The sequence below is a fragment of the Pseudomonas sp. IT-P218 genome (genome assembly GCF_949767605.1).
Taxonomy (GTDB): Bacteria; Pseudomonadota; Gammaproteobacteria; order Pseudomonadales; family Pseudomonadaceae; genus Aquipseudomonas; species Aquipseudomonas putida_AE.
On record NZ_CATKQQ010000011.1, the window covers coordinates 786,290 to 896,975 of the forward strand.

Genomic DNA, 110,686 nt, shown 5'->3' on the forward strand with positions numbered 1-110,686 from the left:
TAATGTTTATCGGTTTTGCCATCAACGCCCTGGCGCATGCACTGCCTGGGCTGGTGACGAACAAGGCTTGACGCTGGACGTAGGGACGCGTCAGTTGCACTGCGACTCGTCTGAAAATTTCGCCACCGTTCGTCGAGACGATTCCAGGTTTTCTAAACCTTTTGATGCGTGGAAATTCAGATTCTATGCGGGCTACAGCTCGCCGAGATCATCATCAAGAGGTAGAGAATCATGCCTAACTCAAGAAACTCGAACTCGGGAAACTTCGCCAATGATCGAACGAAGGCGTCTGAAGCCGGTCGCAAAGGTGGGAAAACCACTACCACGACCGTCGATAAAGAGCCTACGAAACCCATGGGCCGCAAGCCTGGACAGAAGTCCAAGTAATCGATGCAGGTGGTTTTGATCGAGAAGCGGGAGCGAAAGCTCCCGTTTGAATTTTTACCGAGGAGGGCGCGACCATGAACCGCATGGCCACCCGATTACGCAATGGCGGCCTGGCCGCATTACTGGGCCTGTGTGCCACCAGCGCCTTCGCCCAGAGCCCCACCGAATTCATCAACGATGCGTCGGCCCAGGGCATTGCCGACATCGAAGCCAGTCGCCTGGCGCACCAGAAGTCCGAGTCCAAGGAGGTCAAGGACTACACCATCGTGGTCATCAACGATCGCACCACCGCCAACCAGCATCTGGCGAAAATCGCCAAGCAACTGGATCTGCCGGTGGCACCGCGCGAAGAGGTAGTGGAAAAAGCCAAGGCCCTGATGCCACCAGTCTCGGAAGGTGCGTCCTTCGATGAGGCTTACGCGGCCAGTCAGGTCAAGACCACCGAGCAAGCCATCGAGCAGCTCGAGCAAACGGCGCAGACCACCGACGTGCCGCAGATCAAGGCGTTCGCTGAAGAGACCCTGCCAAAGCTGCAAAATCACCTGCAGATGGCCAGGGCCCTGCAAGCCAGTCGCTGACCCTTCGCATACGCGGGTGACCTTGGGTCACCCGCGTAACATCGATCAGCATTTATTCAGATCCTGTTTACCTTTCTCCTGGACCACGGTGCCGTCGATGGAAATGGTCTGGCCTTCGCCGAGGCTGCGGTAGTGTTTTCTCAAGGCTTCCAGCTCCTTGAGGTCCAGCGCCTCGAGCCCGAGCATCGCGTTCTGCGCCTCTTTCGTTACCCGCAGCAACTCATCGACCTTCAGATGCAGGATGTCCGTGTCGCGGTTCTGGGTGTTCTGGATCAGGAACACCATCAGGAAGGTGATGATGGTGGTCGAGGTGTTGATGACCAGCTGCCAGGTATCGTTGAAACCGAAAATCGGCCCACTTAACCCCCACACTAAAATCAGGATTATCGCCCCGAGGAACGTCGTGGGGCTGCCGGTCCAGAGAGCCAGTTTCTGGGCGATTTTTGCGAATTTCATGGCCGTTTTTCCTTATTGGGGATGCACCTGAAATTCAGACACTGGCGGCGGGGTGAAAATTCGGCTTTATACCCGCTACCCAATGGAAAATCCCGTAGGCGTCCTCATAACCGACCAATCTCTACCGGCCGCATCCCAATCCACTGTAGGAGCTGGCTTGCCAGCGAAAGCGCCCTCATGGCCGCCCCCTCTCTACCGGCCCCACCCGATCCACTGTAGGAGCTGGCTCGCCAGCGAAGGCGGCCGAAAGACTACCGCAATGTTCAAGGTGCAATAGAGCACCACCCACCAGTCGATGTATCGTAGCGAACCCGTTGTCAGCCAAGCCCCAGACAACGCACCAACAGGAGAACGCAATGAGTTGGTCCGCCAAACAATACGTCGCTTTTGAAGATGAACGCACCCGTCCCGCTCGCGACCTGCTGGCCGCCATCCCCGCTGGATCAGTGCGCTCGGCCATCGACATCGGTTGCGGTCCCGGTAACTCGACCGAGTTGCTGGTGGAACGCTTCCCCGACGCCACGGTGCGCGGGCTGGACAGTTCAAACGACATGATCGAGGCCGCACGCAAGCGCCTGCCCCAAGTGCAGTTCGACATCGCGGACATCGACATCTGGAATGATACTGGCCCATTCGACGTGATCTTCGCCAACGCCGTGCTGCAGTGGGTACCCGATCACGCCACATTGCTGCCTGCGCTGGTGAGCAAACTCACCCCCGGTGGCTGCCTGGCGATCCAGATGCCGGACAACCTCAATCAACCCTCGCACCGTTTGATGCGCGAAGTCGCGGCACAAGGCCCGTGGGCCGAAAAACTGGCAGGCGTCGCCGCACAACGGACCGAAATGGCCGATGCCAGCACGTATTACTCAATGCTCAAAGCCTGTTGCACCCGCGTCGATGTATGGCGCACCACGTACCATCATCCGCTGGCGGGCGGCGCGTCGGGTGTGGTGGAGTGGTTCAAGGGCAGCGGCTTGCGGCCGTTCCTCGAACCATTGGATGAGACGCAACGGGTGCAGTATCTGCAGCAGTATCAGACTGCAATCGAGCAGGCCTATCCGGCATTGGCCGATGGTTCGGTATTGCTGCCGTTCCCGCGTTTGTTTCTGGTGGCGACGCGCTGATTCATCTATCAGCGCTGTACCGCGACCAGCAGCATCATCGGTCGCTCCCGCTCTTCGGCCAATGCCGGTTGCGCTTCAACCTCGGCATCCGTGGGGCCCCATTCGTTGACATGCTGGATGCTGAAACCAGCGCCAATCAATGTGTTGAGCAAGGTGCCGAGGGTGCGATGCTGCTTGATCACGCCGTCGGCCAACCAGTTGGTCACACGCTCGCCTTCCCTCTGATAACCATCGACCGGCCAGCTCCTGCGGCCTTCGGCATCGGTGATCCAACCGGGATGACGGGGCGCCATGAAGATCGGATGCTCGATGGAAAACACAAAACGTGAACCGGGTTTGAGCGCTGTGTGGATAGTCGCGAACAGCCCCGGCAAGTCCTTGATGTAATGCAGCGCAAGAGAGCTGTAGGCCAGGTCAAAACTGTCTGTCGGCAGATCGAGCTGTTCCAGGTCTGAGCGTTCGTAGCGGATATTGCTGGCAGACGTTGTGCTTTGAGCCTGATCGAGCATTTTCTGCGAAACGTCCAGGCCCAACACACTGTGGGCGCCTTGCTCACTGGCCCAACGGCAAAACCAACCGTAACCGCAACCGAGATCCACCACCTTCAAGCCATGCATCGGCGGCAACATCGACTGCAGCGCCGGCCATTCCGGTGCGGCATCGAGGCCGCCAATCGAGCGGGCCATCTGGCTGTAGCCGTGGAAAAATCCGGGATCGTCGTAGATGTTTTGAGTCATGGTAGTGGTGCTCTGCTGAGATGGTTTGGGTATCGCAAACCCTGTGGGAGCGAGCCTGCTCGCGATGACGGTCGCACAGTCACATCCGTGTTGCCTGCCAGACCACCATCGTGAGCAAAGTGTTACGTCAGGACGGTTCGGCGTCCATGCGCCGAGCAATTACGTCCAGCACATCGCAGCCATCGCGCAAAGGAATGCAACACAACAATGCGAAGTCGCTGAGGATGACCGAGTCGGTGCTGATTTCACCTCGCATCGCGAGGTTTTCGAGAACCTGCGTCACGGCGCCGATCCGGTAACGGGCACTGCTGAGCAGCGAGTGCAGCGGTTGAGTGGTGTTGACGTAAAACGAGGGGAGGTCGTCGGCGTTGCTGGTTAGAGCCATATATTCGTTCATGAGTGATTACCTTGAAGTTAGGTGAACTACCACTCATCGTCGCCAAACAAAGGGTGGTAGCTGTACGCGGGTTGGCGAACCGGACAAGGCACAAACCGGCAGACCCGAAGATCTCCCACGCACAGCCACCAAAAAACAGGTAGCCAAGTGCGTTCAGAAACGCTCCGAGCTGGCCGGAGATTTCTGTGCCTTGCCATCGAGTCGCCAAACCCGATACGCCATTTGGGGCGCGCTCGGACTATAGATCTCATGACAATGGCACAGCAATGCGCGAGTGTACGGACATTTCCCAGACTATTGTAGGACGTTGCTTTTTTTAGAAATGGTGTCGCCTGAGATCCAACATTCATTAAATTCCGGCCACAAAAAACCGGCCACTCGGGCCGGTTGATAGATCGCTGCAGTAAGCTTATCAGCTCTGCTGCAATACCTTGAGTGCTGCCGAAGCCAGAAAGCCCGAACGGCTTTTCTCTTCCGGATGGTGCAGCACGTATTCATCGATACGGTTTAGCAGGTACCCAGGCAGTGTGATGTTCAGCTTCTGGGCCTTGCCCAAATATTTGGTAACGTCGATGTCCACCAGAGCCCACGCACATCCCGCGTACTTTGGGTTGGCTGCGTGCAGTGTCACTTTATTTGCGGGGGGAATGGCTGAACCCCCTTCGGCCAAGATCTCGAAATGGCCTTCTATGGCTTCTCGGGCCATCGCCATCGCATCATCCAGATCTTCCCCGGCGGAAAAGCAGCCCGGGATGTCAGGGACTTCAACGCCCCAGGCGTGCTCCTCATCTCCCATTGAAATCGCAATCGGGTAAAGCATTGTCATTGTCCTCCGAGGACTCGGCACAGCGTCTGTCAGAGCAGCGCCTGCTGCAAAATACTGATGGCCGTTTTCTTGAGAAGATCTTTCTTCGGGTGAGGGACTGTCACCAGCCCCGGTTTGGTCGGATGCTTGAAGTGATGATGGCTGCCTCTGATTCGTACCAGATACCAGCCGTCCGCAACGAGTTGGCTTATCAAAAATCGGCTATTCACATCACCTCCCTGTGGTGTGCTTGTGGTTACTATACCTACTGGTTGTTTTTAATCAACACTATAACCACCAAGTCGTCCTGGCTCGGTGGGACAGCGATAGGAATCGAGTCTAGAAGGCCGCTGCGGACATGGCTTTGGGCAAGCCTGAAAGGAGAGGGTTGGGTGTATTGCGAGGTTTTGCGTGCAGGAGCCAACAAGCCGGCACCTATAGATCCAGTGCTTGTGGAAAGGCTAATGCCTGATGAGATTCGAGAGCAAATCCACGTCTTAGCTTGAGCGTCTGATTGTCCTGGCTGCGGAATTAGTTTCATCTATGAATTGCAGTTGCGGAAGCTCGCTCATCGGGGCTGTGGGAAGCTCGGGTTGATTCAAGAGGTTCTCCTGGTCTCTCGCAAACCGTGTGCTTTGCGATAGACGTCCAGTTTGAGGTGGTGCACCGCGTGCAGTCGAATGTATGGGGGCAATGGGAGTCAGGGCTATCGGTGGACTATATGGTGGCGGTGGATCAAGGTTCAAGGTGGAGAACGATGGCGGCAAACCCGGCAATGACAAAGTTGAATATCGAGGCGGACGATCCAGGACCCTAGCCACCGTCTGAAACCATTGAGTGCTTCTTGCCGTTGCTTCTCTTGCCGCTCTGAAAGCCAGCGTTATGGTGGCTGCCCCTGCTGTAACACTCGCACCCGCCAGAACGGGTGCTATTACCGAGGCAGGGTTTGCAATTGCCGCGGCACTGAGCAGCAAGCCTGACGCTCCCGTACCCAGAGCCAAAATTCCTTGCCCTCGAAAACGACCACTTGTAGACAGGGAAAGCGCCATTCCTCCTGTCGAGGATGCCGCGCCTGCAACGCCTGAAAGAATATTCACAACAGCCGGTATAGCGAAGCGCCCTGTGGGATCTCGATGATTTACTGGATCTGCGACGCAATAGGTGTACGCGTTTAATCCACCGGCGGCGAATGGGCTCAATTTGTCAGGAGAGTGGAACCGCATCAGCACCGGGTTGTAGGCTCGATGACCGTTCCCCAATAAATACCAATGAGTCTGTGCTTCCTTAAACTCACCATTGAAACCAAGACGGGTACAACGGTGATCGCCTGATCGGTACCCATAGGCAGTGTATGCCAATGGATTCACCTCGCCTTGACTCACCTGCGCCACAACGGATTGGTTCTGATGGGTCGCAAGTAGAATCGTTTTTGGTTCGTTTTTCTCGATTCGAGTGGGCGTGACCATAAGGGGCTTCTGGATACTGAAAGGACGATACTGTTGTTTTACAGATTATGGTCCCGCGTCGGTACTAGCAGAACTGATAGTACCTTGGCCTAGCTCCAGTCTACATTTAGCGAGAGCGGCGAGGATCTTGAAACAGGGAAAAGTAGGGAAAAGTAGGGAAAAGGGGAGACGGATTTATTTCTCTTCACTGCTTCCCATCTCGCGATCTTCAAACGCCGAACGCACAGCCTCCACAACTCGTTCCGCCATGCGCTCATCCTCAAGCTGCGGATACCCTTTCTTCAGCTTGCCCGAAACCACCCAACCATTCTCCTTGATGGAGCGGATGATGCGATTCGCATCCTGGTCGGGCATCTCCAGCACCTCTTTCAACTGCTCCTGTGCTCGCTGAAAGATCAACAATACGCGCGCTTCATCCGCCATTTCCGTGCGAATCGTATGCTCGACAACATGTGCGGTGTACAGGACATGTTCAGTCAGGTCCGGGTACCGCCAGGCAAAACAGGCATTCTCATATTCATCGAAGATGAAGTTGCTGAGGGTCCCGTCCTCGTAAATCACCAGTTCGCCGAAGCGATAGGCCGTCGCGTAACGGCGCATGAAAGGTCGCGAGAACACTTCGAGTGTACGGTCGTAGCCGGCCCGGAAGTCGATCGAGCTGGTGATGGTGGCTGATATCGGCAGAATGACGCCGTCGGGCACTGCCTTGTCTCGAATCAAGGTGTCGTTGATCAGGAAACGGTGGATCCGACCATTGCCATCGCGCATGGGATGGATATAGACGAAGCCAAATGCCAACACAGCGGCACGCGCCAGCGATTCCGCACCACGTGTTGCAATCTCAAATTCGTTGAGGCCCGCCAGTAGTGAGTCAAGGTCCCTGGAGTGGGGCGCAATGTAGTGCACGATGTCCTCGCGCATCGTGGCTTGCCCCACAAATACGGGAGAGCGCCGCAAGCCCAGGCCGATGGCGTCATGTCCCAGAATGCCGACTTGCAGGGACTGCAGGCTGTCGTTGCTCAACGGGTTTTCGATATGACCGCAGTATTGGGCAATGACATGGGCAAACCGCTGGATACGATCAGCCTGGTCGGCTTCCTTTTCGATCAGAAAGCTTGCACGCGACTCCTTGAACGTCAGCCAACTGGCCGTACGCATCAGGATGTCGGCGCCAAAGGCCTGATCCAACTCGGCCAATGCTTCGCGCAGATCAAATTGCAGAGCGTCCTGCACGGGCGCTGTTCGACGAACCAAGGGACAGAACTGAGCCGTTCCCGGCAGATTGTTATTGATTCGCCAACGCCGAATTCGTAACGACTGGCGACGAGTCAGGTATTTTTTTGGCGAAAGTGCATCAACGTAGGCACCATTGGTCACGTCCGGCACATCCAGGTGTTCACCTGTCAGCCATTCATAAAGGAATCCTGTGCGATGGGCGTACTGGCCGAAAGGCTCTCGTCGACACCAGTCTTCGACAGGCTGCGGCCCTACGACCGCAAACAGGCGGGCAAAAAATTCGAGATGAATGTCTTCGTACTTGAGGCCGAATTCGAAATGTCCTGCAAAGTCGTCTGCGGGTCGGTAGCTTGGCGGATACCGGTTCTCCACATGCCCGTCGCTCTCGCGGCTGACCCGTGTGCTGCCGATCGTGGACTCGACGCGCAGAGGCTGCGCCAATGCGATGTCGTAGCGGTTCGCGAGGGTGTTAAAACCGACTTGCATTGACGAGATCCTTTACTGAGGAAAGAAAAACGCTAACAGAACGTCGATCCTATGCGAAAACGCTAATTCATGCAGGTGTGAAAAGGCTAATGTTTGATGAAAATGATACTAAAACCGGGTTCTGAGAAAAAAAACGCTAACGAGTCCAGATTAGTCACTACAGCGGTGGGGTTACATGCTTATCGAAAGTGGAAATGAAACGCTGAATTTCACCAAATATTAGACACAAAAAAACCGGCCATCTAAGCCGGTTTTTTCTTTACCTGCATCCCCCGTCAAAAAACAACGTGAGACAAGAATTCGGTTGGAGCGGGTGAAGGGAATCGAACCCTCGTTATCAGCTTGGGAAGCTGGAGTAATGCCATTATACGACACCCGCTCAGAGCGGAGACTTTGTACCAGATGTGCGCGTGGAAATGAAGTTTTTCTTTGCGTTTGATGGCTTTAGCGCGGGTGAAGCACATGCATGGACCCTGTGACGGTCGTTCGCGGGCAAGCCTCGCGCCTACGGATTACGTAAGGGCAGCGGGGCTTGCTCGCGATGACGCTGTTTCAGAGGGACAATGCATGGTGGTCCTGAACGTAGTGGTAACGCGGTCGGGCATCGTGCTGTGCCGGCTTCAGGAACCCCAGTAATGCGTTGCGGCTGTCTCGGCAGGCGGCTTTGTGTTCCATGTCGAGAAAGTGGCCGGTAGCGCCCAGGGTCGTGAAGGTGGCGTCTTGCACGTGGTCGGCGAACAACCGGGCGCCATCGGCGGCGGTGTATTCGTCCCATTCGCCGTTCATGAACAGCACCGGTACGTTGATTTTCTGCGCCGCCTTGAAGAAGCACTGGCGGTCGCTGTGCAGCAGGTCGCTGATGTGGAAGTGCATCTGCCCGTATTCGTGATCGGCCAGGCTGCTGACGTGGCGGTAGTTGAAGCGCTTGAACAGCGTCGGCAGGTGTTTGCCGATGGTGCTGTTGACCAGGTTGCCGACCCGGTCACCGTCACGGCTGCCCAGGTAATCCACACCGCGCTCGAGGTAGTCGAGCATGTGCGCATTGATCTCCGGGGAGAACGAGCTGATCACGGCTTTTTCGATGCGCCGAGGCTGTTGGGCCAAGGCGACCAGGGTTGCGGCGCCACCCCAGGAAAACGACAGCACGTGTTCGGCGGCGAAGTGGTCGATCAGCTCCAGGAGGATCTGCCCTTCGACTTCCTTGGTCAGCAATTTCTCGTGCAGGTTGTGGGCTTTGGACCGGCCCGCGTAGGGCTGGTCGTAGCAGACCACATTGAACTGCGGGTGGAGATTCTTCACGGTTTGAGCAAACGACGCAGTCGTGGCCATCGAGCCGTTGACCAGGATAATGGTCTTCTCTGCGGCGTCTGCGCGATAGAACTCCGTGTAAACCCGATACTGACCCTGTATATCCAACACAGCGATTTCTGGCCTCATGTCATAAGACTCCTGGCAAGCGGGTATGCGCGCAAAAGAGATTGCACGAGCTTTGTGACAGGTAGGCATACGCCCTGGAAATTGTTAGCCCATGTCGATCCAATGCAGTCCGGTCGACGGGTATTGTTATTGGCGGGCAGTTTGCCGGGTGAGGCCGGAACCCAAGGGTCCCTACCGGCAAAAAGTTTCTTAGATACAGCTTGTGACTCATCGGTCACATTTCGGCCGACGTCCTGATTCAAGCAGGGGTCACGTCATCGCGCAAGTGCCTTTGGCAAATTGTTCGACAACTTCTGCTCAGCGGTAGGCTGCTTAGATCAATTCGATCTCATCAACGCTCAGCGGGCGGTATTCACCCGGTTTCAACGCGTTGTCGAGCACCAGTGGGCCCATGGATTCGCGATGCAGGCGCAGCACCTTGTTGTCGAAGTGACCGAACATGCGCTTGACCTGGTGGTAGCGTCCTTCGACGATGCTCAGGCGTGCGCATTTCGGGCCCAGCAGCTCCAGCCCGGCGGGTTGGGTGGTGAGGTCTTCGAAGGCGAAGTACAGCCCCTCGCGAAAGGTGATCGCGTATTCGGGGCCGATGTCCTGCTCGGTTTCAACGTAGTAGACCTTCGCCAGTTTGGTCTGCGGCTGGGTCAGGCGTCGCGACCAACTGCCGTCGTTGGTGATGAGCATCAGGCCGGTGGTGTTGAAATCCAGGCGCCCGGCGATGTGCAGATCATCCTTGTCCGGTTCTGCGATCAGGTCGAGGACGGTGGGGTGCTGCGGGTCGCGGGTGGCACTGACGCAGCCGGCGGGTTTGTTGAGCATGAAGTGACGCAGCGGCTTGCCGGCTTGCAGCACCTGGTCGTCGACTTCGACGCGGCTGAATTCGCGCACGTCAGTGTGGGGATCGCTGACGGTCTTGCCGTCGATCCGGACGCGTTTTTCCACCAGCAACAGGCGCACCTGCTTGCGGTTGAAGCAGGGCAGGTTGCTGAGAAAACGGTCGACGCGCATGACGTGAGGATCAGTGAATAAAGGGGGCGCGCATCTTACTTGATCGACGGCGGCGTTGCTTGCAACTGCGCCTCAACCTCGGCGCAACGCGGACACAGGCAGGCTGTGTTGCGCAGTTCGGCGGGCAGCGCCTGGAGCACCGCCGGGTCGATGCTGACGCCGTAGCACCAGCAGGCCCGGTCAGCGGTTCGCGGGTCGGCCAGGGTGCAGTCGTTGGCTGCGCCGCAGGCGGGGCAGAGGTCAGGCTTTTTCATAGGCAGGTTGAGGCAGTTCCACGCAGATTCGGTTGCGGCCCGATTGTTTGGCCCGGTACATCGCATGATCGGCCCGGGACAGCAGGGTGTGCAAGGTGTCATCGGGCTGCAGGGTGGTCAGGCCGATGCTGACGGTCAGTTGCAAGCGGTTGCCATTGTACGCATAGGGCTGTCGCTCCACATGCTGGCGTATTTTCTCGGCGATCACCTGTCCGCCGTCACCGTCGGTGTCCTTGAGCAGCACGATGAATTCTTCACCGCCCCAGCGACAGACGATGTCGGAGTGGCGCAGGCAGCTTTCCAGGTCCCGGGCGAAGCCGATCAGCACTTGATCGCCGGCCAGGTGGCCGTAGGTGTCGTTCAAGGCCTTGAAGTGGTCCAGGTCCAGCAGCAGCGCCGTCAGCGGCCTGGGTTCACGCTGGGCTTCTTGCATCGCTTGCGCGGCCAGCAGGTCGAAGCCGCGGCGGTTGGGCAGTTCCGTCAGGCTGTCGAGCGTGGCCTGGGTCTGGATCTGTCCCTGGTAGCGCTTGATCACGCGGTTGAGCAGGGCCAGCACGATCAGTGTGACGATCAGGCAAATCAGCAGGTTGAGGTACAGCGAGCGGCGGATGTCGCTGAGGTCGCCGTCTTCGCGCTTGTCCACGAACAGGTACCAGTTCAGCTCCGGGATGAAGCGCACGTTGAGGAAATGTCCCTGGCCCTGGCCGGAATATTCGTAGCTGCCGCTGTGGGGCTTGGGCAGTTGGCTGAGCAGGTTTTTCATGCTGTCGAGCTCGGCCAGGGTCTGCCCGGCCAGGGCGCCTTGTGGCCCGCCCTCGGCCCCGGTGAGCACCAGGCGGCCGAAGGTGTCGACGAAGTAGACGCTGCGCTGGTAGCGCTGCTGGTATTTGTCGATCAGCTTGATCACCGCATCCACCGTCAGCCCGACACCCGCGGCGCCGATGAAGCGGTTGTGGTAGTCGTAGACCTTGTAGTTGATGAAGACGGTCAGGTTGTCCTTGTTGGCGAGGTCCGGATCGACGTTGATCTCGTAGGGATCCTTCATGTCACGGACACGGAAGTACCAGGCATCCCGGGGTTCGGTGACCCTGACCTGCTTGAGCACACCCTTGGCGTGGTAGTAGGTGAGGCTCGCGTCGGAGACGAAAAACGCCGTGTAGGCACCGTAGTGGGTCATGACCTCGTCGAGGTAGCGGGTCATCTGCCCGGTGTCGCGTTCGCCATTGACCACCCAGTCGCGCATGAAGGTGTCGCGGGACATCATCGAGGAAATCAGGATGGGCCGGACCAGGTCTTTCTGGATTTCCGAGTAGACGGTGTCCGATGTCAGCGGCAGCTCGGTGTTGACGATGTTGTCGCGGATCGACGCTCGCGAGGCGTAGTAACTGAGAAAGGAAGTGGCCAGGAAGCCTGCGCCCAGCAACGCGACCAACGTGAGGACCAACGACCGTTGGGAATACAGCGGCGAACGAAGTGGCATGGCAGTTCCATTGTCAGCAATCCGATGGCAAGCATTCTAAGGGCTGGCGCGGGAAATAACTGCTCCATGTGCGTCGCGAATGGTCGTTCCCATGCATGACGCAAACAATCCCTGTAGGAGCTGCCGCAGGCTGCGATCAAAAACAAAGTCAAAAGATCGCAGCCTGCGGCAGCTCCTACAGGGGGCGGGGTCAGGCTAGAGTTTTGAGGTAGGCGCGCCAGCCGCCCAGATGGCTGATATCCACTGCCCCCTCCAATCCATAAGCCTCACAGATGAATCCGCTTTCCCAGCGACCATCCGCCAGCTGTACCTTGCCCAGCCCCAACGGTGCCGGGATGCCGGTGAGGAACGAGCCCAGTTCGCTGCTTGGCAATTCCCAGACTTCCACGGCAATCGCCACGCCGCCGTGCTTGACCCGAACCATGCCCGGACGCAACGGCGGGCCACCGGCCAACGCATGCAGCTGATAATCGGCCGAGCTGAACGTGGTTTCCACCAGGCGCGCGCCGCGTTGTTGGAGCTGCCAGTTCAACGCCAGGCCATCCAGGTGCGCGCCACAGACCACCAGCCGCGCGCGGTCATTGCGCGCGACCGCGGTCGGTGCCGGGGCAGCCAATCCTTGCTGGCGCTGCAGGCCATCGGCCAGGCTCAACAGGTACTGATCGGTGAACGCCCGCCCGAACAGGGTCACGCCCCAAGGCAAGCCGTTGTCCATGAACGCGCTGGGCATCGCGACGGCAGCGTAATCGAGCAGGTTCATGAAGTTGGTGTAGTAGCCCAGTTCGCTGTTGCGCAGCACCGGTTCGGCGTCGAGTTCTGCCAGGGTGACCGGGCGGCCAATGGATGGCGTGACCACGCAATCGAGACCTTGCAGGGCTTTGTCGCACAAGGCTTTCAGCGCTTGCAGCCGGTATTGGGCGCGGAAGGTCTGCACGCCCGTGACGGCCGGGGCCTTCGCCAGTACGGCGCGAATGACAGGCAGTACGGCCTCGGGATTGTGTTCCATCAATTCGCCGGCCACGCTGTAGCGTTCGGCCACCCAAGGGCCTTCGTAGAGCAAACGCGCCGCTTCGAGAAAGGGCGACAGGTCCAATTCCACCGCTTCGCCACCCAGGGCCTTGAGTCGATCGATCGCATCGGAAAATAGCTGCGGGCCTTGAGCGCAGCCAAAAAATTCCAGGTCTTGCGCACGGGGCACACCGAAACGGAACCCACGCACTGCGCCGAACGCCGAGCCGTCATTCCACAGCGGATTAGCGCGGCTGTACTTGTCCCGTGGATCGAGTTTGGCGGTCAATGCGAGCAACTGACTCGCTTCCCGGGCGGTCGCGGTAAAGGTCGTCACGCAATCGAGCGTGCGACAGGCCGGCACCACGCCCGCGGTGGAAATCAGGCCCTTGGTGGCTTTCATCCCCACCAGATTGTTCAACGCCGCCGGCACGCGCCCGGAGCCCGCGGTGTCGGTGCCCAGGGCAAAACTCGCCACACCGAGCGCCACCGCCAGGGAAGAACCGGCGCTGGAACCGCCCGACGGGTATTCCGGCAACACGCTATTGGGGCACGCGCCATAGGGCGAGCGCGTGCCGTTGAGGCCGGTGGCGAATTGATCGAGGTTGGTCTTGCCCAGCGGCACGGCGCCCAGGGCCAGCAGTTGCTCGACGATGGTCGCCGAACGTTGCGGCACGTAGGCAAATGCCGGGCAGGCCGCCGTGGTCGTGATGCCCGCCAGGTCGATGTTGTCCTTGATCGCGAACGGCACGCCGTACAAAGGCAGGCTGTCGATGTCGCGGCCGTCGAGGGCGGCGAGGTAGGGTTCCAGTTCTTCGGCGCTGAGCAGATGGATGAACAGGTGATAGTCCGGGTTCAGTGCCGCTGCTTTATCGCGCAGGCTTGATAGCAGTTGACGAGGCGTGGTGCTGCCGTCGCGGTAGGCGTTGCGCAGGGCGTCGAGTTGCAGATTGATGTTCATGCTATTCGTCCTTTCGAAAGGGGTTCAGTCGAGTTCAAGCACCACGACGCGTTGTCCGGCACGCACCGCCGAACCCGGCTGCACGCGAATCTCGCGCACCACGCCGGCCATCGGCGCGAGCAGCGGGATTTCCATCTTCATCGACTCCAGGATCACCAGCACGTCACCGGCCTCGACGCGGCTGCCGGTTTCGACCTGAACCTGCCAAAGGTTGCCGGCGATGTGGCTGTCGACGCTCTGTTGACCGTTGGCCAGAGGGGCGTCTTCGCTCGCCTCTGGAACCAGCTCTTCGCTGTCGAAATGCGCCTGGCCGCTGGCGATCCAGCGCTCTCGTTCGGCGTTGAAGGCGCCTTGTTGTTGATCGCGAAAGGCCGCGATGGTCTCGGCTTCTTGCGTCAGAAACGCCTGGTAATCCGCCAGGTTCAGCTGACTGTGCTCGATGTTCAGATCGAAACGCCCGAGGGGGAAATCCCGGCGGATGCGCAGCAGTTCATCGGCGCTGACCGGGTAGAAACGGATCTGGTCGAAGAAGCGCAGCAGCCAGGGCTTACCATCGAACGCGGCGACTTCGCGATAGCGATTCCACATCTGCAAAGTGCGTCCAACAAACTGATAACCGCCGGGGCCTTCCATGCCGTACACGCACATGTAGGCGCCACCGATGCCCACCGAATTTTCCGCGGTCCAGGTGCGCGCCGGGTTGTACTTGGTGGTCACCAGGCGATGGCGCGGGTCGAGCGGAGTGGCGACCGGTGCGCCGAGGTAGACGTCACCCAGGCCCATCACCAGGTAGCTGGCGTCGAACACCGTGCGTTGCACTTCATCGAGGTTCGGCAGGTCGTTGATGCGACGGATGAACTCCAGGTTGCTCGGGCACCAGGGGGCGTCCTTGCGCACGGTGGTCATGTATTTTTCGATCGCCAACTGGCAGGCCGGGTCGTCCCAGGACAGCGGCAGGTGGACGATGCGCGAGGGCACCTGCAGGTCCTTGGCGGCGCACACGGCGTCCCATTCGCCGGCGACGATGCCGAGCAGATCGGCGAGCGGAAGTTGCTCGGGTTGGTAGTGCACTTGCAGCGAGCGGATGCCCGGGGTCAGGTCGATCACGCCGTGCAGGTGTTTGCTTTCCAGGGCTTGCATGAGGGCGTGGGCGCGGAAGCGCAGGACGAGGTCGAGTTCGGGGGCGCCGATTTCGAGGAGCAGGTGGGTGTCGCCCGACAGCCTCGCGACCAGTCGCGTATCCCCCTGGCCCAAATCCAGCACCACAGGCGACACATCCCCCTGTAGGAGCTGGCTTGCCAGCGAAGGGGCCAGTCCTGACACCGCATCAACTTCTTCGCTGGCAAGCCAGCTCCTACAGGTTTTCCATTTCAAGGCGAGGGTGCGGGCGGTCTTGAGATCGACTGGGTGGAACTGCACCTTGTCCCCAGCCTTGAGCTGGCCCAGCTGCCAAAGATCCGCTTCGATCACCGTCACCGGGCACACGAAACCGCCCAGGCTTGGGCCGTCCGGCCCCAGGATCACTGGCATGTCACCGGTGAAATCCACCGCGCCAATGGCATATGGATTGTCGTGGATATTCGAAGGGTGCAAACCGGCTTCACCACCGTCGGCACGCACCCACTCAGGCTTCGGCCCGATCAGGCGCACGCCGGTGCGGCTGGAGTTGAAGTGCACTTCCCACTGCGTGGCGAAGAAGGTGCCGATGTAGTTTTCGGTGAAGTATTCCGGTGCGCCGTGTGGGCCGTAGATCACGCGGATTTGCCGTACGGCGGGCAACTCTGCGATTTCAGGCAGTTGCGCACCGACGCTACGGTCGTTCAACGCCGGCAGATGCAACACATCACCCGCCCGTAAGGCACGACCGCCATGCCCACCAAACTGACCGAGGGTAAAGGTGCTTTTGCTCCCCAGATAATCCGGAACCTGCAAGCCACCGCGTACGCACAGATAGCTGCGCGCACCAGCGCCGGCGATCGTGCCGAGGCTCAAAGACGCACCGGACGGAACCAGTAGCGCGGTGTTCATCGGCACCAATTCACCATTTAGCGTGAGCGGAATCTGCGCACCGGTCACCGCCACCACCGCATCACAATTGAACCGCAGCAACGGCCCGCTCATGGTGATTTCCAGCGCTGCGGCGCCTTCGTCATTGCCCAGCAGGAGGTTGCCCAGGCGCAACGCACGGCTGTCCATCGGCCCCGAGGGCGGCACGCCGACCGCCCAATAGCCGAGGCGGCCGGGATAGTCCTGGACGCTGGTCTGGGTGCCGGCGCTGAGCACTTCGAAGGTATTGGCCCGGTACTCCAGGCCTTCCAGGCAACGGGTCCACGGCTGGCCGCTGGCGAAGGGCGCATCTAGCAGAATCTGCCTCAGGTAGTCACGGTTGGTTTCCACCCCGTACAGCAGGCTGTCACCCAAGGCTTGATGCAGATCGGCAGCCGCTTGTTCGCGGGTCGATGCCCAGCTGATGACCTTGGCGATCATCGGATCGAAGTAGGGCGGGATCTCGCAACCGGCCTCGACCCAGGTGTCGATGCGCAGCTGTTTGCCGTCGGCGACGGGAAAATCAACGGCGGTCAGCAAGCCCGGACTCGGTTGAAAATCCCGTCCCGGATCCTCGGCATAAAGTCGGGCCTGAATCGCATGGCCGTCAGCTTTCAAACCTCGGCTCAACTCGCTCAACGGCGGCAGATCACCCGCGGCCAGTTGCACCATCCAGCGCACCAGGTCGACGCCCCAGACTTGCTCGGTGACGCCGTGCTCCACCTGCAACCGGGTGTTCACTTCCAGGAAGTAGAAACGCTGGGCATCGCTGTCGAAGACGAACTCGACGGTGCCGGCGCTGCGGTAGTTCACCGCCTTGGCCAGCTTGATCGCCGCCGCGCACAGTTCATCGGCCATGCCCTCGGGCAGGTTCGGCGCCGGGGTTTCCTCGAGGACTTTCTGGTTGCGCCGCTGCACCGAACAGTCGCGCACGCCGAGGGCTATCACCTCTCCACGGCCGTCGCCAAACACCTGCACTTCCAGGTGCCGGGCGCGCTGGATGTACTTCTCGATGAACACGCCGGCGTCGCTGAAATTGTTCTGCCCGAGGCGCTTGACCGCCTCGAAGGATTCGCTCAACTCGGCCGCGCTGCGGCACACGCGCATGCCGATGCCGCCACCGCCGGCGGTGCTCTTGAGCATCACCGGGTAACCGACCTGTTCGCCGGCGATCAGCGCTGCGTCGAGGCTGTCGAGCAGCTCGGTGCCTTCGAGCATCGGCACGCCGTGTTGTTTGGCCAGGGCGCGGGCGGTGTGCTTGAGGCCGAACACCCGCAGTTGTTCCGGCGTCGGGCCGATGAAGGCGATGTTGGCGGCTTCGCAGGCTTCGGCGAACGCTGCGTTTTCCGAGAGAAAGCCGTAGCCGGGATGGATTGCGGTGGCGCCGGTGGCTTTGGCGATGGCGAGGATTTTTTCCACCGCGAGGTAGGTGCCAGCGGCCGCGCCTTCACCGAGGCAATGGGCCTCGTCGGCTTGCAGGATGTGCAGGCTCGCGGCATCGGCTTCGGAATACACGGCAACGCCTGCGACCTGCAGTTCGCGCAAGGTGCGCAGGATGCGGCAGGCGATGGCGCCACGGTTGGCAATCAGGACTTTTTCGAACATGGCATAACCCCTGAAGGGGATGCGGGCCGTCCCGCAGTTTTTCGATGAGCGCCAGGGTCGTCCCCGACGGGAAAATCAACTTTCTTCAAACACCACCGCCCCCTGTAGGAGCTGGCTTGCCAGCGAAAGCGGTGTGTCAGTCACACCATTGTTGAATGTGCTGGCCCATTCGCTGGCAAGCCAGCTCCTACAAGGCACTGGCTTGAGCGGGCCTGGCACAGGGCAAACAACCAGCGGCGCAATTTCGGGAATTTCAGTTCCATACCAGCAGCTCCGCAGGGGTCGGGTTGTAGGCGTTGCACGGGTTGTTCAGTTGCGGGCAGTTGGAGATCAGCACGATCACGTCCATCTCGGCCCGCAGATCGACGTACTTACCCGGTGCGGAAATCCCGTCTTCGAAGGTCAGCCCGCCGTCAGCCGTGACCGGTACGTTCATGAAGAAATTGATGTTCGGCCCGATGTCGCCTTTGCCCAGGCGCCCGTCATGCACGCAGGCGCGCAGGTAGTTGTCGCGGCAGCTGTGCATGTGGCGTTTTTCCAGGGCGTAGCGCACCGTGTTGCTCTCTTGCGCGCACGCGCCGCCGAGGGTGTCGTGACGGCCGCAAGTGTCGGCGACGATGGTCAGCATCGGCTTGCCGAGGTTGGAATACAGCACGCTGCCGGTGGTGAGGTACACGCTGTTCTGGCGGCGCAGGGTGCGCTGCACGTCGTAGCGTTCCTTGGGATTGGCGACACTGTAGAACAGGGTGTCGACGGCCTGGTTGCCTTCCAGGTCGAGGATGCGCAGGGTCTGGCCGGCCTTGACCTCCATCAACCAGGGTTCGCCGGCGGGGATGGTGGCGCGGTAGACGGCCGTTTCAGGCGACTGTGGAGCGGTGGCGATAGCGAGTGACATGGCAGCGATCCTCAGGCGAACAGACGGTCGGTATTGATGAAGCCGCGCTCGTTTTCCGGGCGCGAGGTGCGGCAGTGTTCGGCGACGCTGGAGTCGGCGTTCATCCAGCTGAGCTTCAAGGGTTTAGGTGCGTATTCCGGCGACGGGTCCATCGGATGCTGCAGGGCGGTGAGCACCACCAGGGTGTCCATCGGCGCGTACAACTCGATGTAGTCGCCAGCCTTGGAGTTGCCCTCGACGAAGTGAAAGCGCCCGGCGTCGTCGACGTTCACCCGGCTGAACAGGTTGAGGGTCATCAGCAGGTCGGACAGCCCCAACCCCCACTTGCCCAACTCCACCAGCAGGTTATCCGTGCCGTTGCGGAAGAAGCCGTTGCGCAGTTCCTGATAGCGGCCTTGGCCATATTTTTCCGCCACTTCTTCAGCACAGAGCACGCCGCCAAGGCTATCGCTCCAGCCGCAGGTGTCGGCGGTGATGGCGGCCAGCACGCGGCCCATGTCCGAGTACAGGCAATGGCCGGCGGTGAGCTTGGCGGTGTGTTGGCACTTGAGGCTATCGGGCAGGTTCAGGCGTTCGGTTTTTTCGTTGGCGTTGAGCAACGTCAGGCTGACGTTGGCGCCGCCGCGCAGGTCGGTCAGGCGCAACAGCTGGCCGCGTTTGAGCACGAAGGAACGGTGGCCGCCGCCGGGCAGCATTTCTTCGGCGAAGGGCGGGAACAGTTGAGTCGAGTCGGTCATTTTCATATTCCTCTAAGCGATACGAAGCGTGCTTGCCAGTTGCACGGGCAAGGCGTCGACGGCGGGACGGCAGGTGCGGCGGTCGCTGTTCAAAGGGATGTCGTAGGTGATGCGTGCGCCATAGGCACCTGGGGCGTGCGGGTCGAGGCGGACCTTGTCGAACACCAGCAGGCGAGTGCCGAGGCTGAAACCTTCGGACAGGTCGTGGGTGACCATGAACACCGTCAGTCGTGTCTCGCGCCACAGCTCCAGCAGCAGGGCGTGCATGTCTTTGCGGATGCCCGGATCGAGGGCGCCAAAGGGTTCGTCGAGCAGCAACACCCGCGGCTTCATGATCAGCGCCTGGGCGATGGCGAGGCGTTGTTGCATGCCGCCGGACAGTTGCGCCGGGTACTTGTCCAGCGCATGACCGAGACCGACTTTGTGCAGCAGCACCGAAGCCTTTTCGCGAGCCTCTTTTTTAGCGCTGCCGAACAGGCGTCCGAGCAAACGCGAGCGGGGCAGTTCGAGGCCAAGGGCGACGTTGTCCAGCACGCTCAGGTGCGGGAACACCGAATAGCGTTGGAACACCACGCCACGGCTGGAATCCGGTTCGCCGGCCAGGGTTTGGCCGTCGAGCAGGATCTCGCCGCGACTGGCTTTTTCCTGACCGAGCAGCAGGCGCAGGAAGGTTGACTTGCCGCAACCGGAGGCGCCCACCAGGGTGCAGAACTCACCCTCGGCGACGCTCAGGTTCAGGCCTTCGAGCACCACCTGGTCGGCGTATTGCTGCCAGACGTTTTTCACCGTGATGAAACTCATGCCCGCGCTCCTTCATACCAAGGGAATGCACGCAGGGTCAGGCGCTTGAGGCCCCAATCCATCAGCCAGGCGAGCAGGGTGATCCACACCACGTACGGCAGGATCACGTCCATCGCCAGGTAGCGGCGCACCAGGAAAATCCGGTAGCCGAGGCCATCGGTGGAGGCGATGGCTTCGGCGGCGATCAGGAACAGCCACGCCGAACCCAGCATCAGGCGCAGCGAGATCAGCAGGCGTGGCAGCAATTGCGGCAGCACCACCCGCAGCATCAGGGTCCAGGTCGAGGCACCGAGGGTCTGGGCCTTGATCAGCAGTTCCACGGGAATTTCCCGGGCGCGCTGTTCCAGGTCGCGGGCCAGGGCCGGTGTGATGCCGATCACGATCAGCATCACTTTCGACAACTCACCCAAACCGAAGACGATGAACAGGATCGGCAGGATCGCCAGCGGCGGCACCATCGACAGCACGGTCAGCAAGGGTGACAACGGCGCGCCGAACAACGGCAGCGTGCCGGCGGCGATGCCCAGGCACAGGCCGGCCAGCGCGCTGATGCCCAGGCCGATGGCCAGGCGTCGCAGGCTGGACGCTGTGTCCTGCCAGAGCAGGTAGTCGCCGGTGCGGCTGTCGGCCACGAAGGCCAGGCGCTGCACCGCGTCGCTCATCTGTACGGCGCTGGGCAGCAGTTTGTCGTTGGGGTTATCCGCCAGGCGCTCGGCCGAGCCCATGAAGTAGGCGAGCAGCAGCAGGGCGAAGGGCAGGATCACCAGCAACAGGCGGCTCGGGCGATCCGGGTGGCGATTGATCAGGCGCATGGCCAAGTCCTCTGGTTACAACTTGGCGTCGGCAGCCATCTGCACGTAACTGGGGTCGAAGCGCAGCTTGAGGTTGCCCTTGTCGCCGCTGGTCACGCCGTTGGCGAAGGCCATGCCCACCGCGCTGGTGTCTTTGGCGCCTTCACCGAGCAAGCCGTGCTGGAAGGAAAACTCGGCCACCTTGCGCATGGTTTCCGGCAGTTGTTTGCTGGTGCTGAACGCCAGGGCTTCCTGCGGGGTGGCGAACAATTTGGTGGTGTCCAGTTGCGCCTGGAAACCGGCCAGGTCGGTGCCCGAGGCTTTGGCCATGTGCTCCAGTGCGGCCTTGCCCGCGGCGTTTTTCGCATTCATCAACTCGACCACTTCGAACCAGGCGCCGGTCAGCGCCTTGCCCAGGGCCGGGTTGTCCTTGAGGGTCTGGGAGTTGACCACCATCATGTCCATGATCTCGCCGGGGATCTGGCTGGAATTGAACACCTCGGTCACCCCGGGCTGGGCCTTGATGTCCGAAAGCATCGGGTTCCAGGTGGTGACGGCGCTGACCTGATCGGTGTTGAAAGCGGCGGAGATATCGGCGTCGGAGGTGTTGACCACTTTCAGGTCTTTCTCGGTGAGGTCCACCGAATCCAGGGCCCTGGCCAGCAGGTAGTGCGACACCGAAAGCTCGACCAGATTGACATCGGTGCCCTTGAGGTCGGCGATTTTCTTGCCTTCGCCCTTGAGCACGATGCCGTCGTTGCCGTTGGAGAAGTCGCTGACGATCAGCGCGGTGCTGTCGACGCCGCCAGCGGCCGGAATGGTCAGCGCATCCATGTTGGTCATGGTGCAGCCGTCGAATTGGCCGGCGGTGTACTGGTTGATCGATTCGACGTAGTCATTGAGCTGGACCACATCGATCTTGATGCCGTACTTCTTCGCCCACTTGTCGACGATGCCTTGGCTGCCGGCGTATTCCCAGGGCATCCAGCCGGCGTAGATCGTCCAGCAGACGCTGAACTGGTCTTTCTGGGCGGCGGGGGACGAGAGGCTCACCAGGGCTGCGAAGGCAGCGGCGAGCAGGGCGGGTAAACGATGCTGGGACATGGTGGTTCTCCAGTTGATCAAGGGCGGACAGGAAGGCAGCGGCACCGCGAACGGTGGCTTGTCTCCCGGGCTTTTGTCCCGCCGTGTAACCTCAACTGGAGGTCGCCAACTCTCGGACCAGCCACTCGCGCTTGCGAGCCGGAACCCTAGTCAGCCATTGCAAATTGTGGTGCCGCGAACCTGTGTTGACTCCTGCACGCATTTGCTAAAGCGAGAGCCGTGCCAAGTCGGTTGAAGCGCTCTGGCATGCGGGATTGATCGACTGAAGCGCTAGCAAGGTTGCTTGCGCCTGCCTTGTGATGGTGCGCGGGTGCACCGCAATGGGACGTGCTGGCCAGCGTTAATAGATGAAAAACTTTTCATCGGCGACATGTTTCAACGTGTTGCAGGGACGCACCAGATCTCGAATTCGATGTCTGATCTATCGACAGTTGGAACATTTGGCTGTCGCCTGCCAGCGTCGCTGGTTTGGCTCATTCGCGGTCCAGGAGGCCGCTATGCATCGACAAATTCTTCTCATTGCCGTGTTGGGTTTGTTCCTGGGTGGTTGTGTGCCTTATTCCGATGGAGGAGCCGGTTACTACAGGTCCGAGGTCTATACCTCGCCAGCGCCTTATTACGCCGGTGGAGGCTCCTATTATTCCAACGGCGGTGGTTATTACACACCACCACGCCGGTACTACGCGCCGCCTGCCCGGTATTACCAGCCAACGCCGCGCTATTACCACCAGCCGCGGGTTTATCAACCGGCGCCACGCTATTACCAACCGGCACCTCGCTATTACCAGGCTCGCCCAGACTACCGGGCACATGGTTGGGACGGCCGTAACCGCGGCGGCTGGAACAACGATAACCGGGGTGGACGCAACAACAAGCACGGTGGTCGAGGTGACCATAACGGTCGCGGCAACCACCGCTAGTCTCATGCATTAACGCAATACCTTGTGGGAGCGGGCTTGCTCGCGAAGGCGGAGTGTCAGACAACGGTAATGTCGACTGATACTCCGCCTTCGCGAGCAAGCCCGCTCCCACATTTAGTTTCAGTAATTCGACAGATCCGCCAGTGGATGACGCCCTTCCCAGACCTTGTGAAAGTGCGCCTCCACCACCGCATCCGGCACGTTGTTGACGTCCGGCCAGTGCCAGTGGGGTTTCTGGTCCTTGTCGAGCAACCGCGCGCGCACGCCTTCGCTGAATTCGGGATGGCGACAGCAGTTGAGGCTCAGGGTGTATTCCATCTCGAAGACTTGCGCCAGCGACAGGTGGCGGGCGCGTTTGATCTGTTCCCATACCAGATGCGCGGTCAGCGGCGAGCCTTCGATCAGGTTGCGCGCCGCGCGGTTGAGCAGCGGGTCGGCGTGATCGCGCAGGGTGGCGATGGCCTTCCAGGCGCAACGCACATCACTGACATCCAGCAGTTCATCGATCTGCTGGCGGCGTGGCAGCCACTGGGCTTCGGGCATCTGCGCAACCGCCTCCTGCTGCAAGGCCTTGAGCAGGCTGTTGAGCTGCATCGGCGTCTGTTCCTGCCAGTTCAACTGCAGCAGGCCTTCGATCAGCTGTGGCTGCTGCTCATCGAGCAGGAAACGATCAGCCAGGTCCAGATCGATCGCATCGCGACCGTTCATGTGGGCACCGGTCAAGCCGAGAAACAAGCCGAGCTTGCCGGGCAAGCGTGACAGGAACCAACTGGCGCCGACGTCCGGGTACAGGCCGATGGTGATCTCCGGCATGGCCAGCCGGCTGCTCGGCGTGACAATCCGGATGCTCGCCCCCTGCAACAGCCCCATGCCGCCGCCGAGCACATAACCGTGCCCCCAGCAGATCAGCGGTTTTGGATAGGTATGCAGGCTGAAGTCCAGCCGATACTCCGCGGCGAAGAAATTGGCGGCCAGGGGTGGCACTTCGCCCGGATGGGCACGACAGGCCTCGACCAGACTGCGCACTTCACCGCCGGCGCAGAAGGCCTTGATGCCTTTGCCGCGCAGTAGGACGCAAACGATTTGCGGTTCCTTGGCCCAGGCGTCCAACCTGTCGCGCAGGGCGTTGATCATCGGCAGGGACAGGGCGTTCAACGATTGCTCGGCATCCAGGGTGGCAATGCCGATACGGGCGCCGTCAGTGCCGGTGAGTTCTTCGAAGTGCAGATTCATCGGTGACCTCGCTGGGGAATTTGAGGGGTAAGTATGATCGCTGTGTGGGAAAGTGCCGGATCTGCGTCAGATCAATTGACAAGCGTGATGGGCTTTCCTAGGGTTCGCCCCATTGTTTTTGCCGGATGTAACCATGACTGCTGACGACCGTATCAAACTCGAACCGAGCTGGAAGGAGGCACTGCGTGCCGAATTCGACCAGCCCTACATGGCAGAGTTGCGACAATTCCTCCAGGACGAGCGGGCGGCGGGCAAGGAAATCTATCCGCCGGGCCCGATGATCTTCAACGCGCTCAATTCCACGCCGCTGGACAAGGTCAAGGTGGTCATTCTCGGCCAGGACCCCTATCACGGCCCGGGCCAGGCCCATGGCCTGTGCTTCTCGGTGCAACCGGGCGTGCCGGCGCCGCCGTCGCTGGTCAATATCTATAAAGAGTTGAAGCGCGACCTGAACATCGACATCCCCAGCCACGGCTACCTGCAAAGCTGGGCCGAGCAGGGCGTGTTGATGCTCAATACCACCATGACCGTGGAGCGTGCCAACGCCAATGCGCACAAGGACAAGGGCTGGCAGTTTTTCACCGACCGGATCATTGAAGTGGTCAGCCAGCAGCAACCTCACCTGGTGTTCATGCTGTGGGGCGCCCATGCCCAGAGCAAACAGAAGCTGATCGATGCCACCAAGCACCTGGTGCTGACCTCGGTGCACCCGTCACCGCTGTCGGCCTATCGTGGTTTTCTCGGGTGCGGGCACTTCAGCCGGACCAACAAGTTTCTGGAGCAGAATGGCGAAACGCCGATCGAGTGGCGGTTGCCGCCGATTTGAAAAAAGCATCGCCAGCAGGCTGGCTCCCACACTGGATCTTCAGTGTTCACACAATCAAGGTGGGAGCCAGCCTGCTGGCGATGAATTCAACGCGGTCTTTACTCTGGATTGCGGTTCCAGTACTTGAACAACGGCTCCGCCAGAAACAACACAAACAACAACCGCATCACCTGCATCGCCGTCACCAGCGGCACCGACAATTGCAAGGTTTCCGCCGTCAGGCTCATCTCGGCGATCCCGCCGGGCATCATGCCCAATGTCAGTGAACGCAAATCCAGGTGGGTCAGCGCACTCAAGCCCAGCGCCGCCGCCGTGGCGATCAGCATGGTCAGCACCGTACCGATCAACGTCCGCCCCATGAACGATGGCGCACGCCGGAAAAACTGCCGATTGAAGTGACAGCCCAGGCCGCTGCCGATCAGCCATTGGCCGATCTGGCTGCCGCCGTTGGGCAAGCCGATGTGCAGGTCCCAACCGATGCTCACCGCTGCGCTCACCAGCAAGGGGCCGAACAACCAGGGATTGGGTTGGCGCAGGCGCTCCCAGATCCAGGCCGCCAGCGCCCCCGCCGGAAACAACAACGCCAGCCAGTACCAATCGATGCTGCCCGCGTGGGAAATCGGCGCACCGTCGCCCAACAGATATTTGAACGCCGCCGGAACGCACAGCACCACCACCAGCACCCGCAGGCTTTGCCCGGCAGCCACCCGACTGAGTACCGCGCCATTGCGCGCGCCGAGGTTGACCATCTCCCCGGAGCCGCCGGGCATGCTGGAAAAAAATGCCGTGGCGCGATCTTCGCCGGTACGGCGCATCAACCACACCCCGACCACCGCCGACAGGCTGGTGACCAGGGCGCCGAAGAAGATCAGGCCGAAATGACTCAGTACTTGCTCCATCACCACCGGGGTAAAGTGCAGGCCGATGCCGATGCCGACGATCCACTGGCCACACTTGCGCCCGCCAGGGATTTCCGCCAGTTGCCAGGGTGTCAGGCAGCGCACGAGGATGATCGCCAGCAACGAGCCGACCATCCACGGCAAAGGCCAGCCGACCTGGCTGGCGAGGAAACCGCCCAGCAGGCCGACCAGCGGGGTTCCCCACCAGAGTTTGAAGGGAGACCTATCAGACATCGGCGATAACGCGTTGCGCGGCCGCGCGTTTGCGCCAGATGCGGATGATCGGCATCAACAGCATGATCGCCGTCAGGACCCAGCAACCGAACGTGATCGGGCTCGACCAGAGGATGTCCAGCGCACCGTTGGAAATCGACAGGGCGCGGCGCAGGTTCTGTTCCATCAGGCCGCCGAGGATGAAGCCCAGCAAGACTGGCGACAGCGGGAAGTCCAGCTTGCGCAGGATGTAACCGAAGATGCCGATGCCGATCATCAGGAACAGGTCGAAGGTGGTGGCGTGCACCGCGTAGACGCCGATCCCGGTAATGATCGCGATCACTGGCACCAGCGCCCAGTTCGGCACGGCGAGGATACGGGTGAAGATGCGGATCATCGGGATGTTGAGGATCACCAGCATCACGTTGGCGATGAACAACGACGCGATCAGGCCCCAGACAATGTCCGGTTGCTGTTGGAACAGCAGCGGCCCTGGCGTGATGTTGTACAGCGACAGGGCACCGATCATCACCGCCGTGGTACCCGAGCCCGGAACACCGAGGGTCAGCATCGGCACCAGCGCACCGCAGGCCGCGCCGCCGATGGCGGTTTCCGGGGCCGCGAGGCCGCGCATGTCGCCCTGGCCGAAGGTGCCCTTGGCGCCCGCCATGCGTTTTTCGGTCATGTAGGCCACGGCGCTGGCCAGGGTTGCACCGGCACCGGGCAACACGCCCATGATGAAACCCAGTACGCCGCAACGGATGTTCACCACGAACACCGATGCCGCTTCCTTGAAGTTGAACATCATGCGCCCGGTGGCTTTCACCGCTTCCTGGCCGTGGTGGGTTTTCTCCAGCAGCAGGAGGATCTCGCTGATGGAGAACAGGCCCAGCACCAGCACGACGAACTGGATGCCGTCGGTCAGGTGGATGTTGTCCCCGGTGAAGCGGTACACGCCGCTGTTGGCGTCGATGCCGACCGTCGACAGGAAGAGGCCGATCAGCGCCGCGATGAAGGTTTTCAACGGTCGATCACCGGCCATGCCGCCAAGGCAGACAATCGCGAACACCATCAGCACGAAGTATTCCGCGGGGCCAAAGGCGATCGCCCATTTCGCCAGCAGCGGGGCGAACAGCACCATGCCGCAGGTAGCGATGAAGGCACCGATGAACGAGCTCCACGCCGACAGCGACAACGCCACACCGGCCAGGCCTTTGCGGGCCATCGGGTAGCCGTCGAGGGTGGTCATCACGGTGGAGGCTTCGCCCGGAATGTTCAGCAGGATCGAGCTGATCCGCCCGCCATATTCGCAACCCAGGTACACCGCCGCCAGCAGGATCAGCGCCGATTCAGGTGGCAGGCCGAGGGCGAATGCGATGGGGATCAGCAGCGCCACGCCGTTGATCGGCCCCAGGCCCGGCAACAGGCCGACCACGGTGCCGATCAGGGTGCCGCACAAGGCGGTCACCAGGTTGTACGGGCTCAGCGCGACGCCGAAGCCCTGACCCAAATAGCCAAGAGTATCCATATCAGTTCTCCAGAACGTCGAGCACGCCCAGGGGCAGCGGCACGTCCATCAACTTGTCGAACAGCAGGTAGAGGCCGACGGCCATCAGACTGATGATCACGCTGCTTGGCACCCAGCGACCGCCGTACAGACGGGCCATGGGCACGCCGATCAGGATGCTGGCGACGATGAACCCCAGGGGTTCGAAAGTGCCGGCGAACACCAGCAACAGCACCACACAGATACCGATCTTGGTCAGGGTTTCGCGATCCAGCGGCGGCTCGTCATCACTGTGCTTGATCGGTGCCGGACGGAACACCATGTACAACAACGCCGAGCCCATCAGGCCCAGCATCAACAGTGGAAAGGCCCGAGGCCCCACCGGTTCGTAGGAAAAAGCCGCTTGATACGGCCAGGCCATCAGCGCCAGGCCGACACAGGCCAGCAACAGCACCGAAGCAAAAATGCGTTGTAAGAGCATGGGGAACTCCTGTGCCGCGGCTCCGCCAGACGGAGCCGCAGCCGCTAGACAGAGACGATCACTGGATCAGGCCGAACTCTTTGGCCAGCACTTTGTAGTCCGCTACCTGCTTCTTCACGTAGGTGTCCAGCTCCTGGCCGGTCATGGCGAACGGGAACAGTTCACGCTGATCGCGCAGCTTGGCGAACTCGGGCGAGGCCAGCAGTTTGTCGAAGGAATCTTTCCACCAGGCGTAGTCTTCATCGCTGACTTTTGGCCCGAGGTAGAAACCGCGCACCACTGGCCAGACGATGTCGTAGCCTTGCTCGCGGGCGGTCGGGATGTCTTTCATTTCCGGCTCGTCCAGGCGCTTGTCGGAGAACACTGCCAGCAGGCGCATGTCGCCGCTCTGGATGTGCGGCATGGAGTCGGAGATGTCGGTGCTGCCGACCTGGATGTGGCCGCCGAGCAGGGCGGTGGCGATTTCACCGCCGCCTTCGAGGGCGACGTAACGCAGGTCACGCGGGTTGATCCCGGCGGCCTTGGCGATCAGGGCGGTCTGCATCCAGTCCTGGCTGCCGACGGTGCCGCCGGAACCGATCACCACTTTGCTCGGATCTTTTTTCAGCGCCTGCACCAGATCGTCGAGGTTCTTGTAGGGCGAATCGCTTTTCACCGCGATGGCGCCGTAGCTGGTGCCGACGGCGGCCAGCCAGCGTACGTTGGTTTCATCGAAACGACCGAACTTGCCCTGGGCCAGGTTCAGCAGCGAACCGCTGGACCAGGCCACCAGCGTGCCGGCATCGGCAGGGCGCTGGGCGACCACGGCGTTGTAGGCCACCGCGCCGACACCGCCGGGCATGTAGGTCACGCGCATCGGCTTGGTCAGCAGCTTTTCGTTGACCAGTGCGCTCTGCGCCAGTTTGCAGGTCAGGTCGAAACCGCCGCCGGGGGAGGCCGGGGCGATGCATTCCGGGCGCTTGGGCTCGGCCATCAGTTGGCCGGCAAACAGCATGACGCTGGCGGCGAGGGCGAAACGGCGCAGTGATCCATTCATTGTTGTCTCCACGGGAGTTGTTGTTTTTGGGGATGTTTCAGATGCGGCGGTTTCGCCTCGCGCAGCCGATGACGGCGCCGGCAAGCGTAAACGATGGGGAGCGGGAAAAGGGGCGGGGCGGGCAAATCTGGCGCTGGGTGGACAGCATGGCGAAGTACCTCGTTATTGTTCTTATTGGCGAAAACGCATCGAGGCGTTTTTCGGGAGCTACATTTCAAAGCAGGATCGATGGCTGCGATCGAAACCATCCGTGACTCGACTCTAACGGTCGAACCTTTCGCTAACCTTTCATCGGGCTTTCACGGTTTTTCGGGCTTCACAGCGACGGATGCCGCTGTAAACTCCGCGCCAAACAATGGCGTCGACCATCCCTGAACGAGGTAATGATCCATGCGTGTCCTGCTCGTCGAAGACCATCTGCAGCTCGCCGAAAGCGTCGCCCAGGCGCTCAAGAGCACCGGCTTGACCGTGGATGTGCTGCACGACGGTGTCGCGGCCGACCTGGCGCTGGGCAGCGAGGAATACGCCATGGCGATTCTCGACGTCGGCCTGCCGCGCATGGATGGGTTCGAGGTGCTGGCGCGCCTGCGTGCCCGGGGCAAGAACCTTCCGGTGTTGATGCTCACCGCCCGCAGCGACGTCAAGGATCGGGTCCATGGCCTGAACCTGGGCGCCGACGATTACCTGGCCAAGCCTTTCGAGCTCACCGAACTCGAAGCCCGGGTCAAGGCCTTGCTGCGCCGCAGCGTGTTGGGAGGAGAGCGTCTGCAGCGCTGTGGTGTGCTGGCCTACGACCTGGAGACCCGGCGCTTTACCCTCGGTGAAGAATTGCTGACCCTGACCTCCCGCGAGCAGGCGGTACTTGAAGCCCTGATCGCCCGTCCCGGCCGGGTGATGAGCAAGGAGCAACTGGCCTCGCAGGTCTTCGGCCTGGACGAGGAGGCCAGTCCCGACGCCATCGAAATCTACGTACATCGCTTGCGCAAGAAACTCGACGGCCACCCGGTAGCCATCGTCACGTTCCGCGGTCTCGGTTATCTGCTGGAAAGTCGTGATGCATAAGGCCAGCAGCCTGCGTTGGCGGTTGCTGTGGAACCTGGCGCTGTTGCTGGTGGTATTGATGCTGGCCAGTGGCTTGAGCGCTTACTGGAACGGGCGCGAAGCGGCCGACACGGCCTATGACCGGACGTTGCTGGCCTCGGCGCGGACCATCGCCGCCGGCCTGTCCGAGCGCGATGGCAGCCTCAGCCTGGACGTGCCTTATGTGGCCCTCGATACGTTCGCCTACGACAGTGCGGGGCGGATTTTCTACCTGGTCAACGACATCAACCAGAAGCTGATTTCCGGCTACGAAAACCTGCCACCACCGCCACCCGGTACGCCGCGAACCGACGACTACCCGGCGCTGGCGCGTTTTTACAATGCGACTTACCAGGGGCAGAACGTGCGCGTGGTCAGCCTGCTCAAGGCGGTCAGCGAGCCGAACATGAACGGCATGGCGGAAATCCGCGTGGCGGAGACCGACGAGGCCCGCGTCAGCATGGCCCGCAGTCTGGCCGGCGATACTTTGCTGCGCCTGGGCATGCTGGCGATCGGGGCCCTGATGATCGTGTGGTTTGCGGTCAGTGCGGCGCTGCGTCCGCTGGAGCGTTTGCGCACCGCGGTGGAGGAGCGTCAGCCCGATGACCTGCGGCCGTTGCCCCTGGTCGAAGTGCAGCGCGAACTGTGGCCACTGGTGCGCGCACTCAATCATTTCACCGAGCGCCTGCGCGGGCAGTTCGAGAAACAGGCGCAATTCATCGCCGATGCCGCCCACGAACTGCGCACGCCGTTGGCGGCACTCAAGGCCCGGCTGGAATTGGGCTTGCGCTCGAGCGATGCGCAAACCTGGCGCAGTACGCTGGAAACCGCCGCCCAGGGCACGGATCGCCTGACCCACCTGGCCAATCAACTGCTCTCGCTGGCCCGGGTGGAAAACGGTGCCAGGGCGATTGCCGAGGGCGGCGCGCAATTGCTCGACCTCAGTCAGTTGGCGCGTGAGCTGGGCATGGCCATGGCGCCGCTGGCCCACAAGCGCGGCGTGGCCCTGGCGCTGGAAGCGGACGAGCCGGTGTGGTTGCGGGGCGAACCAACGCTGCTCAACGAACTGTTGAGCAACCTGGTGGATAACGCCCTGGCCCATACGCCTGCGGGTGGCAACGTGATCCTGCGGGTGTCGGCCCCGGCGGTGCTGGAAGTCGAGGACGATGGGCCGGGGATTCCCCTTGATGAGCGGGATCGGGTGTTTGAACGGTTCTACCGGCGCAATCAGCAGGTGGCGGGGTCAGGGTTGGGGTTGGCGATTGTTGGCGAAATTTGTCGGGCGCACCTGGCGCAGATCAGCCTGCATGATGGGGAGAAGGCGGGGTTGAAGGTGCGGGTGAGTTTTAATGCAGGGGAGTGATGTGCCTGTTCTGGCCATATCGCCAGCAGGCTGGCTCCCACAAGGATCTGTGGCGTTACATAAATCCCTGTGGGAGCCAGCCTGCTGGCGATGGGCGCGACGCGGTCTTCAATCAATAAAACATCAAGCGGGTGTCTTCCAGGTCGGCACACATCGCCTTGTTGTCCGGATCGATCCCGAGCTTGACGAAGGCCGGTACGCCGAAGGGGTCGATGCGCGCAATCGGGTGGTCGGTGCCTTTGTGGCAGTACAGGCTGGCCACCTGGACCAGGTCGACATAATCGACTCGCGCGGACTGTCGCTTGAAGTCGAGATAGAGCTGCGGCACCTGCACCAATTTTTCCGGAAACTCCCAGACCCGCAGCAGTTTATCGCCGAGCATTGGATGAATGCGGTCGATCACATGGTTGAGGCTGACCGGATCGGCCAGCAGTTCATAGTGATCTTCGGCGTACGTCAGGATCGGCAAGACCCCGATCTGGTGCACCAGCCCGCCAAGGGCCGCCTGATCGGGCTTGAGCTGGGTGTAGTTGCGGCACAGCGCATAGCTGACGCCGGCAATTTCCAGGCTTTTGCGCCAGACATCGCGCATTTTCTGTTCAACCACCGCGGAGCGGGCATGGAAAATCTGTTCCATGACCAGGCCGATGGCCAGGTTGCTGCTGTAATTGATGCCCAGGCGCGTGATCGCCGTGTGCAGATCGGTGACTTCCTGCGCCGCGCGCAGCAGTGGGCTGTTGACCACTTTGATCAGGCGCGCCGACAGCGCGGCATCGCGGCCAATCACTTTGCTCAGGCTACCGATACTGATTTCCGGGTCTTCAGCGGCCTTGCGAATCTGCAAGGCCACTTCCGGTAACGTTGGCAGAACCAGGTCATCGTTATCGATGGCCTCAACCAAATCCTGTTGGACCTTTTCCGCCAGCTCACTCATTACGCTTCTCTAGGTGTTGCAAAAAAGTACCGCGGTTAACGCTGGATTTCGCGATCGCGGTCCAGTTCATACGGCAGGTCGAGCAAATTCAGGGCCGGGCCGTCGAGTGCGCCCAGATGAATGTCGCCGCCTTCTGCAGCTTCGGCTTGCAACACGGCCAACAGTTCAATCTGATTGGCGGCATTGGCGGCCAGCACCACTTCACCGATCGAGCTGCCGTGACTCGGGGCAAACAGCTGGGTGCCGGGCTCTGGCAGTTCGCCGCCAGCCAGTTGCAGGCGATACAAGCGGCGCTTGAGTTTGCCGAGGTACTGCATGCGCGCGACGATTTCCTGGCCGGTGTAGCAGCCTTTCTTGAAGCTCACGCCGCCGACCGCTTGCAGATTGAGCATCTGCGGGATGAACAGCTCGCGGGTACTTGGCATCACCTGGCCGATACCGGCACGGACCTGGCCCAGCAACCATTGATTGAGTTCACCTTCAGGCAGCAGGGCGGACAGCTTGCCCTTGATGCCATCGGCCTGATCGGCGGCAACCCAGAGTTCGGCGCGTTCGGGCGAGACGCGAATGGCGATCAAACCGTCATGGCGCACCAGGCTGTCGGTCTCTGCAGGCAGTTCCAGGCCGAGGCTTTTCAATGCCTCATCGCCCTGCTCGACGCCGAAGCGAACCCAGGCAGCGCTTTCATCGGTCAGTTTGGACTTGGAAAACACCGCGTATTTCTTCAGGTCCGCCAATTGCGGTTCGAGCAACTCGCTGGCCATGGCCAGGAGTACGCCATCACCTTCGAGCAGGATGCGAAAGCTCGACTGCATCCGGCCTTTCTGCGTGCAGCGCGCGCCGAGGCTGGCCCGGTTGTCGCTCAGGTAATTGAGGTTGCAGGTCAGTTGGCCTTGCAGGAACTTGCCGGCGTCCGCGCCGCGGACCGCCAGGACACCTTCATGAGACAACGTGCAGAAAAAAGCGGAATCGGCCATGGGTCATCGCAGGGTAAAGAGTCTGGCAGACATGATAAGGGGCTGCCCCTGAAATGGGTAGTTCACAAAGGATCGTCGTGCCCGACCAAAGCCGACTGTTCGATGGGGCGCGGGGCTGTATACTTGCGGCCTATTTGAGGAGCGCTCCATGGTCGAAGATGTTGAACTGAATCGCCTCTACTGGCACAGCCGCCGCGGCATGCTTGAGCTTGACGTGTTGCTGGTGCCGTTTGTGAAAGAGGTTTATCCGCACCTCAACGAAGTGGATCGCGCCTGCTACGTCAGGCTGCTCGAATGCGAAGATCAGGACATGTTCGGCTGGTTCATGGAGCGCGCCGAATCGGAAGATCCGGAACTTCAGCGCATGGTTCGTATGATCCTGGATCGTGTCCAGCCCAAGTAACGGGTTCGAATGCCGCTGGCATGCCTCACGGCAGTTGCTGGCGGCGTACCTTTTGGCCCAGGCGTTCGCGCTGGGTTCCTTGTTCCTGCTCGCCATACCGCTCTGGGCCAGTCTGCCCGGTGCCTTGTGCTGTCTGTTGCACGGCGCCTGGGCGTTGCCTCGCCAGATTCTACTGACCCACCCACAGGCTTTTCGCGGCTTGCGTCGTGACGCCGATGGCTGGCAGCTGTGGAGTCAGGCGAAGGGGTGGCAGCCGGTGCAGTTGCGCCCGGACAGCCTGGCGTTGCCGTTGATCGTGGTGCTGCGCTTTCGTCTGCGCGGTGAGCGGCGGGTCAGGACAATCTGCGTGCCCCGGGACTCGCAGGCGGCGGATCTGCACCGACGCCTGCGGGTGCGGCTCAAGTTCACTCGGCGTAGGTGGGCGGCACCAGAATAGTGTCCATGGCGACAGGTAGCATGTTCGGGTAGTCGAGGGTGTAGTGCAGGCCGCGACTCTCCTTGCGCTCCATGGCTGACAGGATCATCAGCTCGGCCACTTGGGCCAGGTTGCGCAATTCGATCAAGTCCCTGCTGACTTTGTAGTTGCTGTAGAACTCGTCGATTTCGTCGAGCAACAGGCGCACCCGGTGCTGGGCCCGTTGCAGGCGCTTGTTGGTGCGAACGATTCCGACGTAGTCCCACATGAAGCGGCGCAATTCGTCCCAGTTGTGCGCAATGATCACGTCTTCATCGGAATCGGTCACCTGGCTGGCGTCCCAAGCCGGGAGGGCGACAGGGGCCGATACCTGTGGCAATTGCTCCAGGATGTCCGCCGCCGCCGAGCGCGCGTAGACAAAGCACTCCAGCAACGAGTTGCTGGCCATGCGGTTGGCACCGTGCAGGCCGGTGAAGCTGGTTTCGCCAATCGCGTACAGCCCTGGCACGTCTGTGCGACCTTGCTGGTCGACCATCACGCCGCCGCAGGTGTAGTGCGCCGCGGGCACCACCGGGATCGGCTGTTTGGTGATGTCGATGGAAAATTCGAGGCAGCGTTCGTATACCGTCGGGAAGTGCGTCTTGATGAAATCTTCGGACTTGTGGCTGATGTCCAGATAGACGCAGTCGACACCGAGCCGCTTCATCTCATGGTCGATGGCCCGGGCGACGATGTCCCGTGGCGCCAGTTCTGCGCGGGGGTCGAAGCGCTGCATGAAGCGTTCGCCATTGGGCAGCTTCAGGTGCGCACCTTCTCCGCGCAGGGCTTCGGTGATCAGGAAACTCTTGGCTTGCGGGTGATACAGGCAGGTGGGGTGGAACTGATTGAATTCCAGGTTCGCCACCCGGCAGCCCGAGCGCCAGGCCATGGCGATGCCATCACCGCAGGCGCCATCGGGGTTGCTGGTATAGAGGTAGACCTTGGCGGCACCGCCGGAGGCGAGGATCACGAAACGGGCGCCGTAGGTGTCGACTTCCCCGGTGCCACGATTGAGCACATAGGCACCCAGGCAGCGATCGCCCTCAAGGCCCAGGCGCTTTTCGGTAATCAGGTCGACCGCGACCCGCTGTTCCAGCAACTCGATGTTGGGCCGTTGCTGGGCCTGGGTGAGCAGCGTCCTGAAAATCGCGGCGCCGGTGGCATCGGCGGCATGGATGATGCGCCGATGGCTGTGACCGCCTTCACGGGTCAGGTGGAACTCGAATCCACCGTCTTCCGTGCCGGACTGTTCGTCGCGGGTGAACGGCACGCCCTGGTCGATCAGCCATTGAATCGCTTCCCGGCTGTGCTCGACGGTAAAACGCACGGCATCTTCGTGACACAACCCGCCACCGGCGTTGAGGGTGTCGTCGACGTGGGACTCGACGGTGTCAGTGTCATCCAGTACGGCGGCGACCCCTCCCTGGGCCCAGAACGTCGAGCCATTGGCGAGGTCGCCTTTGCTCAATACGGCAATGCGCAAGTGACCGGGCAAGGTCAGCGCAAGGCTCAAGCCGGCAGCACCGCTGCCAATTACCAGGACATCGTGTTGAAACTGTTGGCTCATTTCAGGATTCCGCTCAAAGCGACCCGGGTCGGGGTAGGCGCCAGACATCTGGACAGGCATGCCCGGCAACCGCACAGCCCACTAGTATATAGAGGGGGGGAGCGGCACAATAGCCGAGCCGATATGGCATTGTGAAACTACTGTGACGGAAATCTGCCGACGCTTCGTCGGATGTTTTTTCCACCGGTTCGGCGACAAGCGAACTGTATCGTGGATTTAACACTCTTTTTCGCTTCAGGGTTGCACAATGTCGATTCTGTGCAGCTATAAATATTTGGAACTTTTGCCAAAGGCCCAAGATCAATAGACGGTTGCCTGAATCAAGGGACAGTGTCGGTTTCATCCCAGGATCGCGGTTGGATCCCTGGCGGTCAGACCGATGACAAGATTATTCGCGCAGCCGGGGAATCTCGAGCTGCGTTTTTCGTGCGTGCCGAATCAGAGCCCGCAGGAAACTTGCCTGGAGGGGGAGAACTTTTGCGAAAAGCCCGAGTCTATGTTTGCAAGCCCGGTCGTTTAGTAATGCAAGCCTCCTCCAAGCTTATCGAGGAGTGTTCATGCTAACCCAGGAAGAGGATCAGCAGCTGGTCGAACGCGTTCAGCGCGGCGACAAGCGTGCATTCGATCTGTTAGTGCTGAAATATCAGCACAAAATTCTCGGGTTGATCGTGCGTTTCGTGCACGACACCCATGAAGCCCAGGATGTAGCGCAGGAAGCCTTCATCAAGGCCTACCGCGCACTTGGTAATTTTCGCGGAGACAGCGCGTTTTATACGTGGCTTTACCGCATCGCCATCAACACGGCGAAGAACTATCTGGTTTCACGCGGCCGTCGGCCGCCGGATAGCGATGTCAGTTCCGAGGATGCAGAGTTCTACGATGGCGATCATGGCCTCAAGGATCTCGAGTCGCCAGAACGGGCTTTGCTGCGGGATGAGATCGAAGGCACCGTCCATCGAACCATTCAGCAACTGCCAGAAGATTTGCGTACGGCTTTAACTTTACGTGAATTCGATGGTCTGAGTTACGAGGACATTGCGAGCGTCATGCAATGTCCGGTGGGTACCGTGCGCTCCCGGATCTTCCGCGCCCGGGAGGCCATCGATAAAGCCCTGCAGCCTTTGTTGCAGGAAAACTAAAGACAGCGGCGACAGCCAAGAGAGGAACGCCATGAGTCGTGAAGCCCTGCAGGAATCGCTGTCCGCAGTGATGGATAACGAAGCGGACGAATTGGAATTGCGTCGGGTACTCAGTGCCTGTGACGATGTTGAAACCCGTGAAACCTGGGCTCGTTATCAGATCGCTCGGGCAGTGATGCACAAGGACCTGCTGCTTCCACGCCTGGACATTGCCGCGGCTGTTTCTGCTGCATTGGCCGACGAAGCCGTACCGGCAAAAGCCACCCGTGGTCCATGGCGCAGCCTGGGTCGTCTGGCCGTTGCCGCATCGGTGACCCTGGCGGTGCTGGCAGGTGTTCGTCTGTACAACCAGGACGAGATCGCTGGCGTTGAGCTGGCGCAGCAATCCACCCAACCTGGCCTGGCGGTTCCACAAGTCAAGGGCCCGGCTGTTCTGGCAGGCTACAATGAGAGTTCAGAAGCCACTGGTCCCATGGCCAATGGTGTGTTGCAAGGTCAGCCAGGCTGGAACGATCAACGTTTGCCAGGCTACTTGCGCCAACATGCTCAACAGGCTGCACTGAAAGGTACCGAGAGCGCTCTGCCTTACGCGCGTGCAGCAAGCCTGGAAAACCGTTAAGGAGGATCATGCGCGCCATACCTCTACTTACGCTTTTGCTCAGTGGCTGGTTCGTTGTTCCAGCCCACGCCGATCAGGCTCAAGACTGGTTGACCCGTCTGGGCCAGGCCGAGCAGAAGCAAAGCTTCCAAGGTACTTTTGTCTACGAGCGTAACGGTAGTTTCTCTACCCACAACATCTGGCACCGCGTCCAGGATGGCAAGGTCCGCGAGCGTTTGATCCAGCTCGACGGCTCCGCTCAGGAGGTCGTACGCATTGATGGGCATACTCAATGCGTCAGCGGCAACCTGATGGCAGGGCTGGGGGATACCTCCAACTCCACCGCTCGTGCACTCGATCCACAAAAGCTCAAGAATTGGTATGACCTTGCTGTCATCGGCAAGTCGCGCGTGGCCGGTCGCCCGGCAGTGATTGTTTCCCTGACACCCCGTGACCAGCATCGTTACGGTTTTGAACTGCATCTTGATCAGGAAACCGGCCTGCCCCTGAAGTCATTGCTGATCGATGACAAGGGCCGTCTGCTCGAGCGCTTCCAGTTCACTCGACTCGATCCCGCCACGGTTCCCACCGACAGTGACCTGCAGCCGGGCGCTGACTGCAAGGCGGTCAAGCTCGACAGCGACAAGGCTTCGGCGGTCAAGGACGCCCGGGTCTGGCATTCGGACTGGTTGCCACCGGGTTTCGAACTGACCAGCAGTACGACCCGCAAGGATCCAGAGACCAAGTCCCAGGTCAACAGCCTGCTGTATGACGATGGTCTGGCGCGTTTTTCAGTGTTCCTCGAGCCCTTGAGCGGTTCAGGTACCACCGACACCCGTACGCAACTGGGCCCAACCGCCGCCGTCTCCCGGCGCTTGAGCACGCCGCAAGGCGAGATGATGGTGACTGTGGTGGGTGAGATCCCGATCGGCACCGCTGAACGGATCGCCTTGTCCATGCGCACCGACGCTACTGCAACCCAGCAGTGACTTGAAATCGAAATGTTTAGTGAGCATTTCAATTTGCAAATCCCCCCAATATTTTTTATAGGTCAGAGCCCCTCGGCTCTGGCCTTGTTTGTTGTTCCCGGAACAAAAATACCGGCGTATCTTTCCCGGTGTTCCTTGCTCCATATCGCTTAACCATGCTCGTCGTAACGGGAGCCGTATGTCGATACCACGCTTGAAGTCTTACCTCTCCATTTTTGCCACCGTGCTGGTGCTCGGTCAGGCGGTCGCTGTCCAGGCGGTCGAATTGCCTGATTTCACGCAACTGGTCGAACAGGCATCGCCTGCGGTGGTGAACATCAGTACCACGCAAAAATTGCCTGACCGCAGAGTCAACCAGCAGATGCCTGACCTCGAAGGCTTGCCGCCAATGTTGCGCGAGTTTTTCGAGCGCGGCATGCCGCCACAGCAACCTCGATCCCCCCGTGGCGACCGCCAGCGCGAGGCGCAATCCCTGGGTTCGGGTTTCATCATTTCGCCTGACGGCTACATCCTGACCAACAATCATGTGATCGCCGATGCCGACGAAATCCTCGTGCGTCTGTCCGACCGCAGTGAAATGAAGGCCAAGCTGATCGGCACCGATCCGCGCTCCGACGTGGCGCTGCTGAAAATCGAAGGCAAGGATCTTCCGGTCCTGAAGCTGGGCAAATCCCAGGATCTGAAAGCCGGGCAATGGGTCGTGGCCATCGGCTCGCCGTTCGGTTTTGACCATACCGTGACCCAGGGCATCGTCAGTGCCGTCGGCCGCAGCCTGCCGAATGAAAACTACGTGCCGTTCATCCAGACCGACGTGCCGATCAACCCGGGTAACTCGGGTGGGCCGCTGTTCAACCTCAACGGTGAGGTAGTCGGTATCAACTCGCAGATCTACACCCGTTCCGGTGGTTTCATGGGCGTATCGTTCGCGATCCCTATCGACGTGGCCATGGACGTTTCCAATCAGCTCAAAAGCGGTGGCAAGGTCAGCCGTGGCTGGCTGGGCGTAGTGATCCAGGAAGTGAACAAGGACCTGGCTGAATCGTTCGGCCTGGAAAAACCAGCCGGTGCGCTGGTCGCGCAGATCCAGGATGACGGCCCGGCTGCCAAGGGCGGGCTGCAGGTAGGCGACGTGATCCTGACCATGAATGGACAGCCGATCGTCATGTCCGCCGATCTGCCACACCTGGTGGGCGCATTGAAGGCGGGCTCCAAGGCCAATCTGGAAGTGATCCGCGAAGGCAAGCGCAAGAATGTCGAGCTGACCGTTGGCGCTATCCCGGAAGAAGGCAAGGAGCTTGATGACCTGCCGCAGTCGAGCATCGAGCGCAGCAGCAACCGCCTTGGCGTCTCGGTAGTCGAACTGACGGACGAGCAGAAGAAAACCTACGACCTCAAGGGTGGCGTGCTGATCAAGGAAGTTCAGGACGGTCCTGCGTCGATGATCGGCCTGCAGCCGGGCGATATCATCACTCACCTGAACAATCAGGCGATCGGTTCGGCCAAGGAGTTCACGGACATTGCCAAGGCGTTGCCAAAGAACCGTTCGGTATCGATGCGTGTACTGCGCCAGAACCGTGCGAGCTTCATCACCTTCAAGCTGGCTGAATAACCCGCCTGTTGGTTGAATAAAAAAACCGCCTCGAATGAGGCGGTTTTTTTTTGTCGCTGAAAACGTCAGCCCATCATGTCCTTGATCATGCGTTCCTGCTCCATCAGCTCGCGCTGGCGGGCATCGATTCGCGACGACAGCGGGAAATTGCTGCCGGCCTTGCGCTTGGCAAAATCCAGTTGCTGGATGGCCTGGCGATAGTCGCCCACCAGTGCGAAATACTCGGCGCGCGCCTGGTGCAGGCCGATGATATTGCCCGACAGGCCGCGGGTTTCGGCCACCTGATACCACACGTCCGGATCGTCCGGGCGCGATTTGAGCAGGCCTTCGAGGGCCTTTTCGGCATCGGCGGCGCGGTTCTGTTTCAGCAGCAGGTCGACGCGAACCTGGTTCAGTGGATAGTTGCCGGGGTATTGCGTCAGCAGGCGGTCAACCCTGGACTGTGCATCCGGCAGGCGATTGTTGGTGATGTCCAGATCGACCTGGGCGAGGTTGTAGATGATCTCGTTCGGTGCCTTGGCCAGCAACTGCTTGAGGTTTTCCCGTGCTTCGTTCAGCTGTCCGCCCTTGATCTGGGCGATCGCCAGACCATAGCGCGCCACATCGCTTTTCGGGTTTTCATCCAGCAGGGCGCGGAAGCGCTTGGCGCCCAGGCCTGGGGTTTCTTCATAGATCAGCTGGACCCGGGCACGAATCAACTGATAACGCAGGGTGTCTTCGATGCCGCCCTGCGGGGCCTGCTCGGCGCGGTTGCGGGTGTCGGCGATACGCGATTCGGTCACCGGGTGAGTCAGCAGGAATTCCGGCGGCTTGGCGTCGAAGCGGTACTGACGCCCCAGGCGTTCGAACATGGTAGGCATGGAGCGGGGGTCGTAGCCTGCCTTTTCCAGATTGAGGATACCGATGCGATCGGCTTCCTGTTCGTTCTGGCGCGAGAATCGCCGTTGTTCCTGGATGGCTGCCGCCTGTGTCCCTGCAATCGCCGCAATACCGGCATCGCCGGCACCTGCCGCGGCAATCACGATACCGGCCAGCAGCGCGGCCATCATCGGTACCTGCATGCGCTGTTGGGCCTCGACGCCACGGGCGAAGTGGCGCTGCGACAAGTGAGCCAATTCGTGGGCCAGTACCGAGGCATACTCGCCTTCGGTCTGCGCATTGAGGAACAGGCCGCCGTTGACCCCGACAATCCCGCCGGGCGCCGCGAACGCGTTGAGCTGCGGGCTGTTGATCAGGATGAATTCCAGGCGCCGGTCATTGACCTGGCTGGTCTCCACCAGGCGGTAGACGCTGGACTCGACGTAGTCCTTGAGCTGCGGGTCATTGAGCTGAGCTACCTGGCTGCGCAACAGGGCAAGCCAGGCGCGACCCAACTGATACTCCTGTTGCGGCGAGACGATGGCAGAACTGGCGTCGCCGAGTGACGGCAGGTCGTCGGCGAAGCCCGGTGAGGCAAGCAGGCAAGCGAGCGTCAGCAGGGTAGGGCGCAAAAAAGTCATGCACAAAGCCTTAGTCGACAAAGAGCTTACTGTAGCCGGACACCAGCCCTGCGACCAGATATTCTAGGCAACTCAGCCACCTGACCCGGAGTGATGCAATGATCGACGCTGTAGCCCATGACGTTGAACTGGACGCCAGTGGCCTCAATTGCCCCTTGCCGTTGCTCAAGGCCAAGATGGAACTCAATAAGATGTCCAGTGGTACGGTGCTCAAGGTCATCGCCACCGATGCAGGCTCGCAGCGTGATTTCCGCACCTTTGCCCGATTGGCCGGTCATACGCTGCTGCGTGAAGAAGATGAAGCGGGCATTTACCGTTACTGGTTGAAAAAAGCCTGAAACCAGATGCGTTCGTTACTAAGGATTATTGATGTTCAAAGTGTTGCGCGACTGGATTCAGCGCTACTTCTCCGACGAAGAAGCCGTGGTACTGGCGGTCCTGTTGTTCCTGGCGTTCACCGCGGTGTTGACCCTGGGCGGCATGCTGGCGCCGGTGTTGGCCGGGATGGTGCTGGCCTACCTGATGCAGGGTCTGGTGGTGAGCCTGGAGCGCCTGCGGGTGCCGGGTGGCGTCGCAGTGGGGCTGGTCTTCGCGCTGTTCATGGGGCTGCTGCTGGTGTTCATGGTGGTCGTGGTGCCGTTGCTCTGGCATCAGCTGATCACCCTGTTCAACGAATTGCCCGGCATGCTCGCCAAGTGGCAGACCCTGTTGCTGCTGTTGCCGGAGCGTTATCCGCACCTGGTGTCCGACGAGCAGGTGCTGCAGGCCATTGAAGTGGCGCGGGGCGAGATCGGCAAGTTCGGTCAATGGGCGCTGACGTTTTCGCTGTCGAGCCTGCCGTTGCTGGTCAATATCATGATCTACCTGGTACTGGTGCCGATCCTGGTGTTCTTCTTTCTCAAGGACCGGCAAATGATCGGCGAGTGGGTGCGCGGCTACCTGCCCCGTGAGCGGGCGCTGATCACCCGTGTCGCCCATGAAATGAACCGGCAGATCGCCAACTACATTCGTGGCAAGGTCATCGAGATTTTCATTTGCGGCGGGGTGACCTACATCGCCTTTGTCGTCCTGGAACTCAATTATGCGGCGCTGCTGGCCTTGCTGGTGGGCATCTCGGTGGTCGTGCCCTACGTCGGGGCGGTGGTGGTGACCGTGCCGGTGTTCCTGATTGCGCTGTTCCAGTGGGGCTGGAGCGATCAGTTCATCTATCTGATGGCGGTCTACGGGATCATCCAGACCCTGGACGGCAACGTGCTGGTACCACTGTTGTTCTCGGAAGCGGTGAACCTGCATCCGGTGGCGATCATCTGCGCGGTGTTGTTGTTTGGCGGGTTGTGGGGCTTCTGGGGGGTGTTCTTTGCGATTCCCCTGGCGACGCTGTTCAAGGCCGTGCTGGATGCCTGGCCGCGTAAAGAGCCGGTGGTGGCGCCGTTGCTTTGAATGCTGGCTCTGAGGGCCTCTTCGCTGGCAAGCCAGCTCCTACAATGGTCGCGCGTACCTTGTAGGAGCTGGCTTGCCAGCGAAGGCGTCAGAACAGACACCCAATTAATCAGGCTTGGTTAAGGGTCTGGGCGGCCGCCAGAACCGCATCCACATGCCCCGGCACCTTCACGCCACGCCATTCCTGACGCAACACACCGTCCTTGTCGATGAGGAACGTGCTGCGATCCACGCCCATGTATTCCTTGCCATAGAGCTTTTTCAGCTTGATCACATCAAACAGCTGGCAGAGCGCTTCTTCCTTGTCGCTGATCAGCTCGAAGGTGAAGGCCTGCTTGGCCTTGAAGTTCTCGTGAGACTTGAGGCTGTCGCGGGACACGCCGAACACTTCGGTGTTGGCCGCCTTGAAAGCGTCCAGCTGGTCGCGAAAACCCTGGCCCTGGGTGGTGCAGCCCGGTGTGCTGTCCTTGGGGTAGAAGTAGATGACTACCTGCTTGCCCTTGAGGTCGGCGAGGCGCACGGTTTGCCCGCTGGTGGCGGGTGCTTCGAAGTCGGCAACCGGTTGGTCGAGTGCAACGGCCATGAATGCTTCCTTACATTGGGTTCTGTGGACGCCACGGTTCGATCAGGGCGTCGAGGTTCAGCGCGTCGGCGAAGTCCAGGAACTGGTCACGCAACCAGCTGATCTGCACACCGGCCGGCAAGGTCACGGTAAACGTGGCATTGAGCATGGTGCCGCCGGTCTGCGGGGCCTGGTAGGTGTCACAGGTCAGGTTTTCCAGTTCGACGTTGTGGTCCATGAAGAACTGGCACAGCTCGTTGATGATGTCCGAGCGGTAGGCCGAGCTGACATAGGCCACGTAGGGCAGGGCCTGGGGACGGTTCTCCAGGGCGGCGCTGCGCACCACGTTGACGGTGAAGGCGTGGCGTTTTGCCAGGGTCGGCAGGCTGCCCTCCAGGCGAGCCAGGGCGTCCCAGCTGCCGGAGATTTCGAGGACCAGCGCACTGCACTCGCCATGACGCGTCAGGCGGGAGGTGACCACGGCGCAGCGATTTTCATGGCTGGCGCGGCACAGGACGTTAGTCAGCTCCATGGGGTTGGCGCCGAGGGCACTGATGACAAGGAATTGTTCGCGAACTGTGGGGGTGGACATGCAGCATTCCTAAAGCGATGAGCGGTCGGTACTTCTATCGGCTGGTTTTGCCGGGAGCGAGCCTGCGCATGCGAACTCCCAAAGCTTCGGGCACAAGGTCGCAACGTGGCTCCAGAGTAGCAGGAGCGGGGGTGGCAACCCTGGATCGGGGGCTTGGGATGTCGAAAGTGGAGGCGCAAACCCGAAATACGAGCTTAGCAGTATCGATCAAAGTCTGAAGGGTAGCGAAAAGCGGCGCCAAGGGGAATGGCGGCAGCGCAGTACTTCGCTTGTACAAGCATCTTGGCGCCAGTACCATTACGGCTCTCTTTTTCCGGCAGGAGCGGTTGCATGATTGCGGGCAGTATGGTGGCACTGGTCACACCCATGGATGCACAAGGTCGTCTCGACTGGGACAGCCTGAGCAAACTGGTGGACTTTCACCTGCAAAACGGCACCCACGCCATCGTGGCGGTCGGCACTACAGGTGAATCGGCCACCCTTGATGTGAGCGAACACATCGAAGTGATCCGTCGCGTAGTCAAGCAGGTCAACGGCCGCATTCCGGTCATCGCCGGTACCGGCGCCAACTCGACTCGCGAGGCGATCGAGCTGACCACCAATGCAAAGACCGCCGGCGCCGACGCTTGCCTGCTGGTCACACCGTACTACAACAAGCCGACCCAGGAAGGCCTGTACCAGCACTTCAAGGCGATCGCCGAAGCCGTTCATATCCCGCAGATCCTCTACAACGTGCCAGGCCGCACCGCCTGCGACATGCTGGCCGAGACCGTGATCCGCCTGTCGAGCGTCAAGAACATCATCGGGATCAAGGAAGCCACGGGCGACCTGCAGCGCGCCAAGGCCATCATCGACGGCGTCGACAGCAACTTCCTGGTCATTTCCGGTGACGATGCCACCGCGGTCGAGCTGATCCTGCTGGGCGGCAAGGGCAATATTTCGGTGACCGCCAACGTCGCCCCGCGTGACATGGCCGACCTGTGCATTGCCGCGCTGAACGGCGAAGCCGAGAAGGCGCGCGCCATTCACCAAAAACTGATGCCACTCAATAAAACCCTGTTTATCGAGTCCAATCCAATTCCCGTGAAATGGGCGCTGCATGAGATGGGCCTGATGCCGGACGGAATCCGTCTGCCGCTCACCTGGCTCAGCGCCGAATGTCACGAACCGCTGCGGCAGGCCATGCGCCAGTCCGGCGTCCTGGTTTAATTGAGGAAGTACAACGCATGAAGCGAATGGCCGGACTCTCCGCGCTTGCCTTGATCATCTCCAGCACCAGTGGCTGTGGATGGCTGTGGGGCCCGGATGGTTATTTCCGTGACCGTGGTAGCGACTACCTGGAAGCGCAACAGACCGCACCGATGCAACTGCCACCGGATATCACCACTGCCAAGCGTCTGGATCCGCTGTTGCCGATTCCGCGCAACGTCGCCGATGACACCGCCAAGGGCGAATACATCGTGCCTCGTCCGCAGCCATTGACCGCTGCCGCCGACGCCAGTGCCTACTCGCTGCAAAAGAGCGGCGATACGCGTTCGATCCTGGCGCAGAACCCGCCAGCGGAAGCCTGGCCCGTGGCCGTACAGTTCTTCCAGGACAACGGTTTCCGCCTGGACGAACAGCGCCCTCAGACTGGCGAATTCACCACCACCTGGCAGCGTTCCGACGAGCTGTCCGCAGCCATGGCCAAGCGCCTGAGCGCAGCCGGCGTCGCCTCTGACAGCGAAATCCGTGCCCGGGTACGTATCGAGCCGGGTGTGCAGCGCAATACCAGTGAGATCTACGTGGTCACCGCCGAGCGTCCTGCCGGCAGCACGGCCGACGTCGCTTTCACCAACCGTTCGGTCAACACTGGCCTGGACGCGGCACTGGTCGACGACATGCTGGCGAGCATGAGCCGCATCTCCGAGAAGGGCGGTTCGGTCTCCATGCTGGCTTCTCGCGATTTCGACGCGCCAAGCCGCATCAGCCTGAGCGAAGACGGCAGCGGCAACCCGGTGCTGAACGTCGGCACCGACCTGGATCGTGCCTGGTCGAGCGTCGGCCGTGCGCTGGAGCAGGGCGAATGGCGTGTTGAAGACATCAACCGCAGCCTGGGCCTGTACTACATCAACCTCGCTGAAAAAGCCGAGAAGAAAGACGACAAGCCCGGGTTCTTCAGCAGCCTGTTCGGCAGTGCGCCGAGCAAGGAAGAAGTCGAGTCCCGTGCCGAGCGTTATCAGGTTCGCCTGAGCAAGGTCGGCGAAAGCGTCCAGGTCACCGTCGAGAAAAACATCAACACCGTGGCGCCGGCTGACGTGGCGCGCAAAGTGTTGAGCGTGATTCAGGACAATCTGGGCTGATCACATGCGTTTTGCCGTTCTCGGCAGCGGTAGCCAAGGGAATGGCACGCTGATAGCCAGCGCTGATACGTACGTGCTGGTGGATTGTGGTTTCTCCCTGCGGGAAACCGAAAAACGCTTGCTGCGCCTGGGTGTGAACCCTGCGCAGCTGAGCGCGATACTCGTGACCCACGAACATGCCGACCACGTGCATGGCGTGGGTTTGCTGTCTCGGCGCTACAATCTGCCTGTCTACCTCAGTCGCGGCACCCTGCGCGGGATGCGCAAACCGGTCGAACCCGCGGGCTTCCTGGCCGGTGGCGAACAACTGCAGATCGGCAACCTGAGCATTGGTGTCATTGCCGTGGCCCACGATGCGCAGGAGCCGACGCAATACGTGTTCAGTGACGGTGAGCGGCGCTTCGGCCTGTTGACCGACCTGGGCTCGTATTGCGACAAGGTGCTGGAAGGCTATCGCGACCTCGATGCATTGATGATCGAGGCCAACCATTGCCGGGACATGCTGGCTCGCGGTCATTACCCCTACTTTCTCAAGCAGCGGGTGGGCGGTGAGCTGGGACATTTGAACAACCATCAGGCGGCATTCCTGGTGTCCGAGTTGGGCTGGAAAGACCTGCAACACCTGGTCCTGGCCCATCTGAGCAGCAAGAACAACCTGCCGCGGCTGGCCCGGCAATGTTTTGTCGACACCCTCGGGTGCGACCCGGACTGGCTGCAACTGGCCGATCAAGATTCAGGGCTCGACTGGCGACACATCGCCTAGCCCACCTACTTAGCAAGCGGAGCCCATCATGGAAAAACGTGAAGAACTCTACCGCGGCAAAGCCAAATCGGTTTACAAGACCGACGACGCCAACCGCTTGATCCTGCTGTTTCGCAACGACACTTCGGCGTTCGACGGCAAGCGCATCGAACAGCTCGACCGCAAAGGCATGGTGAACAACAAGTTCAACGCCTTCATCATGCAGAAACTCGAAGAAGCCGGCGTACCGACCCAATTCGACAAACTGCTGGGCGACAACGAATGCCTGGTGAAGAAGCTCGACATGATCCCGGTCGAGTGCGTCGTGCGTAACTACGCCGCCGGCAGCCTGGTCAAGCGCCTGGGCGTTGAAGAAGGCATGAAGCTCAACCCTTACACCTTCGAACTGTTCCTGAAGGACGACGCCAAGGGCGACCCGTTCATCAACGAATCCCACGTCGTGGCCTTCGGTTGGGGCACTGCCGAGCAACTGGCGCGCATGAAGGAACTGTCGCTCAAGGTCAACGAAGTCCTGAGCAAACTGTTCGACGACGCCGGCCTGCTGCTGGTCGACTTCAAACTGGAATTCGGCGTGTTCCACGACGGCTCCATCGTCCTGGGCGACGAATTCAGCCCGGACGGCTGCCGCCTGTGGGACAAGGCCACCAAGAAGAAAATGGACAAGGACCGCTTCCGCCAGGGCCTCGGTGACGTCATCGAAGCCTACGAAGAAGTCGCCAATCGTCTGGGTGTACCGCTTTAATCGACGCAAGCATCTGATAGCACAGAAAAAATTTTCGAAAGAGGGTTTGCTTTCGGCAAAAGTGTTGTTATGATGCGCGCCGTTGGAGAGATGCCAGAGTGGCCGAATGGGACGGATTCGAAATCCGTTGTACCTTCACCGGTACCTAGGGTTCGAATCCCTATCTCTCCGCCATTATTCGGAAAGCCCCGCAGATCAGCGTCTGCGGGGCTTTTTCATTTCTGAAGTGTACGTAGCAATTGTACGTAGCTCGCCACGCCGTTTTGTACGTGTCCATCAGCCCGTCAGACCCTCGCACAGCCCGCATCGGAGTTGCACCCACTTAGTGCTGCCGCACGCGCCCCTATGCCCATTCCGCACGCCCAACAGGGTCGTGCCCCGCCGGATTTCACTGGCTGGGAGATAGTCCGAATACCCCAATGTGCTGTGCAATCCTGATGATCTCGACTCCGATTATCAGATTGTTGTAAAAAATACTTGCATTAGCTTCGTGGATGTGCTTGACAGATCAAGGAAGTGTAGTAACGTATTCGTCTTAGTCGAGGAAGCCACTCGGCTTTTCTCCTGCTATACCCATCCCCGGCTACCAATACAGCGTTAGGAACGGACAGATTTGCCTGTGTCCTATAATCCTGATCTCGCCGTAGGGCAGGTGATCGCGTGATGCATCGGGTGATTTGATTCCGCAATTGGAGCAACACTGCACTTCCCCATATAAGTGCCGAACAACTAGATGCCAACTTAATCCGGAATTCTTGGCGTGTGAGCCTCCACCTGGCTTCGTCGGTTTCGTGCTGCCTGAAGAAGGGCAGTTGAAGGCCGCAGGTAGTATAGATTTATGACACGCTAATATGAGAAACCCCGCGTAATACGTGGCTTTCAGCCAATCACAGCCTATAGAAAATGAGTGTAACCATGCGATTGAACGTGAACGAGCAGGCTCAGAAAGAGCTTATCGAGATGATGCAGGCAAGGGGCAAGTACAACCCTTCTTACTTCATAAACCTTCTGATTACAGAAGCATATAAACAGTATCTTGAAATCCCAACCTCTGAGGGAAACAATGGAAAGCCGGAAACAACCCACGCAGCGTAGTTACATCTGCTGCCACTGCAATAACGAGTACATCGCTAAACGCTTCACCGATCAAAACCAACGCTACTGCACCAGCGTATGCCGTAAAAAGGCCCACAGGGCGAGGCAGCCCAGCAAGAAGGTAGCGAACAGATTTGCAAAGCTAGCCAAGAACGCCTTCTGGCGGTGGGTGATCCGAGAGTGCCGAGAGGCTGGCACTGTTCAAGTTCTAACCGGACATACGTCCGCCACTCTGTTAGTTCTGCACTCGTTAAGCGACGCCATGTACAAGTGTTACGGCTGGAGCAGCGACCAGAAGACGAATCTGTTCAACATCTGCCATATCCAGCCACGGAAGGGCGGAAATGGTTACCTCGGTCTGCTCCACCCGGCAAACCTGTTCATCGGTTGCAGCTCAATGAACCGGGGGCAGAGCAACAAGCCGGTGCCCGCCGATGCAGGTCTGAGAATCGCCACCAGTACTTTAAAGCGGAAGTGGGCAGTGGAGCAGGGCGATACAAACGCAGCCATTGCCGAACTGATCCGCGCCTTTCTTGGGAAGGTACTTGATGACTATCTCGACCAAGTGTCGTCGATCGACCTCGACAGGCGTCATACTCTTGCCCAGCGGATCTACAACCGCCAGCAGAAGGGGACCGCCATCCGCAGCCTTGATCGTCAATGGACATTGGCTGAGCTGGAGTCGCGTGATATCGAAGTCGAAGTGCTGGAGCAGATGGACGCACACCAACGCGGTAAGACGACACCCAACAAGTTTCAGCCAGAGGTCTATGCAAGGGCGATCCTGTGCATCTACGCAGATGAGTTGGAGCGGGTCGCCGCTACTGCCACTGGACGCCACCAGGGCAACTGCCAAGTGATGCTACGTCTAGTGCGAGTGCTGGGAATGTACCTGGCCCAGACCGAAGACTTCACCCAGCCGCAACACGGCAGTTTCCTCAAGCCCGTCAATGCTACGTGGACACCACTACAATACTTTTGCCACCGGAACCCGTGGAAACCGTCAGCTCAGATGCTTGAGGCAGACCGCCAGATGTTGGTCGTACTGATTACAGAGGCAGCATTCATTGCACTACAGGGGCTATCGATCCCCGTAGAAATGCTTGAGGCGAAGCTGGTGAAGCGTATGCACCTTCAATCGCTAGTGCCAGTTGTAGAGATTCCTGATCTGTATTCGTGGCGAGCCTGTGGTTTGAACTGGGAGGTTTACATCGCCAACTTGTACAGCTCGTTTGAGAGCACGTGGCAAGCGCTGCTGGACGTAGGCATCTGCACTGCCGACGAGATCGCAGCGGCTCGCACAGGCGTACTGGAGAGCCTGCATTCCGCTATCGAGCGGGGGCGCCAGCAGTACAAGAATCAACCCTGCTTTAAGCGTCTATATCGCGGGAAGTACTACAGCGACTGGGGTTTCAGGGGTTACCCTGCATATCTGGATTTCCCGCCAGTATCAGCGGAGCCGGTGTTCCTAGCTGCGTAAGTACAGGGCCTCATCTCTAGAGAAGACACCCTGCTACTCGGGGTGGGCCAGCAACGGCCCCGAAATGCTTCGCAAATCTTATTTCCGCTTGGGATTTGCCGGTACTACCTTGAGTTGCTCTATAGGGGGTCCCCAGTCTGAAAACATCCCCTTGCTTAACAGGTACGGCTGCCCGGTCTCCTGCTCGCCTAGTGCCTTGTAAATTGCGTGAAGCTGCTCTCTTGTACGATCATCAAAGTTTTCGGGAAGCCATTTCCCGATGAGAGCTCTCATCACGGTGATAGTGCCGGGCTCTAACTTGTCGGCGGCAATCAGGTCATCTAAGTAGAGCGGCTTTGGTTTTACGCCTCTCAGCAGCATCTTGAAGAACTCCATGGTGGTCGTCCCAATCCGAATAATCGCACCAGTGATCATAGTCGAACGTGCGTTAAGGGTAAGGGGTGCATATCTAATAGGGCATCTATTAGTTATCTAACCCGCCTAAGCGTCGGCTACAGGGGGGTGATTTCTTTGTGGCACGTCAACTCCCTTGTTTATAGTGCGTTGCCACTACAGGTACTAAGCCAGTCTCTCTTTTCGTGCATCTTTCCATCGGACGCGGCAGAGTGAGCCGCCAACCATCCGTCGATTCCGCTACCTGAGGGTTTGATGTGCTGGCCATTTGCCGCTAAACCGAATAGCGACGATCAGCATATAGGTGACGAAATGGTATCGAGATTCGTTGTCGTTCCTGGGATACCAAAGGAAACGGGATCAGTACGTAATGGCTCCCGCTATTACTCCACCATGGCGCCTTCCGGCTACAATATTTACGACAACAAGGAAAAGACTCGACTACCCGAGTCATTCCCAACACGAATGGAAGCTGAGGCTGAGTGCGAAGCGAAGAACTCAGAGCAGTTATTCACTCAACACCGTGGGTGTAACGACCTGAGCTGGTGATCTATGACGGCGAACGAGGATCTGATCGATTGGAGTAACCACTGGCATATCGCTAACGGCGTCGTGTCATGTCGAACCTGCCAAGCAAAGCAGAAAGAAATTGATCGCAGCGAAGCGTTCGTACATTCCTCAGCTTGTGGTTGTGCAGGACAACCGCGCAATCCATGGGATGACTTGGACGCTATCTGCAAAAAGTCCGGTCGCGCCACCTAGGCTCAGGCCGCCATAGAATTTATCTGCCCGACTCAGCAATACTCGCCACTCGCCATAGATCGAGATTGCTAACCAAAGCCCCCCGACTTTTTAACTAATGGAAAACCCTCAGTCTTCCGATGGTTCGTAGCTACCTGCCGCTCGCCCATCCAGTACAGGCACCGGATCAATTTTTGGCGCGTTGAGCAAAGTAACCCAAGCCTCATACGCCAGCTTCTGACGATTGATAGCGTCAGCCCAAGGAGACCCCTCCAATCGCCGTGCCGATACGAGCATCATCAGGCTGGTGGTGGCTGCATCTAGCTCAAGCAAAAGCTCGTGGGATCGGAAGCGATAATCGTCTGTATTGTTCATCGAAGCGGATTCCATCATAGGCCTGGCTCAGGGCTTCGAGTCGTTGTTCCTATCGGTTCAGTGTGACATCAGATACATGATGACGTCAGTTCGCAAGACAATCGGCTTCGTTTTAGACCCGATAACAGAGCGTGGAACGCCAACCCCTGCTCTGAGTAAGGCGTTCGCACAAAAACAGGCGACTGATACTCGATTTCCGCCTGTCGCCACCGTCAGCTATGAGTCGTTCTCCGTCGCTCATGTCCGCAAATCTCGCTCGTCAAACCGATGCACATGACTAGTCAGGTCGAATGTAAATGGGTAGGCAAATTCATACCATTGCCTATTCCCCACGAAGTGTGTGAGCAAAGTTGCTCAGGCATCGCCGCAGCTAGAAAATCTGCTTTCACGTCACCCCTCGGTCAACGCCGGATCGGGCCAGCCGCCATTCTCCGGCAAGTACCAACAAACGACCGTTAAACGATACCTTCCAGACAGACGGTATTAGGTGTCATCAAAATAGGCTTCGTGCATTATCGATACCTTGGTACACTGATGCCACCTTAAGTGATACCAGTGGAGTCGCCTGCCATGTCCCGCACTTTCCTTTACTGCCGCGTCAGCACCTCAACCCAGTTCACTGAGAACCAGGTGCAAGAAGTAAAAGCCGCTGGTTTCGATGTGCAGGCGAGCCGAGTAGTCGAGGAAACCATCTCAGGCAGCATCCCCGCCAGTGAGCGTAAAGGCTTCCAGACCCTGCTAGGCAAGATGGAGTCGGGTGACGTGCTAATCGTGACTAAGCTGGACCGCCTAGGCCGTAACGCGATGGATGTACGCCAGACCGTCGAGCAATTGGCGTCTGCTGGAATCCGCGTTCACTGTCTCGCCCTTGGCGGCGTGGACCTGACCAGTGCGGCAGGCAAGATGACCATGCAGGTGCTGAGTGCCGTAGCAGAATTTGAGCGTGACTTGCTGATCGAGCGTACTCAGCAGGGTTTGATTCGTGCCAAGGCGGAAGGTAAGAGGCTGGGACGTCCAGAAGCAACCGACACTACAGCGAAAGTAAAAAGACTCAAGGCGAGGGAAATGACGCAGGCTCAGGTTGCGGCTGACCTCAACATCGGTATTGCCACCGTAAAGCGTCACTGGAACAAGGCCTAGTCCACTCAGTAGCCCCGCCAAGTGCGGGGCTTTTATTTGGTTGGATATTTTAAAATCGTAATTGCCGGTAGCGAGGTGGCACGGTGGTGGCGTTAAGGACCGACCTCCAGAATGTGGAATCCAGCGTACTGCCAGATACTCCGTTCCGATATTTTGTACGCTGCATCATGGGGCATGTTCGATCTAGAGCAAGTGGCGATTTGAATATTGTCGGGCATCAGCGGATGGGAAAATGCCCCAGCCAAGGGCAAGATGAACGAGGATTTCGTCTTCTATGCGCCTACGGTGGATTTTCTCTGTCAGTTCCCATAGTCTCTGGTGCATTCACAATCTTTTGAGTGTTAACAAGGATAGGTTTTCATGAGTGAGGTGCTCCCTAATTTTCCTGGTGGCTCAAAGTCCCGCGTGAACGCTGCGGGCTACACGATTCGTGATCAGTGCCCATCCGGGGAAGACATCCGGGTTATCGATGAGTGGAGAGCGGCACACCGAATTGTCCTGAACACCTTTCAAGCAAGTCTCCGAACTCGCACTCGCGGCAAGCAAATCGTAGTTGCTCAGAGACACAAGCGTAAAAACACAATTTTTAACAAATTGATGCGGCTGCCGAAGATGGAGCTTTCACGAATGGACGATGTGGCGGGTTGCCGTCTAATTTTCCGCTCCATCAAAGAACTCTACGAGTTTAGGGACGACTTCCATAAAGCCCGCTTTAAGCACAAGCGGAAAAATGATACGGATAAGTATGATTATATAAAGCGCCCAAAGCCTACTGGGTATAGGGGTATTCATGACGTCTATACCTATGACGTGCGATCAAAGAACGGTGACCAATATCGCGGGCTGCTTCTAGAGATTCAGTACAGAACTCTAGTCCAGCATGCTTGGGCCACAGCAGTTGAAGTAATCGGCTTCATCACGGAAAGTCAGCCGAAGTTTCAACAAGGTGATAAACGTTATGAATACTGCATGGCACTTGCGAGTGAAATCCTTAGTCGGGCACACGAGGGTCACACTGGGGCCTTTCCTGAAATTGACAATGGCGAGCTGCTTCAGCGGTTTGAGCAAGTCAACGAGGAAATTCATCTGGTAAGGGTTTTGACTGGTTTAAACTCTTCAGAGACAGTTTCTACAGAGAATCGAAACTCCATCTTGATATTCAACGAAGATGGGAGCTTGGAAGTTAAAAGCTTCAAAGAGGCAACCGATGCTCTTCGAGAGCTATTCAGGCTGGAGAGGGACTTTCCATCGCTCGATGTAGTACTGGTAAAGGCAGATACGAACGAGGAAATCCGCATGGCGTTTAAGAACTATTTTTCCGACGCCAAGGACTTCATTCGGCTGTTGACTGAGGGGCAAAATATCCTTGCAGGGCAAACTTAACTTTGTAAATTCCCAGCTTTTGGATCTTCCTATCGTCCTTTAGGCCCGGAGCTGGGTTTTAACTGTCTAACGTGATCGCCATACGCATACCCCATCCGCGACGTTTCCCGTCCCTGTCGCGGTCATGCATTTCGCTGAGTCCGCTTTAGTCGGTCATGTTCGACCATCAACGCCGCCAGTTCGGTCGAGCTATCCCGGTACATGACGATCAACCGGGCGATGTCCCGGTGGGCCTTCTGTGAGTCGTAGCGTGTCGTCTCCAATTCGGCACAAAGCAGGGTGCATTGGTGCTTCAGCATCTCTACTGGCGTAGGCATTCCCAGCTCAAACCCCAAATCATCGATCAAATCGTCTTCCATCCTGTATCCGCCATATACTGTGTGTGCGTACAGTATAGTGGCGAGCGGCGATGTTCAATCTGCTGGTGACAGGTGGGGGGACCTTAACGGTTGGGCAAGGTAGGGAGTTTGGAAATCGCTTCTAGCTTCTGTGCAGCCGAATGGCCTTGGCTGTACACGTCATAAGTCACGGTGCCAGTCTCATGACCGACAAGTTCGGCAATGATCGTACCTGCAACACTGGCTCGTACAAGCTGAGTAATTGCCGTCATGCGGATGCTGTGGAAGACGTGGAACCTATCAAACCCCAGATCCTTCTTGATCCTGCCGAACGCTTTGCTCATCAAGTCAGAGCGTATGCCGTACTTGTTGTTCGCCTTTGAGGGGATGAGGTAGCCATCCTTCGTATCCTTCATCAATCGCTTCACCAGTTCTGCTAGGGCTGGGTGCACAGGGACAACGCGGATTCCCGCAACTGTCTTGCTGTCCACAATATCGAAGCTCTGCACGCCTTCATCTTCAATGACGTTTTCAGTGCGTAGTTGGCAAAGTTCTTCGATCCTGGCCCCAGTGTAAGCACCGAGTAAAATCAGGTCCGCCAGTGCATGCAGCTTCTTGTCCTGAGCGGCTGCGTACAATGTGGTTATCTCGCTCCCCTCAAAGGCCACGCGTTGGGCGTCCTTCTTGGCCCTGCCTTTCAGTTGCGGCAGGTCGTGGCGCTCAAACGGCGTGATGACGCCCTTATAGTCTTCCTTCCAGCGAGCGTCGTTCTGCATCGCCCACTTCCAGAAAGTGTTGCCAGCATTGAGGTACTGGGTTTTTGTCTTGCTGGCAGCCGTGATCGAATCGAGCCATGCGGACACGCAGTCAAAGTCGAGAGGCTTGCCGGATGTCGCAAGGAATGCCGATAACTTCTCCAGCTTCGATTCTTGAGCATCGATGTTTTTCGCGGATATGGCTCTTGCTTCCCTGTATTTTCGGAAGGCTTCAATGCGGGCGGTGGTGATGGGCGACTTCGGCTTGTACACAGTTGGATCGCGCACTATCGCCTTTGCTTCGGTCATCTCCGTGGGGCTCAGGTCATAATCTGATGTGCATATGTGCGCCGTTGCTGCTCGCATGAAGTCAGCCATACCTTGCACCTTGTCTAACGCGCTACCGGCATTAGTTGCTTTTTCGAGAAGGGCCAAAAAGTCCTGCACCGTCTCCGGGTCCTTTATGGCGAGACGAAGCTCATTGAGAAGCATCTGTTTGCTAACCTCTCTTTCATCTGGCTCAAGCTCTCCAAAGGTCAGAGTTCCTTTGGACGCAGAAATCAGTTTCGCACCGATACGGGCGTCGAGTTCGCCAGCCAGCATTGCGAGGTCGGGGCGCCAGTCCTCCTTGGCCGCCTTTGCCTGTAATCTGGCTGCTGCAATTTCCGCCGTCCACTGGGTGAGGTACGGTAGGCGCCGCTTCATGGCTTCGGATCGCAAGCCAGTCTCCAGCGACTTGGAGAGAATCTTCCTGCCACCGAATTCCTTACGCACGTCTTTGGGGATCGACTTGCGGACGTGCCAAGTACCGCCTTGTTGTTCAAGATTGTCTGCCATGCTAAGCCCTTGGATGATAAGTTATACGTAAGGATTGTACGTAATATCCGCTAAAAGGCCAGTAATACTGTGCTTATTGGGGTTTAGGGTTGTTAGTGGTGAGTCCCTATCTCTCCGCCATTACATGGAAAAAGCCCCGTAGCTGAAAAGTTACGGGGCTTTTTTGTTTGCGCAAAAAACTGTCAGGTTTTTATTCGCACGGGGTGCGCAGGGCGAATCAGTTACCCATGGTGGCATGGGTGATGATTTCGTTCTCGACCAGCAGGTTGATCCGTGCAGGGTTGTAGTCCTTGGTCATGATGAACCCGTTGCCCCGCGGTCGTACTGCCAGGCCGGTCTTGTTGGCGAGTTCTTCGCGTAGCTCCTCGGTGTATTGCCGGCCGATGTACTGATTGGCAGTGTCCAGGTGTTGTTTCAAATCCATGGTCATGAATTGCTTCCTTGCGATAATTGAAATAGGTGTGTGTGTTTCCGTCATCCGCGTGGGATGACGTAGCGGATTGTGGAATAACTGTGTTTGTTTATCACCCGTTGGACTGTATCGCGATGTTTGGCTTCTATGTTCGCAGGGCGGGGAAGTTGATGTTAATTGTTTTTGCGAAAGACCCTGTTTCAAATGTCTCCAGTAAACTTTGAGAGCAGGATTTATAATTGATGGTAGTGGGCAATGAGGAGATTGTTGCGCACAAAGCTGCAGAATATTCCTACGCAATATCTAATGATTTCCTACAATTACAAAGAGGTCAAATATGCTCAGGAGCATTGCCGCTGCCATCCTGGTTGTTTCCGTTCCCGCGTGGGCTGCCCAGGCCCCTGCGGCCTTTACCGGTACCGACTATAGTGGGCGCTATGAATGTATTGGCAAGGACAGCCATATTGGGGGATTTAAAGGGGTGGTCGACATGACGCTCAATGCCGAACAGAGTACCGGGAAGTATGGCGCTTATAACTTTGTACTGACGCTGGAGGACAAGTCCAGGTATGACGGATTCGCTGCCGGCACGTCCGACTCGCTGGCCATTTATTTTGCGCATACCGATCCGTCATTGAAGGATTATGGAGTCGGTGTTGCACAGGTTGTTTCAACGCCGGAGGGGAAAGTGTCGTTCACCAAGTATTATTATGGTCCTGAATACAGTGGCGGCGGTCACGGTATGGAGCATTGCGTTAAAAGCTGAATTGATCGAGCAAGTCGGTGAAGCTGCTCGTCAAGAGCAGCTTCCTGTTGCCCGGGCAGTCTTACGGCTGCGAGTGGCCCAGTTTTCTCTTGATCAAGTCGTAGACGTCCTTGTGGGTTGAGTTGTGCAGGGATTTGTCCTGGCAGGCCGATGCCAGGAAGTTTTTCACTTCGTCCCTGGCGTGAGGATAAAGACCGGCGACGTAGTCGGCTTCATGCGCCTGGGTGCAGTTGAAGTGCTTGTCGTCTTTCGCTTTGTCTCTAGCCATTGAAACTCTCCTGTTGTGTTCGAAGGATATAGGTCCGGGCTGGTTTTGCCCGAAGCCCCCCTGAGCTTAGGGGCGCGAGGCTGTACCGCCAGGGGTGCGACGAAATCAGGAAGGGGCTGTAGGACCCATCGCGTGAGCCTGTTGGCATTAAACACAAACCACTTGAGGCATTCGTTCAGTCGCATAGACGCCGATTGTTACATCTCCCTAAACTGTCGATAGTTTTACAGCGCGGGGTCAATGGATGAATCGCAACGAACTACGCAAGGCCGACATCAACCTGATGGTGGTGTTTGAAACGCTGATGCTCGAACGCAATGTCACCAAGGTGGCGAAGAAGCTGTTTCTCGGTCAGCCGACCATCAGTTCGGCGCTCAATCGCTTGCGTACCATGTTCAACGATCCGTTGTTCATCCGCGTCGGGCATCGCATGGAGCCGACGGCGCGGGCTGAAGAGATCTTTCGGCATCTGTCGCCGGCGCTGGATTCGTTGTCGGTGGCGTTGAGCCTGACCCATGATTTCGACCCGAGCAGCAGCACCATGACCTTTCGCATCGGGATGTCGGACGATGTCGAGTTCGGCCTGTTGCCGCCGTTGCTGCGGGCGTTGCGCCAGGAAGCGCCGAAGGTGGTGTTCGTGGTGCAGAATGTCGACTACTGGCGCATTCCCGACTTGCTGGCGTCTGGCGACATCACGGTTGGCGTCACCCAGACCCGCGGCCTGCCAGCCAACGCCAAGCGCAAGTTGTTGCGGCACATCCGTCCCAGCGTTTTACGCGCCGATGCCAGCGATACACCGCTGACGCTCGATGAGTACTGCTCGCGCCCCCATGTGTTGGTGTCGCATATCGCCAACGTCAGTGGTTTCGCTGACGAGTGGCTGTCAGCAATCGGCCGCACGCGCCAGGTGGTGCTCTCGGTGCCGCAATACAGTTCGTTGCCAGCCTTGCTCGCCGGGACCGACCTGATTGCCAGCCTGCCGGATTACACGGCAGAGGCCATGGCGGCGTCCGGTCAGGTGTTCATGGAGCCGTTTCCGTTCAGTACGCCGACCCTCGAGTTGTCCATGGTCTGGCTCAGCCATGTCGACAGTGACCCTGCCGAGCGCTGGTTGCGCTCACGACTCGAAGCGTTCATGGGCGAGCGAAATCTGTTGTCGCTGCCCCATTGACCAAGGCAGCGCTATGCTATGAACTTTTCCACCAACCTACAGGAGTTACGCCATGCCTCACCTGCACCTGGAATACACCGCCAACCTGCCTGATCTGAACGCTGACGTGGCGTTGATGCGTATGAACAATGTGCTGGTGGGCTCCGGTCAATTCGGTGCCGAATTCGACATCAAGAGTCGCGCGGTGAAGCTCCAGACGTTCAAGGTCGGCACGGCATTGGCCGAGCGGGCGTTTGTGCATGTGAAACTGGCCGTGCTGAGCGGTCGCTCCGCGGAGATCAAGAAGCAGCTGTCCGACAGCCTGCTGGCCGTGGTCAAGGATCTGTGCGAATGGCCGACGGGAGTGGAGGTGCAGTTGTGCGTGGAGATTCTCGACATCGATCGCGAATCCTATGCCAAGACTACCGTCGGCGTCTGAGTTTCAGGTCGTGTCCAGTTCGGCGCAGGCCTCGATCACTTGCTCACGTAACCAGATGTTCGCGCTGTCCTGATCGGCGCCCTGGCTCCACTGCATGTCGAGGGTGAAACCCGGCAGGCCATTGGGCGCTTCACGGCGCTCGAAGACGGTGTCATCGGCCAGCAATTGCTGAATGCGCCGGGGCAGGGTGAGGATGAAGTCGGTGCCGCTGATCATCTTCAGGGCTGCGCCGTAGCTGTTGGCCCGTGCGACGATCTGGCGTTGGCGGGTTTGTTGCGCCAACCAGCCGTCGACCATGTTGCTGGTGGAGGTCCAGGGCGTCGGGAACACATGACGGCGCTCGATGAAGGTTTGCAGGCTCAGGCGTGGTTGCGACGGGGTGGCGCCTTTGTCGAAGACGCAGACGAAATCGTCTTCCAGCAGTGTGCGCACCTTGAAGTCGGCGTGGCTTCGATGAAAGTCCGGACCGAAACCTATCGCCAGATCCAGGCTGCCATCACGCAGAGCCTGGGCCGGGATGTCGGTCTCGAGCTTATGCACATTGACCACCACCGCAAGCTCGGCGCACGCGAAGCGCTTCAACAGGCGCGGCAGCACCAGTTGCTCGAAGTATTCCGGAGCGCAGAGGTTGAAAACCGTTGGTTGTTGGGTGGGATCGAACTTTGAGGCACTGGCGTGGCACAGGTTGATGCTGTCGAGGATCGTCAGCACGTGGGGGTACATGCCGTCGGCCTTGTAGGTGGGGCGCATCCCGGTGCGGGTATTGATGAACAATTCGTCGTCAAACACTGCGCGCAGTTTTTTCAGGCAGTAGCTCACGGTGGACTGGCTGACGCACAGCGTCTCGGAAACGCCGGAGACGCTGTTTTGCTCAAACACGGCGACGAACACCATCAAGTCCTGCATGTCGAGCTTTCGTAGCACGTTGCTGTTCAGCATCCTTTCTGGCTCATGTGCAAACTTGAGCGAATGATCCTAGCGCAATGAAGGCAACAGGAGAATGTACTGCAAGCATTCGGAGTCAGTGCATGTGCCTGGCGTAATGCCGTGGATCGAAGCGCAAGGCCATCAGGATCATCAGCGCCATGACCCCGGTGAGTGACCACCACGCCCATTCGAAACTGCCGAGCCGGTCACGGATCATCCCGGCCGCCAGCGGCGAGAGACCTGCGATCAGGTAGCCGATGCCTTGCACGAATGCCGTGAGCCCACCCGCTTGCCGAGGCTCGTCCAGGTGATCCAGCGACACGATCAGGCTCATCGGGAACAGCCCGCCGATTCCCAGCCCCAACAGGCACGGCCACAGGAGGCCGAGGTTTCCCGGGCTGAGAATCAACCCGCAAAAACCGACCATGATCAGCGCCAGCAGCACCACCAGCACCAGGCGTCGATCACGGTTGCGGTTGGCAATGGCAGGAACCAGCAGGCCGGACAACACCTCCATGGCGGTCAGGAAGCCAAGCAACAATCCGGCATCCTGTTCGCTCCAGCCCTTTTCCACGTAGTACGGCGCCAACCAGGCCAGCACGCAGGTGTAGGACGCCGTGCCCAGGCCGAAAAACGCCGCGAGCAGCCAGGCGCGAGGATGGCTGAAGAAGGAGCGGTGGCTGGTTGAACCCGGCGTCGGTGCCCCCACGCGTTGACCGCACCAGAACAGCAGCGCGAGCACGGCCAGCACCGCCCAGATGGCCAGGCCCATGCGCCAACTGCCTGTGTGGAGCATCACCAGGGGGGAGAAAGAGGCGGCAATGGCGGCACCACCCGTGATCGACGTGACGTAGAGCCCCATGCACAAGGCCACGTTGTCGCTGAAGCGGGATTTGATCAACGTCGGCATCAGCGCCTGGATCAGTGCGATGCCGATGCCGGCCAGCACGGCACTGAGGATCAGTTCCAGCGCCGAATCGAGGAACAATCGCGATGCAGTGGCCAGGCCGATGACCAGCAGCGACAACACCACCGTGCGGCGCTCGCCGAGGCGTTGGCTGATCGCGAGCCCAAAGAACATCGCCAGGCCCATGGTCATGACCGGCAGCAGGGTCAGCAGAGAGGCGAGACTGAAACTCAGCGGGATGTCGCCGCGAATTGCCGACAGCAAAGGACCTACCGCGGCCATGGAGGGCCGCAGATTCAGCGCGACCAGCAGGATGCTGGCCATCAACCACAGGGCAGGGCGAGAAGTAGCGCGAATGTTTTCCATGATCGGACCTTGATGAATCAGGGGCCGATTAGGCGCGAGTGATTCGCAGGCGGCAAATCAGAAAATCCCGGGCCTTATCGGGAAATTAAATACTGCTGCGATGAGACCTCTTCAGATGTTCGGACCTTAGCTCTTGCTGAACCGGAACTGAACCATTCTCAAATAAGCGGAAAGTTTCATCGAGTGTAGGAGAGGCAACTAATCGTTGGCTTCTTTTTCACGAAAAATTGATGGTCGGCTACCTACAGTTAGTGTCGCCGCGATAAATGAAATTTTCACATTTGTTGACGGCACTTCTTTTCAGGAACAGCCGAAAATCATGTTGAAGATTAAAGCCGTGCACCCGGAATGGGTGACACTGATTGCCAGTGCATTTTTATTGACTGCCTGCAATTTTGTCCTGTGGCAGCACCTTTTAGATATCACCGCGGCTGACGGTAAAGGCATCGTCCTGCGCGTGGCTTTCGGGGCGATGATTCTCGCGGCCTTCAACATTGTCCTGACCTTGCTGGCTTTCCGGCCGGTGCTCAAACCCCTGCTTACCCTGCTGTTCATGATCAGTGCCGGCGTCGCTTATTTCATGGGCCAATACGGTGTCCTGATCGACATTGGCATGTTGCGCAACTTCGCTCAAACCAATGCCACGGAAGTGCGCGACTTACTGTCTTTAAAGTTACTGGCTTATATTGTTTTTCTTGGAGTGCTGCCGTCCTGGTTGTTGTGGAGAACGCCGGTTAATTACCGCCGCTGGCATCGGGAGTTATTAAGCAAGGTACTGGTGACTGTTGCCTCGGCGGCGGTCATTGGCGGTGTTGCACTGGTTAACTATCAAGGCCTGTCTTCATTGTTTCGCAATCACCACGAACTGCGCCTGATGGTGGTTCCGAGCAACTATATTGGCGCCTCCGCCGGTTACTTGCGCGAGCAGGTCGCCTCGGCACGCCAGCCCTTTGTCAAAGTCGGTGAAGATGCCCGGCGCGATTCTGCCTGGCAAACCCATGCTCGCAAATCCCTGACGGTCCTGGTGGTGGGGGAGAGTGCCCGGGCAGAGAACTTCGGCATTCTGGGCTACAACCGCGACACCACACCGATGCTGGGTAAGGAAGCCGGGCTCATCGCCTTTACCGACGTGAAGTCATGCGGCACTGAAACAGCGGTGTCAGTGCCCTGCATGTTTTCCAACATGGGACGCAAGGATTACAACGCGAGCAAGGCCAGGAACGAAGAAGGCCTGCTGGATGTGCTCAAGCGTGCCGGTCTCGACGTGATCTGGCGTGACAACCAGTCTGGCTGCAAGGGGACTTGCGATCGGGTCACCCTCGACGACCTCAGCAACCTGAAAGACCCGGTGCTGTGCGCCAACAGTGAATGCCGCGATGAAATCCTCCTGCAAGGCCTGCAGCATTTTATCGACACTTTGGATAAGGACACGGTACTGGTACTACACCAGATGGGCAGTCACGGTCCGGAGTACTACAAACGTTATCCAAAGGAATTCGAACGCTTTACTCCGGTTTGCAAGAGCAATGCACTGAACAACTGCAGCCGCGAAAGCATCATCAACGGCTACGACAACACCCTGCTGTACACCGACCATGTGTTGTCGACCCTGATCGATCTGCTGCGCAGCAACCAGGACAAAGTCGATACCGCGATGCTTTATCTGTCGGACCACGGCGAATCCCTGGGCGAATACAACCTGTTCCTGCATGGCACGCCTTACATGCTTGCACCGGATCAACAGAAACATGTGGCGATGCTGGCCTGGTTCTCCGACAGCTATCAGAAGTCGTTCTCGGTGGACACCCATTGCCTGCAACTGAGTCGGGAAAAACCCTTGAGCCAGGACAACCTGTTCCATTCGATGCTGGGGCTGCTGGAGGTCAACAGCCAAGTTTATAACCAGGACCTGGATATGTTTGCCGGGTGCCGCAGAGCCGCAATCGATGGCGTGCTGGCCAAGGGTTGAGGGTTTAGATGGCTGGGAAAGGCCGGTTAGGCCTTGTTTGCCGGACTATTCTTACGATCAGGAAGGCATTTTCGCTAAAGCTCTTGTTCAGTGAATGCGCGGAAATCGTCGAGGGCGATATATACTGCGCGCCATTCTTCAAGGGAGAGCCGTGTGGCCATCGATATTCACTGGATTCGCGACAACGATAGCCTCGGTCGGTTTTGCACCGAGTGGCAGCAGCTGCCGTTCGTTGCCCTCGACACCGAATTCATGCGGGTCGACACCTTCTATCCGATCGCAGGCCTGCTGCAGGTCGGCGATGGCGAACGTGCCTACCTGATCGATCCGCTGACCATCGACAACTGGCAGCCATTGGCCGCCTTGCTGGAAAATCCGGCGGTGGTCAAGGTTGTCCATGCGTGCAGCGAAGACCTCGAAGTCCTGCTGCGCCTGACCGGTAGCCTGCCGGCGCCGCTGTTCGATACCCAACTGGCCGCCGCTTACCTGAACCTGGGTTTCTCCATGGGCTATTCGCGGCTGGTGCAGGAAGTGCTGGGCATCGACCTGCCCAAGGGCGAAACCCGTTCCGACTGGCTGCAACGTCCGCTTTCCGAAACCCAGATCAGCTATGCCGCCGAAGACGCCGTGCACCTGGCGGAAGTCTTCGTCAAGTTGCGCCCGCAACTGTCAGACGACAAATACGCCTGGGTCCTGGAAGACGGAGCGGAGCTGGTGGCCAACCTGCGCCGCGAGATCGACCCGTACGAGGTCTATCGCGACGCCAAGCTGGCCTGGAAGCTGTCCCGCGCGCAACTCGCCGTGTTGCGTGAGCTGTGCGCCTGGCGCGAGCAGGAGGCGCGTGCCCGCGACCTGCCGCGCAACCGCATCATCCGCGAGCATTCGCTGTGGCCGTTGGCGCGCACCCAGCCGGACAACCTCGGTGCACTGGCGAAAATCGAAGACATGCACCCGCGTACCGTGCGTCAGGACGGCGAGTTTCTGCTTGATCTGATCAAGCGCTCTGGCAGTGTGTCGCCGGAGCAATGGCCGCCCGCCGTGCCTGAACCGTTGCCGGTGGACGCCGCCGCGCTGCTCAAGCGGCTCAAGGCCATCGGCCAGGCCGAGGGCGAACGCCTGAACATCGCGCCCGAGGTGATGCTGCGCAAGAAAACCCTGGAAGCGCTGCTCAAGAGCGGCTTCCCCAATGGTCCCTACCAATTGCCTGATTCATTGCGTGGCTGGCGCCGCGAATTGATGGGCCAGGCGCTGCTCGACAGCCTGGCCACCGCCGGAGAACAGCCTTGAAACGTATTTGCTCGATCTACCGCAGTTCGAAGAAAAACGAGATGTACCTCTATGTGCTCAAGAGCGATGCCCTGGAGCGTGTACCGGAACCCTTGATGGCCGCCTTCGGCAAAGCGATCCATGCGTTCGACCTGGTGTTGAGCCCCGAGCGCAAATTGTCGCGCGAGGACATCACCGTCGTGCTGGATAACCTCGAAAAGCAGGGCTACCACCTGCAAATGCCGCCGGCGGAAGAGGAATACATCGAACACTTGCCGGAAGAATTGCTGCGACGCAACGATCCCATGTGATCGATAGACGGGCTTCGGTTCGAAGCCTTGATCAACACTGGAATGATTTTGGCGATGGCCGCACGGACGGAGCAGGACTCTGTCGGCGGCCGTCTGCACTGTTTTTCGAAAGGTTTGAAGCATGCGCGTCCTGATTGCTGAACACGACCACCCGGTGTACGCCCGACTGTTGCAAGAGACGGCGCCTGATGTGGAAGTACTGACCAGCGGCGATTCCGCCGAACTGGCACGCCTGGCGGCCGATTGCCCGGTCTGGCTCGGCCAGCCCGACCTGCTGGCGACCCTGCTGCGTCAGGGCCATCAGCCGCAATGGCTGCAGTCGACCTGGGCGGGCATCACGCCGCTGCTGGCCGACGGCTTGCCTCGGCACTATCGCCTGACCCGCGCGGTGGGGATTTTCGGTCAGGTCATGGCCGAATACGTGCTCACCTACATGCTCGGCCACGAACGTGAAGTGCTGGCGCGGCTGGTCAGCCAGGTCGAGCGCAAATGGGACAGTCGTCATGGCCAGAGCCTGGCGGGGCGCAAGGTATTGATCGTCGGCACCGGTGATATCGGGCAGACGGTGGCGCAGTTCCTCGTGCCTTTTGGTGTGCAGTTGTATGGCATCGCCAGTGAGGCCCGTGAGCAGGCCCCCTTTATCGAAGTCGGTTCGCTGGCGGATCTGCCACGCTTGGTCGGTGAAGTGGATTATGTGGTCAACCTGCTGCCAAATACACCGAACACCCACGATATCTACGATGCGGCGCTGTTCAAGCAGTTCAAGCCGAGCGGCTTGTTCATCAACGTCGGGCGCGGTGTGGCGGTGGTGGATGCGGATCTGGTGGAAGCCTTGAAGGAAGGCCATCTGGTGGGCGCCGTGATCGACGTCTGTCGCCAGGAGCCGCTGCCGCAACGGCATCCGTTCTGGACGGCCTTTGGCCTCTTGCTGACGGGCCACAGCTCGGCACCGACGTCACCGTCGTTGATGGTAGAGCTGTTTGTCGCGAACCTGCGGGCGTATCAGGCGGGTGAAGCGTTGCGCGGGGAAGTGGATTTCAATCGCGGCTACTGAGTTGACGCTAAACCTGTAGGAGCCGAGCTTGCTCGCGAAGAGGCCATCACATTCAACATCATCGTTGACTGTGACACCGCTATCGCGAGCAAGCTCGGCTCCTACAGTAGATATGCGTTGTGGCTCAGAGGGTGAAGTCGCCTTCAGCAGCCAGTTCGCTCAACGGACGCCGCGGGCTCGGCTCTTCACGCGCCTGCAGGTAATCCGCCAGCGTCGCTTTATCCCCCAATTTGCCCACTGCCACGGCCGCGTGCAGGGCGTAGCCTTCGGGAATGTTCAGCTCCTTGCGGGTCAGTTCCTGATCGAAACCGGCCATGCCGTGGGTGTGCCAGCCGCTGATGCTGGCTTGCAGCGCCAGGTGGCCCCAGGCGGAACCGGTGTCGAAGGTGTGCCACAGCGCCGGGGTCTCTTCGCTGGCGCCAGGCGCGGTGAAGGTGGTTTTCGAGATCACGATCACCAGTGCCGAGGCGTGTTGCGCCCAGCTGCGGTTGAATTCATTCAGCAGGCCCAGGTAACGCTCCCAGTTCGGCGTATCGCGACGCGCATAGAGAAACCGCCAAGGCTGCGAGTTGTACGCCGACGGTGCCCAGCGCGCGGCTTCGAAGAAGCTAAGCAGGGTTTCTTCAGGAATGCTTTCGCCGGTGAAGGCGCGGGGCGACCAGCGATCGGTGAACTGAGGGTGAATGACATAATCGGCAACGCGTGGGTTGGCACTCATCAAGAGATTCCTTGCTACGTTTGAAAGTGGGAGCGACGCAAAACCCTACTTGGCGGCGCGATAACTGACAAGCGTGTTCTACCGGCAGTCGCCAATGCTTGGCCCGCGGGGCTGCGGGCACTAGACTGGCGGCCTTTTCACCACCTGATGTCGATGCTCGAACCATGGCCGCCAAAGTAGAACCGTTCTGGATACGCAAAACCCTCGATCAACTTGATCAGCAGGAATGGGAATCGCTGTGCGACGGCTGTGGCCTGTGCTGCCTGCAAAAGCTCGAGGACGAAGACGACAACAGCGTCTATTACACGCGCATCGCCTGCAAACTGCTGGACCTGAAAACCTGCCAGTGCAGCGATTACCCCAACCGTCGCGCCTCGGTGCCGGATTGCATCCAGCTCACACCGGGCAAGGCCGACGAGTTCAAATGGCTGCCACCGACCTGTGGCTATCGCCTGGTCAGCGAGGGCAAGGACCTGCCGCTGTGGCATCACCTGGTGTGCGGTGATCGCGACGCGGTGCACCACGAACGTATTTCCCAGTCCGGGCGCATGCTCGCCGAAGGCAGCGTGGCGGAAGAGGATTGGGAAGACCATCTGATTTTCCGCGCAGGTTAAAGCGCAGCGCAGGTCAAGGTTTCACGAAGGAGTGTGTATGACTGTGGGATGGCGGCGGGCGCTGGTCGTTGGGTTGTGCGCCCTGAGCGCGCCTGTGTGGGCGGCGAAGAAAGTCGATCTGGATTACCACGTGCGCCTGTTGCCGCAAAGCGACCAGGCTGAAGTACGCCTGACCCTGGCCCAGGGCGCGGCGGTCCGCAGCCTGGATTTCGACCTCGGCGACGGCAGCCACTACAGCGATTTCAAGGCCGACGGCCAATGGCAGCTGACCGAGGGCAAGCCGGCCCGCGGCGTGTGGCGCCCGGCGGCCGAAAAGGCCAGCCTGACCTGGCGGGTAAAGATCAGTCACGGGCGCAAGAGCGGCAGCTTCGACACCCGCATGACCCCGACCTGGGCACTGATGCGCGGTGACGATCTGGTGCCGCCGGCCAGGCTCGATCAACAGGACGGCATCGAGCTGGTTTCACGCCTTGAATTCGAGTTGCCCACTGGCTGGCAAAGCGTCGAAACCGCCTGGCCGCGCATCGGCAAGAACAAGTTCCGCATCGATAACGTTTCCCGGCTGTTCGATCGGCCCACAGGCTGGATGCTTGCCGGGCACCTCGGCAGCCGTCGCACCCGCTTGGGCGAAACCGAAGTCACCGTCGCTTCACCGCGTGGCCAGGGCATGCGGCGCATGGATGTGCTGACGCTGCTGACGTTTGTCTGGCCCCAGGTACAGGCGGTGTTTCCTCGTCACCCGACCAAGTTGCTGATTGTCGGCGCCAACGATCCGATGTGGCGCGGCAGCCTGTCGGCGCACGAATCGATCTACCTGAATAGCCGCCTGCCGCTGGTCAGCGAAAGCGGGACCAGCCCGGTTGTGCGCGAGTTGGCCCAGGTGTTCGGGCGAATCAACGATCAGCAGCGCAGCGACTGGATCAGTGAAGGTTTTGCCGAATACTACGCCATCGAACTGGTGCGCCGGGCCGGTGGCATGAGTGATGAGCGGTATGAGGGCTTGCACGGGAAGCTGGTCAAGGACAGCCAGAAAGTCACCAGCTTGCGGGGCGAGCAGATCAATGCTGCGCAGGTGGCCAAGGCGGTGTTGTTGCTACAGGAGCTGGATCGCGAGATTCGCTTGCAGACGCGCAACAAGCGTTCGCTGGATGATGTGCTGCGCGGGGCGATGCATCTGGGGAGCATTGATACCAAGGAATTCGTACAGCTCAGTGAGAGCGTGCTTGGTGAGTCTTCCAAGGTCCTGGATACCGGGTTGCTTCAGTAACACCGCCATCGCCAGCAGGCTGGCTCCCACAGTGATCTTCGCTGTTCACACAATCTGTGCAACAAAGAAGATCCCCTGTGGGAGCCAGCCTGCTGGCGATGAGGCCATAAGCCTTAGCGCAAATTCCCGATCAAACCCCGGTTTTAGGCGACTTCAAGGAATCGTTGCCGGTGACGGTCGCGGTGTTGGTCGCTGCCTCGGCATTGGCTTTCAGCCGGTTCAACTCTTCGCCCGCGCGCTGAATCTTCGCCCGCACGTTGTTCATGTCCTGGCGGCTTTTTTCCAGCAGGCTTTTCGCCGAGCTGTGGCCGGTGATGCCGCGGGCCAGGGCCACGCCGCCGATGGCCACCTGAATCAGGCCGAACAGGCCGCCACGACGCAAGCCCTTGCCGACCATGACCACGCCGCCCGCCAATGAACCGATGCGTTCCCAGCCATGGACATTCTGCTCGGAAGAGGTCTGGAACGGGGTGGATTCGATGCGCTCTACGCGTTTGAGTTCGCTCATGATCTGACTCCAGGCTTGAGTAGTGGATAGATAAGCTGACTGCCGGAGCAGGCCACTTGTTCCATCGGATGTGCGGCGATTCAGCGGAATTTCGGCCCCGAGCGGGTGTTGAGGCCCTTGGCCATGCGGTCGTAGAGCACGACGTTGACCGTGGCAGCGAGGTTCATGCAGCCGGTGGTCGGGATGTAGACCACGTCTTCGCACCAGTCACGGATCTCTTTATCCAGCGAGCCGTCTTCCGGGCCGAAGATGTAGAGCGCGCGGTCCGGGTGGGTGTACTCCGGCAACGGGCGGGCGCCGTCGACCAGTTCCACGGCAACGGGAACACAGTTGAGGGGCAGGATTTTCTTCAGGTCGTCGATGCCGATCAGCGGGATGTCGTAGTGGACGCGCTTGGTATCGGTGACGAAGTCGGCGGCGCGTTCGTAACGCTTGCCGGTGTAGAACACCGACGCCACGCCGTAACAGCCAGCGGCGCGCATCACCGAACCGACGTTCTCCGGTGATTTGGGGTTATACAAACCAATGCAGCTGTACCGTTTGTCTGCCACGAGCGAAGCGCCTTTCAGGAAAAAGCGAGATTATACGGGGATTGAGGAGCTGCGGTCAGATCGGAGATTGACGGTGCAGGCGCGGCCGCCATCGCCAGCAGGCTGGCTCCCACAGGGGATTTTCAGTGCACCAGAGATCCAGTGTGGGAGCCAGCCTGCTGGCGATGAGGCCGGATCAGGCAATGAAGAGATTCAGTCTTCTTTTTTCATTAACCCCGCCAACGCCGCAAACGGGTTGTGCGTCGCCTTGGCGATTTTCGGCGTGCTCAGCGAGCCCTCGCCGAAATACTGCTGGTCGGTATAACGCGAGTGTTCGTTATCGTGGCAGTACAGGCACAACAATTCCCAGTTCGAACCGTCCTGGGGGTTGTTATCGTGGTTGTGGTCGCGGTGGTGCACGGTCAGTTCGCTCAGGCGCTTGCCGGAGAACTCACGGGCGCAGCGGCCGCACACGTGCGGGTACATCTTCAGGGCCTTGTCGCGGTAGCCCATTTCCTTGTCGCGCTGGTTGTCGGCCAGGATGCGGTCCAGCTTCGAGGTGTTGGTCGGGGTGGACGAACTCATGGGTTCACCTTTGTTGAATGACTAATGACGGTATAACACGCAGTTTAGCTCAGCCCTTGAGCTTCTCGGCAATCCAGATGGTGTGGCGGGTGCCCTTGTTGCCGTGGGCGAAGACCTGCACTTCCTCGGCCTTGAAACCGGCTTTCTTCAGTTTGTCGGAAAACTGCCGGTCGGCGCTGGCCGACCAGACCGCCAGCACGCCTTTTGGTCGCAGGGCCTTGGCGCAGGCGCTCAGGCCGCCGGCGGAGTAGAGCCAGCTGTTGGCTCTCTGCGTCAGGCCTTCGGGGCCGTTGTCGACGTCGAGCATGATCGCGTCGAAACCTTGCGGCTCTGCCTGCAGGACCTTGGCCACGTCTTCCATGCGGATCACCGTGCGCGGGTCTTGCAGTGGGTTACCGGCCTTCTCCCCCAGTGGTCCGCGGTTCCACTCCACGACGCCGGGCACCAGTTCGGCGACCACCACTTCAGCGCTCTTGCCCAGGTGCTTGAGCGCCGAGGCGAGGGTGAAGCCCATGCCCAGGCCACCGATCAACACCCGCGAATTCGGTCTTCCTGCGACCTTGCGGCAGGGGATCTCGGCCAAGGCATCCTCAGAGCCGTGCATGCGCGTATTCATCAATTGTCCGCCGTCACCACCCTGGATCTTGATGACGAAATCCTCGCCGTACTCGAACAGGCACAGGGCACCGCCGTTCTCGGGAATAGGGGCGGTATCGAGCAGAACAAAACGTTTCATGGGGCTCACTTGAGGAAAAATGGCAGCACAGGGGAAGGCAAACCGGCGCAGTTGGGAGTAGCCTGCAATCGACCACAAGGCCAACGGAGCCATTGATGAAGCGCACCATTCTAACGGCCATTGCCCTGACCGCGCTCTCGATAACTGCAGTGCAGGCGCAGCAGTTGCAGACCATGCCGATCAGTCCCGCGCCAATGCCCGGTTCGCCGGGCACCGCAACGCCCACGCCGTATCCGCAGATCAGCCCGGCACCCCTGCCGAAAGTAGGCCCGGGCAGTGGCGGGCCACCCTTGGTGCCGATCGAGATGCCAAGCCCGCCGACCAAGGACCAGCCGGTGCCGGGGATCGAGCAGAACCCGCCGAAGGTCAAGTCGCCCGGCGGTTAGACCTGCTGCGACAGCAGTTGCCCATCGGCCATGCGCAAGCGTTTGGAGAGCGAGACGGCGAGGGCGCGGATGATCTTGGCGGCGATTTTCGGTGCCTCGTTGAGCATCTTTTCCAGCGAATCCTTGCCCAGGTTGAGTAACTGGCAGTTGCTCGCCGCCACGCAACTGGCCGAACGGTGTTCGCCGTCGAGTACGGCCATTTCGCCGAACGAGCGACCGCTGCGCAGGGTCGCGATGGTCACCTGCTGGCCGTCGCTGGTGGTCTTCTGCACCGCCACCTGGCCGGTATGGATGATGCACATGAAGCTGCCGGCATCGCCCTCGTGGAAGATTTCTTCGCCCTGGACAATGGTGCTCAGGCTGAAGTAGCCCGAAGCCGCGGCGAATTCCGCCGGCAGCAGTTGGTTGAACAGGCCGCAGTCCATCAGCCAGTTGCGGATTTCGTTGTTCAATAAGGTGGGTTCTGACATGTCGTGCGATCTTTTTTGTCTGCTTCTATTCCGGATTTGATCTCACCGCTGATCCCTGTGTAGGAGCTGCCGCAGGCTGCGATCTTTTGATCTTGATTTTTTAAGATCAAAAGATCGCAGCCTGCGGCAGCTCCTACAGGGGATCAGTGTTGTATCGGCCACCGATGTCCGGGATTAAGACCGGTTCGTCGCGCCAAGTTCCTCAGGCAACACCCAATACCTTGAACAAAAATGCATATTCGAGCGCTACGTCACGCAATCCCTGATAGCGACCGCTCATCCCGCCATGCCCCGCGCCCAGTTCGGTCTTGAGCAGCAGCGGGTTGTCGTCGGTCTTGGTGGCGCGTAATTTCGCCACCCATTTGGCCGCTTCCCAATACTGCACACGGCTGTCGTTGTAGCCGGCGATCACCAGGGTCGGCGGATAAGCCTGGGCGCTGACGTTTTCGTACGGCGCGTAGGCCTTGATCCGATCGTGCACGTCCGGCTCTTCAGGGTTGCCCCACTCGTCGTATTCGGTGACGGTCAATGGCAGCTCCGGGTCGAGCATGGTGTTGAGCACATCGACGAACGGTACCTCGGCTATCGCGGCGCCAAACAGCTCCGGTCGCTGGTTAAGCACCGCCCCGATCAACAGGCCGCCGGCACTGCCGCCGCTGATCGCCAGTTGTGGCGCGGTGGTCAGGCCATTGGCGATCAGGTGTTCGGCGCAGGCGATGAAGTCGCTGAAGGTGTTCTGCTTGTGCTCCTGCTTGCCGGCGCGATACCAGGCTTCGCCCAGTTCACCGCCGCCGCGCACGTGAGCGATGGCGAACGCCATGCCGCGATCGAGCAGGCTCAGGCGCGCGTGGGAGAACCACGGGTCGAGGCTTTCGCCATAGGCGCCATAGCCATACAGGTAAAGCGGAACCGGCTTGCCGAGTGCTTCGCGCTTGACCACCAGGCTGATCGGCACTTGCGTGCCATCGGGCGCCGTGGCCCACAGGCGCTGGCTGACGTAGGCGTCGGCGTCGAACGGGCCCAGCACCGGGGTTTGCTTGAGCACCTGCTGCGCACCGCTGACCAGTTCCAGTTGGCGGATCTGCGCCGGACGGTTCAACGCTTCGTAGCGCAGGCGAATCCGCTCGCTGACGAATTCCAGGCTGTTCTGCACGTGCAGGCTGTAGGCCGCGTCCGGCAGTTGCACCCGATAGCTCGGCAGGTCCTGGGGGTGAACTTCGATCACCGGCAAGCCGCCGACCCGCAGGCTCAGGGTCATGGCCCCGGCGTTCAGGCTCATGCCATCGATCATCACCGTGTCGCTGTGAGGGATCAGGTTCTGCCAGTCGGCTTCGGTCGGCGCCACGCCGCTGTCGACGGCGGTGTACAGGGCAAAATTGATGCCGTCGCGATTGGTGCGGATGAACCAGGTCCATTGGCCGTCGAGCGCGCCGTGGTCAAGGTCATACTCATGGTTTTCCTGGCGCGGCGCGACGCAGGTAAAGGGCCGTTGCGGGTGATTGGCATCCAGCACCCAGACTTCGCTGGTGGTCTTGCTGCCCACCGACAGCAGCAATTGCTGTTCGGAGCTCGATCGGTAGCAGTGCATGAAGAAGCGGCCGTCGGTTTCATGGAACACTTCTTCGGCCGCCGTGCCGTCCAGGCGATAGCGCAACAGCTTGTGCGGGCGATGGGTGTCGTCCAGCTCGCCGAAAAACAGGGTCAGGCTGTCATTGGCCCAGGTCATGCTGCCGTCGCAGTCCTGGAACTCCAGCTCACTGACGCGACCGTCGGACAATTCCTTCACGAACAGCGTATAGATCTCGTCGCCCGTGGAATCGATGCTGTAGGCCAGGCGCTGGTGATCGGGGCTGATGCTGAACGCGCCGAGGGAAAAGAAGCCGCCTTGGGCCAGTTCATTCGGGTCCAGCAGCAGTTGCTCCCGGCTTTCATCAAGGACCAGGCTGTCGTCGGCCGGACGCGGGCAGCGGTAGTGACGGGCGTATTCGTCACCGGCCGTGGTGCGCGTGTAATACAGGTAGGGTCCCCACGGCGAGGGCAGGGACAGGTCGGTTTCGAGAATCCGGCCCTTGATCTCCTCGAACAGGGTTTCGCGCAACCCGGCCTGATCGGCGGTTTGCGCCTCCTGATAACTGTTTTCAGCCTTGAGGTAGTCGAGCACCGCTGCGCTGTCGCGCTCCTGCAGCCAGGCGTACGGGTCGGATCCTTCGGCCTTGCGGGCAATCGGGGCGTCGGAAACGTTGGCGGATAGGGGCATGAAGGTCTCTCGAACAAGATACTGAATAGGGGGGGCGCAACCTGTAGGAGCTGCCGCAGGCTGCGATCTTTTGATCTTGTTTTTTCAAGATCAAAAGATCGCAGCCTGCGGCAGCTCCTACATGAAGGAGCCTGATGGACGAAAAGCCGTTATCATAAGCGCCTCTTTGCCTGCCTTGCCATGGACACCATGACCGAGAACGACTATCTGATCGCTTGGGGCCTCTACGCCTTTGCCGCTTTGGGCTGCCTGTTGGTGTGGATGCGCATCACCCGCTGGATGTGGCGCTGGCTGCGCGAACCCCTGCGTTTACTGGTGGCGGTGCTGCTGTTCAGCCCGACCATCATCGACCCGGTGAAGGAAAAAGTGGCCCCGGCCCTTGCCATCACGGCCCTTGACCTGTTGTTCAAGGTCGGCAACAACGCATGGCGGGCGATTTCCGACCTGTTCATGTACGGCATGATCGCTTTTGGCATCTACCTGGTGTTCGCCGGGGCGCGTTTTATCCTCGAACGTGGCGCCAGGGCCCGCAAGGAACAGGCAGCCGCCGCCCAGGCCGCTCTTCGTGCCGACGAACCGGAAGAGGATCACCCCTTCGGCGGTGCCGGCGATGATCGTTACGGTCGTCCGCCTGTGCCGGGCAATCCCCAGCGGATGCGCGTCGAACCCCGTCTGTAACCGTGCCCCTGCCATGAAGCGAGAGTCCAAGCATGTGTGAGTTATTGGGCATGAGCGCCAATGTCCCGACCGATATCGTGTTCAGCTTCACCGGGCTGATGCAGCGTGGTGGGCGTACCGGGCCGCACCGTGACGGTTGGGGCATCGCTTTTTACGAAGGCCGGGGTTTGCGCCTGTTCCAGGACCCGGCGGCGAGCTGCGAGTCGGAAGTGGCGAACCTGGTGCAGCGCTACCCGATCAAGAGCGAAGTGGTGATCGGGCATATCCGCCAGGCCAACGTCGGCAAGGTCTGCCTGTCCAACACCCATCCCTTCGTGCGCGAGTTGTGGGGGCGCAACTGGTGCTTCGCCCATAATGGCCAGTTGGCGGATTTTCAACCCACGACCAGCTTCTATCGCCCGGTTGGTGATACCGACAGCGAAGCGGCGTTCTGTGACTTGCTCAACCGCGTGCGGGCAGCGTTTCCGGAGCCGGTGGAGGTCGAGGAACTGCTGCCGGACCTGGTCGCCGCCTGCGCCGAATACCGCAGCAAGGGTGTTTTCAACTGCCTGCTCAGCGATGGCGACTGGCTGTTCTGCTATTGCTCGACCAAGCTGGCGCAGATCACCCGTCGTGCCCCGTTCGGCCCGGCGCGCCTGAAGGACGTCGATGTGATCGTCGACTTCCAGGCCGAAACCACGCCCAACGATGTGGTCACGGTGATTGCTACCGAGCCTTTGACCGAAAATGAAACCTGGACCCGCTACGAGCCAGGCCAATGGAGCCTGTGGCGACGCGGCGAATGCGTCAGCCAGGGCAGGACCGAATAAGGATCATCCCCCATGTTGCTCAGTTATCTACGGCTGGTGTTGTTTGCGGCGGGCCTGTTGATCGGTGTCCAGGTGCCGGGGTTCATCAATGATTACGCCAAGCGGGTCGAAGCCCACCTGATCGAAGCGCAGGCCGGGTTGAGCGGGTTCCAGAACACCGCCAATCAATTCTTCAAGGGCGACATGCAGGCCCTGGTCGCCCACTATCGCGCCAGTGAAGACCCGATCTTTCGCAGCGACGCCGACAGCCTGGGCAACCTGCTGAGCCGCCAGGTGGCGTTGGACAAGCAATTCCAGGCGATGCAAGGGCCGTGGTACATCCGCTTCCTGCAAGTGGTGCTGGCCGCTGATCCGGATATTCGCAAGGAAACCTGGAATGGCTACAGCTACCAGATCCTGCTGACCCCGGAGGCGATGATCTGGGGCATGAGCGGGGCGTTGCTGCTGTCGTTCGGGATCGAGTGCCTGTTCCGCCTGATCGATTGGGTGGTGTTGGGCGGCAAGCGTCTTCGCCAGAGCCGGCCGATAGAAGAGCGGGATTTGCGCGGTCTGTAGGAGCTGGCTTGCCAGCGAATCAAGTGATGCGGTGTGTCAGGCATTGCGCCTTCGCTGGCAAGCCAGCTCCTACAGGTCAACGTTGCAAAACGATGTAATTCTCCCCCACCCGGCGCGCATAGCCCTCCAGCACCTGCTGACACAACGCCACAATCTCCTCGACCCATTCCACGCCCACCCGCCACGACACCACCACTTGCAGGTCCGGTGGTCGCTGGTCGATGTCCAGCAAGGTCAATTCACCCCGCGCCAGTTCCTCGGCCACCAGCACCGGTGGCAATGCGCCGATGCCAAAACCGTCGCGCAGCAGGCGGGTGATCGCCGAGACCGAGTTCACGCAGTTCAGCCGAGGTGCGATGACGCCGTTGGCCTGCATCAGCGCGAGCACTTCCTGATGGGGATGGGAGTTTTTCGAGTAGGTAATGATCCGCTCATTGGCCAGGTCGGCGATGCCTGAATAGTCGCGGTTGTAGAGTGAATTGCTGGCGACGATCCAGCCCATGGGGTGGCTGGCCAGTTCCAGGCTGCGCACGCTTTCCTGGCGCAGCAGGTCGGTTTGCAGGATCACATCGAGAAAGCCTTTTTGCAGTTGATCGCAGAGGTTGAGCGAGGTATCGGCCACCAGTTCGATTTCCACCAGCGGGTAGTGATCGGTCATCTGCGCCACCAACGGGCTCAGCCAGGTGTGGATCACCGTGTCCATCACGCCGATGCGCACGCGACCGGCCTTGCAGGAGCGGGTCTCGATCGACTGTTTGAGCGCTTGCATGGTGTCCATCATCTGCTCGGCGTATTCGAGCACTTTCAAGCCTTCCGGCGTCAGGCTCACGCCCCGTGAGTCGCGCAGGAACAGCTTCACCCCAAGCTCGCCTTCGAGCACGGCGATGCGGCTGGAAATCGACGCCTGGGTGGTGAAGAGCTTGTCGGCGGTGAGGCGGAAACTCTTGAGCCGGGCGACCCAGACGAAGGTCTCGAGAAACTTCAGGTTCATGTGATCAAGTTTTTCTTATGGCTAGGGCAGGTTTTTATTAGTTGGACGCAGAGCGCTGGCGCGTCCAAAAATCGACACATCCGGTTCCCACGATAGGCGTCGTCGGGGCTCAGAACAATACCAATAAAATCAGCGCGGAGATTTGCCATGAGTGCGCCCGACACCACCGCCATTCCGAAAGCCACGGCTCGCCCGGGACCTTTCGACTGGTATCGCAACATCAATCAGCAGGAACGCCGCACCTTCTGGAGCTGCAAGATCGGCTATGGCCTCGATGGCATGGACACCCAGATGCTCAGCTTCGTGGTGCCAACGCTGATCGCCATGTGGGGCATCACCACCGGCCAGGCCGGGCTGATTCACACCAGCACGCTGATCGCCTCGGCCATCGGTGGCTGGGTGGCGGGGATTCTCTCCGACCGTATCGGTCGGGTGCGCACCTTGCAACTGACGGTACTGTGGTTTGCCTTCTTCACCTTCCTCTGCGGTTTCGCCCAAAACTACGAACAACTGCTGATTGCACGGACCCTGATGGGCTTTGGTTTCGGCGGCGAGTGGACCGCCGGTGCGGTGCTGATCGGCGAAGTCATTCGTGCCCAGGACCGCGGCAAGGCCGTTGGCATGGTGCAATCGGGCTGGGCGCTGGGTTGGGGCCTGACCGCGATCCTGTACGCGCTGCTGTTCTCGATCATGCCGCCGGAAGACGCCTGGCGCGCGCTGTTCATCCTCGGCATCGTGCCGGCGATTTTCGTGATCTTCGTCCGCCGCCTGGTCAAGGACCCGGAAATCTACCGCGAAGCCAAAGCCAAACAGGAACCCAGCAACCCGTCGAAGTTCTACGAGATCTTCGCGCCCGGCATGCTCTTCACCACGATTCGCGCTTCGTTGCTGACCACCGGTGCATTAGGCGGCTACTACGCCATCACCTCCTGGCTGCCGACCTTCCTGAAAAACGAACGCGGTCTGAGCGTACTCGGCACCGGCGGATATCTGGCGATGGTGATCGTCGGTTCCTACGTCGGTTATGTCATCAGCGCCTATCTGACCGACATCCTCGGCCGCAAAAAGAACTTCATCCTGTTCGCCGTCGGCTCGTTCACCATTGTGCTGCTGTACACGCAAATGCCGGTGAGCAATGGTGTGATGCTGTGGCTGGGCTTTCCGCTGGGCTTTTTTGCCTCGGGTATCTTCAGTGGCATGGGCGCCTTCCTGACCGAGTTGTTCCCGACGCGCATTCGGGGTTCGGGCCAGGGCTTCTGCTACAACATCGGCCGCGCGCTGGCGGCGTTGTTCCCGCTGCTGATTGGCCTGCTCAGCCAGACGGTGCCGCTGAGCGTCGGCATCGGTGCCTTTGCGGCGGTGTCCTACGGCGTGGTGATCCTCGCGGCCCTGAGCTTGCCGGAAACCCGTGGCAAGCAACTCGACGCCCAGTAACTGGTAATCTGCGGGCGTGTCATACGGATATGTCCCACAGCTAAAAAGAATAAAGCCTACAGGAGTGTTCAGCGTGAGCCGCCTGCTATTGAACTGCGACATTGGCGAAAGCTTTGGCAACTGGACCATGGGTCTGGACGCCGAAGTCATGCCCTTCATCGATTGCGCCAACATCGCCTGCGGTTTCCATGCCGGCGACCCGAGCATCATGCGCAAGACCGTCAGCCTGGCCCTCAGCCACGGCGTGCAGATCGGGGCCCACCCGGCCTATCAGGATCTGGTCGGTTTCGGCCGCCGCTCCATGGCCTATGCCACCCAGGAACTGCAGGACATCCTGCATTACCAGATCGGCGCCCTCGACGGCATCTGCCGGGCTCAGGGCGGTCGGGTCAGCTACGTCAAGCCCCACGGCGCCATGTACAACGACATGATGGCCAACCCGGCTCAGCTGCGCGCCGTCCTGCAAGCAGTGGCGTCCTATGACCGCAGCCTGCCGTTGATGCTGATGGCCACCCGCGACAACAGCGCCGCGCAGCAGTTGGGCGAGGAGTACGGCGTGACCCTGTGGTTCGAAGCCTTCGCCGACCGCGCCTACGACAGCGCCGGCATGCTGGTGTCGCGGCAACTGCCGGGGGCGGTGCATCACGAACCGGAGAAAATCATCGAGCAGGCGTTGATCATTGCCCGTGGCGATCACCTCACCGCCAGTGACGGCAGCGCCCTGCACCTGCAGGCCAATACCCTCTGCGTGCACGGCGACAACGCCAGCTCGGTGGCCGCCGTGCGGCGCATTCGTGAAGCTTTGAACCAGCAGGGCGCGTCATGAAACTGCGGGTAGAAGTGGTCGCGCTCGATTGCCTGATGGTGCGTCTGTTCGATGAGATCGCCGAAGCCAACATGCCGTGGATGCTCGCCGCCAGCGAAAGCCTGCGGGCAGCGTTCGGTGACCGGCTGATCGATCTGGTGCCGTCCTACACAACCTTGATGGTGCATTACGACCTGACTGCGCTGAATCCGGTGCAGGCCCGGGAATTGATCGCCGAGGCGTTGATCGACTTGTCCCCCAACGCGCGTACTCGCGGCAAATGCCATGTGCTGCCGGTGTGGTACGACTTGAGTGTCGGTCCGGAATTGAGCCTGTTGTCGCAACGCAGTGGGCTGGCGGTGGAAGAGGTGATCCGCCGTCACAGCGGGCGTGAATACCAGGTGTTCGCCCTGGGCTTCGCCCCGGGGTTCGCCTTCATGGGCCTGGTGGAAGAAGTACTCGCCGCACCGCGCCTGAATACACCGCGCAAGAAAGTCGCTGCGGGCAGTGTCGGCATCGCCGAACGGCAGACGGCCGCCTATCCAGTGGTATCGCCGGGCGGCTGGAACCTGATCGGTCGCACGCCGGCCAAATTGTTTGACCGCAACCGAGACGGCTACAGCCTGATGCAACCGGGCGACACCGTGCGCTTCGAAGCGGTCGGCCGTGCCGAGTTCATCAATTTGGGCGGTGACGACACGCCACTGGAGGCCCAGGCATGAGCCGTCTGACGATTGAAGCGAGTACGCCGCTGTGCCTGTTGCAGGACGCTGGTCGTTTTGGCGTGCGGCACCTGGGCGTGACCCAGGGTGGCGCGGCTGATTGGCGTTCAATGTCCTGGGCCAATTGGTTGCTGGGTAACGGGCTGGATGCGCCGGTGATCGAAATCACCCTCGGCGGGTTCACCGTAGTGGCCGAGGACGAATGCGTGCTGGCGCTGGCCGGGGCCGATCTTGGCGCGAAGGTGGACGGTGAAGCCTTGGCACCGTGGCGCAGCTTCAGGCTTCAAAAGGGCCAGCGTCTGCAATTCACCCAGCCATTGCTCGGCGCCCGGGCCTATCTGGCCGCACCGGGTGGCTTCGATGCGCCGAAGGTGTTGGGCAGCAGCGCTACGGTGGTTCGTGAGGAACTGGGCGGACTGGATGGCATGGGGCGTGCGCTGGGCAAAGGCGCGTGCTTGAGCTATTCGGGTAACTCAGTGATGTTGCTGCGAGAGTTGACCGCAGACCAGCGGCCGGACCTGAACCTCAAGGCCCCGTTGGACCTGGTGCTCGGTGCGCAGATCGGTGAATTCAGCGGGCAGAGCCTGTTCGATGCGTTCAACAGCACTTGGAGCCTGGACAGCCGTGCCGATCGCATGGGCATTCGTTTGTTGGGCACAGCTTTGCAGTACCAGGGAAAACCGATGATCTCCGAAGGTATTCCGCTGGGCGCGGTGCAGGTGCCGCCGGACGGGCAGCCGATTGTGCTGCTCAATGATCGGCAGACCATTGGCGGTTATCCGCGGCTGGGGGCGTTGACGCCGTTGGCGTTGGCGCGGCTGGCGCAGTGTCTGCCGGGGGCGCAGGTGCGGTTGAAGCCGGTGGTGCAGGATGTCGCCCATCGCGAGCAGGTCGAGTATTTGCACCGTTTTACTGTTTGAAGATCAAAAGATCGCAGCCTGCGGCAGCTCCTACACCGATCTCTGTAGGAGCTGCCGCAGGCTGCGATCTTTTAGACCGTCACCCGATCATTTGGACAGGAACCGCATCCCTTCCTCCAACCCCCGCAGGGTCAACGGATACATCTGGTCCTCGATCAAATCCCGCACGATATTGGTCGACGAGGTATAACCCCAGGTGTCCTTCGGATACGGATTGATCCAGATGAGCTTCTTGTACTTCTCCTTGAACCGCTGCATCCACACATAACCGGCTTCTTCGTTCCAGTGCTCGACGCTGCCACCCGGCTGGGTGATTTCGTAGGGCGCCATGGCGGCGTCACCGATGAAGATCACTTTGTAGTCGGCGCCGTACTTGTGCAGCAGGTCCATGGTCGAGGTGCGTTCGGAAGTGCGACGCATGTTGTTCTTCCACACCGACTCATAGATGAAGTTGTGGAAGTAGAAGTACTCCAGATGCTTGAATTCGGTCTTGCAGGCCGAGAACAGCTCTTCGCAGATCTTCACGTGGGCGTCCATCGAGCCGCCGATGTCGAACAGCAGCAACAGCTTCACCGTATTGCGCCGCTCCGGTCGCATCTGGATGTTCAGCAAGCCGGCATCCTTGGCGGTGTGGTCGATGGTGCCATCGATGTCCAGCTCTTCCGCCGCGCCCTGGCGGGCAAATTTGCGCAAGCGGCGCAGGGCGACCTTGATGTTGCGCGTGCCCAACTCGACTGAATCGTCGAGGTTCTTGTACTCGCGCTGGTCCCAGACTTTCACGGCCTTGCCCTGGCGCTTGCCGGCATCGCCGACCCGAATGCCTTCCGGGTTGAAACCGCCGGAACCGAACGGGCTGGTACCACCGGTGCCGATCCACTTGTTGCCGCCGGCATGGCGTTCCTTCTGTTCTTCCAGGCGTTTCTTGAATTCTTCGATCAACTTGTCGAGGCCGCCAAGGGACTGGATCGCTGCCCGTTCTTCATCGGTCAGCGAGCGCTCGAACTCCTTGCGCAACCAGTCTTCCGGAATCAGGGCCTGGAGGTGATCGTCGAGCTTTTCCAGGCCATTGAAGTAGGCCCCGAAGGCCCGGTCGAACTTGTCGAAATGCTTTTCGTCCTTCACCAGGATCGCCCGGGACAGGTAATAGAACTCGTCCATATCGGCGAAGGTCACGCGCTGTTTCAGCGCGTTGATCAGGTCCAGCAGCTCGCGCACCGAGACCGGCACCTTGGCTGCGCGCATTTCATTGAACAGGTTGAGCAGCATGGCATCAGCCTCTTATCGACTGCCGCGACGGCTCATGAACGCCAGACGCTCCAGCAGTTGCACGTCCTGTTCGTTCTTCACCAAAGCGCCGGCCAGCGGCGGGATGGCCTTGGTCGGATCGCGTTCGCGCAGCACCGCTTCGCCGATGTTGTCGGCCATCAGCAACTTCAGCCAGTCCACCAGTTCTGAAGTCGATGGTTTTTTCTTCAGGCCCGGCACCTTGCGCACGTCGAAGAACACATCCAGCGCTTCGCTGACCAGGTCTTTCTTGATGTCCGGGTAATGCACGTCGACGATCCGCTGCATCGTCGTGCGATCCGGGAACGCGATGTAGTGGAAGAAGCAGCGGCGCAGGAAGGCGTCCGGCAGCTCTTTCTCGTTGTTGGAGGTAATGATGATGATCGGGCGCTTCTTGGCCTTGATGGTCTCGTCGATCTCGTAGACGTAGAACTCCATCTTGTCGAGTTCTTGCAGCAGGTCGTTGGGGAACTCGATGTCGGCCTTGTCGATTTCGTCGATCAGCAGGATGACCCGCTCTTCGGATTCGAAGGCTTCCCAGAGCTTGCCCTTTTTCAGGTAGTTGCGAACGTCGTGGACCTTTTCCGTGCCGAGCTGCGAATCGCGCAGGCGGCTGACCGCGTCGTACTCATAGAGGCCCTGGTGAGCCTTGGTGGTGGACTTGATGTGCCAGGTGATCAGCTTGGCGCCAAAGGAGTCGGCCAGTTGTTCGGCGAGCATGGTCTTGCCGGTGCCAGGTTCGCCCTTGACCAGCAGCGGCCGCTCCAGGGTGATGGCGGCGTTGACCGCCAGCTTCAGGTCATCGGTGGCGACGTAGGCCTGGGTGCCTTCGAACTTCATCTGCTAATCCTCGAACGGTAACGCCGGCCTGAGCGAGGCAGGGCGCAGGGGTGCAATGAAAGGTGCAATAAAAGGTGCAATAAAATGGTCAGCCCCGACTATAACGCGGTGTCCGGTCGGCTGTGAACGCAGACGGCTTATTCAGTCTCTGAATGGAGCGTCACATCTTGACTCAGTCTCGGCGGCTGGCCAGTATTGAGATATCGCCATTTTGGCGATAGCTTGCCGGGCATGTCTACTAAATACCGATTTCGAGATACGTATCGCATTCCGCTGCGAGAGAAGGATCACCCGCCGCCCCACGTTCACCTGACCGGTGGCGGGCTGGATGTCATGCTGAGCCTGGAAACCGTCGAAGTGATGGCAGGCAAGGCACCGCCGTTGATTATCAAGGAAGCGCTCGGGTGGATCAGAGCCCATCAGGCGCAATTGCTGGAGGATTGGAAACGATGTTACCCATGAAGCGACCACGACTATCAGCAGTGGAAGTACTGCCGGATTATCGCCTGGCGCTGACGTTCATCGACGGTCAACAACTGACCCTGGACCTGAGTCGCGACCTGCAGGTTTTTGCCGGCCTGCAGCCTTTGCGTGGCAGTGCGTTCGAGGGGGCCATGCTGGGTGACGATGGCTGGTGCGTGGAGTGGCCTGAGCTGGACATCCAGATCGGTGCCGACACCCTGTACCTGGATGCGCTGGCGCAAAACGCGTCGGACGAAAATACCCGGATTTTCATCGACTGGCGCGCTCGAACCGGATTGCCGCTGAATCAGGCCGCCGAGGCGTTGGGCGTCAGCGCCCGCAGCATCAGTCGCTACAGCAGTGGCCGAGAGGCGGTACCGCGGTCACTGGCCCTGGCCTGCCTGGGATGGGATTTCCTGCAACAGCAAGCCAATCCGCTACGGGCAGCCGAAGACACCGGGCGTTACACTGTCACGCGTAAAAATTAATCGGCCTCCGGCTTGGGTCGTTCATAGCGCGCATTGAATGCCTGGATGAAACCATTGCGTAAAATCTGCAAAAACGCCTGGAACGCGCTGATATCTTTTTGATGGACGTTGCCGCTGAGCTCGACCCGGGTGGCAAACTGGTTCTTGCCCTGGTTTTTCAGCACGGTTTCCGAGCCGCCGACGATAGCCTCCCAGATGGAACGAAAGATCCCCTTGTCCTTGTTTTCCACATCCTGTTGCCAGTTGAACACGTCGACATCCCGCAGCAGCGGTTTGATATAGCCAGTCAGTTTGGCTTTATTCGCCTTGGCTTCGATGACCACGTCGCCATGGCCGGCATTGAAATCGAACTTGCCGTAGGCCGAAGCGAAGTCATTCATGCGTTTGAGCTCAATGTTCCGGGCCCGCATGCGAAATTCGAAATCTTCGAAGTTGCTCAGGGGGTCGAAGGTGGCCGTGGTTTCCAGGGGCGCGTGACCCAGCAGTAGCGCCTTGCCTTCGAAGCGGGCGTCGCGTTTGCCTTTGGCATCGACCACGTTAGTCAGGTTGTAGATGCTCAGGTCGACCTTGGTGGCATTCATGTTCACCGGTGGCTTGGAATTGAAGTTGCGAAAGCTGATCTTGCCATCGTCGATCCGCACTTCATCCAGGGTGATCGGCAGCAATTTCCCCAGTTGGGCACGCCAGTCGGTGCCTTCGCCGGTTTGCGAGTTCTGTTTGTTGGCCCCGCCGTCGACAAAGTTGACCTCGGGCCTGAGGAACGTCACTTGGGCGACCACTGCGTGGTCGTACCACAGCGAATGCCAACTGACCGAGAGATCGATCAGCGGCGCATTGACGAAGGGCACAGGCACCTTGCCCTCGACCTTGACGATTTTCAGGCCGTTGATCTTGTAGGCACCGCGCCACAGGGCCAGGTCCACGTCGGTGATCTGGCCACGGTAATCGCCCATGTTCGCCAACCGGTCATTCAGGTAGTCGCGCACCAGGTAGGGCAGGGCGAAGTGCAGGGCAATCAGCAACACAAGGAGGCCGGCGAAGCTCCACAACGGCCAGCGGTATCGACGTTTCATGGTGGTAATTCTCTGACGTTCTAAAGCCATTGACTGCGGTTACATCCGGACGTTCGACCTGACTGGACGCCCAGGGGCAAGAGGCTTACCTTGATGCCCTATTTCAATGCTGTCGTTAAGGACCCAGCCATGAGCCGTATCTACGCTGACAATGCCCATTCCATCGGCAACACGCCGTTGGTGCAGATCAACCGTATCGCGCCGCGTGGCGTTACCATCCTGGCCAAGATAGAGGGGCGCAACCCCGGTTACTCGGTCAAGTGCCGGATTGGCGCCAACATGATCTGGGACGCCGAAAGCACAGGCAGGCTCAAGCCGGGCATGACCATCGTCGAACCGACGTCCGGCAATACCGGCATCGGCCTGGCCTTCGTTGCCGCCGCCCGTGGCTACAAATTGATGCTGACCATGCCGGCATCCATGAGCATCGAGCGCCGCAAGGTACTCAAGGCGCTGGGGGCGGAACTGGTGCTGACCGAGCCGGCCAAGGGCATGAAAGGCGCGATCGAGAAGGCCGGGGAAATAGTCGCCAGTGATCCGGCGCGCTATTTCATGCCGGCGCAGTTCGACAACCCGGCCAACCCCGCCATCCACGAAAAAACCACCGGGCCCGAGATCTGGAACGATACCGACGGCGCGGTGGATGTCCTGGTGGCCGGTGTCGGAACCGGCGGAACCATTACCGGCGTTTCACGGTATATCAAGAATACCCAGGGCAAACCGATCGTCTCGGTGGCGGTGGAGCCAGCGGTATCACCGGTGATTTCCCAGGCATTGGCCGGTGAAGAAATCAAGCCGAGCCCGCACAAGATCCAGGGCATCGGTGCCGGTTTCGTGCCGAAAAACCTCGACCTGTCGATCGTCGACCGGGTGGAGCTGGTCACCGACGAGGAGTCCAAGGCCATGGCGCTGCGCTTGATGCAGGAAGAAGGCATCCTGTGCGGCATCTCCTGCGGCGCCGCGATGGCCGTGGCGGTACGCCTGGCCGAGACCCCGGAGATGCAGGGCAAGACCATTGTGGTGATCCTTCCGGATTCCGGTGAACGTTATTTGTCGAGCATGCTGTTCAGCGATCTGTTTACCGAGCAGGAGAACCAGCAGTAACGGGTAGGGAAGGCTGGATGATGGAGAAGGGGAGTCCCCTTCTCCATCAGGTGTCCTGACGCGGATCAGCAAGCGTTCAGGCACCTTGTGTTAAGACATGCTTTGTTGCGCATTCCTTAACACTGTATGTCGGGTTACACGGGTTTTTCCCGCGATTGGTAATGTTTATCATGCCAACGGCCGCGTCGAGGAATGGCGTTGCGTAGATTATCGATCAAGGAGTTGTAAATGAGCGTTTCGGTTGCCGCGAAAGCGTCGTTGTTGCTGCTGTTTCTGGGCAGTACCCTCTATGTACATTTGCGTGGCAAGGCGCGCTTGCCGGTCTTGCGTCAGTTCGTCAACCATTCGGCCCTGTTTGCCCCCTATAACGCCTTGATGTATCTGTTCTCCGGCGTGCCTTCAAAACCCTACCTGGACCGCAGCAGGTTTCCCGAGCTGGATATGCTCAAGGACAATTGGCAAGTTATCCGCGAAGAAGCGCTGCACCTGTTCGATGAGGGGTACATCCGCGCCGCGGAAAAAAACAACGATGCCGGCTTCGGTTCGTTTTTCAAGAAGGGCTGGAAGCGCTTCTACCTCAAGTGGTACGACCAACCCTTGCCCTCGGCCGAGTTGCTGTGCCCGCAGACCGTAGCGCTGGTCAGCGCGATTCCCAACGTCAAGGGGGCCATGTTTGCCCTGCTGCCGGGGGGCAGTCATCTCAATCCGCACCGCGATCCATTTGCCGGCTCTTTGCGCTACCACCTGGGGCTGTCGACGCCCAACAGCGACGCTTGTCGCATCTTTGTCGACGGTCAGGCCTACGCCTGGCGTGATGGTGAAGACGTGATGTTCGACGAAACCTATGTGCACTGGGTCAAGAACGAAACCGACAAGACCCGGGTCATTCTGTTTTGCGACATCGAGCGGCCGCTCAGTAACCGCTTGATCACCGGCATCAACCGCTGGATCAGCCGCCTGCTGGGGCGGGCCACCGCGCCGCAGAACCTTGCGGATGAACGGGTGGGCGGGATCAACCAGGCCTATGCCTGGAGCAAGCAGTTCAGCGACAGGTTCAGCGGGCTGGTCAAGCAGTGGAAACGCCGTCACCCCAAGGCGTATCGGGCAATGCGGCCGATCTTGGCGATTGGCGTGCTGGGGTTACTGGGCCATTGGCTGATAGGTTGAGCACCCGATGGCCAAAGGCCGGGAAAAAAGATCGCCACCAGGCGATCTTTTTTTTTATTTTTGGGAGCTAAGCTATATTACGAATGTCGCCTGTTAATGCCGTTCAGGGCGTCGGGGGAGTCTAAACAGAGCCGGTCGTAGAGCTGGCGAGCGCTGGTTGAATGTTCAAACCCTTATCCAAAATCCTTGCGACAGCAGAGTTTCCTTGGCAGTAACGCCATTGGGGGGCCGATCCTCGCAACCTTACTGAAAAAGGTCTGAATCAATGACCATCCTGGTAACTGGCGGTGCAGGCTTCATTGGGGCAAATTTCGTATTGGATTGGCTGGCTCACTCCGATGAAACCGTAGTCAATCTGGACAAGCTGACCTATGCCGGCAACCTGGATAACCTCAGCAGCCTGTCGGGCAATACCCGGCATGTATTCGTGCAGGGCGATATCGGTGACAGTGCCCTGGTCGAGCGCTTGCTCGAAGAGCACCAGCCCCGTGCCATTCTCAACTTTGCCGCCGAGTCCCATGTCGATCGCTCCATCCACGGGCCGCAGGCCTTCATCGACACCAACATCGTCGGCACTTTCCGCTTGCTCGAAGCCGTGCGCGCCTACGCCAAGGGGCTGGCGCCCGATGCGCTGCAGGCCTTTCGCTTCCTGCATGTGTCCACCGACGAAGTCTACGGCTCACTGGCCAAGGACGAAGCGGCGTTCAACGAAAACCACCCCTATGAACCCAACAGCCCTTACTCGGCCAGCAAAGCCGCCAGCGACCACCTGGTGCGCGCCTACCATCACACCTACGGCCTGCCGGTACTGACCACCAACTGCTCGAACAACTACGGTCCGTATCACTTCCCGGAAAAGCTCATTCCGCTGATGATCGTCAACGCGCTGTCCGGCCAGGCATTGCCGGTCTATGGCGATGGCCAGCAGATTCGCGACTGGTTGTACGTCAAGGACCACTGCAGTGCCATCCGCCGCGTGTTGGAGGCCGGCAACGTGGGTCAGGTCTACAACGTCGGTGGCTGGAACGAAAAAACCAATCTCGAGATCGTGCACACCGTCTGCGCGTTGCTCGATGAGCTGCGTCCGCGTGCCGACGGCCAGCCCTACCATGCACAGATCAGCTACGTGACCGATCGGCCCGGGCACGATCGACGTTATGCCATCGATGCCCGCAAGCTTGAGCGTGAACTGGGCTGGAAACCGGCGGAAACCTTCGAGACCGGCATTCGCAAAACCGTGCAGTGGTACCTGGACAACCAGGATTGGGTACGCAATATCCAGTCCGGCGCCTACCGCGAATGGGTCGAGAAAAACTATGCCGGGCGCAATGCATGAAACTGCTATTGCTCGGCAGGAACGGCCAGGTGGGTTGGGAGCTGCAACGCAGTCTCGCGCCCCTTGGCGAGGTGTTGGCGCTGGACTCCGCAAGCCAGGAGTACTGCGGCGATCTGACGGATTTGCCAGGGCTGGCCGCCACCGTGCAGCGCTTCGCACCTGACGTTATCGTGAACGCAGCGGCCTACACCGCGGTCGACAAGGCTGAAAGCGAATCGCAGCTGGCCCATCGGGTCAATGCCGATGCACCGGCGGTGCTGGCTCGCGAGGCGTTACGGCTCAAGGCTTTGCTGGTGCATTACTCCACCGATTATGTGTTCGCAGGGCTTGGCCATACGCCCTGGCAGGAACAGGATCCGGTCGCGCCATTGAGTGTCTATGGGGCCAGTAAGCTGGCCGGCGAACAGGCGATCGCCGCCAGCGGCTGTGCGCATCTGATCCTGCGTACCAGCTGGGTGTATTCCGCTCGGGGCAACAACTTTGCCACGACCATGCTGCGCCTGGCCCGGGAACGTGAACGCCTGGCCGTGATCGACGATCAGTTCGGCGCGCCAACCGGTGCCGAATTGCTCGCGGATGTGACCGCCCATGCCATCCGTAGCCTGCTGGCCGACCCGCAATTGAGCGGGATCTACCATCTTGCAGCCGCTGGCGAAACCACCTGGTGTCGCTATGCTCGTTTTGTACTCGAACATGCCGAGCGGGCAGGCATGAAGCTCAAGGTTGGCCCGGCAATGGTCGACGCGATCGGCACCGAGGCGTACCCGACGCCGGCGCGACGCCCATGCAATTCCCGACTCGATACGCAAAAACTGCAAAAGGCCTTTGCGCTGAGCTTGCCTGACTGGAAAGTCGGCGTGACACGGATGCTCGCAGAAATACTGGAGAAATGAATATGCTCAATCGTAAAGGCATCATCCTTGCCGGCGGCTCTGGTACTCGACTGCATCCGGCGACATTGTCCATTTCCAAGCAGCTGCTGCCGGTCTACGACAAACCGATGATCTACTACCCGCTGAGCACCCTGATGCTGGCGGGTATCCGCGATATCCTGATCATCTCCACGCCACAGGACACCCCACGCTTCGAACAGCTGCTGGGGGATGGCACCCGTTGGGGCCTGAACATTGCCTATGCGGTGCAGCCTTCGCCCGATGGCCTGGCACAGGCCTTCATCATCGGCGAAGACTTTATCGGCAACGACCCCAGCGCCCTGGTCCTGGGTGACAACATCTATCACGGCCACGACTTCATCAATATTCTGCAAAGTGCCATGGCGCGTCAGGCGGGTGCGAGTGTCTTTGCCTATCACGTCAATGACCCGGAGCGTTACGGCGTGGTCGAGTTCGACAGCCAGGGCACGGCGATCAGCCTCGAAGAAAAGCCACTCAAGCCCAAGTCGAATTTTGCGGTCACCGGGCTGTATTTCTATGACAACGACGTTGTCGAGATGGCCAAGAGCATCAAGCCATCGGCGCGGGGTGAGCTGGAGATTACCGATATCAACAGTCTCTACCTGGAACAGGGCAACCTGTCGGTAGAAATCATGGGCCGCGGTTACGCCTGGCTGGATACCGGAACCCACGACTCATTGCTCGATGCCAGCCAGTTCATTGCCACGCTCGAGCGTCGCCAGGGCCTCAAAGTCGCTTGTCCTGAAGAGATTGCCTTCCGGCAGAAATGGATCGATGCCGATCAGCTGCAGAAACTGGCGGCGCCATTGGCAAAAAATGGTTATGGCCAATACCTCAACCGTCTTTTGCAAGAGAGTTGATGCCTGCCACACCTCTGGTTATAGTCAGCTCAAGCAGGTCTGCATGACCTGCTTTTCAACTTTTCGAAAAAGATCAGCCCAATGCCTGCAACCCTCATCAACGCGGTAGTCGATTCAGCGGTCAACGCTGGCGTCGTGCCGTGCGGGAACCAGCAGCCTGTGCAGATCAGTCATTACCCCCCACCTGTCCGTAGCACGCCGGTGTACGCAGTCGTATCACCGCCGGGTGTTGGCATTTCGGGCTGATCAGCATTGTTCTGCTGACCCTCTCCGAAACGCGCCCGCTTGAAAAAACTACTGGATTTCAGCTTCGGCTGAATTGGCTTCTTGCCTGACTACAGGTGGTATTCATGTTTGTCCTTTCGAAAAAGTCCGCGCTCGCGGCGGCTTCCACGAGCCTGTTCGTTCTGCTGTGGAGCAGCGGGGCGATTTTCTCCAAGTGGGGGCTGGCCCACGCATCACCCTTTGCCTTTCTGTTGATTCGCTTCGTCATCGCGTTGTGCGGCCTGGTGTTGCTGATGCCGCTGCTGAAGCTGAAGTTGCCCAAGGGCGGCAGGCCGATGTTGTATGCGATGGCGACTGGTGTGGTGTTGCTGGGGGCGTATCAGATTTTTTATCTGCTGGCGCTCGACCTAAAGGTCACGCCCGGTGTAATGGCGACCATCATGGGCGTGCAACCGATTCTCACGGTGGTGCTCATGGAGCGCCAGCGCTCGGCCAGCCGCATGTTCGGCCTGTCGATGGGCCTGGCCGGGTTGATCATGGTGGTCTATCAGGGCATCGGCCTGGCCGGCATGTCGCTGGCCGGGATGCTCTTCGGCCTGCTGGCGCTGGCAAGTATGACCTTCGGTTCGATCATGCAAAAACGCATCACCGATAATCCCCTTGGCACGCTCCCGGTGCAGTACCTGGCCGGGTTGTTGCTCTGCGGGATATTCGTGCCGTTCCAGCCGTTTCATTTCGAACACGGCAGCGGTTTCATCGTGCCGGTGTTGTGGATGGGGCTGGTGGTGTCGGTGCTGGCGACCCTGTTGCTGTACCGCTTGATCGCCCGGGGCGACCTGGTGAATGTCACCAGCCTGTTCTATCTGGTGCCGGCCGTGACGGCCGTGATGGATTACCTGATTTTCGGCAATCGTCTGGCGCTGTTGAGTATCCTCGGCATGGTGCTGATTATCGTTGGCCTGGTGTTCGTGTTCCGTAAAACCGCGTAAACGCATTTCCCTGTAGGAGCTGCCGAGTGCAACGAGGCTGCGATCTTTTGACCTTTTAAAAGCAAGATCAAAAGATCGCAGCCTCCGGCAGCTCCTACAGGGGCCTTTTCATTTGCTCAGCGCATGCTCGGCCCGCACCGAGTTCATGAATGCCTGCATCGCCGAGGACTGAATGCGATGGCGGCGGGTGATCAAGCCGTAGGGTGGCAGTCGTGCTTCGAATTTGATCGGCAACACCGCCAGCAGGTCTCGACCGGGATAATCCTCGACCACCGACACCGGTGTGACACCGAGCATATCGGTCTGCTGGATCAACGAGAGCAGGGTCATGATCGAGGTGGTTTCGACGATGCTGCTGGGAATGTCGACCCGCGCATTGTGGAACACCTGATTGATGATCGCGCGCATCGGGCTTGGCTGCTGTTGCAGCACCCAGGTCATGTTCTGCAATTCTGCCCAACCCAGTTGCTTCTCCTGCGCCAGCGGATTTTGCGCACCGGCAATCACGCACAGGGCTTCTTCGCCCAGGCTGTCGAACAGCAGTTCTTCGGCCCGTGCTCCGGGCGGAATCCTTCCTAAAACGATGTCCAGTTGATCCTGCAACAGCGCCTGTACCAGCACGTCGCTGGTGTCGACCTGGATGCTCATGGACAAGCGTGGATGGCTTTGCTTCAAGGTCGCGATGGTGCGGGTCAACAGCCCGGAAGCCAGCGCCGGAATCGCGCCAACGGCGACCCGACCCAGGTTGCCCGATTGCAGCGCCACCAGTTCTTCGCGCATGCCGCTGAGCTCGGCGAAGACCATGCGTGCGTAGTAGATGACGGTTTCACCGAACGGGGTCGAGCGCATGCCCCGAGGCAGCCGTTCAAACAGCTCGACGCCGAGCAGGTCCTCGGCTTCGTGCAGCATCTTGGTCGCTGCCGGTTGGGTCATGCCGATGTGGTCGGCGGCGCGGCGCAACGAACCGAATTCCTCCAGCGCGAGCATCAGCCGCAGCTGGCGCAGCCGCAGTCGACTGTGGATTACATTGGCATCAGGAATTCGGGACATGGGCCGCACTCGCAATCAGGACTGCGGCAAGCCTGACAACAAATGTCAGGCGTTGCCAGCATTGCTGTGTCACAGCACCGATTTTGGCTTGGCGACCTGGGGTTTACGAAAGCCCATCAGGGCTGCCAGGGCCTTGGAAATCAGCGGCCAGAACAGCATCAGCAGCGCCGCCGTGGTCAGGCTGCCGACCAATGGGTTGGACCAGAAGATCCCCAGGTGCCCGTCAGAGAACAGCATCGACTGACGGAACGCATCTTCGGCCTTGTCACCCAATACCGCCGCCAGTACCAGTGGCGCAATCGGGTAGCCGAGTTTCTTGAACAGATAACCCAACGCGCCGAAACCGAGCATCAGCACCACGTCGAAGAACGAGTTGTGTACCGAGTAGGCACCGATGGCGCAGACCATGATGATGATCGGCGCGATGATCGAGAACGGAATGCGCAGGATCGAGGCGAACAGCGGCACGGTGGCCAACACCACGATCAGGCTCACCACGTTGCCCAGGTACATGCTGGCGATCAGGCCCCAGACAAAGTCATGCTGCTCGACGAACAGGGTTGGCCCAGGGTGCAGGCCCCAGATCATCAAGCCACCGAGCATCACCGCTGCGGTGGCGGAACCGGGGATACCCAGGGTCAGCATCGGCAGCAAGGCGCTGGTGCCGGCGGCGTGGTCGGCGGTTTCCGGAGCGATCACGCCTTCGAGTTCACCCTTGCCAAAGTTGTCGCGGTTCTTCGAGAAACGCCGCGCCAGGCTATAGCTCATGAACGAAGCGGCGGTCGGCCCGCCCGGGGTAATGCCCATCCAGCAACCGACCAGGGTGCTACGCACAATGGTCCACCAGTAGCGCGGCAACTTGGCCCAGGTGCGCAGGATCACCATCGGCGTGATGCGCGCGTGTTCGCCACGGAACACCAGGCCTTCCTCCACGGTGCAGAGGATTTCGCCGATACCGAACAGGCCGATCACCGCCACTTCGAAACTGATGCCGGTCATCAGGGTCGGCTGATCGAACGTCAAGCGCAGGTTGCCGGACACGGTGTCCATGCCGACCGCCGCCATGGCGAAACCGATCATCATCGCCACCACGGTTTTCAGCGGCGGGTTCTTGCTCATGCCGATGAAGGTGCAGAACGCCAACAGGTACACCGCGAAGAACTCCGGCGAACTGAACGACATGGCGAAGGCGGCAATCTTCGTCGAGAGGAAGGTCAGCAGCAACACTCCCGCCAGTGCACCCAGCAACGCCGAACTGAACGCGGCGGTCAGGGCTTCGGCGGCACGGCCTTCGCGGGCCATCGGGTAACCGTCGAACGTCGTCGCCACCGATGAGGGCTCACCGGGAATATTGAACAGGATCGAGGTGATCGAGCCGCCAAACAGCGCACCCCAATACATGCACGACAGCAGGATGATCGCCGACACCGGCGACATGGTGAAGGTCAGCGGCAGCAACAGTGCCACGCCATTGGGGGCGCCGAGGCCGGGCAACACGCCGACCAGGATGCCCAGCAGCACGCCGATCACCATCAGGCCGATGTGGCCTGGGGTCAGGATCAGGTTCATGCCTTGCAACAGGGAATCGAATTCGCTCATTTGAAGTTTCTCCCGGCCAGGGCAATCCAGTCGCCCAACGGGCCGGCATCCAGCGGGACCTTGAACCACAGCGCGAAAATCAGGTAACTGGCGAGTACCGCGCCGAGGGATATACAGGCAATCATCAGTTTGCCGTAAGGCTTGGCGCGGTCCTTGTCACGCCACATGAACCAGGCGATGAAGCACGCCGAGGCGACATAGATGCCGGTCAGTGGCATGGCCGCGACGAACAGTGCAATCGGGATGAACACCGACAGCACTTGCCTGAACGCACTGCGACTGACGAATGCAACGCTCAGCGCTTGCCAGCGCACCAGGGTCAGCACAAAGTTGGCCACGCTCGCGGCGCTCAGCATCAGGCCGATGTAGAAGGGGAAGTAACCCGGCTCGGGGCCGGCATCGCCCCAGCCGATACCCTGTTCGACACTGCCGAACATCACCACCACGCCGATCAGCGCCGTGAAGAGGGTCAGGCCGAGCTCGACCCAACGGGTGCCGACCAGCGCGGGTGAATCCGAAGAATGGGACATGAAGACACCTCCAGCAGATGACGGCCGCCCGCAGGCGAGCGGCCGCGACAACTTAGTTTTTCAGCCAGCCGGCTTCCTTGAAGACCGGGGTGACGCGGGCGGTGTCTTTTTCGATGTAGGCGGTCAGCGGCTCGCCCTCGAGGAAGGTCGGCACCAGCGCGTTCTGCTTGACGTAGGCCTTGAACTCCGGCGTTTCGGTGACCTTGCGCATCAGCTCGACATAGAACGCGCGTTGCTCGGCGGAAATGTCGCCAGGCATGAACACGGTGCGCGGGAAGCGGTATTGATCGATGCCCAGGCCTTGTTCGTGGCAGGTCGGTACGTCGGCCCAGGATTTGTCGCCGGCGACTTTTTCGGTGTAGGCCATGCGCTCCTTACTGAACACGCAGAGCGGTTCGACCTGATCGCCGCGCCATTGGCTGATGCTTTCGCTGGGGTTGTTGACGTTGGCGGCGATGTGCTTGCCGGCCAGCTGGGTCGCGGCCTCGCTACCGCTCTTGAACGGGATGTACACCAGTTTACTGTTGGTGGTCTGGTTCAGCAGCAGGGTCAGGGTCTGGTCGACATCCTTGGACTGGCTGCCACCCATGCGCAGTTTCGACGGGTCGGCCTTGACCGCTTCGTAGAAGCTTTTCGCATCCTTCCACGGTGCGCCTTTGTAGCTCCAGAGAATGAAGTCATCCTCGGCCACGGCGGCAATCGGCGTCAGCTCCTGCCATTGGTAGCCGAGCTTGGACACCAGCGGCAACAGGTAGATGTTGTTGGTGCCGATCACCAGCTTCTCGGCATCGCCCTTGTTCATTTTCATGTCGAGGAAAGCCTCGGCGCCGTTGCCGCCACCCTTGTTCAGGACGATGGTATTAACGTCGAGCAGTTTATGCGTGGTGATGATCGACTGGATCAGGCGACCGAGTTGGTCGGTACCGCCACCGGGGCCACCGGCAACGACGATTTCGACGTTCTTGTCCGGCTGCCAGGCGGCTTGAGCGAGCGCGGGAAGGGCGCCGGCGGCGATCAGGGTGCAGCCAAGAAACAGACGGGAAGTGCGACGGACGAATGCATTTCGCATGGGAGGGCCTCGTTTCTGTGTTTTTGTAATTGTTATGAGCGACTTGTTTGAGCGGTAAAGCCGCAAGCCTGGAGTGAGTGTGGGAAGAGGCAGCCCCCGCGTCTAGTCAAAACAATACATACACCGATAGCCTGGGGTTATAGCTAGTCAAACGAAGCAGGACTTCTGTAGGAGCAAGCTTGCTCGCGATGGACTCACGAGCGCTGCGCTAATTCAGGAAACACGCGTTTTCGTTGACGATCATCGCGAGCAAGCTCGCTCCTACAGAAAAGAAAGGTCCAACATTGAAAGATCGTTGAAAGCACGGCGTGCCATAACCCGAAGCTATCGCCTGATTTCAAGTTTTGATTAGACGGTTATCACCGGGCCTTCGATAGTGCTCATCAACACCGTGAAAAACGCGGCACAGGTTAATGTCTGCAACTGTACAACAATAAAAATTGAGGGACGCGCAATGGCTCGTCACCAGTGCGGTGTGATTATGCAAATGAGCAGTGGATTTGCCCCGGTGCCGGGATTCTTCGCGGTGTGCTCGGCAGTGTTTGTGCTGGCTACGTTGTTCATCAGTCTCGACGAGGTGCGCCATGGGTGAACTGTGGAACGGTCCCATCATCGATGCCCATCATCACTTCTGGGACCCAACGATCAACGACCATCCGTGGTTGGCGCCGGAGGCGAACATCCCGTTTCGCTACGGCGATTACTCCGCGATCAAGCGCCGTTATTTGCCCGACGATTACTTCGCCGATGCCGGCGACCAGCGAGTCGTGCAAACGGTGTATGTCGAGACCGAATGGAACCCGCAGGACCCGATTGGCGAAACCCGTTTCATCGAGCAACTGGCCGCCCGCTACGGCGTGCCGAATGCGATCGTCGCGCAAGCCTGGCTCGACCACCCGGACGCCATTGCCGTGCTGCGCGAGCAGGCCAGTCACAAGTGCGTGCGCAGCGTGCGGCATAAGCCCGGCGGACCGACGTCACCCGCGCAGTTCGGCCGGGTGCGCAGCCTGATGAGCGACGAGCACTGGCGGCGCGGTTATGCCGCGCTGGAGGGCTTGGGCCTGCACTTCGATCTGCAAACCCCCTGGTGGAACTTGCCCGAAGCTGAGCGACTGGCCCGGGATTTCCCCGGTATCACCCTGATTCTCAACCACGCCGGCTTGCCCAGCGACCGCAGCGCTGAAGGCCTGGCCGGTTGGCGCGCCGCGATGGCGCGGCTGGCGCAGTGGCCCAACGTGCAGGTCAAGATTTCCGGCCTGGGCCAGGCGGGCCGGGCGTGGCGCGCCATCGACAACGCCTGGATCGTGCGCGAAATCATCGCGATGTTCGGCACCAAGCGGGCGATGTTCGCCAGTAACTTTCCGGTGGACAGCCTGTGTGGCTCGTTCAACGACATCTACAGCGGTTTCAAATCCATCGTCGCCGATCTGCCAGTGGCCGATCAGGAGCGACTGTTCTACAGCAACGCGCAGCGCATCTACCGCTGCGAACCTTGCGCCATTGACCGGGCGCGGCCTGAATCCTTGAGGAGTGAAGCATGAACAAGACAACCATCGCGATGGTCCTGGGCGACCCCGCGGGCATCGGTCCGGAACTGATCGCACGCTTGCTCGGAGAGCCCGATGTACGCAGCCAGGCGAATGTGATCCTGATTGCCGACGAAGCGGAAATGCGGCGAGGCATGCGCATCGCCGGGCTGGAGTTTCCCTATCGCCGGGTGGAGTCGCTGGAGCAGCTGTCATTCATGGACGACACGCCGCTGTTCTACGATTTTCGCGGCGACACTGTCGGTGAATTCCCGCGCAGCGAGTCCAGTGTCATTGGTGGTCGCTACAGCCTCGACACCCTGGAAGTCGCCCTGCGCCTGACCGAGGCCGGGACCACCGACGCGATATTGTTCGGGCCGCTGAACAAGACTTCGTTGCACATGGCCGGCATGGCCCACAACGATGAGTTGCACTGGTTCGCCGAGCTGCTGGATTTCCACGGGCCGTTCTGTGAATTCAACGTGCTCGACAATCTGTGGACTTCCCGTGTGACCTCCCACGTGGCGTTGGCTGAAGTCCCGGGCCTGCTTAGCCAGGCGCGGGTGGTGGAAGCGATTCAACTGATCGACACCGCGCTCAAGCGCAACGGCCTGGAAAAACCGCGCATCGGCGTCTGTGGATTGAACCCGCACAACGGCGACAACGGCTCGTTCGGTCGCGAAGAGCTGGACATCATCGGCCCGGCCGTGCGTTCGGCCCAGGCACTGGGGATCGCGGCGGAAGGGCCGTATCCGGGGGACACGATTTTTCTCAAGGTCCAGGGTGATGCCAGCGCCTTTGACGCGGTGGTGACGATGTACCACGACCAGGGGCAGATCGCGATCAAGTTGATGGGCTTCTCCCGTGGTGTCACGGTCCAGGGCGGCCTGCCCATCCCGATCACCACGCCGGCCCACGGCACCGCGTTCGATATCGCGGGGCAGGGCAAGGCCAACGTCGGCGCGACTCGCCAGGCGTTCGAGATTGCCTGCCGGATGGGTGGCAACAGCTACTGATTTTCAAAAACACGCAATACCCCTGTAGGAGCTGGCTTGCCAGCGAAGACGGCCTGACAGACACCCCTGAGGTGCCTGTCGGGCCGCTTTCGCTGGCAAGCCAGCTCCTACAGTTTTATGTATTGCCCCGATAACTCGATCTAGGGGATTACTGCTTTTTCCTATCACCCCAGGTTATCGCCGGATACGCATAAGTGATTATCCGCACCCTCGGGCGCTGGCTACAGTCGCTCCATCGAATGCCTGGAACCGCCATCCGAGCGGCTCCACGCAGCGACACAACAATGACAAAAAGCCGGCAGCGCAAGGAAACCGTATTCATGAAAATCAAAGCGATCCGTACCCGCGTATTCGAGTGGAAAGGCAAAGTCGTCCCACCTCAAGCGCACTTCTGCACCAACGCCAGCGACATCCTGTTCGAGCGCGGCGACGCCATGGGCTCGTTCCGTTTCCACGGCTGGCTGGTGGTGGAAGTCGAGACCGACACCGGTCTTGTCGGCATCGGCAACTGCGCCCTGGCGCCTCGTGTGGCCAAGGAAATCATCGACACCTACCTGGCACCCATCGCGATTGGCGAAGACCCGTTCGACAACGAATACATCTGGCAGAAAATGTACCGCCAGAGCCACGCATGGGGCCGCAAAGGCATCGGCATGGCGGCCATCTCGGCGATCGACATCGCCATCTGGGACATCATGGGCAAGGCGGTCAACAAGCCGGTGTTCAAACTGCTCGGCGGCCGCACCAAGGAAAAGATCTGGACCTACGCCTCCAAGCTCTACGCCAACGACAACCTCGACCTGTTCCTCGAAGAGGCCCAGGGCTATCTGAACCAGGGCTTCACCGCGCTGAAAATGCGCTTCGGCTACGGCCCGAAAGACGGTCCGGCGGGCATGCGCAAGAACATCGAACAAGTGCGCGCCCTGCGTAACCTGGCCGGCCCCGACGTCGACATCATGCTCGAATGCTACATGGGCTGGACCCTGGAATACGCCCGCCGCATGTTGCCCAAACTGGCCGAGTTCGAGCCGCGCTGGCTGGAAGAACCGGTGATCGCCGACGACATCGAGGGCTACATCGAGCTGAAAAAAATGGGCATCATGCCGATCTCCGGCGGCGAGCACGAGTTCACCTCGTACGGCTTCAAGGACCTGCTGGAACGCCGTGCGATCGACGTGATCCAGTACGACACCAACCGCGTCGGCGGCATCACCGCCGCGCGCAAGATCAACGCCATGGCCGAGGCCTGGTCGGTGCCGGTGATCCCCCACGCCGGGCAGATGCACAACTACCACCTGACCATGTCCACCACGGCGTCGCCCATGGCCGAGTTCTTCCCGGTGTTCGACGTCGAAGTCGGCAACGAACTCTTCTACTACGTATTCAAGGGCGAACCGCAACCAGTCAACGGCTACATCCAGCTCGACGACGACAAGCCGGGCCTGGGCCTGGAAATCTCCGATGAGTATTTGAGCGACTTCAACATCATCGAGTGACCTTGAGGCGCCGTCATCCGGCGGCGCCGTCCATGACTTTGCGGAGGCGACATGCGCCTGATTCAATTTGAAAACACTGCCGGGGAACGCCAGGTCGGGCTGGTCGACGGGGCACAGGTCCAGGTGCTTAAAGGCACCCGCAGCACCCGTGAACTGGCACTCGCGGCGATCCGCGGCCAACGCAGCCTGCAGGAAGAAGTCGCCCTGCGCGGCACCGAACCGGGCCCGGACTACGCCCAGCTGTTGCAGCAGCGCCAGGTGCTGCCACCGCTGGACCACGAAGACCCGGCCCATTGCCTGATCAGCGGCACTGGCCTGACCCACCTGGGCAGCGCCTCGGCGCGGGACAAGATGCACCAGCAGGAAGGTGCCGTCGAAACCGCCATGACCGACACCATGCGCATTTTCAAATGGGGCCTGGAGGGCGGCAAGCCCGCGGCCGGGCAGGTCGGTGCGCAGCCGGAATGGTTCTACAAGGGCGACGGCAGCATCGTCGTGCGTCCCGGCGCGGACTTCCCGGTGCCGCCCTTTGCCGAAGACGCCGGCGAAGAGCCGGAGCTGACCGGGCTCTACGTGATCGGCGACGACGGCCTGCCGTATCGCGTCGGTTATGCCCTGGGCAATGAGTTCTCCGACCATGTCATGGAGCGGCGCAACTACCTGTACCTCGCCCATTCGAAACTGCGCTGCTGCTCCTATGGCCCGGAGCTGCGCGTCGGCGAATTGCCCAGGCACCTGGAGGGCACCAGCCGCATCAAGCGCGATGGCAAGACGATCTGGGAAAAGGAGTTTCTCAGCGGCGAAGACAACATGTGCCACAGCCTGGCCAACCTCGAATTCCACCACTTCAAGTACGCGCAGTTCCTGCGTCCCGGTGATGTGCACGTGCACTACTTCGGCACCGCCACGCTGTCGTTTGCCGATGGCATCAAGACCCAGCCGGGGGACCGCTTCCAGATCAGCCTCGATGAGTTCGGAGCGCCGCTGGTGAACGGCATCGGTGAAAGTGCCCAGCCGTTGGCAATCGGTCAGGTGCGCACGCTTTAACCCCTGTAGGAGCCGGCTTGCCGGCGAAAGCGATTTTTCACGCGACGTTGATGTTTGCCGTGCCATGGCCTTCGCCGGCAAGCCGGCTCCTACAGGTCTGTAATCGATCAAGGAATCCGCAATGACCACGATACTTGGACACAACTACATCGGCGGCCGCCGCAGCGCCAACGGCAACTTGCACCTGCAAAGCCTCGACGCGACCACCGGTGAGCCTTTGCCCGGCACCTTCTTCCAGGCATCCGAAGCCGAGGTGGATGCCGCCGCCAAAGCCGCCGCCGCGGCGTACCCGATCTACCGTAATCTCAGTGCAGAAAAGCGCGCGACCTTCCTCGATGCCATCGCCGATGAAATCGATGCCCTGGGCGATGACTTCGTCGCCACCGTGTGCCGCGAAACCGCATTACCGGCCGGGCGTATCCAGGGTGAACGCGCTCGCACCAGCGGCCAGTTGCGCCTGTTCGCCAAGGTCCTGCGTCGCGGTGATTTCTACGGTGCGCGCATCGACCGGGCGTTGCCGGATCGCCAGCCATTGCCACGCCCGGACCTGCGTCAATACCGCATCGCCCTGGGCCCGGTGGCGGTGTTCGGCGCCAGCAACTTTCCGTTGGCATTCTCCACCGCCGGTGGCGATACCGCCTCGGCCCTGGCCGCCGGATGCCCGGTGGTGTTCAAGGCCCACAGCGGGCACATGGCAACCGCCGAGTGGGTGGCGGACGCAATCATCCGCGCCGCCGAGCGCACGGAAATGCCCGCGGGGGTGTTCAACATGATCTACGGCGGTGGCGTCGGTGAGTGGCTGGTCAAGCACCCGGCGATCCAGGCCGTGGGTTTCACCGGCTCGCTCAAGGGCGGCAATGCCCTGAGTCACATGGCCGCGACCCGGCCACAGCCGATCCCGGTGTTCGCCGAGATGTCGAGCATCAACCCGGTGTTCCTGCTGCCCGAGGCGCTGGCCGTCCGGGGTGAACAGATCGCGGCGCAGCTTGCCGGTTCAGTGACCCTGGGCTGTGGCCAGTTCTGCACCAACCCTGGCCTGGTCATCGGCCTGCGTTCGCCGCAGTTCAGCACCTTTCTCGAAACCTTTTGCGCGAGCATGAACCAGCAACCTGCGCAAACCATGCTCAATGCTGGCGCGCTGGCCAGTTACAGCCGAGGCCTGGGCGAGCTGCACGAACATCCGGGGCTGACCCATCTGGCGGGCAAGCCGCAGCAGGGCAGTCAGGCGCAGCCGCAAGTGTTCAAGGCCGATGTCAGCCTGTTGCTCAAGGGTGATGAACTGCTTCAGGAAGAAGTGTTCGGGCCGACCACCATCGTCGTGGAAGTCGAGAGCCGTGCGCAGTTGGCGCAGGCGCTGCAGGGGTTGCGCGGGCAACTGACCGCGACCTTGATTGGCGAGGCGGATGAGCTGCTGGAGTACCGCTGGCTGGCGGAGATGTTGCAGGAAAAGGTCGGGCGGATTTTGCTCAATGGTTATCCGACCGGGGTCGAGGTGTGCGAGGCGATGGTGCATGGCGGGCCTTATCCGGCAACGTCCGATTCGCGCGGGACCTCGGTGGGGACGTTGGCGATCGATCGCTTCCTGCGCCCGGTGTGCTTCCAGAATTACCCGGATGCGTTGTTGCCCGAGGCGTTGCAGAACGCCAATCCGCTGGGGATTCGGCGGTTGGTGGATGGGGAGGTGAGTCAGTCAACCTTGTAGTGTCTGGATGACCGCTATCGCTGGCAAGCCAGCTCCTACAGGTTTTGCGGCGTGCTCGAAACCTGTAGGAGCTGGCTTGCCAGCGAAGGCGTCATCAAGCTCACCACAAATTACCTGGCTCCCACCTCAATTGCCTTCACCGCAGGCTTCAACACCAGCCACAACGCCGCCGCAATCAACACCCCGCCATACACATGCGCCATCGACAACGGCTCACCCAGCAACAGTGCGCCCCACAACACCCCGAATGGCGGGATCAGGAAGGTCGTGGTCATCGACCTCACCGGCCCGACCGAGCTGAGCAAGCGGAAGTAAACGATGTACGCCAGCGCAGTACAGACCAGCCCCAATCCCAGCAACGACAACCAGACATCCCAGCCACCCCAGCTCGCCGGCGGCTGGCTGATCACGCTGTAGCCGAACAGCGGCAGCAGGAACAACGTCGCCCCGAGCATGCTGCCCAGCGCAGACAAACGGCTGTCGAGCCCACCGGCCTGATCCAGCCAGCGGCGTGCTAGAAAACCGGCAAAGCCATAACAGGTGGTGGCGAGCAGGCAGGCGAGGGCGCCCATCAGCAATTGCATATCGAATGCCACCGGGCCCGCGCGCGTCAGCACGCCAACGCCGAACAAGCCGAGAAATACCCCGCCGAGCTTGGCGCCGGTGAGTCGCTCATGGAAGAACAGGCCGCCGATCAACACGCCCATCAGCGGTGTGGTGGCGTTGAAAATGGCCGAGTACCCAGCCGGCAGCACCTGGGCGGCTACGGAATACAGGGTGGCCGGAATCCCCGAGTTGATCACCCCGAGCAGCATCACGGTCTTGAGTTTGCCTTTGAAATCCCAACTGATGCGCATCAGCCCGAGGATCAGCAACAGGCCGGTAGCGGCAATCGACACGCGGAAAAAGGCCGTGGGGATGGTACCAATCACCGGGGCGATGATGCGCATGAACAGAAAGCTCGCACCCCAGATGGCCGCCAGTGACAGTAAACGGACAATATCGACGGGGTTCACGCTGCTCTCCTTCCTTTATGGGGACGAGAGTGTTGCCGAGCGGCTGATCGATGGCAACCGAAAAACCGGCAAATAACCCGGGCGCAAAATTACGCTTCTCCTGCACCCGCTTCACTGGCTAAGCTCAGGGCTCACGAATTCCCGCAGAGGTCTCACCATGCCGCAGCAATGGCCAGCCGCCGATATCGCCCGAATGATCCTCGATGGCTTTGACGATTACCGCGAGCATTTCCGGCAGATCACCGACGGTGCGCGGGCCCGCTTCGAGCAGGCCCAGTGGCAGGAGACGCAGGTCGCGTCGGCCGCGCGGATCAATCTCTACGAAGAAAAAGTCAGCGAAACCGTGGAACGGCTGCGCATCGCGTTCGACAGTGACACCCTGGACGTCAGTTGCTGGCCGCTGGTCAAGAGCGCCTACATCAGTCTGATCGACCTGCGTTTCGACGATGAATTGTCCGAGACCTGGTACAACTCGATTTTCTGCGGGCTGTTCAGCCATGACCTGATCAGCGACGGCTGCATGTTCATCCACACCACGCGGCCGAGCCTGCGCCGGGCCCGCGCTGCGCAAACCCGCACCTACAAACCCCAGGGTCAGTTGGCGGGGATGCTGGCGAGCATCTTTGCCGACTATCGCTTCAGCGAGGAATACGCCGACCTGCCCGGCGATCTGCGCCGCCTTGAAGCGCAACTGCGCGAGAACCTGCCAGACTGGGTGTGCAAGGACCCGGAGCTTGGCGTCGAACTGTTTTCCTCGGTGCTCTACCGCAACAAGGGCGCCTACCTGGTGGGGCGCATCTACACCGCCGATGAGCAATGGCCGCTGGCGATCCCGCTGCTGCACCTGGAGGGGCGCGGTATCCAGATCGACGCGCTGATCACCGACGAAGCGGACGTGTCGATCATCTTCTCGTTCACCCGTTCCTATTTCATGGTCGATGTGCCGGTGCCGGCGGAATTCATCGGCTTCCTCAAGCGCATCCTGCCGGGCAAGCACATCGCCGAGCTGTACACCTCGATCGGTTTCTACAAGCATGGCAAGTCCGAGTTCTATCGGGCGTTGATCAACCACCTGGCCAACACCGACGACCAGTTCATCATGGCCCCCGGCGTGCGCGGCATGGTCATGAGCGTGTTCACCCTGCCGGGGTTCAACACCGTGTTCAAAATCATCAAGGACCGCTTCTCCCCGTCGAAAAACGTCGACCGCGCGACTGTGATCGAGAAGTACCGGCTGGTAAAAAGCGTCGACCGCGTCGGGCGCATGGCCGACACCCAGGAGTTCGCCGATTTCCGCTTCCCGCTGAGCAAGTTCGACCCGGCGTGCCTGGAAGAACTGCTGGACGTCGCGCCGTCCACGGTGTCGGTGGAAGGCGACACGGTGCTGATCCGCCACTGCTGGACCGAACGGCGAATGACCCCGCTGAACCTGTACCTGGAAAACGCCAACGACGCGCAGGTGCGCGAGGCCCTGGAGGATTACGGCCTGGCGATCAAGCAACTGGCGGCGGCGAACATCTTTCCCGGTGACATGCTGCTGAAGAACTTCGGCGTTACCCGTCACGGACGGGTGGTGTTCTACGACTATGACGAGATCTGCTTCCTGACCGAGGCCAACTTCCGCCACATCCCGCAACCGCGTACGCCGGAAGATGAGATGGCGTCCGAGCCGTGGTATTCGATCGGACCGCTGGATGTGTTCCCCGAGGAATTCCCGCCGTTTTTGTTTGCCGATTCGGGGCAGCGCAAGTTGTTCGATCAGCTGCATGGCGAGTTGTACAACGCTGACTACTGGAAAAGCCTGCAGGAGGCGATTCGGGCAGGGAAGGTGATCGATGTGTTTCCGTATCGGCGTAAAGGCCACGATACCGAGTAACCCCATCCCCCCTGTAGGAGCCGGCTTGCCGGCGAAGGCAATCCTGAGCCTTGCATCGCCAGTGCCGACGCCTTCGCCGGCAAGCCGGCTCCTACAAGGGATCTCGCTCGTCCTTCAAATCTGCGACAATCCCCGACCTGCGCCACTAGACGACTGAATTGCGTACCCGATGACCGACGAATCGCCCTCCATCGACAAACTGCTGAAAAACCTCGATCACGCCATGCTTGCCGACCGCCACCGGCTGCGGAGGCAGTTGCTTGAGCTGCGCAAGAAACCCGACGAAGCCAAGCTAGCCCAATGGGTGGCGCGGATGCAGGCGTCCTGTGACCAGGTGCTGGCCCGCCGCGCCAGCCTGCCGGTGATTCGTTACGACGACAGCCTGCCGATCGCCGCCAAGCGCGACGAAATCAAGAAAGCGCTGGAAAAGCACCAGGTGCTGATCATCGCCGGCGAGACCGGCTCGGGTAAAACCACCCAGTTGCCGAAGATCTGCCTGGAAATCGGCCGCGGCCAACATGGCCTGATCGGCCACACCCAACCACGGCGAATCGCCGCACGTAGCGTGGCGGCCCGGGTGGCCGAAGAACTCGGCACGCCGTTGGGCGCGCTGGTCGGCTATCAGGTGCGCTTCGAGGATCAGAGCGATTCCAACACCCTGATAAAACTGATGACCGACGGCATCCTGCTGGCGGAAACCCAGAACGACCGCTATCTGGAACGCTACGACACCATCATCGTCGACGAAGCCCACGAACGCAGTCTCAACATCGACTTCCTGCTCGGCTACCTGAAAACCCTGCTGCCGCGTCGTCCGGACCTGAAAGTCATCATTACCTCGGCGACTATCGACCTGGAGCGTTTCTCCAAGCATTTCGACGATGCGCCCATTGTCGAAGTCTCCGGCCGTACCTTCCCGGTGGACACTTGGTATCGCCCGCTGACCCTGGAACAGGATGAGGAGGGCAACCGGGTCGAGGACGACCTGACGGTGGATCAGGCGATCCTCGCCACCCTCGACGAAATTGCCGCCTACGAGCGCAGCGAACGCCGCAGCCCTGGTGACGTGCTGGTGTTCCTGCCCGGCGAGCGCGAGATTCGCGATGCCGCCGACATGCTGCGCAAGGCCCAGCTCAAGCACACCGAGATCCTGCCGTTGTACGCGCGCCTGTCGCCGGCCGAGCAGCAGCGGATTTTCCAGTCGCACCCGGGCCGTCGCGTGGTGCTGGCGACCAACGTCGCGGAAACCTCGCTGACCGTGCCGGGCATCCGTTACGTGATCGACAGCGGCACCGCGCGCATCAGTCGCTACAGCTACCGCGCCAAGGTCCAGCGCCTGCCCATCGAAGCCATTTCCCAGGCCAGCGCCAACCAGCGTAAAGGCCGCTGCGGACGGGTCGAGCCGGGCATCTGCGTGCGCCTGTACAGCGAAGAAGATTTCCTCGGACGCCCGGAATTCACCGATCCGGAAATCCTGCGCACCAACCTCGCCGCCGTTATCTTGCAGATGCTGCACCTGCGCCTTGGCGAGGTCAGCGCATTCCCGTTCATCGAGCCGCCGGATGGCAAGGCGATCAGCGACGGCTACAACCTGCTGCAAGAGCTCTCGGCGGTGGACCGCAACAGTCAGTTGACCCCGCTCGGTCGGCAACTGGCGCGACTGCCGGTGGACCCGCGCATGGGCCGCATGCTGCTCGAAGCGGCCAAGCTCGGCAGCCTGCAGGAAGTGCTGATCGTCGCCAGCGCCATGTCGATCCAGGACCCGCGCGAACGTCCACCGGAGCGCCAGCAAGCGGCGGATCAGGCCCACGCGCAATGGAAAGATACCGACTCGGACTTCGCCGGGCTGGTCAACCTGTGGCGCGGGTTCGAAGAGCAGCGCCAGGCGCTGACCGCCAGCCCGCTGCGTAACTGGTGTCGCAAGAATTTCCTGAACTACCTGCGCCTGCGTGAATGGCGCGACTCCCATCGCCAGTTGAGCCTCATCTGCCGCGACATGCAGCTGAGCCTTAACAAAGAGCCGGCGGATTACCCGAAACTGCACAAGGCAGTGCTGGTGGGCTTGCTCAGCCAGATCGGCCAGAAAACCGAAGACGGCGATTACCTCGGCGCGCGGCAGCGGCGTTTCTGGATTCACCCGTCGTCGGGTATCGGCAAGAAACGCCCGCAGTGGCTGATGACCGCTGAGCTGGTGGAAACCACCAAGCTGTATGCGCGGATGGTGGCCAAGATCGATGCCGACTGGATCGAGCCGCTGGCCGGGCACCTGATCAAGAAAAACCACTTCGAACCCCATTGGGAGAAGAAGCGTGGCCAGGTCGTGGCCTTTGAGCAGATCACCCTGTTCGGGCTGATCGTGGTCGGCCGCCGGCCGGTGCATTACGGCCCGATCGATCCGGTGGTGTCCCGTGAACTGTTCATCCGCGAAGCGCTGGTGCGTGGCGAAATCCAGTCGAAAGCCAAGTGCCTGACGGCCAACAAGCAGTTGCTGGAACAACTCGACGAACTGGAGGCCAAGGCCCGTCGCCGGGACATTCTCGCCGACGAAGAAACCCTCTATGCCTTCTACGATGCGCGGTTGCCGGCAGAGATCCACCAGACCGCGACGTTCGACAGCTGGTATCGGATCAACAGCCAGAAAGACCCGCAGCTGCTGATCATGCGCGAAGAGGACGTGCTGGCGCGCGAAGCCAGTGAAGTCACCGCCCAGCATTACCCGGACACGCTGCACATCGGCGACCTGGAATTGGCCCTGAGCTACCACTTCGAACCGAACCACCCGCGCGACGGCGTGACCCTGCGGGTACCGGCACCGCTGTTGCCGATGCTGCCGCCGGAACGCCTGGAATGGCTGGTGCCGGGGGTGATCGAAGCCAAGTGCATTGCCCTGGTGCGCAACCTGCCCAAGGCCTTGCGCAAGAATTTCGTGCCGGTGCCGGATTTCGTCAAGGCTGCGTTGCAGCGCATGACCTTCGCTGAAGGCTCGTTGCCCCAGGCCTTGGGGCGCGAGTTGCTGCGCATGACCGGCGCCCGGGTCAGCGATGAATCCTGGGCCGAGGCGGCGCAGCAGGTCGAAAGCCATCTGCGGATGAACCTGGAAATCGTCGACGCCCAGGGCAAGTTCCTCGGCGAAGGGCGCGACCTGGCCGAACTGACGGCGCGTTTCGCCGAAGCCAGCCAGGCCGCCCTGGCCGTGCCGCAAACCGCGAAAAGCCAGCAGCCGGTCGAGCCGAAAGTGTTTGCCGCCGTGGCCGAGAAAACCCAGCAGAAGATCGCCGGGCTGTCGATGACGGTCTATCCGGCGCTGGTGGAAGAGGCGGGGACGGTCAAGGAAGGACGTTTCTCGACCCCGGCCGAAGCCGAGTTCCAGCATCGCCGCGCCTTGCAGCGCCTGCTGATGCAGCAACTGGCGGAGCCGGCGAAGTTCCTGCGTGGCAAGTTGCCGGGCCTGACCGAGCTGGGCCTGCTGTATCGCGACATGGGGCGTGTCGATGCATTGGTGGAAGACATTCTGTTGGCCAGCCTCGACAGCTGCATCCTCGACGGTGAAGACCCGCTGCCACGGGATGGCGCCGGATTGGCCGCGTTGGCCGAACGCAAGCGCGGGGCCTGGACCGAACATGCCGAACGCGTGGCCAGGCTGACCCTGGAAATCCTCAAGCACTGGCACGGCCTGCAAAAACGCTTCAAGGGCAAGATCGACCTGGCGCAAGCCGTGGCCCTGAACGACATCAAGCAGCAGCTCAGCCATCTGGTGTATCCGGGGTTTGTCCGGGAAACGCCGATGCAGTGGCTCAAGGAACTGCCGCGCTACCTCAAGGCCATCGAACAGCGTTTCGAAAAAATCGGCGCCCAGGTGCAACGGGATCGGGTCTGGAGCGGCGAGTTGTCCGGCCTCTGGACGCAATACCAGACCCGCGCCAACAAACACGCCCAGGAAGGCAAGCGCGACCCGCAGCTGGAGTTGTACCGCTGGTGGCTGGAGGAATACCGGGTTTCGCTGTTTGCCCAGCAGTTGGGAACCAAGGTGCCGATCTCCGACAAGCGCCTGAGCAAGCAGTGGAGTCAAGTCGAAGCCTGACCGGACCCTTGTAGGAGCTGGCTTGCCAGCGAAAGCGTCCTTGAGCCCTGCATCGCCATGAAGACGCCATCGCCGGCAAGCCGGGCTCCTACAGGGTTTGCGTCGTTCTTTAAGCGGATTCGACATTCAGCAAAAAGGCGCCAAAATCCAAGGTTTATGGCAAACTTCGCGCCTATAAACACCGGCCCCGCGATTTTGAGCCTTCGCCGCCGCGGGCAGGCCGGAATACAGCGATGCCAGGTTTGCGTCCACGGATGGGAATAGACCCTTTGTGCATTGGTACGTTTGTACCAATGCTTTCTGCCTGAACAGATCAGAGACACGACCATGCATAACGTCGTCATCAGCGGCACCGGCCTGTACACCCCGGCCAACAGCATCTCCAACGAAGAGCTGGTGCAGTCTTTCAATGCTTATGTCGCTCAATTCAACGCTGACAACGCCCAGGCCATTGCCCGTGGTGAAGTCGAGGCGTTGACCGAGTCCAGCGCAGCCTTCATCGAAAAAGCCTCTGGCATCAAAAGCCGCTTTGTCATGGACAAGGAAGGCATTCTTGACCCGCAACGCATGGCGCCACGCTTGCCGGAGCGTTCCAACGACGAATGGTCGGTG

111 protein-coding genes, 2 tRNA genes and 1 riboswitch (2 of these 114 cut by a window edge) are annotated in these 110,686 nt (G+C 60.1%); of the genes, 59 read left to right on the top strand and 54 right to left on the bottom strand.

Translation table 11 applies throughout. The features are described 5' to 3' along the window. The 3 genes from ACM6I6_RS10395 to ACM6I6_RS10405 form a co-directional block, all read left to right on the top strand. Positions 1–71, top strand: partial view of a LysE family translocator gene (locus ACM6I6_RS10395; protein ID WP_323606676.1) — the 3' end only. It extends 568 nt beyond the left edge of the window; 71 of the gene's 639 nt are visible here — the last part of the coding sequence; the start codon falls outside the window, past its left edge; its stop codon occupies positions 69–71. A gap of 160 nt (positions 72–231) precedes the next feature. Continuing rightward, entirely contained in the window at positions 232–387 is a 156-nt protein-coding gene (locus ACM6I6_RS10400) for a KGG domain-containing protein (RefSeq protein WP_077184220.1), read from the top strand. 74 nt (positions 388–461) lie between these two features. After that, on the top strand, positions 462–965 hold the full coding sequence (locus ACM6I6_RS10405) for a DUF4142 domain-containing protein (RefSeq protein WP_323606677.1): 504 nt from the start codon (positions 462–464) through the stop codon (positions 963–965). A gap of 45 nt (positions 966–1,010) precedes the next feature. On the opposite strand, the gene ACM6I6_RS10410 is transcribed toward ACM6I6_RS10405, so the two are convergent. Then, positions 1,011–1,421 (bottom strand): low affinity iron permease family protein, encoded by a 411-nt coding sequence (locus ACM6I6_RS10410; protein ID WP_274073489.1) that lies wholly within the window; start codon positions 1,419–1,421, stop codon positions 1,011–1,013. Positions 1,422–1,777: 356 nt separating this feature from the next. On the opposite strand from ACM6I6_RS10410, the gene tam reads away from it, so the two are divergent. Next, positions 1,778–2,548: a trans-aconitate 2-methyltransferase gene (gene tam, locus ACM6I6_RS10415; protein ID WP_323606678.1), complete on the top strand. Its 771-nt coding sequence runs from the start codon at positions 1,778–1,780 to the stop codon at positions 2,546–2,548. A gap of 8 nt (positions 2,549–2,556) precedes the next feature. On the opposite strand, the gene ACM6I6_RS10420 is transcribed toward tam, so the two are convergent. The 18 genes from ACM6I6_RS10420 to ACM6I6_RS10505 all read right to left on the bottom strand — a co-directional run bounded on the left by ACM6I6_RS10420 (position 2,557) and on the right by ACM6I6_RS10505 (position 21,799). Further along, entirely contained in the window at positions 2,557–3,285 is a 729-nt protein-coding gene (locus tag ACM6I6_RS10420; RefSeq protein ID WP_323606679.1) for a class I SAM-dependent methyltransferase, read from the bottom strand. A 127-nt stretch (positions 3,286–3,412) separates the two neighbouring features. Further along, complete coding sequence (locus ACM6I6_RS10425) at positions 3,413–3,682, bottom strand: short-chain dehydrogenase (RefSeq protein WP_323606680.1); 270 nt, start codon at positions 3,680–3,682, stop codon at positions 3,413–3,415. Positions 3,683–4,094: 412 nt separating this feature from the next. After that, positions 4,095–4,502: a type II toxin-antitoxin system HicB family antitoxin gene (locus ACM6I6_RS10430; protein WP_274073492.1), complete on the bottom strand. Its 408-nt coding sequence runs from the start codon at positions 4,500–4,502 to the stop codon at positions 4,095–4,097. A 35-nt stretch (positions 4,503–4,537) separates the two neighbouring features. Continuing rightward, positions 4,538–4,717 carry a type II toxin-antitoxin system HicA family toxin gene (locus ACM6I6_RS10435; RefSeq protein ID WP_077184214.1) on the bottom strand — a complete coding sequence of 60 codons (180 nt, stop codon included), beginning with the start codon at positions 4,715–4,717 and terminating at the stop codon, positions 4,538–4,540. A gap of 267 nt (positions 4,718–4,984) precedes the next feature. Then, positions 4,985–5,953 carry an RHS repeat-associated core domain-containing protein gene (locus tag ACM6I6_RS10440; RefSeq protein ID WP_414919846.1) on the bottom strand — a complete coding sequence of 323 codons (969 nt, stop codon included), beginning with the start codon at positions 5,951–5,953 and terminating at the stop codon, positions 4,985–4,987. 174 nt (positions 5,954–6,127) lie between these two features. After that, positions 6,128–7,675: a Fic family protein gene (locus ACM6I6_RS10445; RefSeq protein ID WP_414919847.1), complete on the bottom strand. Its 1,548-nt coding sequence runs from the start codon at positions 7,673–7,675 to the stop codon at positions 6,128–6,130. A gap of 305 nt (positions 7,676–7,980) precedes the next feature. After that, a tRNA-Gly gene (locus ACM6I6_RS10450) sits at positions 7,981–8,054 on the bottom strand. Between the two features lie 173 nt (positions 8,055–8,227). Then, positions 8,228–9,112, bottom strand: coding sequence for an alpha/beta hydrolase (locus tag ACM6I6_RS10455; RefSeq protein WP_323606723.1), 885 nt, complete (start codon positions 9,110–9,112; stop codon positions 8,228–8,230). 312 nt (positions 9,113–9,424) lie between these two features. Then, entirely contained in the window at positions 9,425–10,117 is a 693-nt protein-coding gene (locus tag ACM6I6_RS10460) for a pseudouridine synthase (RefSeq protein ID WP_323606724.1), read from the bottom strand. A gap of 35 nt (positions 10,118–10,152) precedes the next feature. After that, on the bottom strand, positions 10,153–10,371 hold the full coding sequence (locus ACM6I6_RS10465) for a cysteine-rich CWC family protein (protein WP_323606725.1): 219 nt from the start codon (positions 10,369–10,371) through the stop codon (positions 10,153–10,155). After that, complete coding sequence (locus ACM6I6_RS10470; RefSeq protein ID WP_414919848.1) at positions 10,358–11,851, bottom strand: diguanylate cyclase domain-containing protein; 1,494 nt, start codon at positions 11,849–11,851, stop codon at positions 10,358–10,360. Before ACM6I6_RS10470 ends, ACM6I6_RS10465 begins: the two co-directional genes overlap by 14 nt. Before the next feature lie 190 nt (positions 11,852–12,041). Beyond that, the gene (gene atzF, locus ACM6I6_RS10475; RefSeq protein ID WP_414919849.1) at positions 12,042–13,820 is read right to left on the bottom strand and encodes an allophanate hydrolase; all 1,779 of its coding nucleotides are present in this window, start codon (positions 13,818–13,820) and stop codon (positions 12,042–12,044) included. A 24-nt stretch (positions 13,821–13,844) separates the two neighbouring features. Beyond that, the gene (gene uca / locus ACM6I6_RS10480; protein ID WP_414919850.1) at positions 13,845–17,471 is read right to left on the bottom strand and encodes an urea carboxylase; all 3,627 of its coding nucleotides are present in this window, start codon (positions 17,469–17,471) and stop codon (positions 13,845–13,847) included. A 253-nt stretch (positions 17,472–17,724) separates the two neighbouring features. Next, positions 17,725–18,366 (bottom strand): urea amidolyase associated protein UAAP2, encoded by a 642-nt coding sequence (locus ACM6I6_RS10485; protein WP_323606729.1) that lies wholly within the window; start codon positions 18,364–18,366, stop codon positions 17,725–17,727. Between the two features lie 11 nt (positions 18,367–18,377). Further along, positions 18,378–19,103 (bottom strand): urea amidolyase associated protein UAAP1, encoded by a 726-nt coding sequence (locus ACM6I6_RS10490; protein ID WP_323606730.1) that lies wholly within the window; start codon positions 19,101–19,103, stop codon positions 18,378–18,380. A 12-nt stretch (positions 19,104–19,115) separates the two neighbouring features. Then, a complete protein-coding gene (locus ACM6I6_RS10495; RefSeq protein WP_414919851.1) occupies positions 19,116–19,904 on the bottom strand; it encodes an ABC transporter ATP-binding protein in 789 nt (262 codons plus the stop codon). Next, positions 19,901–20,716 (bottom strand): ABC transporter permease, encoded by an 816-nt coding sequence (locus ACM6I6_RS10500; RefSeq protein ID WP_408600000.1) that lies wholly within the window; start codon positions 20,714–20,716, stop codon positions 19,901–19,903. The genes ACM6I6_RS10495 and ACM6I6_RS10500 overlap by 4 nt, the downstream gene beginning before the upstream one ends. Positions 20,717–20,731: 15 nt before the next feature. After that, on the bottom strand, positions 20,732–21,799 hold the full coding sequence (locus tag ACM6I6_RS10505; protein ID WP_414919852.1) for a putative urea ABC transporter substrate-binding protein: 1,068 nt from the start codon (positions 21,797–21,799) through the stop codon (positions 20,732–20,734). A 60-nt stretch (positions 21,800–21,859) separates the two neighbouring features. Continuing rightward, positions 21,860–21,960: riboswitch (guanidine-I (ykkC/yxkD leader) on the bottom strand. A gap of 336 nt (positions 21,961–22,296) precedes the next feature. On the opposite strand from ACM6I6_RS10505, the gene ACM6I6_RS10510 reads away from it, so the two are divergent. Beyond that, positions 22,297–22,719: a hypothetical protein gene (locus ACM6I6_RS10510; protein WP_274073505.1), complete on the top strand. Its 423-nt coding sequence runs from the start codon at positions 22,297–22,299 to the stop codon at positions 22,717–22,719. A 120-nt stretch (positions 22,720–22,839) separates the two neighbouring features. On the opposite strand, the gene ACM6I6_RS10515 is transcribed toward ACM6I6_RS10510, so the two are convergent. Next, on the bottom strand, positions 22,840–23,952 hold the full coding sequence (locus ACM6I6_RS10515) for an enoyl-CoA hydratase/isomerase family protein (RefSeq protein ID WP_274073506.1): 1,113 nt from the start codon (positions 23,950–23,952) through the stop codon (positions 22,840–22,842). Between the two features lie 133 nt (positions 23,953–24,085). Between ACM6I6_RS10515 and ung the strand changes: the two genes are divergently transcribed. Beyond that, positions 24,086–24,778, top strand: coding sequence for a uracil-DNA glycosylase (gene ung / locus ACM6I6_RS10520; RefSeq protein ID WP_323606735.1), 693 nt, complete (start codon positions 24,086–24,088; stop codon positions 24,776–24,778). Between the two features lie 98 nt (positions 24,779–24,876). Here the strand turns inward: ung and ACM6I6_RS10525 are convergent, their stop codons facing one another. The 4 genes from ACM6I6_RS10525 to ACM6I6_RS10540 are packed head-to-tail and all read right to left on the bottom strand — an operon-like array spanning position 24,877 to position 28,914. Beyond that, on the bottom strand, positions 24,877–25,911 hold the full coding sequence (locus ACM6I6_RS10525; RefSeq protein WP_274073508.1) for an AbrB family transcriptional regulator: 1,035 nt from the start codon (positions 25,909–25,911) through the stop codon (positions 24,877–24,879). Further along, on the bottom strand, positions 25,904–27,418 hold the full coding sequence (locus ACM6I6_RS10530; protein WP_406592002.1) for a tripartite tricarboxylate transporter permease: 1,515 nt from the start codon (positions 27,416–27,418) through the stop codon (positions 25,904–25,906). Before ACM6I6_RS10530 ends, ACM6I6_RS10525 begins: the two co-directional genes overlap by 8 nt. Before the next feature lies 1 nt (position 27,419). Further along, positions 27,420–27,878: a tripartite tricarboxylate transporter TctB family protein gene (locus tag ACM6I6_RS10535; RefSeq protein ID WP_274073510.1), complete on the bottom strand. Its 459-nt coding sequence runs from the start codon at positions 27,876–27,878 to the stop codon at positions 27,420–27,422. Between the two features lie 58 nt (positions 27,879–27,936). Beyond that, entirely contained in the window at positions 27,937–28,914 is a 978-nt protein-coding gene (locus ACM6I6_RS10540; RefSeq protein ID WP_274073511.1) for a Bug family tripartite tricarboxylate transporter substrate binding protein, read from the bottom strand. 390 nt (positions 28,915–29,304) lie between these two features. Between ACM6I6_RS10540 and ACM6I6_RS10545 the strand changes: the two genes are divergently transcribed. Next, positions 29,305–29,976, top strand: a complete 672-nt coding sequence (locus tag ACM6I6_RS10545) for a response regulator (protein ID WP_008055965.1) — start codon at positions 29,305–29,307, stop codon at positions 29,974–29,976. Next, the gene (locus ACM6I6_RS10550; protein WP_414919853.1) at positions 29,969–31,357 is read left to right on the top strand and encodes a sensor histidine kinase; all 1,389 of its coding nucleotides are present in this window, start codon (positions 29,969–29,971) and stop codon (positions 31,355–31,357) included. Before ACM6I6_RS10545 ends, ACM6I6_RS10550 begins: the two co-directional genes overlap by 8 nt. A 112-nt stretch (positions 31,358–31,469) precedes the next feature. On the opposite strand, the gene ACM6I6_RS10555 is transcribed toward ACM6I6_RS10550, so the two are convergent. Both ACM6I6_RS10555 and ACM6I6_RS10560 read right to left on the bottom strand, forming a co-directional pair. Then, positions 31,470–32,291 (bottom strand): HDOD domain-containing protein, encoded by an 822-nt coding sequence (locus ACM6I6_RS10555; protein WP_414919854.1) that lies wholly within the window; start codon positions 32,289–32,291, stop codon positions 31,470–31,472. A gap of 35 nt (positions 32,292–32,326) precedes the next feature. Then, positions 32,327–33,268, bottom strand: coding sequence for a YgfZ/GcvT domain-containing protein (locus ACM6I6_RS10560; RefSeq protein ID WP_274073514.1), 942 nt, complete (start codon positions 33,266–33,268; stop codon positions 32,327–32,329). Between the two features lie 148 nt (positions 33,269–33,416). Between ACM6I6_RS10560 and ACM6I6_RS10565 the strand changes: the two genes are divergently transcribed. Both ACM6I6_RS10565 and ACM6I6_RS10570 read left to right on the top strand, forming a co-directional pair. Continuing rightward, positions 33,417–33,671: a succinate dehydrogenase assembly factor 2 gene (locus ACM6I6_RS10565; RefSeq protein ID WP_007898624.1), complete on the top strand. Its 255-nt coding sequence runs from the start codon at positions 33,417–33,419 to the stop codon at positions 33,669–33,671. Then, the gene (locus ACM6I6_RS10570) at positions 33,655–34,107 is read left to right on the top strand and encodes a protein YgfX (protein ID WP_274073515.1); all 453 of its coding nucleotides are present in this window, start codon (positions 33,655–33,657) and stop codon (positions 34,105–34,107) included. Before ACM6I6_RS10565 ends, ACM6I6_RS10570 begins: the two co-directional genes overlap by 17 nt. Here ACM6I6_RS10570 and nadB read toward each other — a convergent pair. Further along, positions 34,076–35,692 (bottom strand): L-aspartate oxidase, encoded by a 1,617-nt coding sequence (gene nadB, locus ACM6I6_RS10575; RefSeq protein WP_274073516.1) that lies wholly within the window; start codon positions 35,690–35,692, stop codon positions 34,076–34,078. The genes ACM6I6_RS10570 and nadB overlap by 32 nt on opposite strands. A gap of 557 nt (positions 35,693–36,249) precedes the next feature. On the opposite strand from nadB, the gene rpoE reads away from it, so the two are divergent. The 4 genes from rpoE to ACM6I6_RS10595 all read left to right on the top strand — a co-directional run bounded on the left by rpoE (position 36,250) and on the right by ACM6I6_RS10595 (position 40,027). Further along, complete coding sequence (rpoE, locus tag ACM6I6_RS10580) at positions 36,250–36,831, top strand: RNA polymerase sigma factor RpoE (RefSeq protein ID WP_003172477.1); 582 nt, start codon at positions 36,250–36,252, stop codon at positions 36,829–36,831. A gap of 31 nt (positions 36,832–36,862) precedes the next feature. Beyond that, positions 36,863–37,450 (top strand): sigma-E factor negative regulatory protein, encoded by a 588-nt coding sequence (locus ACM6I6_RS10585; protein WP_077184187.1) that lies wholly within the window; start codon positions 36,863–36,865, stop codon positions 37,448–37,450. 8 nt (positions 37,451–37,458) lie between these two features. Next, complete coding sequence (locus ACM6I6_RS10590) at positions 37,459–38,418, top strand: MucB/RseB C-terminal domain-containing protein (RefSeq protein ID WP_323606740.1); 960 nt, start codon at positions 37,459–37,461, stop codon at positions 38,416–38,418. Positions 38,419–38,596: 178 nt separating this feature from the next. Continuing rightward, positions 38,597–40,027 carry a DegQ family serine endoprotease gene (locus ACM6I6_RS10595; RefSeq protein WP_414919855.1) on the top strand — a complete coding sequence of 477 codons (1,431 nt, stop codon included), beginning with the start codon at positions 38,597–38,599 and terminating at the stop codon, positions 40,025–40,027. Positions 40,028–40,092: 65 nt separating this feature from the next. Here ACM6I6_RS10595 and ACM6I6_RS10600 read toward each other — a convergent pair whose 3' ends face one another. Beyond that, on the bottom strand, positions 40,093–41,526 hold the full coding sequence (locus ACM6I6_RS10600; RefSeq protein WP_274073519.1) for a M48 family metalloprotease: 1,434 nt from the start codon (positions 41,524–41,526) through the stop codon (positions 40,093–40,095). A 98-nt stretch (positions 41,527–41,624) separates the two neighbouring features. Here ACM6I6_RS10600 and ACM6I6_RS10605 point away from each other — a divergent pair, with 98 nt between their 5' ends. Further along, positions 41,625–41,864: a sulfurtransferase TusA family protein gene (locus ACM6I6_RS10605; RefSeq protein WP_274073520.1), complete on the top strand. Its 240-nt coding sequence runs from the start codon at positions 41,625–41,627 to the stop codon at positions 41,862–41,864. A 31-nt stretch (positions 41,865–41,895) separates the two neighbouring features. Further along, a complete protein-coding gene (locus tag ACM6I6_RS10610) occupies positions 41,896–42,966 on the top strand; it encodes an AI-2E family transporter (RefSeq protein ID WP_323626692.1) in 1,071 nt (356 codons plus the stop codon). A 109-nt stretch (positions 42,967–43,075) separates the two neighbouring features. On the opposite strand, the gene ACM6I6_RS10615 is transcribed toward ACM6I6_RS10610, so the two are convergent. Together ACM6I6_RS10615 and ACM6I6_RS10620 are read right to left on the bottom strand one after the other, a co-directional pair. Further along, positions 43,076–43,549, bottom strand: coding sequence for a peroxiredoxin (locus ACM6I6_RS10615; RefSeq protein ID WP_414919856.1), 474 nt, complete (start codon positions 43,547–43,549; stop codon positions 43,076–43,078). Between the two features lie 10 nt (positions 43,550–43,559). After that, positions 43,560–44,120 carry a glycine cleavage system protein R gene (locus ACM6I6_RS10620; RefSeq protein WP_008055980.1) on the bottom strand — a complete coding sequence of 187 codons (561 nt, stop codon included), beginning with the start codon at positions 44,118–44,120 and terminating at the stop codon, positions 43,560–43,562. 330 nt (positions 44,121–44,450) lie between these two features. On the opposite strand from ACM6I6_RS10620, the gene dapA reads away from it, so the two are divergent. From dapA to ACM6I6_RS10655, 7 genes are all read left to right on the top strand, one after another. After that, complete coding sequence (gene dapA / locus ACM6I6_RS10625) at positions 44,451–45,329, top strand: 4-hydroxy-tetrahydrodipicolinate synthase (protein ID WP_414919857.1); 879 nt, start codon at positions 44,451–44,453, stop codon at positions 45,327–45,329. A gap of 17 nt (positions 45,330–45,346) precedes the next feature. After that, a complete protein-coding gene (bamC, locus tag ACM6I6_RS10630; protein ID WP_274073523.1) occupies positions 45,347–46,462 on the top strand; it encodes an outer membrane protein assembly factor BamC in 1,116 nt (371 codons plus the stop codon). Positions 46,463–46,466: 4 nt separating this feature from the next. Continuing rightward, the gene (locus tag ACM6I6_RS10635; protein ID WP_274073524.1) at positions 46,467–47,225 is read left to right on the top strand and encodes an MBL fold metallo-hydrolase; all 759 of its coding nucleotides are present in this window, start codon (positions 46,467–46,469) and stop codon (positions 47,223–47,225) included. A 28-nt stretch (positions 47,226–47,253) separates the two neighbouring features. Beyond that, positions 47,254–47,967 (top strand): phosphoribosylaminoimidazolesuccinocarboxamide synthase, encoded by a 714-nt coding sequence (purC, locus tag ACM6I6_RS10640; RefSeq protein WP_274073525.1) that lies wholly within the window; start codon positions 47,254–47,256, stop codon positions 47,965–47,967. An 84-nt stretch (positions 47,968–48,051) separates the two neighbouring features. Beyond that, positions 48,052–48,141 (top strand) — tRNA-Ser (locus tag ACM6I6_RS10645). 741 nt (positions 48,142–48,882) lie between these two features. Next, a complete protein-coding gene (locus tag ACM6I6_RS10650) occupies positions 48,883–49,062 on the top strand; it encodes a hypothetical protein (RefSeq protein WP_414919858.1) in 180 nt (59 codons plus the stop codon). Between the two features lie 262 nt (positions 49,063–49,324). Beyond that, positions 49,325–50,542, top strand: coding sequence for a hypothetical protein (locus tag ACM6I6_RS10655; RefSeq protein ID WP_414919859.1), 1,218 nt, complete (start codon positions 49,325–49,327; stop codon positions 50,540–50,542). A 78-nt stretch (positions 50,543–50,620) separates the two neighbouring features. Here ACM6I6_RS10655 and ACM6I6_RS10660 read toward each other — a convergent pair whose 3' ends face one another. Then, positions 50,621–50,917 (bottom strand): hypothetical protein, encoded by a 297-nt coding sequence (locus ACM6I6_RS10660; protein ID WP_414919860.1) that lies wholly within the window; start codon positions 50,915–50,917, stop codon positions 50,621–50,623. Positions 50,918–51,805: 888 nt separating this feature from the next. Continuing rightward, positions 51,806–52,051 (bottom strand): hypothetical protein, encoded by a 246-nt coding sequence (locus ACM6I6_RS10665; protein ID WP_414919861.1) that lies wholly within the window; start codon positions 52,049–52,051, stop codon positions 51,806–51,808. Between the two features lie 570 nt (positions 52,052–52,621). Here ACM6I6_RS10665 and ACM6I6_RS10670 point away from each other — a divergent pair. Both ACM6I6_RS10670 and ACM6I6_RS10675 read left to right on the top strand, forming a co-directional pair. Then, positions 52,622–53,191: a recombinase family protein gene (locus tag ACM6I6_RS10670; protein WP_414919862.1), complete on the top strand. Its 570-nt coding sequence runs from the start codon at positions 52,622–52,624 to the stop codon at positions 53,189–53,191. A 360-nt stretch (positions 53,192–53,551) separates the two neighbouring features. Continuing rightward, a complete protein-coding gene (locus ACM6I6_RS10675) occupies positions 53,552–54,574 on the top strand; it encodes a RelA/SpoT domain-containing protein (protein ID WP_414919863.1) in 1,023 nt (340 codons plus the stop codon). Between the two features lie 122 nt (positions 54,575–54,696). Here ACM6I6_RS10675 and ACM6I6_RS10680 read toward each other — a convergent pair whose 3' ends face one another. From ACM6I6_RS10680 to ACM6I6_RS10690, 3 genes are all read right to left on the bottom strand, one after another. Further along, positions 54,697–54,933: a hypothetical protein gene (locus ACM6I6_RS10680; protein WP_414919864.1), complete on the bottom strand. Its 237-nt coding sequence runs from the start codon at positions 54,931–54,933 to the stop codon at positions 54,697–54,699. 83 nt (positions 54,934–55,016) lie between these two features. Then, positions 55,017–56,504: a tyrosine-type recombinase/integrase gene (locus ACM6I6_RS10685; RefSeq protein ID WP_414919865.1), complete on the bottom strand. Its 1,488-nt coding sequence runs from the start codon at positions 56,502–56,504 to the stop codon at positions 55,017–55,019. A 217-nt stretch (positions 56,505–56,721) separates the two neighbouring features. Then, a complete protein-coding gene (locus ACM6I6_RS10690; protein ID WP_274073526.1) occupies positions 56,722–56,934 on the bottom strand; it encodes a hypothetical protein in 213 nt (70 codons plus the stop codon). A gap of 319 nt (positions 56,935–57,253) precedes the next feature. Between ACM6I6_RS10690 and ACM6I6_RS10695 the strand changes: the two genes are divergently transcribed. Then, positions 57,254–57,682 (top strand): hypothetical protein, encoded by a 429-nt coding sequence (locus ACM6I6_RS10695; protein ID WP_323626695.1) that lies wholly within the window; start codon positions 57,254–57,256, stop codon positions 57,680–57,682. Positions 57,683–57,743: 61 nt separating this feature from the next. Here the strand turns inward: ACM6I6_RS10695 and ACM6I6_RS10700 are convergent, their stop codons facing one another. Next, positions 57,744–57,950 carry a hypothetical protein gene (locus ACM6I6_RS10700; protein ID WP_274073528.1) on the bottom strand — a complete coding sequence of 69 codons (207 nt, stop codon included), beginning with the start codon at positions 57,948–57,950 and terminating at the stop codon, positions 57,744–57,746. A 244-nt stretch (positions 57,951–58,194) separates the two neighbouring features. Between ACM6I6_RS10700 and ACM6I6_RS10705 the strand changes: the two genes are divergently transcribed. Continuing rightward, on the top strand, positions 58,195–59,121 hold the full coding sequence (locus ACM6I6_RS10705) for a LysR family transcriptional regulator (protein ID WP_274073529.1): 927 nt from the start codon (positions 58,195–58,197) through the stop codon (positions 59,119–59,121). A gap of 52 nt (positions 59,122–59,173) precedes the next feature. Next, the gene (locus ACM6I6_RS10710; protein WP_274073530.1) at positions 59,174–59,539 is read left to right on the top strand and encodes a 5-carboxymethyl-2-hydroxymuconate Delta-isomerase; all 366 of its coding nucleotides are present in this window, start codon (positions 59,174–59,176) and stop codon (positions 59,537–59,539) included. A 3-nt stretch (positions 59,540–59,542) separates the two neighbouring features. Here the strand turns inward: ACM6I6_RS10710 and ACM6I6_RS10715 are convergent, their stop codons facing one another. Continuing rightward, positions 59,543–60,478: a LysR family transcriptional regulator gene (locus tag ACM6I6_RS10715; protein ID WP_414919866.1), complete on the bottom strand. Its 936-nt coding sequence runs from the start codon at positions 60,476–60,478 to the stop codon at positions 59,543–59,545. A gap of 82 nt (positions 60,479–60,560) precedes the next feature. Then, complete coding sequence (locus ACM6I6_RS10720; protein WP_414919867.1) at positions 60,561–61,739, bottom strand: cyanate transporter; 1,179 nt, start codon at positions 61,737–61,739, stop codon at positions 60,561–60,563. A gap of 319 nt (positions 61,740–62,058) precedes the next feature. Between ACM6I6_RS10720 and ACM6I6_RS10725 the strand changes: the two genes are divergently transcribed. The 4 genes from ACM6I6_RS10725 to ACM6I6_RS10740 all read left to right on the top strand — a co-directional run bounded on the left by ACM6I6_RS10725 (position 62,059) and on the right by ACM6I6_RS10740 (position 66,339). After that, positions 62,059–63,708, top strand: coding sequence for a phosphoethanolamine transferase (locus ACM6I6_RS10725; protein WP_414919868.1), 1,650 nt, complete (start codon positions 62,059–62,061; stop codon positions 63,706–63,708). Positions 63,709–63,861: 153 nt separating this feature from the next. Next, on the top strand, positions 63,862–64,995 hold the full coding sequence (rnd, locus tag ACM6I6_RS10730; protein WP_274073534.1) for a ribonuclease D: 1,134 nt from the start codon (positions 63,862–63,864) through the stop codon (positions 64,993–64,995). Further along, positions 64,992–65,285: a YcgL domain-containing protein gene (locus tag ACM6I6_RS10735; RefSeq protein WP_274073535.1), complete on the top strand. Its 294-nt coding sequence runs from the start codon at positions 64,992–64,994 to the stop codon at positions 65,283–65,285. The genes rnd and ACM6I6_RS10735 overlap by 4 nt, the downstream gene beginning before the upstream one ends. Before the next feature lie 121 nt (positions 65,286–65,406). Further along, positions 65,407–66,339, top strand: a complete 933-nt coding sequence (locus ACM6I6_RS10740; protein WP_274073536.1) for a D-2-hydroxyacid dehydrogenase — start codon at positions 65,407–65,409, stop codon at positions 66,337–66,339. Positions 66,340–66,463: 124 nt separating this feature from the next. Here ACM6I6_RS10740 and ACM6I6_RS10745 read toward each other — a convergent pair whose 3' ends face one another. Further along, positions 66,464–67,057, bottom strand: coding sequence for a nitroreductase family protein (locus tag ACM6I6_RS10745; protein ID WP_274073537.1), 594 nt, complete (start codon positions 67,055–67,057; stop codon positions 66,464–66,466). A gap of 164 nt (positions 67,058–67,221) precedes the next feature. Between ACM6I6_RS10745 and ACM6I6_RS10750 the strand changes: the two genes are divergently transcribed. Continuing rightward, positions 67,222–67,671 carry a YcgN family cysteine cluster protein gene (locus ACM6I6_RS10750; RefSeq protein WP_020797823.1) on the top strand — a complete coding sequence of 150 codons (450 nt, stop codon included), beginning with the start codon at positions 67,222–67,224 and terminating at the stop codon, positions 67,669–67,671. 37 nt (positions 67,672–67,708) lie between these two features. After that, complete coding sequence (locus ACM6I6_RS10755; RefSeq protein WP_414919869.1) at positions 67,709–68,938, top strand: hypothetical protein; 1,230 nt, start codon at positions 67,709–67,711, stop codon at positions 68,936–68,938. Between the two features lie 130 nt (positions 68,939–69,068). Here the strand turns inward: ACM6I6_RS10755 and ACM6I6_RS10760 are convergent, their stop codons facing one another. From ACM6I6_RS10760 to ACM6I6_RS10775, 4 genes are all read right to left on the bottom strand, one after another. Beyond that, complete coding sequence (locus ACM6I6_RS10760; protein WP_406592014.1) at positions 69,069–69,446, bottom strand: DUF2892 domain-containing protein; 378 nt, start codon at positions 69,444–69,446, stop codon at positions 69,069–69,071. A gap of 80 nt (positions 69,447–69,526) precedes the next feature. Next, positions 69,527–69,997, bottom strand: a complete 471-nt coding sequence (locus tag ACM6I6_RS10765) for an RNA methyltransferase (RefSeq protein ID WP_046816778.1) — start codon at positions 69,995–69,997, stop codon at positions 69,527–69,529. A 192-nt stretch (positions 69,998–70,189) separates the two neighbouring features. After that, entirely contained in the window at positions 70,190–70,561 is a 372-nt protein-coding gene (locus tag ACM6I6_RS10770; protein ID WP_007944009.1) for a YajD family HNH nuclease, read from the bottom strand. 49 nt (positions 70,562–70,610) lie between these two features. Further along, complete coding sequence (locus ACM6I6_RS10775) at positions 70,611–71,297, bottom strand: spermidine synthase (protein WP_414919870.1); 687 nt, start codon at positions 71,295–71,297, stop codon at positions 70,611–70,613. A 95-nt stretch (positions 71,298–71,392) separates the two neighbouring features. Between ACM6I6_RS10775 and ACM6I6_RS10780 the strand changes: the two genes are divergently transcribed. Beyond that, a complete protein-coding gene (locus ACM6I6_RS10780) occupies positions 71,393–71,683 on the top strand; it encodes a hypothetical protein (protein ID WP_274073540.1) in 291 nt (96 codons plus the stop codon). Here ACM6I6_RS10780 and ACM6I6_RS10785 read toward each other — a convergent pair. Next, a complete protein-coding gene (locus ACM6I6_RS10785) occupies positions 71,680–72,153 on the bottom strand; it encodes a cyclic nucleotide-binding domain-containing protein (RefSeq protein ID WP_414919871.1) in 474 nt (157 codons plus the stop codon). The two genes, ACM6I6_RS10780 and ACM6I6_RS10785, sit on opposite strands and share 4 nt — an antisense overlap. A gap of 202 nt (positions 72,154–72,355) precedes the next feature. After that, the gene (locus ACM6I6_RS10790) at positions 72,356–74,410 is read right to left on the bottom strand and encodes a S9 family peptidase (protein WP_414919872.1); all 2,055 of its coding nucleotides are present in this window, start codon (positions 74,408–74,410) and stop codon (positions 72,356–72,358) included. Positions 74,411–74,590: 180 nt separating this feature from the next. On the opposite strand from ACM6I6_RS10790, the gene ACM6I6_RS10795 reads away from it, so the two are divergent. From ACM6I6_RS10795 to ACM6I6_RS10805, 3 genes are read left to right on the top strand one after another with little or no spacing between them, the layout of a single operon-like run. Then, positions 74,591–75,088, top strand: coding sequence for an MFS transporter (locus ACM6I6_RS10795; protein WP_274073544.1), 498 nt, complete (start codon positions 74,591–74,593; stop codon positions 75,086–75,088). Positions 75,089–75,120: 32 nt separating this feature from the next. Further along, on the top strand, positions 75,121–75,897 hold the full coding sequence (locus tag ACM6I6_RS10800) for a class II glutamine amidotransferase (protein WP_274073545.1): 777 nt from the start codon (positions 75,121–75,123) through the stop codon (positions 75,895–75,897). Between the two features lie 12 nt (positions 75,898–75,909). Next, the gene (locus ACM6I6_RS10805; protein WP_130906676.1) at positions 75,910–76,452 is read left to right on the top strand and encodes a DUF2937 family protein; all 543 of its coding nucleotides are present in this window, start codon (positions 75,910–75,912) and stop codon (positions 76,450–76,452) included. 76 nt (positions 76,453–76,528) lie between these two features. Here ACM6I6_RS10805 and ACM6I6_RS10810 read toward each other — a convergent pair whose 3' ends face one another. Continuing rightward, positions 76,529–77,443 carry a LysR family transcriptional regulator gene (locus tag ACM6I6_RS10810; RefSeq protein ID WP_274073546.1) on the bottom strand — a complete coding sequence of 305 codons (915 nt, stop codon included), beginning with the start codon at positions 77,441–77,443 and terminating at the stop codon, positions 76,529–76,531. A 147-nt stretch (positions 77,444–77,590) separates the two neighbouring features. On the opposite strand from ACM6I6_RS10810, the gene ACM6I6_RS10815 reads away from it, so the two are divergent. From ACM6I6_RS10815 to ACM6I6_RS10830, 4 genes are all read left to right on the top strand, one after another. Then, positions 77,591–78,877, top strand: a complete 1,287-nt coding sequence (locus ACM6I6_RS10815; protein ID WP_274073547.1) for an MFS transporter — start codon at positions 77,591–77,593, stop codon at positions 78,875–78,877. A gap of 73 nt (positions 78,878–78,950) precedes the next feature. Beyond that, complete coding sequence (locus ACM6I6_RS10820; protein ID WP_323606761.1) at positions 78,951–79,703, top strand: 5-oxoprolinase subunit PxpA; 753 nt, start codon at positions 78,951–78,953, stop codon at positions 79,701–79,703. Beyond that, positions 79,700–80,404 carry a 5-oxoprolinase subunit B family protein gene (locus tag ACM6I6_RS10825; protein ID WP_414919873.1) on the top strand — a complete coding sequence of 235 codons (705 nt, stop codon included), beginning with the start codon at positions 79,700–79,702 and terminating at the stop codon, positions 80,402–80,404. The genes ACM6I6_RS10820 and ACM6I6_RS10825 overlap by 4 nt, the downstream gene beginning before the upstream one ends. Further along, positions 80,401–81,324, top strand: a complete 924-nt coding sequence (locus tag ACM6I6_RS10830) for a biotin-dependent carboxyltransferase family protein (protein ID WP_414919874.1) — start codon at positions 80,401–80,403, stop codon at positions 81,322–81,324. Before ACM6I6_RS10825 ends, ACM6I6_RS10830 begins: the two co-directional genes overlap by 4 nt. 87 nt (positions 81,325–81,411) lie before the next feature. Here ACM6I6_RS10830 and ACM6I6_RS10835 read toward each other — a convergent pair whose 3' ends face one another. Beyond that, a complete protein-coding gene (locus tag ACM6I6_RS10835) occupies positions 81,412–82,590 on the bottom strand; it encodes a vWA domain-containing protein (protein WP_046816791.1) in 1,179 nt (392 codons plus the stop codon). A 12-nt stretch (positions 82,591–82,602) separates the two neighbouring features. Further along, positions 82,603–83,448 (bottom strand): AAA family ATPase, encoded by an 846-nt coding sequence (locus ACM6I6_RS10840; protein ID WP_008055443.1) that lies wholly within the window; start codon positions 83,446–83,448, stop codon positions 82,603–82,605. Between the two features lie 231 nt (positions 83,449–83,679). On the opposite strand from ACM6I6_RS10840, the gene ACM6I6_RS10845 reads away from it, so the two are divergent. Together ACM6I6_RS10845 and ACM6I6_RS10850 are read left to right on the top strand one after the other, a co-directional pair. Next, positions 83,680–83,910, top strand: coding sequence for a DUF4160 domain-containing protein (locus ACM6I6_RS10845; protein ID WP_323606764.1), 231 nt, complete (start codon positions 83,680–83,682; stop codon positions 83,908–83,910). Then, positions 83,898–84,398 carry a DUF2442 domain-containing protein gene (locus ACM6I6_RS10850; RefSeq protein ID WP_323606765.1) on the top strand — a complete coding sequence of 167 codons (501 nt, stop codon included), beginning with the start codon at positions 83,898–83,900 and terminating at the stop codon, positions 84,396–84,398. The genes ACM6I6_RS10845 and ACM6I6_RS10850 overlap by 13 nt, the downstream gene beginning before the upstream one ends. Here the strand turns inward: ACM6I6_RS10850 and ACM6I6_RS10855 are convergent. Beyond that, positions 84,395–85,471 (bottom strand): DUF748 domain-containing protein, encoded by a 1,077-nt coding sequence (locus tag ACM6I6_RS10855; protein ID WP_274073552.1) that lies wholly within the window; start codon positions 85,469–85,471, stop codon positions 84,395–84,397. The two genes, ACM6I6_RS10850 and ACM6I6_RS10855, sit on opposite strands and share 4 nt — an antisense overlap. 129 nt (positions 85,472–85,600) lie before the next feature. Between ACM6I6_RS10855 and cysK the strand changes: the two genes are divergently transcribed. The 6 genes from cysK to ACM6I6_RS10885 all read left to right on the top strand — a co-directional run bounded on the left by cysK (position 85,601) and on the right by ACM6I6_RS10885 (position 92,066). Then, positions 85,601–86,575, top strand: coding sequence for a cysteine synthase A (cysK, locus tag ACM6I6_RS10860; protein WP_323628775.1), 975 nt, complete (start codon positions 85,601–85,603; stop codon positions 86,573–86,575). Positions 86,576–86,803: 228 nt separating this feature from the next. Beyond that, complete coding sequence (locus tag ACM6I6_RS10865) at positions 86,804–87,742, top strand: aspartyl/asparaginyl beta-hydroxylase domain-containing protein (protein WP_414919875.1); 939 nt, start codon at positions 86,804–86,806, stop codon at positions 87,740–87,742. Between the two features lie 265 nt (positions 87,743–88,007). Further along, positions 88,008–89,078 (top strand): dTDP-glucose 4,6-dehydratase, encoded by a 1,071-nt coding sequence (rfbB, locus tag ACM6I6_RS10870; protein WP_414919876.1) that lies wholly within the window; start codon positions 88,008–88,010, stop codon positions 89,076–89,078. Next, on the top strand, positions 89,075–89,971 hold the full coding sequence (rfbD, locus tag ACM6I6_RS10875) for a dTDP-4-dehydrorhamnose reductase (protein ID WP_408600029.1): 897 nt from the start codon (positions 89,075–89,077) through the stop codon (positions 89,969–89,971). The genes rfbB and rfbD overlap by 4 nt, the downstream gene beginning before the upstream one ends. Positions 89,972–89,973: 2 nt before the next feature. Beyond that, on the top strand, positions 89,974–90,852 hold the full coding sequence (gene rfbA / locus ACM6I6_RS10880; protein ID WP_274073557.1) for a glucose-1-phosphate thymidylyltransferase RfbA: 879 nt from the start codon (positions 89,974–89,976) through the stop codon (positions 90,850–90,852). 350 nt (positions 90,853–91,202) lie between these two features. Then, positions 91,203–92,066 carry a DMT family transporter gene (locus ACM6I6_RS10885; RefSeq protein ID WP_274073558.1) on the top strand — a complete coding sequence of 288 codons (864 nt, stop codon included), beginning with the start codon at positions 91,203–91,205 and terminating at the stop codon, positions 92,064–92,066. Positions 92,067–92,174: 108 nt separating this feature from the next. Here ACM6I6_RS10885 and ACM6I6_RS10890 read toward each other — a convergent pair whose 3' ends face one another. From ACM6I6_RS10890 to ACM6I6_RS10905, 4 genes are all read right to left on the bottom strand, one after another. Continuing rightward, a complete protein-coding gene (locus ACM6I6_RS10890) occupies positions 92,175–93,116 on the bottom strand; it encodes a LysR family transcriptional regulator (protein ID WP_274073559.1) in 942 nt (313 codons plus the stop codon). A gap of 69 nt (positions 93,117–93,185) precedes the next feature. Continuing rightward, a complete protein-coding gene (locus ACM6I6_RS10895; RefSeq protein WP_274073560.1) occupies positions 93,186–94,715 on the bottom strand; it encodes a tripartite tricarboxylate transporter permease in 1,530 nt (509 codons plus the stop codon). Then, positions 94,712–95,245, bottom strand: coding sequence for a tripartite tricarboxylate transporter TctB family protein (locus ACM6I6_RS10900; protein ID WP_323606768.1), 534 nt, complete (start codon positions 95,243–95,245; stop codon positions 94,712–94,714). The genes ACM6I6_RS10895 and ACM6I6_RS10900 overlap by 4 nt, the downstream gene beginning before the upstream one ends. A gap of 52 nt (positions 95,246–95,297) precedes the next feature. Then, on the bottom strand, positions 95,298–96,314 hold the full coding sequence (locus ACM6I6_RS10905; protein ID WP_274073562.1) for a Bug family tripartite tricarboxylate transporter substrate binding protein: 1,017 nt from the start codon (positions 96,312–96,314) through the stop codon (positions 95,298–95,300). Between the two features lie 454 nt (positions 96,315–96,768). On the opposite strand from ACM6I6_RS10905, the gene ACM6I6_RS10910 reads away from it, so the two are divergent. From ACM6I6_RS10910 to ACM6I6_RS10935, 6 genes are all read left to right on the top strand, one after another. Continuing rightward, the gene (locus ACM6I6_RS10910; RefSeq protein WP_414919930.1) at positions 96,769–96,906 is read left to right on the top strand and encodes a hypothetical protein; all 138 of its coding nucleotides are present in this window, start codon (positions 96,769–96,771) and stop codon (positions 96,904–96,906) included. Then, positions 96,899–97,855, top strand: a complete 957-nt coding sequence (locus ACM6I6_RS10915; protein WP_323606769.1) for an amidohydrolase — start codon at positions 96,899–96,901, stop codon at positions 97,853–97,855. The genes ACM6I6_RS10910 and ACM6I6_RS10915 overlap by 8 nt, the downstream gene beginning before the upstream one ends. Beyond that, complete coding sequence (locus ACM6I6_RS10920) at positions 97,852–98,856, top strand: 4-hydroxythreonine-4-phosphate dehydrogenase PdxA (protein WP_323606770.1); 1,005 nt, start codon at positions 97,852–97,854, stop codon at positions 98,854–98,856. Before ACM6I6_RS10915 ends, ACM6I6_RS10920 begins: the two co-directional genes overlap by 4 nt. A 320-nt stretch (positions 98,857–99,176) precedes the next feature. Further along, complete coding sequence (locus ACM6I6_RS10925) at positions 99,177–100,352, top strand: L-rhamnonate dehydratase (RefSeq protein ID WP_274073565.1); 1,176 nt, start codon at positions 99,177–99,179, stop codon at positions 100,350–100,352. A gap of 51 nt (positions 100,353–100,403) precedes the next feature. Then, entirely contained in the window at positions 100,404–101,399 is a 996-nt protein-coding gene (araD1, locus tag ACM6I6_RS10930) for an AraD1 family protein (protein WP_274073566.1), read from the top strand. 121 nt (positions 101,400–101,520) lie between these two features. Continuing rightward, on the top strand, positions 101,521–103,101 hold the full coding sequence (locus tag ACM6I6_RS10935) for an aldehyde dehydrogenase (NADP(+)) (RefSeq protein WP_274073567.1): 1,581 nt from the start codon (positions 101,521–101,523) through the stop codon (positions 103,099–103,101). Positions 103,102–103,211: 110 nt separating this feature from the next. On the opposite strand, the gene ACM6I6_RS10940 is transcribed toward ACM6I6_RS10935, so the two are convergent. Next, positions 103,212–104,117 (bottom strand): DMT family transporter, encoded by a 906-nt coding sequence (locus ACM6I6_RS10940; RefSeq protein WP_274073568.1) that lies wholly within the window; start codon positions 104,115–104,117, stop codon positions 103,212–103,214. Between the two features lie 157 nt (positions 104,118–104,274). Here ACM6I6_RS10940 and aceK point away from each other — a divergent pair, with 157 nt between their 5' ends. The 3 genes from aceK to ACM6I6_RS10955 form a co-directional block, all read left to right on the top strand. Beyond that, positions 104,275–105,993, top strand: a complete 1,719-nt coding sequence (aceK, locus tag ACM6I6_RS10945) for a bifunctional isocitrate dehydrogenase kinase/phosphatase (protein ID WP_323606771.1) — start codon at positions 104,275–104,277, stop codon at positions 105,991–105,993. A 169-nt stretch (positions 105,994–106,162) separates the two neighbouring features. Continuing rightward, positions 106,163–110,074: an ATP-dependent RNA helicase HrpA gene (gene hrpA, locus ACM6I6_RS10950; protein WP_414919877.1), complete on the top strand. Its 3,912-nt coding sequence runs from the start codon at positions 106,163–106,165 to the stop codon at positions 110,072–110,074. A gap of 327 nt (positions 110,075–110,401) precedes the next feature. After that, a protein-coding gene (locus tag ACM6I6_RS10955) for a beta-ketoacyl-ACP synthase III (protein WP_414919878.1) crosses the window boundary here: on the top strand, positions 110,402–110,686 show its start. It continues 837 nt past the right edge of the window; only the first 285 of its 1,122 coding nucleotides appear in the window; its start codon is at positions 110,402–110,404; the stop codon falls past the right edge of the window.

Coding starts and splice junctions, on each gene's coding strand:
- ACM6I6_RS10400 (WP_077184220.1), top strand. CDS start 232: ATGCCTAACTCAAGAAACTCGAACTCGGGAAACTTCGCCAATGATCGA.
- ACM6I6_RS10405 (WP_323606677.1), top strand. CDS start 462: ATGAACCGCATGGCCACCCGATTACGCAATGGCGGCCTGGCCGCATTA.
- ACM6I6_RS10410 (WP_274073489.1), bottom strand. CDS start 1,421: ATGAAATTCGCAAAAATCGCCCAGAAACTGGCTCTCTGGACCGGCAGC.
- tam (WP_323606678.1), top strand. CDS start 1,778: ATGAGTTGGTCCGCCAAACAATACGTCGCTTTTGAAGATGAACGCACC.
- ACM6I6_RS10420 (WP_323606679.1), bottom strand. CDS start 3,285: ATGACTCAAAACATCTACGACGATCCCGGATTTTTCCACGGCTACAGC.
- ACM6I6_RS10425 (WP_323606680.1), bottom strand. CDS start 3,682: ATGAACGAATATATGGCTCTAACCAGCAACGCCGACGACCTCCCCTCG.
- ACM6I6_RS10430 (WP_274073492.1), bottom strand. CDS start 4,502: ATGCTTTACCCGATTGCGATTTCAATGGGAGATGAGGAGCACGCCTGG.
- ACM6I6_RS10440 (WP_414919846.1), bottom strand. CDS start 5,953: ATGGTCACGCCCACTCGAATCGAGAAAAACGAACCAAAAACGATTCTA.
- ACM6I6_RS10445 (WP_414919847.1), bottom strand. CDS start 7,675: ATGCAAGTCGGTTTTAACACCCTCGCGAACCGCTACGACATCGCATTG.
- ACM6I6_RS10455 (WP_323606723.1), bottom strand. CDS start 9,112: ATGAGGCCAGAAATCGCTGTGTTGGATATACAGGGTCAGTATCGGGTT.
- ACM6I6_RS10460 (WP_323606724.1), bottom strand. CDS start 10,117: ATGCGCGTCGACCGTTTTCTCAGCAACCTGCCCTGCTTCAACCGCAAG.
- ACM6I6_RS10465 (WP_323606725.1), bottom strand. CDS start 10,371: ATGAAAAAGCCTGACCTCTGCCCCGCCTGCGGCGCAGCCAACGACTGC.
- ACM6I6_RS10470 (WP_414919848.1), bottom strand. CDS start 11,851: ATGCCACTTCGTTCGCCGCTGTATTCCCAACGGTCGTTGGTCCTCACG.
- atzF (WP_414919849.1), bottom strand. CDS start 13,820: ATGAACATCAATCTGCAACTCGACGCCCTGCGCAACGCCTACCGCGAC.
- uca (WP_414919850.1), bottom strand. CDS start 17,471: ATGTTCGAAAAAGTCCTGATTGCCAACCGTGGCGCCATCGCCTGCCGC.
- ACM6I6_RS10485 (WP_323606729.1), bottom strand. CDS start 18,366: ATGTCACTCGCTATCGCCACCGCTCCACAGTCGCCTGAAACGGCCGTC.
- ACM6I6_RS10490 (WP_323606730.1), bottom strand. CDS start 19,103: ATGACCGACTCGACTCAACTGTTCCCGCCCTTCGCCGAAGAAATGCTG.
- ACM6I6_RS10495 (WP_414919851.1), bottom strand. CDS start 19,904: ATGAGTTTCATCACGGTGAAAAACGTCTGGCAGCAATACGCCGACCAG.
- ACM6I6_RS10500 (WP_408600000.1), bottom strand. CDS start 20,716: ATGCGCCTGATCAATCGCCACCCGGATCGCCCGAGCCGCCTGTTGCTG.
- ACM6I6_RS10505 (WP_414919852.1), bottom strand. CDS start 21,799: ATGTCCCAGCATCGTTTACCCGCCCTGCTCGCCGCTGCCTTCGCAGCC.
- ACM6I6_RS10510 (WP_274073505.1), top strand. CDS start 22,297: ATGCATCGACAAATTCTTCTCATTGCCGTGTTGGGTTTGTTCCTGGGT.
- ACM6I6_RS10515 (WP_274073506.1), bottom strand. CDS start 23,952: ATGAATCTGCACTTCGAAGAACTCACCGGCACTGACGGCGCCCGTATC.
- ung (WP_323606735.1), top strand. CDS start 24,086: ATGACTGCTGACGACCGTATCAAACTCGAACCGAGCTGGAAGGAGGCA.
- ACM6I6_RS10525 (WP_274073508.1), bottom strand. CDS start 25,911: ATGTCTGATAGGTCTCCCTTCAAACTCTGGTGGGGAACCCCGCTGGTC.
- ACM6I6_RS10530 (WP_406592002.1), bottom strand. CDS start 27,418: ATGGATACTCTTGGCTATTTGGGTCAGGGCTTCGGCGTCGCGCTGAGC.
- ACM6I6_RS10535 (WP_274073510.1), bottom strand. CDS start 27,878: ATGCTCTTACAACGCATTTTTGCTTCGGTGCTGTTGCTGGCCTGTGTC.
- ACM6I6_RS10540 (WP_274073511.1), bottom strand. CDS start 28,914: ATGAATGGATCACTGCGCCGTTTCGCCCTCGCCGCCAGCGTCATGCTG.
- ACM6I6_RS10545 (WP_008055965.1), top strand. CDS start 29,305: ATGCGTGTCCTGCTCGTCGAAGACCATCTGCAGCTCGCCGAAAGCGTC.
- ACM6I6_RS10550 (WP_414919853.1), top strand. CDS start 29,969: ATGCATAAGGCCAGCAGCCTGCGTTGGCGGTTGCTGTGGAACCTGGCG.
- ACM6I6_RS10555 (WP_414919854.1), bottom strand. CDS start 32,291: ATGAGTGAGCTGGCGGAAAAGGTCCAACAGGATTTGGTTGAGGCCATC.
- ACM6I6_RS10560 (WP_274073514.1), bottom strand. CDS start 33,268: ATGGCCGATTCCGCTTTTTTCTGCACGTTGTCTCATGAAGGTGTCCTG.
- ACM6I6_RS10565 (WP_007898624.1), top strand. CDS start 33,417: ATGGTCGAAGATGTTGAACTGAATCGCCTCTACTGGCACAGCCGCCGC.
- nadB (WP_274073516.1), bottom strand. CDS start 35,692: ATGAGCCAACAGTTTCAACACGATGTCCTGGTAATTGGCAGCGGTGCT.
- rpoE (WP_003172477.1), top strand. CDS start 36,250: ATGCTAACCCAGGAAGAGGATCAGCAGCTGGTCGAACGCGTTCAGCGC.
- ACM6I6_RS10585 (WP_077184187.1), top strand. CDS start 36,863: ATGAGTCGTGAAGCCCTGCAGGAATCGCTGTCCGCAGTGATGGATAAC.
- ACM6I6_RS10590 (WP_323606740.1), top strand. CDS start 37,459: ATGCGCGCCATACCTCTACTTACGCTTTTGCTCAGTGGCTGGTTCGTT.
- ACM6I6_RS10595 (WP_414919855.1), top strand. CDS start 38,597: ATGTCGATACCACGCTTGAAGTCTTACCTCTCCATTTTTGCCACCGTG.
- ACM6I6_RS10600 (WP_274073519.1), bottom strand. CDS start 41,526: ATGACTTTTTTGCGCCCTACCCTGCTGACGCTCGCTTGCCTGCTTGCC.
- ACM6I6_RS10605 (WP_274073520.1), top strand. CDS start 41,625: ATGATCGACGCTGTAGCCCATGACGTTGAACTGGACGCCAGTGGCCTC.
- ACM6I6_RS10610 (WP_323626692.1), top strand. CDS start 41,896: ATGTTCAAAGTGTTGCGCGACTGGATTCAGCGCTACTTCTCCGACGAA.
- ACM6I6_RS10615 (WP_414919856.1), bottom strand. CDS start 43,549: ATGGCCGTTGCACTCGACCAACCGGTTGCCGACTTCGAAGCACCCGCC.
- ACM6I6_RS10620 (WP_008055980.1), bottom strand. CDS start 44,120: ATGTCCACCCCCACAGTTCGCGAACAATTCCTTGTCATCAGTGCCCTC.
- dapA (WP_414919857.1), top strand. CDS start 44,451: ATGATTGCGGGCAGTATGGTGGCACTGGTCACACCCATGGATGCACAA.
- bamC (WP_274073523.1), top strand. CDS start 45,347: ATGAAGCGAATGGCCGGACTCTCCGCGCTTGCCTTGATCATCTCCAGC.
- ACM6I6_RS10635 (WP_274073524.1), top strand. CDS start 46,467: ATGCGTTTTGCCGTTCTCGGCAGCGGTAGCCAAGGGAATGGCACGCTG.
- purC (WP_274073525.1), top strand. CDS start 47,254: ATGGAAAAACGTGAAGAACTCTACCGCGGCAAAGCCAAATCGGTTTAC.
- ACM6I6_RS10650 (WP_414919858.1), top strand. CDS start 48,883: ATGCGATTGAACGTGAACGAGCAGGCTCAGAAAGAGCTTATCGAGATG.
- ACM6I6_RS10655 (WP_414919859.1), top strand. CDS start 49,325: ATGTACAAGTGTTACGGCTGGAGCAGCGACCAGAAGACGAATCTGTTC.
- ACM6I6_RS10660 (WP_414919860.1), bottom strand. CDS start 50,917: ATGGAGTTCTTCAAGATGCTGCTGAGAGGCGTAAAACCAAAGCCGCTC.
- ACM6I6_RS10665 (WP_414919861.1), bottom strand. CDS start 52,051: ATGAACAATACAGACGATTATCGCTTCCGATCCCACGAGCTTTTGCTT.
- ACM6I6_RS10670 (WP_414919862.1), top strand. CDS start 52,622: ATGTCCCGCACTTTCCTTTACTGCCGCGTCAGCACCTCAACCCAGTTC.
- ACM6I6_RS10675 (WP_414919863.1), top strand. CDS start 53,552: ATGAGTGAGGTGCTCCCTAATTTTCCTGGTGGCTCAAAGTCCCGCGTG.
- ACM6I6_RS10680 (WP_414919864.1), bottom strand. CDS start 54,933: ATGGAAGACGATTTGATCGATGATTTGGGGTTTGAGCTGGGAATGCCT.
- ACM6I6_RS10685 (WP_414919865.1), bottom strand. CDS start 56,504: ATGGCAGACAATCTTGAACAACAAGGCGGTACTTGGCACGTCCGCAAG.
- ACM6I6_RS10690 (WP_274073526.1), bottom strand. CDS start 56,934: ATGACCATGGATTTGAAACAACACCTGGACACTGCCAATCAGTACATC.
- ACM6I6_RS10695 (WP_323626695.1), top strand. CDS start 57,254: ATGCTCAGGAGCATTGCCGCTGCCATCCTGGTTGTTTCCGTTCCCGCG.
- ACM6I6_RS10700 (WP_274073528.1), bottom strand. CDS start 57,950: ATGGCTAGAGACAAAGCGAAAGACGACAAGCACTTCAACTGCACCCAG.
- ACM6I6_RS10705 (WP_274073529.1), top strand. CDS start 58,195: ATGAATCGCAACGAACTACGCAAGGCCGACATCAACCTGATGGTGGTG.
- ACM6I6_RS10710 (WP_274073530.1), top strand. CDS start 59,174: ATGCCTCACCTGCACCTGGAATACACCGCCAACCTGCCTGATCTGAAC.
- ACM6I6_RS10715 (WP_414919866.1), bottom strand. CDS start 60,478: ATGCTGAACAGCAACGTGCTACGAAAGCTCGACATGCAGGACTTGATG.
- ACM6I6_RS10720 (WP_414919867.1), bottom strand. CDS start 61,739: ATGGAAAACATTCGCGCTACTTCTCGCCCTGCCCTGTGGTTGATGGCC.
- ACM6I6_RS10725 (WP_414919868.1), top strand. CDS start 62,059: ATGTTGAAGATTAAAGCCGTGCACCCGGAATGGGTGACACTGATTGCC.
- ACM6I6_RS10740 (WP_274073536.1), top strand. CDS start 65,407: ATGCGCGTCCTGATTGCTGAACACGACCACCCGGTGTACGCCCGACTG.
- ACM6I6_RS10745 (WP_274073537.1), bottom strand. CDS start 67,057: ATGAGTGCCAACCCACGCGTTGCCGATTATGTCATTCACCCTCAGTTC.
- ACM6I6_RS10750 (WP_020797823.1), top strand. CDS start 67,222: ATGGCCGCCAAAGTAGAACCGTTCTGGATACGCAAAACCCTCGATCAA.
- ACM6I6_RS10755 (WP_414919869.1), top strand. CDS start 67,709: ATGACTGTGGGATGGCGGCGGGCGCTGGTCGTTGGGTTGTGCGCCCTG.
- ACM6I6_RS10760 (WP_406592014.1), bottom strand. CDS start 69,446: ATGAGCGAACTCAAACGCGTAGAGCGCATCGAATCCACCCCGTTCCAG.
- ACM6I6_RS10770 (WP_007944009.1), bottom strand. CDS start 70,561: ATGAGTTCGTCCACCCCGACCAACACCTCGAAGCTGGACCGCATCCTG.
- ACM6I6_RS10775 (WP_414919870.1), bottom strand. CDS start 71,297: ATGAAACGTTTTGTTCTGCTCGATACCGCCCCTATTCCCGAGAACGGC.
- ACM6I6_RS10780 (WP_274073540.1), top strand. CDS start 71,393: ATGAAGCGCACCATTCTAACGGCCATTGCCCTGACCGCGCTCTCGATA.
- ACM6I6_RS10785 (WP_414919871.1), bottom strand. CDS start 72,153: ATGTCAGAACCCACCTTATTGAACAACGAAATCCGCAACTGGCTGATG.
- ACM6I6_RS10790 (WP_414919872.1), bottom strand. CDS start 74,410: ATGCCCCTATCCGCCAACGTTTCCGACGCCCCGATTGCCCGCAAGGCC.
- ACM6I6_RS10795 (WP_274073544.1), top strand. CDS start 74,591: ATGGACACCATGACCGAGAACGACTATCTGATCGCTTGGGGCCTCTAC.
- ACM6I6_RS10800 (WP_274073545.1), top strand. CDS start 75,121: ATGTGTGAGTTATTGGGCATGAGCGCCAATGTCCCGACCGATATCGTG.
- ACM6I6_RS10805 (WP_130906676.1), top strand. CDS start 75,910: ATGTTGCTCAGTTATCTACGGCTGGTGTTGTTTGCGGCGGGCCTGTTG.
- ACM6I6_RS10810 (WP_274073546.1), bottom strand. CDS start 77,443: ATGAACCTGAAGTTTCTCGAGACCTTCGTCTGGGTCGCCCGGCTCAAG.
- ACM6I6_RS10815 (WP_274073547.1), top strand. CDS start 77,591: ATGAGTGCGCCCGACACCACCGCCATTCCGAAAGCCACGGCTCGCCCG.
- ACM6I6_RS10825 (WP_414919873.1), top strand. CDS start 79,700: ATGAAACTGCGGGTAGAAGTGGTCGCGCTCGATTGCCTGATGGTGCGT.
- ACM6I6_RS10830 (WP_414919874.1), top strand. CDS start 80,401: ATGAGCCGTCTGACGATTGAAGCGAGTACGCCGCTGTGCCTGTTGCAG.
- ACM6I6_RS10835 (WP_046816791.1), bottom strand. CDS start 82,590: ATGCTGCTCAACCTGTTCAATGAAATGCGCGCAGCCAAGGTGCCGGTC.
- ACM6I6_RS10840 (WP_008055443.1), bottom strand. CDS start 83,448: ATGAAGTTCGAAGGCACCCAGGCCTACGTCGCCACCGATGACCTGAAG.
- ACM6I6_RS10845 (WP_323606764.1), top strand. CDS start 83,680: ATGTCTACTAAATACCGATTTCGAGATACGTATCGCATTCCGCTGCGA.
- ACM6I6_RS10850 (WP_323606765.1), top strand. CDS start 83,898: ATGTTACCCATGAAGCGACCACGACTATCAGCAGTGGAAGTACTGCCG.
- ACM6I6_RS10855 (WP_274073552.1), bottom strand. CDS start 85,471: ATGAAACGTCGATACCGCTGGCCGTTGTGGAGCTTCGCCGGCCTCCTT.
- cysK (WP_323628775.1), top strand. CDS start 85,601: ATGAGCCGTATCTACGCTGACAATGCCCATTCCATCGGCAACACGCCG.
- ACM6I6_RS10865 (WP_414919875.1), top strand. CDS start 86,804: ATGAGCGTTTCGGTTGCCGCGAAAGCGTCGTTGTTGCTGCTGTTTCTG.
- rfbB (WP_414919876.1), top strand. CDS start 88,008: ATGACCATCCTGGTAACTGGCGGTGCAGGCTTCATTGGGGCAAATTTC.
- rfbD (WP_408600029.1), top strand. CDS start 89,075: ATGAAACTGCTATTGCTCGGCAGGAACGGCCAGGTGGGTTGGGAGCTG.
- rfbA (WP_274073557.1), top strand. CDS start 89,974: ATGCTCAATCGTAAAGGCATCATCCTTGCCGGCGGCTCTGGTACTCGA.
- ACM6I6_RS10885 (WP_274073558.1), top strand. CDS start 91,203: ATGTTTGTCCTTTCGAAAAAGTCCGCGCTCGCGGCGGCTTCCACGAGC.
- ACM6I6_RS10890 (WP_274073559.1), bottom strand. CDS start 93,116: ATGTCCCGAATTCCTGATGCCAATGTAATCCACAGTCGACTGCGGCTG.
- ACM6I6_RS10895 (WP_274073560.1), bottom strand. CDS start 94,715: ATGAGCGAATTCGATTCCCTGTTGCAAGGCATGAACCTGATCCTGACC.
- ACM6I6_RS10900 (WP_323606768.1), bottom strand. CDS start 95,245: ATGTCCCATTCTTCGGATTCACCCGCGCTGGTCGGCACCCGTTGGGTC.
- ACM6I6_RS10905 (WP_274073562.1), bottom strand. CDS start 96,314: ATGCGAAATGCATTCGTCCGTCGCACTTCCCGTCTGTTTCTTGGCTGC.
- ACM6I6_RS10910 (WP_414919930.1), top strand. CDS start 96,769: ATGGCTCGTCACCAGTGCGGTGTGATTATGCAAATGAGCAGTGGATTT.
- ACM6I6_RS10915 (WP_323606769.1), top strand. CDS start 96,899: ATGGGTGAACTGTGGAACGGTCCCATCATCGATGCCCATCATCACTTC.
- ACM6I6_RS10920 (WP_323606770.1), top strand. CDS start 97,852: ATGAACAAGACAACCATCGCGATGGTCCTGGGCGACCCCGCGGGCATC.
- ACM6I6_RS10925 (WP_274073565.1), top strand. CDS start 99,177: ATGAAAATCAAAGCGATCCGTACCCGCGTATTCGAGTGGAAAGGCAAA.
- araD1 (WP_274073566.1), top strand. CDS start 100,404: ATGCGCCTGATTCAATTTGAAAACACTGCCGGGGAACGCCAGGTCGGG.
- ACM6I6_RS10935 (WP_274073567.1), top strand. CDS start 101,521: ATGACCACGATACTTGGACACAACTACATCGGCGGCCGCCGCAGCGCC.
- aceK (WP_323606771.1), top strand. CDS start 104,275: ATGCCGCAGCAATGGCCAGCCGCCGATATCGCCCGAATGATCCTCGAT.
- hrpA (WP_414919877.1), top strand. CDS start 106,163: ATGACCGACGAATCGCCCTCCATCGACAAACTGCTGAAAAACCTCGAT.